Below are 113,831 nucleotides of genomic sequence, written 5' to 3' on the forward strand. Positions count from 1 at the left end.
CCGCGGAGTCTAGTGAGCACGGCGCCACCGGGCCGACGCGACGTCCCCGTGTGACGGGTGCCGCAGCATGACACGCGCGGACGGGTCCGCGTACGTTGGGCCCATGGACACGCCCACCCTGCACAGACGGCTGCGCCGCGTCTTCGATGCGCGCGTGTTCAACCACGGCGACTACAACGTCGTCTACGGCCAGCCCTCGGGCTCCTCCTCCCCCCTCGTGATCGGCTACCGCCACCAGCCGCTCGAGATGCTGCTGTGCCCGTTCGACCCCACCTCCACCCCGGACGACCACGACCGCCGCGCGCCGGGCGTGGCCGAGGACGACCCGCACGGCCCGGTGACCGAGGCCTCCACGGACCGCGCCGACGTCGTCGAGGTGGGCCTGGCCAACGTGGCCACCGTGGCGGACACGGGCAGCGGCTATCAGGTGGAGACCGTCACGGGCTTCCGGACGTGGTTCGACGTCCCGGAGCACACGCGGGTGCCGGTGGGCGACCTCACGGAGGACGGCACCGCGGAGCTCGACCAGGCCGAGGACGCCACCGACTTCCACGCCTTCATGACCGCCTTCATGGACGAACTGGACCGCCTCTACGCGACCCCGGAGACGGACGCGACGGACGTCACGCCCCCCGATTTGCGCGGCGTCTGAAACCCCTGGTAGGGTTTCACCTCGTTGCACGGCGCACCGGAGAGATCCGAGAGGCGGTGCGGCACCTGCACCTCTAGCTCAACCGGTAGAGCATCTGACTCTTAATCAGCAGGTTCCGGGTTCGAGTCCCGGGGGGTGCACCCACCGAAGCGAAGGCCCCGTCTCCACGGAGACGGGGCCTTCGTCGTCCCCGCTCCCCGCCCGGGCCCACCGTAGGCTGGGGCCCATGACCGACACGACCCAGCACCGCCTCCAGCCCGGCGACACGGCACCCGCGTTCACCCTCCAGGACCAGGAGGGCCGGCCCGTCTCGCTGCGCGACAGCGCGGGCAAGCACACGATCGTCTACTTCTACCCGGCCGCGTCCACGCCCGGCTGCACCACGCAGGCCTGCGACTTCCGGGACAGCCTCGCCTCCCTGACCGCGGCCGGCTACGTCGTCCTGGGGATCTCCCCCGACCCGATCGGCAAGATCATCCGGTTCGCCGAGCAGGAGGGCCTGACGTTCCCCCTGCTCTCGGACGAGGACCACGCGGTGGCCGAGGCCTACGGCGCCTGGGGTGAGAAGAAGAACTACGGGCGGACCTTCGAGGGTCTGATCCGCTCCACGATCGTCGTCGGCCCGGACGGGAAGGTCACCCACGCGCAGTACAACGTGAAGGCGACCGGCCACGTGGCCCGACTGCGCCGCACCCTCGGCCTCGACGAGGCCTGATCCCCGCCCGCCGCGCCCGGGCGCCGCACGGTAGGATCGGGCCTCGCCCCGCCCGCGCGGGGTGTGCGCGGGCGTGGCGGAACTGGTAGACGCGCTGGATTTAGGTTCCAGTGTCCTGGACGTGGGGGTTCGAGTCCCCCCGCCCGCACTCCCCGGGCCCGCCCGACCCCGACGTCACCCGCCACAGGAGGCCGCCATGCAGCCCACTCGCCGCGCCTTCCTCGGCGGGGGCCTGGGCCTGCTCGGCCTGGGCGTGGCCGGCTGCGCGACGTCGCCCGCGGCGCCGTCCTCCGCCGCCCCGACCTCCTCGGGCCCGAGCCGGCTGCTCGTGGTCGGCGCCCCGGCGCGGGCGCTGACGCGGGATCCGGCCCGCGCGCTGGACGTCGAGTCCTTCCGTCTGATCCGCCAGGTCTTCGAGACGCTGCTCGGCGTGGACGCGGACACCGGCGCCCCCACGCCCCGCCTCGCCGAGCGGCACGAGGAGTCCGACGGCGGCCGCCTCCACACGTTCCACCTGGTCTCCGGGGTGGTGTTCGACGACGGCGAGCCGTGCGACGCCGCCGCCGTGGTCGCGAACATCGAGCGGTGGGCCTCCGCCCCTGCGCCCGTGGACGGGACCGTCGCCCCGCCCTCCTCGTTCGTCTCGGCCTTCGGCGGATACGCCGGGGACGCGGACTCCGCCTTCGCCGGCGTCGAGGCCCGCGGAGAGCTCGAGGTGCGGCTGCGCCTGCACTCCCCCCGCCGTCACCTCGCGGCCGCGCTGGCCTCGCCGGCCTTCGCGATCTCCTCGCCGGCCTCGTGGGACCGCACGGTCGACGTGGACGGCTCCGAGGTCACCACCCCCGCCGGCACCGGCCCCTACCGCTGGGCCGACGCCGCGGAGACCGCCGAGCTCACGCGCGCCCACCCGGGCGCCTCGGGCGCGACGATCCTGGTCCCCAGCGCCCGCCACCGCGGCTCCGATCCGGCGGCGTACCCGGTGGCCGTGCAGGCGTGGGGTCGGGCCTCCGTGCGCCTGCGGGAGCTGCGGCGCGGCACGGCGGATGTGATCGACGTCGTCGCCCCCGGCCAGCTGCGCCCCCTCGTCGAGGCCGGCACCCAGGTGCTGCCCCGGGACCCCCTGGGCGTGCTCTACGTGGGCATGAACCTGGACCACCCGAGCGTGCGCTCGCAGTACCTGCGCCAGGCGATCGCGTACGCGGTGGACCGCCCGCGCATCGCCGGCAGCGACGTCTTCCTCGAGGGCACCCGCCTGGCCCACGACCTCGTCCCCCCTCCCTCGGCGTCGGCGACGAGGAGGCGCGGCGCTACGACGTCAACCCGGGCCGGGCCCGCGAGTTCCTCGGCCTGGCGGGATACGACGGGGAGCCGTTGGAGTTCCTCTACCCGGCCGGCACGGCCCGCCCCTCCCTGCCCGAGCCGGAGCGGGTCTACGCGATGGTCGCCCGCGACCTCGGCGCGGTGGGGATGCACATCGTGCCCGTGCCCGTGCCGGAGGACCAGGACTACCTGCACGCCGTCGTCTCCCGACCCACCCGAGCCCTGCACCTGATGGGCCGCACCGGCGACTACCGCGACCCGCACGCGTTCCTCGAGCCCTTCGCGCGCTCGGGCCGCGCCGAGACCGGTTACCGCAACCCGCGCGTCGTCGAGGACGTGGACGCGGCCGCGGCCGAGACCGACGACGACGCGCGCCGCGCCCTGTTCCGCCGCGTCGTCCGGGCCATGGCCCTCGACCTGCCGGCGCTGCCGCTGGTCTATCCGATCTCGGCCCTGGCCACCGGCCCGCGCGTGGCCTCCTACCCGACGTCGCCGCAGCTGGACGAGCCCTTCTCGCGCGTCAGGCTGACCGAAGGCTGAACGCACCGGTAGTACAGTGGGAGATCACGGCGCCCGGCCCGACCGCCACTGCTCGGCCTGGTCTCACTGCGCCCACCCGCCGTCGTTCTGCTTCAGGAGTTGACCGTGCCCACCACCTCGTCCACCGCCACCCACGACGTCGTCCTGATCGGCGGCGGCATCATGAGCGCCACCCTGGGCGTGCTGCTGCAGAAGCTCGAGCCCACCTGGTCCATCGCCCTGTACGAGAGCCTCGATCAGGCCGGCCTGGAGTCCTCCGACCCGTGGAACAACGCGGGCACCGGCCACGCCGCCCTGTGCGAGCTGAACTACTCGCCCATGGACAAGAACGGACGGGTGGACGTCACCAAGGCGCTGGGCATCAACGAGCAGTTCTGGACCACCCGCCAGTTCTGGTCCTCCCTGGTGGCGGACGGCACGCTCAAGGACCCCAAGTCCTTCATCAACCCGCTGCCGCACATGTCCTTCGTGTGGGGTGACGACCACGCGGACTACCTCCGCACCCGCTATGAGGCCATGTCCGCCCAGCCGCTGTTCGCCGGCATGGAGCACAGCGAGGACCCGGAGCAGATCCGTGCCTGGGCCCCGCTGCTGATCGAGGGCCGTGAGCCGGGCCAGCGCCTGGCGGCGTCCCGCAACACCGGCGGCACCGACGTCGACTTCGGCTCCCTCACCCGCCAGCTCATCACGGCCATGGCCGGCGCCGGCGCCGAGGTGCGCTTCGGTCACAAGGTCACCGGCCTCACCCGCGGCACGGACGGCCGCTGGGAGGTCAAGGTCAAGAACAAGGCCGCCGGCTCCGAGCTCGTGGACCGCGCCCGCTTCGTCTTCGTCGGTGCCGGCGGCGGCGCCCTGCCCCTGCTGCAGAAGTCCGGCATCCCCGAGGCCAAGGGCTTCGGCGGCTTCCCGGTCTCCGGCCAGTTCCTGCGCTGCACGGACGAGTCCGTGGTCAACCAGCACATGGCCAAGGTGTACGGCCAGGCCGCCGTCGGCGCCCCGCCGATGTCCGTGCCCCACCTGGACACCCGCTTCGTCAACGGCAAGCGCTCCCTGCTGTTCGGCCCCTACGCCGGGTTCTCCACGAACTTCCTCAAGACCGGCTCCTACCTGGACCTGCCGCTGTCCGTGCGCCCGCACAACCTCAGCACGATGCTGGACGTGGCCAAGGACAACATGGACCTGACCAAGTACCTCGTGACCGAGGTGCTGAAGTCCCGGGACAAGAAGATCGACGCGCTGCACGAGTTCTACCCGGAGGCCGACGGCGGCGAGTGGGAGCTGATCACCGCGGGCCAGCGCGTGCAGGTGATGAAGCGCAAGGGCCGCTTCGGCGGCGTCCTGCAGTTCGGCACCGAGGTCGTCACGCACGCGGACGGCTCGCTCGGCGGCCTGCTCGGCGCCTCGCCGGGCGCCTCCACCGCGGCCCCCATCATGGTGAAGCTGCTCGAGCGCTGCTTCCCCGCGAAGATGGCCGGCTGGGACGGCACGCTCAAGGAGCTCATCCCGTCCCTGGGCCACACGCTCAACGACGACCCGGCGCTGCTGGACGAGGTCCGCACCGTCACGGACGCCGCACTGAAGCTGGCCTGACGCCCCGATGGGAGCGCTCGCACGGTTCTCACTCGGTCGGCGGGCGCTCGTGGCGCTCGTCACCGTGTTCATCGCGGTGTTCGGCGTCCTCTCCGCCGGGCAGCTCAAGCGGGAGCTGATCCCCCCGCTCGAGCTGCCCGTCATCTCCGTCTCGACGCTCTACCCGGGGGCGTCCCCCGAGGTCGTGGACGCTCAGGTGGGCGAGCCCCTCGAGACGGCCCTGCAGGCCGTGGAGGGGCTCGAATCCTCGCGGTCCACGTCGCAGTCCGGCTTCAACGCGGTCCAGCTGGAGTTCGCCTACGGCACAGACCTGAACCGGGCCCGGTCCCAGGTGGACCGCGTGGTGGCCAACCTGGGGCCGCAGCTGCCGGAGGAGGCGGAGACCTCGTCCTTCGCGGGCTCCGTCTCCGACTTCCCGGTGGTCTTCCTCGCCCTGTCCGGGGACGAGGACCTCAACACCCTGCGCCGCCGCGCCGAGGACGTCCTGGCCCCGCGGCTGCAGAAGATCGACGGCGTCCGCGGCGCCGACGTCCTCGGCGGCACGGACGAGAACGTCTCCGTGGTCCCGGACCCGGCCGCGCTCGCCGCCGCCGGGCTGACCACCTCCGACATCACCGACGCGCTCGAGGAGAACGCCGGCCTCTTCCCCGTCGGCCAGGTCACCGAGGGCGCGACCACCTATCCCGTCCAGGCGGGCGCCGCCGTCGAGGACCTCGAGGGCCTGCGCGGGATCGTCGTCGCTCCCTCCGGCGACGGCGAACCGCGCACCCTGGACGAGGTCGCCGACGTCACCCTCGTGGCCGCGGCCCCCACCTCGCTGACCCGCACCGACGGGGTGCCGACGCTGTCCGTCTCCGTGACCGCGACCCCGGACGCCGACCTCGTGGCGGTCTCTCAGGCCGTGCGCGACGCCCTGCCGGAGCTGGCGTCCCTGGTCGGCGGCGGCGCGGACCTGACCGTGGTGTTCGACCAGGCCCCGTTCATCCAGCAGTCCATCGACACGCTGTTCCAGGAGGGCCTGCTGGGCCTGGCGTTCGCCGTGCTGGTGATCGCCGTGTTCCTGCTCTCGGTGCGCTCCACCCTCGTCACCGCCGTGTCCATTCCGCTGTCCCTGCTGGCCGCCCTCATCGGGGTGGCGGCCTTCGGCTACTCCCTCAACACGCTAACGCTCGGGGCGCTGACGATCTCGATCGGCCGAGTCGTGGACGACGCGATCGTGGTGGTGGAGAACATCCGCCGGCACCTCGGCCTGGGCGCCGACCGGCGCACCGCGATCCTGGACGGCACGCGCGAGGTCGCCACCGCGATCACCGCCTCCACCCTCGTCTCCGTGGCCGTGTTCCTGCCCATCGCCTTCGTGGGCGGCCTGGCCGGCGAGCTGTTCCGGCCCTTCGCCGTGACCGCCACGGTCGCCCTGCTGGCCTCCCTCGTCGTCGCCCTGACGATCGTGCCGGTGCTGTGCTGGTGGTTCCTGCGCTCCCCGCGGCGCGGGGCCGAGACCACGGCCGCGCCCGCCGTCCCCGGCGACCGGCCCGTGGCGGCCGGCGGATGGCTCACCCGGGCCTACCGCCCGGTGCTGCGCTGGACACAGCGGCACACCGTGGTCACCCTCGCCGCCGCCCTGGCGCTGCTGGCCGGCACGGCCGCGCTGGTCCCGCTGATCCCCACGAACCTCCTGGGCGACTCGGGACAGAACTCGTTCGTCGTCACGGCGGAGCAGGAGCCGGGGGCGTCGCTGGAGACGACGGCCGCCGCCGCCGAGCGCATCGAGCGCGTGCTGCTGGACACCGACGGCGTCGAAACCGTCCAGTGGACGGCCGGCACCGCCGCCGGTCCGATGGGGGCCTTCGGCGGCTCCTCGGCGGACCGGGCGCGGTTCACGGTGGTGACCGACCCGGATGCGGACCAGGTGGCCCTTCAGGACGGGGTGCGCGCCGAGCTCACCGGTCTCGACGGCGTGGGCGACGTGTCCGTCTCCACGCAGCAGGGGCCGAGCGGCGGCCAGGACATCGAGGTGTCCGTCTCCGCCCCCGACCCGCAGGCCCTCACCGCGGCCGCCGATCAGGTCGCCCAGGCGCTGCGGCCCGTCGAGGGTGCCCGCGAGGTGACGACGCCGGCCTCGGACCTGCGCCCGACGTTCCAGGTGGACGTGGACACCGTCGCCGCCGCCCGGCTCGGCCTGACCGAGGAGGCGGTGGCCGGCCAGGCCGCCGCCGCCCTGCAGGCCGTGCCCGTGGGCGAGGTCCGCTTCGGGTTCGAGAGCTTCGCGGTGCAGCTGGGTGACCCGGAGCCGGTCGAGTCCCTCGACGCCCTGCGCCAGGTGCCCGTGGAGACGGCCGAGGGGCCCGTGCCGCTGGGGGACCTCGCCGAGGTCTCGCGGATGTCCGTACCTGCCCGGGTGACGTCCTCGAACGGCGAGCGGACCGCCGTCGTCACGGTGACCCCGGACGACGAGGACCTCGGGGCCGTCTCGCGCCGGGTCACGCAGGCCGTGGCGGAGCTGGACCTGCCCGAGGGCGTCACCGCGGCCGTGGGCGGCGCGGCGGAGCAGCAGGCGCAGACGTTCCGGGACCTCGGGCTGGCGCTGCTGGCCGCCGTGGCGACCGTGTACGTCGTGATGGTGGCGACGTTCAACTCGCTGCGCCAGCCGCTCGTGCTGCTCGTGTCGATCCCCTTCGCCGCCACGGGCGTGTTCCTGGCGCTGCTGGCCACCGGCACGCCGCTGGGACTGTCCACGATGATCGGGCTGCTCATGCTGGTGGGCATCGTGGTGACGAACGCGATCGTGCTGATCGACCTGATCAACCAGTACCGCCGCGACCGCGGCATGACCTTGGACGAGGCGATCGAGGTGGGCGCGCTCAACCGCGTGCGCCCGGTGGTGATGACGGCCCTGGCCACCGTCCTGGCCATGACCCCGATGGCCCTGGGCGTCACGGGGCACGCGGGGTTCATCTCCCAGCCCCTCGCGGTGGCCGTGGTGGGCGGCCTGGTGTCCTCCACCCTGCTCACGCTCGTGCTCGTGCCCGTGCTGTACCGGCTCACCGAGGTCCGCGGGGAGCGCCGCCTGCAGGAGGAGCGCCGTGTCGCGGCCGAGTGGGAGGCGCAGCGCGTCGCGGCCGAGCGCGCGGCCGAGCAGGCGCGCCGGGCTGAGGAGCGATGGGCGGCCCCGTCCGAGCTCGACACCGGACGCCTCGGCCGACTCCGGCAGCGCCTCCGCCGGCGGTGGCGCCGGGCCTGACCTCACGCGTGGCGCGGGCCGGGGCGGCGGGGCGCACCCCCGTCGCTCAGGCGCCGTCGTGCACCGCGAGGCTCGAGCCGCGCCGGTCCTTGCGCACCTCGAGGCGCACGCCGATCTCCTGCCTCATCCGTTCGACGTGGGAGACGAGGCCCACGGTCCGGCCACCGGTCCGCAGGGTGTCCACGACGTCCAGGACGTCGTCGAGGGTGTCCGCGTCGAGCGAGCCGAAGCCCTCGTCCACGAAGAGCGTGTCCAGTTCGATGCCGCCGGCTTCGGCCTGCACGGTGTCCGCGAGCCCCAGGGCGAGGGCGAGGGAGGCCATGAAGGTCTCGCCGCCCGAGAGCGTGGCCGGGTGGCGCGTCTCGTCCACGTAGTGGTCCCGGATGACGAGTTCGAGGCCCTTGTTCCCGCGCCCGCCCACGGCGTCGGAGTACTCGATCGAATACCGCTGGTCCGTCATGGCGAGCAGACGCTCGGTGGCCGCGGCGGCGACCTCCTCGAGCCGCCCGGCGAGGACATAGCTCGTCAGGGGCATCTTGAGCAGGTTCTCCCCGCCGCCGCGGACGAGGTCGAGCAGCGCCCGCACCCGCGTGTGCTCGGCGATGAGCCCGGCGGACCGCTCCAGGACCTCGGTCAGGGCGGCCGACTGCCGGCGCACCGTGGCGACGAGCGAATCGAGCCGCCCGACCGCCGTCGCCCGGGACGAGCTCGCGGCCTCGGCCGCGGCGAGCGCCTCGGCGGCGGCGCGGGTCTGCTCCTCGGTCGGCGGCTCGACGCCCGCCTCGGCGAGGGCGCGGCCCCGGCGGACGGGCTCGCTCGCCTCGAGCTCGGCGAGGCGGGCCCGTTCGGCGTCCCACTCCTGCACGGCGGCCGTGCGGTCGGCGGCCTCCGTCTCCTCGAGGCGGGCCGCGCGCGCCGCGTCGACGTCGTCGAAGCGCTGTTCGGCCAGCGTGGCGGTGAGCGCCTGTCCGGTCTCGTCGGCGACCGCCCGGGCGCGCGCGTCCTCGTCCTGCGCCGCAGCGAGGGCGGCCAGGACCCGGCGTGCGGCGGTGACCTGGTCGCGGCGGGCGTCGAGGGTCTCGGCGTCGCCGCGGGCGGCCTCGACGGCGTCCCGCAGCTCGGTCAGCCGGGCGGCGCGGTGGGCGGCGGCCTCGGCGAGCCGGCCGTCCTCGGCCGCGAGCGCGGCGGCGGTCTCGTCGGCCCCGGCGAGCGTCTTCTCGGCGGCGGTCAGCCGGCGGCGGTCCGCGGCGAGGTCCTTCGCCGCCTGGTCCAGCGCGGCCCGTTCGGTCTCGGCGCGCTCGAGCGCCTCCCGCGCGGCCTCGGGTGCGAGCCCGGCGGCGGCCTCGCCCGCCGAGCGGAGGGTCTGCTCGGCGGCGCGCAGGGCGGTCTCGGCGTCGGTCGCGGCCCGGTCGGCCGCGGTCCGGGCCTGCTCGGCGTCCCGCACGTCCGCCTCGGTCACCGCGGTGTCCGCGGTCGCGGCCGGGGCCGGGTGCTCGGGCGAGCCGCACACGGCGCACGGCTCGCCGGGCACGAGCCGCTCCGCCAGTTCGGAGGCGGCCTGCTCGTACCGGGCACGCAGCAGACCGACGTGCCGTTCGGCGGCCTCACGTCGCCGCTCCTGTGCCTCCCGGTGGGCCCGGGCCGCGGTCTCGACCTCGACGGCGCGGGCGGCCGCGGCCTCGGCGGCCGTGCGGCGAGCGGCGGCCTCGGACACGGCGCGGTCCACGGCCTCCCGGGCGCCGAGACGCTCGGTGCCGCGTTCGACGACCGCGCGGTGTGCCGCGACGGCCGCCTCACGCTCGGGGCGGGACTCGACCAGGGCGGCGCGGTCGCGGTCGATCTCGGCCCGACGCTCCGCCGCGGCGGCCGCCTCCTGCTCCAGCTCGCGCATCCGGTCACGGTCCCGGACGGCGCGCGCCACCGCCTCCGCGGCGCGCTCGGCCTCCCCCAGCGCCTGGCGGGAGGCGGGCGCATCGGCGGCCCCGTCCGCCCGGGCGGCGGCGAGCCACGCCGCCGCGGTCGGCTCGTCCTCGACGTGCGCCAGGGCCTCCGTCACCGCCTCCGACGCGGTGCCGGCGGCGTCCGCCGCCGCGGAGGCCCGCTGGGCGGCCGCGAGCACCCGCCCGGCGCGCTCATGGGCGTCGACGGCGCGGCGCCGCGCCGCGGCGGTCTCGGCCTCGGCGTCGTGGTCGCGTCGACGGCTCGCCCACGCCTCGGCCGCGGCCAGGTCCCGCCCGCGGGTCTCCAGCTCACGCGCCGTCACCCGGGCCCGCTGCTCCGCGGCGCGGGCCGTGGCGAGGTCGGCCCGCGCGTCCTCGTGGGCGCGACCTGCGCGCTCGGCGGCGAGGGCGAGCAGCCGGTCGTCCGTGTCCGGTGACGGCTCCGGCGCATGCCAGTCCGGGCCGAGCGCCTCGTGGAGCGCCTCGGCCAGCTGTGCCCGCGCGGTCCGGGCCACGTCCGCGTCCACGGCCACCGCGGTGTCCAGCCGGGCCGTCTCGACGCGCAGGTGCTCCTCGACGCCGTCGAAGCGCTGCGTGCCGAAGAGCCGCCGCAGCAGGACGCGGCGCTCATCCGACTTCGCGGTGAGGAACTGGGCGAACTGTCCCTGGGGCAGCAGGACCACCTGTATGAACTGCTCGGCGTCCAGGTGCAGGACGGCCGCGATCTGCTGGCCGACCTCGTCCGCCCGGGTGAGCGGCGCCGTCCATTCCCCGTCCACGCGTTCCCGCAGGGAGACCGTGGCCTGCGTGGTGACGGTGGCGCCCCCCGCTGCGCTGCGTCGCCGGCGGGGCCGCTCGTGCTTGGGTGAGCGGACCACCTCGAAGCGCCGGCCCTGCACGGTGAACTCGACCTGCACCTCGGGGATCACCGCGCCCGGCTCGCGCAGCGTGGTCACGAGCGACTCGGCCGACCGTCCGCCTGGCACGGTCCCGTAGAGGGCGAAGCACAGCGCGGCCAGCACCGTGGACTTGCCCGCGCCGGTGGGCCCGTCCAGCAGGAACAGGCCGGCCGCGTTGAGCCGGTCGAAGTCGACGTCCTGCGCCTGGGCATAGGGCCCGAGCCCCTCCAGGCGCATCCGATGGATCCTCATGCGCGCACCTCCGCCGCACGGGCGGCCTCGAGGGCGTCCCGCAGCAGGTCCTGCTCCGCCTCGCTGGCCGGCCGCTGCCGGACGTGGTCCACGAAACCGACCGCGAGCGCGTGGTCCGAGGGTGCCTGCCGCAGGACCTGGGCGTAGGTCCGCTCCCGGGCCCGCCTCCCGCCGGCCGGTTCGTGGCGGAAGACGAGCACGGAGGGGAACCGGGTCTTCAGGCGCTCCAGGGCCCGCTCGGGGCGTTCGTCGTCGGTGACGGTGACCTGCACCCAGCACTGCTCCGCCCACGCGAACTCCGGGGACTCCAGCAGGTCCTCGATCGGCCCGGACAGCACCGCCAGGCGCCGTCCGGCGTCCCAGTCCACGGCCTCGACGTCGGTGACGGCCCCGCCCGTGACGTGGACGAGCCAGCCGCCCTTGCGGTGGCCCGCCTCGGCGAAGGAGTACGGCAGCGGTGAGCCGGAGTACCGCACGTGCTCTGCCAGCCGCTGGCGGCCGTGCAGGTGGCCCAGGGCCGCGTAGTCGAGCCCGTCGAACACGGAGACCGGCACCTGCCCCAGCGTGCCCACCAGCATCTCGGGCGGGGCGTCCGGCTCAACGTGCTCGCCCTCGCCGATGTCCCGTTCGGACTCGGAGCCGTGGCCCCCGGCCGCGAACAGGTGGGCCAGCACGACGGCGGCCACCGGCTCCGGCGTCTCGGCGCGGCGGGCGGCCAGATCGGCGTGGACGCGGCGGACCGCCTCCGTCAGCACGGCCGTGTGGTGGGGCTCCACGCCCCAGGCCGGTCCCTGGTGGCGCGGTTCGAGGTAGGGGATGCCGTAGACGGCCACGGTCTGGCCCGCACCGCCGTCGACCCCGGGCTCGGTGAGCAGCACGGGGCGGTCCAGCTCCGCCGCGTCCGCGCGCACGTGCACGCCCGCGGCCGCCAGGAGTCCGCCGCCGAAGCCGAGGCGCACCGCCGAGTCGTGGTTGCCGCTCGTGAGCACCACCTGGGCGCCGGCCGCGTGCAGCCGGGTGAGCGTCCGGTCCAGCAGCCGGACGGCGTCCGCCGGCGGCAGCGCGCGGTCGTACACGTCCCCGGCCAGCAGGACGGCGTCCACGCCGCGCTCCGTCACGGTCGCGACGAGGGCGTCCAGGACCTCCTCCTGGGCCTCGAGCAGTCCGGTGCCGTGGAACGACCGGCCCAGATGCCAGTCCGAGGTGTGCAGCAGGATCATGCGGCCCACTCTAGGGAGGGTGTGGACGGGATAAGCACGACGCGGTGCAGCTCGTACGATGGCGGCATGTCCGCCACCGCGCCCGAGCCCACCGCCTCCTCGTCCACGCCCCTGCCCGGCCCCGAGCACGCCGACCGGGTCCTGGCCCTCCTCGCGGCCGGTGCCGCCGGGGACGCGCTGGGCGGCGTCGTCGAGTTCACCCCCGCGTCGGGGATCGAGGCGGTGCACGGCCCCGCCGGCGTCACCGACGCCGCGGACCTGCTCGCCCAGGAGGGCACCCACGCCCTGCCGATCACGGACGACACCCAGCTGACGCTGTACGTGCTCGACGGCCTGCTCGAGTGGATCGAGTGGCAGAACGACGGCGTCCTGGCCGATCCCGCCGCGTGCGTGTGGCTCGCGTGCCTGCGCTGGTTCGCCACGCAGGACGGCGCGCTGCCCGAGGGCGCTCCCCCGGCCCCGCCCCGCTGGATCGACGCGCACGCGGAGCTGAAGGTGCGCCGCGCGCCGGGCACCGCGTGCCTGAGCGGGCTCGCCGAACCGGGGATGGGCCTGCCGGGCGACCCGCACAACCCGGGCTCGAAGGGCTGCGGGACGGTCATGCGCTCGGCCCCGTACGGGATGGTGCCGGGGCTCGAGGACCCGCACGTCGTGTCCCTCGCCCGCCAGGGGGCCGTCCTCACGCACGGCCACCCCACCGCGTGGGTCGCGGCGGCCGCGTACGCCCTCGTCATCGCGGCCCTGCTGCGCGGCCTGGACCTGGCCGCCGCGGTCGCGCACGCCCGCGCGTGGCTCGACGGCCTGGGCGAGGAGGCCGAGGAGACCCGCGCCGCCGTGACCGCGGCGGTCGACCTGGCCGGCACCGTCGACGCCGACCCCGGCGCCCCCGGTGCCCTCCCCACCGCGCTCGGCGAGGGCTGGGTCGCGGAGGAGGCCCTGGCCATCGCGCTGTATGCCGCGCTCACCGCGCAGGCGGCGCACCCGGCCGATCCGGCGGCGGCGCTCGCCCTGGCGCTGCGGATCGGCGTGAACCACGACGGCGACTCCGACTCCACGGCCTCGCTGGCCGGGCAGGTGCTCGGCGCGGCGCACGGCACCGCCGTGTTCGGCGCGCACGACCCCGCGGACCGCGCCGCGGCCGAGGCCTCCGTCCCGGGGTGGATCGCCGAGCGCGAGGTCGTCCTGGAGGCCGCCCGGCGCTGGAGCGCCGCGACCACCTGAGTGGTTCAGCGCGCGGCGTCCGGCCAGTTCCCGTCGAGCATCTGCAGGAACTCCCCCTCGGAGACCAGGGCGATGGCCTGCCCACGGTCCCGCCGGCGCAGGGCGTCCCGCGTCTTGCGGTGCGCCAGCGCCGTGGTCACGGCCTGCGGTGCCCCGTCCTCGGCGCGCGGGCGGTGCAGGTCCGCGGCCTCGAAGCCGTCCCCCACGACGAGCATCGTGGTGGCCGCGCCCACCCGGTTCGCGGTCTGCGCGCCGTGCGCGGCCGCGCGCGTCTTGGCACTCTGACGCGACATGCCGATGCCGCCCGTGAACACCACGGTCTGGCCGAACAGGGGGTGACCCGGGTCGGCGGTCGGGTTCGGGGGCGGATTGACGCCCTCGTCCGGCCAGCGCATGAAGTCGGGCATGGCGCGTTCGTCCCGCAGCGGGACCCGCGCGTCGAAGACGCCCTCAGTGCGCCGGGCCTGGCGGGTGGCCTTCGACTCGGCGCCCGATCCCGCCGCCCGGGGGGCGAGGACGCTGACGCCCAGCCCCTGGGCCCGCATCAGGCGGTCGACGCCGCGGCCGGCCGGCGCGTCGGTCAGCCCGGGCAGAATCTCCGCGTCGGCCGGCGGCGCCCCCAGCACGCGCCGGCCGATGTCCACGAGGATGGCCGCGCAGGCCTCGGCGTCGGCCAGTGCGTCGTGGTGGCGTCCCGGGGTGAACCCGGCCTCGCGCGCCGCGGAGGGCAGGGCGTACGAGGGCAGGTCGTAGACGCGGCGCGCCAGCACCAGGGTGCACACGAACTCCAGGCCCGGCACGTCCCGGCCGGAGACCTCGAGGCCGGACTCGATGACGCCGACGTCGAAGCCCGCGTTGTGCGCCGCGAGCACGTCCGTCCCCACGAAGTCCGCGAGCTCGTCGTACACCTGCGCGAACCGGGGGGCGTCCAGGACGCGGTCCTCGGTGATGCCGTGGATGCGCACGTTGCGGGGATCGAACCGGTCGAAGCCGACGGGCGGACGGATCAGCCACTCCGCACGGTCCACCATGACCCCGTCCCGCACCCGGACGGCGCCCACGGCACACGGGGAGCCGCGGAAGCCGTTGGCGGTCTCGAAGTCGATCGCGGTGAAGTCCAGCCCCGGCACGGGGGCGCGCCCGCCGCTCACGGGCGCGCGTCGAGCGCGTCCACCAGGTAGGGCAGCAGGGCGCGGAAGGCGTGCCCCCGGTGGCTGATCGCGTTCTTGTCCTCGGGGCTCAGCTGCGCGGTGGACACGTCCCGGCCCTCGGGGCGCAGGATCGGGTCGTAGCCGAAGCCGCCGTCCCCCACGGGCTCGCGCAGCAGGGTGCCGGGCAGGCGGCCGTGCTCGACGTGCTCGACGTGGATGGCCCGGGCGCCCGCGGCGTCCGGGCCGCTGGGGACCGCGAGCGCGGCGGCGCACACGAACTGGGCACCCCGATGCTCGTCCGGCACGTCGGCCAGCTGGGCCAGCAGCAGCTCGAGGTTGGCACGGTCGTCCCCGTGGCGCCCGGCCCAGCGGGCCGAGAAGATCCCGGGGGCGCCGTGCAGCACGTCCACGGCCAGACCGGAGTCGTCCGCGACGGCGATCAGCCCCGTGTGCGCGGCCACGGCGCGGGCCTTCTTCAGCGCGTTCTGGGCGAACGTGACGCCGTCCTCGACGACGTCCGGGGCGCCCACGGCGCCCGCGTCCACCACCGCGGCCTCCACGTCGAGGCCGGGCACGGCGCCGGCGAGCAGCTGCCGCAGCTCGCGCACCTTGCCCGCGTTGTGCGTGGCGAGCACGACGCGGGCGCCCTCCGGCAGGCCTGCCGACGAGGAGGCGGGCGCGCTCACGCCCGGTCCTCCGTGGCGGCGGCCAGGGTCTCGGCCTGGACGCGGGCCAGCTCACCCGTGCCGATCAGGGCCAGGTCCAGCAGGGTGTCCAGCTCGGCGCGGGTGAACGGCGCGCCCTCGGCGGTGCCCTGCACCTCCACGAACTCCCCGGCCCCGGTGACGACCACGTTCATGTCCGTCTCCGCCTTCACGTCCTCCACGTACGGCAGGTCGAGGACGGGCACCCCGTCCACGATGCCCACGGACACCGCGGCGACGGAGTCCTTGAGGACGGCGGCGCCCTTCGCGAGGATCCCCTCGCGCCGCGCCCAGGCCACCGCCTCGGCGAGGGCGACGTAGGCGCCCGTGATGGCGGCGGTGCGGGTGCCGCCGTCGGCATCGAGGACGTCGCAGTCCAGGACGATGGTGTTCTCCCCCAGGGCGGACAGGTCGATGACGGCGCGCAGGGACCGGCCGATCAGGCGGGAGATCTCGTGGGTGCGCCCGCCGATCCGGCCCTTGACGGACTCGCGCTGGCTGCGCTCGTTGGTGGCCCGCGGGAGCATCGCGTACTCGGCGGTGACCCAGCCGGTCCCCTCGCCCTTGAGCCAGCGCGGCACGCCCTCGGTGAAGGAGGCGGTGCACAGCACGCGGGTGTTCCCGAACTCGATCAGGGCCGAGCCCTCCGCCTGCCGGGACCAGCCCCGGGTGATGGTGATGGGGCGCAGCTCGTCGACGGCGCGGCCGTCCGGGCGGGGGGCGGTGGGGGCGGGAGAGCTCATGGCCTCCAGTCTAGGCACGCCCTCAGACGCCGTAGCTCAGCCCCGAGACGGCGACGGCCAGCGGGCCGTCGTACACCGCGCGGGCCTCCTGGACGGCGCGCTGCGGATCGTTCCACACCGGCAGGTGTGTGAGCAGCAGCTTCCGGGCCCCGGCCTGCGCCGCCGTCTCGCCGGCCCGTCGGCCGGTCAGGTGGACGCCGTCGATGCCGTCGTCCCGGCCCTCGTGGAAGGCGGCCTCGCACAGGAACACGTCCGCGTCCCGCGCGGCCTCGACGAGCCCCTCACACGCGTCGGTGTCCCCGGAGTAGGTGAGCACGCGGGTGGTGACGTCGCCGTCGTCGTCGACGCGGTCCACCTCGACCCGGATCGCGTAGGCCTCGTCGATGGGATGGCGCACGGGGACCGGGGTGAACCGGAACGGACCGAGCCGCTCGGGGCGGCCGGCGGCCCAGCACCGGAACTCGAAGTCCTGGTGCATCCCCGGCTCGGGGTCCATCCCGTACGCCTCGGCGATGCGGTCGGCGGTGCCGGCGGGTCCGTAGACGGGCAGCCGGCCGCGTCCCCAGCCGGCCGGGTTCCAGCGGATGGCCACGTGCATCCCGCACAGGTCCATGAAGTGGTCCGGGTGCAGGTGGGAGAGCAGGATGCCGTCCAGGTCCTCGAGCTCGACGTAGCGCTGCAGCACGCCGAGGGCGCCGTTGCCGAGGTCGAGCAGGATCCGCCACGTGCGCGGGGTGACGCCGTCCTCGGCCACGCCCTCGGCGGTGAGGAGGTAGCACGAGGCGGGCGAGCCCGGGCCGGGGAAGGACCCGGAGGCCCCGATGATGGTCAGCTTCACGTCACACCCTCCTGCTCGGGGCCCGGCCGGACGGAGGCCGCCGAGCGCGTCGGGACCGGCGCGGCCGCGGGGCGGGGCGCGCCGATCGTCTCCAGGCGTCGCACGGACTCGACCTCGGGTCCGAGGAAGCGGCGCGCGAGGGCCTGGAAGTGGTCGGGGTCGCCGGTGGCGGCGAAGCGGTGGCGGGTGGCCTGGCCGGAGCCCGCGGCCGAGTGGGGGTGCTCGAGGCCGAGGCGGACCAGCTCCCGGTAGAGGTCCTTGGCGGTCTCCTCCGCGGAGGAGACGAGCGTGACGTCCTCCCCCATCACGAGGGAGAGCGCGCCGGTCAGCAGCGGGTAGTGGGTGCATCCCAGCACGAGGGTGTCCACGCCCGCCGCACGCAGCGGGGCCGTGTACTCCCGGGCGGTCTCCAGCAGTTCGGGGCCGGTGGTGATGCCGGCCTCCACGAACTCCACGAACCGCGGGCACGCGACCGAGGTGATCTCGAGGTGCGGGGCGGCCGAGAACGAGTCCTCGTAGGCGCGGGACCCGACGGTCGCCTCGGTGCCGATCACACCGATCCGGCCCGTGCGGGTGGCTGCCACGGCGCGGCGCACGGCGGGCTGGATCACCTCGATCACGGGGATGCCGTGGCCTCCCGTGTAGCGCTCGCGGGCGTCGCGCAGCACGGCGGCCGACGCGGAGTTGCACGCGATCACGAGCGCCTTGACGCCGCGCGCGACGAGCTCGTCCATGATCGCCAGGGCGAGGGCCCGTACCTCGGCGATGGGCCGCGGGCCGTACGGCGAGTGCTCCGTGTCGCCCACGTAGAGGATGGACTCGTGGGGCAGCTGGTCCATGATCGCCCGGGCCACGGTCAGCCCGCCCACGCCCGAGTCGAACACGCCGATCGGCGCGGCGGCGTCCACGGCGGCGCGCTGGCCGCTCACTGCTCGCCCTCCGCGTCCCCGGCGCCCGGCGCGGACTCGTCCGAGCCCTCGGGCAGCTCGCTGAGCATCTCCGTCATGAGCGTCTCCAGCAGCCACGAGGTGAAGTTGTAGAGCAGGGCCATGGTGGACTCGACGTCCTCCGCGCTGCGCCAGTCGTCCACGGCGTGCACGCGGGCGGCGTCCTCCTCGGTCTCGACGCCCAGGCGGGCCGCGAGGACGAGGCGCACGTCGTTGAGCGCGCGGCCGAAGGCCGGCGCCTGGTCGTGCGGGACCTCCACGCGCGTCGAGCGCAGCAGCTCGAGTGCCAGGCGCGCGTCCGCGAGCTTCCCCTCCGACAGGGCGTCCTCGGTCAGGGCCCGGTGGGCGCCCTGTTCGGCGGCGCCGGCCTGGGGCATCGCATCCGGCAGGAGGCGTGCGACGGCCGGGTCGGTGGGGGCCGAACGCTGCGGCTCCGGGTCCTGGCTCAGGTGCAGCCCGGAGACCAGCCCCCAGAACGCGGCGTCGGACGCGTCCAGCCCGGCCACGGGGCCCGCGTCCTGCGCGGCGGACACGGACGGCGGCGCCGCCGGGGGATCTTCGGGCGTGTCGACGCCGTCCTCGGCGGCCGGGGCCTCGGCGGGGTCCGCCTCGGCGGGGCGCACGTCCGCGCGTCGGCCCTCGAGCAGGGCGACGACGTCCCTGACCAGCCCGCGCAGCAGGCGCACCTCCGGCAGCTCCAGCTGCGCCGTGTACCCCCGCCGCGTCCAGCGGAACCGTTCTGCCATGCCCCTCCTCAGTCCTCCGCCTGCTCCAGCGTGGCCCACAGCCCGTAGCCGTGCATCGCGCCCACGTGCAGCTCGGCCTTCTCCTTGGTGCCCGTCGCCACCACGGACCGGCCCCGCTCGTGGACCTCGAGCATGAGCCGCTGCGCCTTGGCCGCGGAGTAGCCGAAGTGGGTGCGGAACACGTAGGCCACGTAGCTCATCAGGTTCACCGGGTCGTTCCACACCACCACGTTCCACGGCCGGTCCCGGGCTGTGTCCTCGTGAGGCCGCTCCAGCAGGGCGGTGTCGGTGGCGCCGGCGGGGACGGACTCACCCGGCGCCGGACGCACGGCGCGCGGCGCGGACGGATCGTGGCGGGTCAGCACGGACATGCGCCCCAGTGTACGAGGCGGGCGGGCCAGGACCGGCCCCGCCACGGTCCACTAGGGTGGGGGCGTGAGCCAGAACCCCGTGCCCAGCGCCCCGCGGACCGCCGACGACTGGCAGATCCCCACGGCGCTGATGACCGACCACTACGAGCTGACCATGCTCCAGGCCGCGCTGAAGGCCGGCACCGCGCACCGCCGCTCCCGCTTCGAGCTGTTCACCCGACGCCTGCCCAGCGGCCGCCGCTACGGCGTGGTGGCCGGCGTGGGCCGCGCGCTGGAGGGCCTGTCCCGCTTCCGGTTCGACACGCCCGAGCTCGACTTCCTCGCGGACACCACCGCCCTCGACGACGCCACGCTGGCCTGGCTCGCCGACTACGAGTTCACGGGTGACATCGTGGGCTACGCCGAGGGCGAGGCCTACTTCCCGCACTCCCCCTCCTGCAGGTGGAGTCGACGTTCGCCGAGGCGTGCATCCTGGAGACCTACCTGCTCTCCATCTACAACTACGACTCCGCCGTGGCCTCCGCAGCCTCCCGCATGACGGCCGTCGCGGACGGCCGCCCGTGCGCCGAGATGGGCTCGCGCCGCACGCACGAGGAGTCTGCCGTGGCCGCCGCCCGCGCCGCGGCCATCGCGGGCTTCACCGCCACCTCGAACCTCGAGGCGGGCCGCCGGTACGGCATCCCGACCGTCGGCACCGCCGCCCACTCCTTCACCCTGCTGCACGACTCGGAGCGCGCCGCCTTCGAGGCCCAGGTCGCCGCGCTCGGGGCGGACACCACCCTCCTCGTGGACACGTATGACGTGGAGCAGGGCGTGCGCACCGCGGTCGAGGTTGCCGGCCCGGCCCTGCGGAACGTCCGGGTCGACTCCGGCGACCTCGTGATCCAGGCTCACCGCGTGCGCGAGCTGCTCGACGAGCTGGGCAACACCGAGACCGGGATCATGGTCACCTCGGACCTGGACGAGTACGCGATCGCCGCCCTGCGCTCCGCCCCCGTCAGCTCGTACGGCGTGGGCACGCGCCTGGTCACCGGGTCCGGCGCGCCCACCGCCTCCATGGTCTACAAGCTCGTGGCCCGCCAGGACGACGACGGCACGTGGGTGGACGTGGCCAAGGCCAGTTCCGGCAAGGCCAGCCGGGGCGGCCGCAAGGAGGCCGCGCGCCGCCGCGACCCGCGGGGCCGGGCCACCGCCGAGGTGATCGGCGTCAACCGCGGCGCCGCGCCCGACGCCGACGACCGTCCCCTGCTGCACCGTTTCGTGCACGCCGGCGAGCTGGCCGAGGGCTGGACCGGCCCCGAGGCCGTCACCCGCGCCGCCGAGCGGCACGCCGCCTCCCTGCGCGAGCTGCCCGCCTCGGTGGGCCGCCTGCAGCCGGGCGACCCCGCCATCCCGACCATCTTCCTGGAGGACTGACCCATGGAGAACCTGAACCGCGCCCTGGTGATCGTGGACGTGCAGAACGACTTCTGCGAGGGCGGCGCCCTCGGCGTGACCGGCGGCGCCGCCGTCGCGGCCGGGGTCAGCGAGCACCTGGCCGAGCACGCGGACGCCTACGCGTCCGTGGCAGCCACGCGCGACTGGCACGTCGACCCGGGCACGCACTTCGCCGCGGCCACCGGCGCCGAGCCGGATTTCCGCACCACCTGGCCGGTGCACTGCGTGGCCGGCACCGCCGGCGCCGAGCTGCATCCCGACCTGGACGCCGAGCACCTCGACGCCGAGTTCCTCAAGGGCCTGCACACGGACGCCTACTCCGGCTTCGACGGCGCCCTCGGCGAGCCCGACGCCGTCCCGACCGGGGCCGCGGGCGAGCGCCCCTCCGGGACCGTCGGCCCGTACGGGGCCACCGCCGTGGCCGCGGCCGCCGTCGAGTCCGGCGCCCCCGGCCTCGACGAGTGGCTCCGTGAGCAGGGCGTGGACGCGATCACCGTGGTGGGCATCGCCACGGACCACTGCGTGCGCGCCACCGTGCTCGACGCCCTCGACGCCGGCTACGAGGTCACCGTGCTGACCGACCTGGTGGCCGGCGTCGACGAGGCGGCCGCCCAGGCCGCGCTCCACGAGATGGAGGCCGCCGGGGCCATCCTGGCGACCTCGTGAGCGGGTTCGGCCCCGAGCGGCACCGGCGTCGCCTCTGAGGCGCCGCACGCCGAGACAGTGACGAATGTCACTCGATGCGGCATGATGGAGGCACGCGGCCCCGGCGGGCGTGCCGGAGCCGGTGCCCGACGCAGACGAGGAGAGCAGCCATGACCGACTCCCCCATCGCCGCAGACCGGGACGGCATCCGCTACCTCTCCGGGGTGATCCCCGCCGCCGACGGCGGCCGTCTGGTCGGTCTGGCCCGCGTGGTCTCCGACGGCCACACCATCGCCTACCTGCAGGACATCCTCGTGGATCCGGGGCACCAGCGCCGCGGCATCGCCTCCGAGCTGCTGCGCCGCATCTTCGCCCGGTTCGGCCATGTGCGTCAGCACGTGCTGCTCACGGACACCGAGGAGCGCCAGCGCGCCTTCTACGAGGCCCATGGATTCCGTGAGTCCCGTGACGTGGAGGGCGACGAGCTGCGCGCCTTCGTGCGCTTCCAGTCCCGGGACGGCTGAACCCGGCGCTCAGGTCGGCACGGCCCGCGGGCGCCCGCCGCGCTCCCGACGGACCTCAGGTCCGGCCGACGAACCACCCGCGCAGGGTGCTCAGCCGCTTCTCCAGCTGCTCGCGGGAGGCCTGGGCCACGGCGGGGCCGCCGGAGATCTCCCGCAGGCGGTTGTGGATCACCCCGTGCGGCTGGCCGGAACGGGCCGCCCAGGCGGACACCGTCTTGGACAGCTCGGAGCGCAGCTCCTTCATCCGCCGGTGGTCCACGACGTCGGCGGGCTCGGCCGCCTGCGCACGCGGCCGGCGCTGGATCTGCTCGGCCTGCCGCTGCCGCAGCAGGGCGGAGACCTGCTCGGCGTCCAGCAGGCCCGGGATGCCGAGGAAGTCCTGCTCCTCCTCCGAGCCGACGGCGCCGCCGAGGCCGAACTCGCCGCCGTCGAAGAGCACCTTGTCGAAGCTCGCCCGGGACTCGAGGGCCTCGAACTTCTCCCGCGTCAGCGCGTCCGAGCCGCTCTCGGCCCGGTTGGCCTCCGCGATGAGGTCCTCCTCGGGGGCGTCCTCGAGGTCCTCGACCTCGACGGCGCCCTCCTTGCGGTCCAGCGCGTGGTCCCGCTCGAGCTCCATCTCGTTGGCCAGCAGCATGAGCGCGGGCACGGACGGCAGGAACACCGAGGCGGTCTCCCCACGCCGGCGGGAGCGCACGAAGCGGCCCACGGCCTGGGCGAAGAACAGGGGCGTGGACGTGGACGTGGCGTACACGCCCACGCACAGGCGGGGCACGTCCACGCCCTCGGACACCATGCGCACCGCCACCATCCACCGCTCGTCCGACGCGGCGAACTCCTCGATGCGATCCGAGGCGCCCTTGTCGTCCGAGAGGATCACGGCCGGCCGCTGGCCGGTCAGCGCCTCGAGCTGCGCGGCGTACGCGCGCGCGTCCTGGTGGTCCGTGGCGATCACGAGACCGCCGGCGTCGGGCACGTTGCGGCGCACCTCGCTGAGCCGCCGGTCGGCCGCGCGCAGCACGGACGGGATCCACTCGCCCGCCGGGTCCAGCGCGGTGCGCCAGGCGGAGGCGGTGATGTCCTTCGTGGCGGCCTCGCCGAGCTGAGCCTCCATGACCTCGCCGGTGGAGGTCTTCCAGCGCATCTGCCCGGAGTAGGCCATGAAGATCACCGGGCGCACCACGTGGTCCCGCAGCGCCGGGCCGTAGCCGTACGTGTAGTCCGCCTTCGACCGCTCGATGCCGTCCGCACCGAGTTCGTAGCGGACGAAGGGGATGGAGGCGGTGTCCGAGCGGAACGGGGTGCCGGTCAGGGACAGACGCCGCGTGGCCGGCTCGAACGCCTCACGGATGCCCTCGCCCCAGCTCAGGGCGTCGCCGCCGTGGTGGATCTCGTCCAGGATCACCAGCGTCTTGGCGGCCTCGGTGCGGTTGCGGTGCAGGACGGGCTTGTTCGCCACCTGGGCGTACGTCAGCGCCACCCCGCGGTACTCGGCGCCGTGCCGCCCGTCGGCGTTCTTGAAGTTCGGGTCGATCGCGATGCCGACGCGCGCGGCGTTGTCCGCCCACTGGCGCTTGAGGTGGTCCGTGGGCGCGACGACGGTCAGCCGCTGCACGACGCCGGAGTCCATCAGGATCTTGGCCACGCGCAACGCGAACGTCGTCTTGCCCGCGCCGGGGGTCGCGACCGTCAGGAAGTCCTGCGGGGCGGTCTGGAGGTAGCGCTCCAGCGCCTCCTGCTGCCACTGGCGCAGCTTGGGGGCCGTCCCCCACGCCGCGCGCTCGGGCATGGCGGGGGGAAGGTCCTCGCCGATGTGGAACAGGTCGTGCTGGACGCTGCCGTCCGGGGTGCCGCTCGTCAGGGAGCGGCCGTCAGCCACGGCCGCGGCCTCCGAACCAGCCACCGCGCTTGCCGCCGCCGTCGCCGTCGCCGCCGTCCTGCGGCTCGCGCAGGCCCTCGTAGATCTCCTTGCACGTGGGGCACACGGGGAACTTGTTCGGGTCCCGGCCCGGCACCCACACCTTGCCGCACAGGGCGATCACGGGGGCACCGGTGACGGCGGACTCCGTGATCTTCTCCTTGCGGACGTAGTGGGCGAAGCGCTCGTGGTCGCCCGGCTCGATCTCCTGGCGCAGCTCCTCACGCTCGAGGACGGACGTGCCGCCGCCGGCGGGCGCGAAGGGGTCGTTCAGGTCGGGTTCGCCGGTCACACTCATGCGGGCCAGTCTAGCCGCGCCCCTCAGAAGGCGGCCACGGCCTGGTAGGTCTCGGCCTGCGCGCGGTCGTACCAGCGCGCCCCCAGGCGCACGCCCAGCCACAGCGCGACGGCGCCCCACGCGAGCCCGAGCGCCACCGTCACCCAGCCCCACACGGCGGCCCCGGTGGCGAGCCGGACGACGAAGGGCACCAGGAACGGCACCGCGAGCGCCAGGCTGACCAGCATCGCGGCGCCCTGGACGAGCATCGTGCGCATGGCCGCGCCCTGCGGCGTCGCGAACGGGCTGTCCCCCGGCTTCGGGACCGGGTAGACGAAGCGGGCGGAGACGAACGCGGACAGCCCGGCGGTCGTCCCGAACAGGCCGAGGGCCAGGCCCAGCATCGGCGCCAGCAGGGACCAGTCCCCCGCCGCCGCCACCGTCGCCGTCGTCACGAGCAGGATCATCGGCACGCCCCAGCCCGCCAGGCCCAGGACCCGGCCCCAGCGGTCGTCCACGCCCCGCACGCCCGAGACGACGTGCAGGTGGAACGCCGTGTGGTCGTAGGCGATGTCCGCGGAGATCGAGTAGGCCAGGGACCAGGCGGTGATCGGCCCGAGGACCAGCAGCAGGCCCAGTCCGGGACCCCCCTCCCCGGCCATGCCCCCGGTGAACCACAGCAGGACGGCCATGAGCGGGATGATGATGAGCCCGGCCGCGTACCGCGGGTCAGCCAGCCAGTAGCGCTGGGCGCGGGCCGCGATCGCGGTGCGCGGGCCCGTGGCCGGTCGGCCCAGCCAGCGCAGCGGCGTCGGGTCCGCTCCCGCGGCGACGCGGCGGGACCGACCGCCGCCCACGGCCACCGGCTCCACGGTGCGGCGCACGGCCAGGTGCCACAGGGCCAGGGCGGCCAGGCACCAGGCGGCCGCCACCGCGAGGTGGAGCGCGACGGCGGCGCCGCGGCCCTCGGCGACCGCCCACGCCGCGGCGGGGCCCGCCCCGAACGGGGTCCACGCCGCGCCGCGGGCGATCTGGGGCGCGATCGCCAGGAAGTCCTCGAACGACGCGATGGCCCGCGAGAGGGCGAGGCCGCCGAGCATGAGCGGGATGAACAGCAGGACGGAGACGACGTCCCGCACCCGACGCCGGCTCGCGTAGGCGGCCAGGAGGCCGGCGAGACCGGAGCCGATCGCCACGGCGGTCACCGCGGTGAGCGCGCCCCCGACCAGGCCCACCGCCAGCGCGGCCGGCCGGTCCCACCAGCTGGCCCCCAGGCCCACCAGCACGGCCAGCGTGGCGAGCCCGACCGGCGTCGTGAAGGCGCTCAGGACCAGCCCGGCGATGAGGGTGCGGGCCGGGACGGGGAAGAGCACGAAGCTGTGCGGGTCGAGCGTGGCGTCGACGCCCGTGACGAACGGCGGGATGACGAGCCAGGCGAGCACCACGACGGCGGCGGCCAGCACGGTCGTGGCGCCGCGGGCCTCGTCCGGCAGGGCGGGCAGGCCCGTGACGAGCAGCGTCACCGCCACGGCGGCCATGCCGAGCACGTACAGCGCGCCGAGCACGCTCATCACCAGGGTGAACGGGGACCGGCGCCACTGGTTCAGGGTCAGCGTCCAGCGCAGTCGGACGAGCGTCAGAGCCATGTCAGCCCCTCCGAGCCGTGGCGGCCGCCGACGAGGTCCACGAAGCGGTCCTCGAGGTCGCGCCCGTCCCGGACCTCCTCGAGCGTGCCGGCGGCCCGCAGGGTCCCGGCCGCGATCACGGCGACGTGGGTGCACATGCGCTGGACGAGGTCCATCACGTGGCTCGAGACGATCACGGTGCCGCCCCGCTCCACGTACGAGTGCAGGATGTCCCGGATGTTCGCGGCGGAGACCGGGTCCACGGCCTCGAACGGCTCGTCCAGGACGAGCAGGTCCGGGGCGTGGACCATGGCGGCCGCCAGGGACACCTTCTTGGTCATGCCGGCGGAGTAGTCGGCGACGAGCTTGCGGCCGGCGTCCGCCAGGTCCATCACCCGCAGCAGGTCCGCGGTCCGCTCGGCCACGGTGTCCGCGTCGAGGCCGTGCAGCAGCCCGGCGTAGGTCACGAGCTGCGCGCCCGTGAGGCGGTCGAAGGTCCGCACGCCGTCGGCGAGCACGCCGACCCGTCGCTTGGCCTCGAGGGGCTGCTCCCACACGTCGACGCCGTGGATCCAGGCGCGGCCGTGGTCCGGGCGCAGCAGACCGGTGGCCATCGACAGGGCGGTGGTCTTGCCCGCCCCGTTGGGCCCGACCACCCCGAAGAACGATCCGGCCGGGACGTCCAGGTCCAGTGCGTCCAGCGCCAGCTTGTCCCCGAACCGCTGGGTCAGCCCGCGTGTGACGAGGGCGAGGCCCGGATCGGGGGCGTCGGCCGCACGCCGACGGGCGGCGGCCGCGAGGTGGGTGGGGGCAGGCTCGGGCGCATGCGGAGTCATGCCTGGGACGTTACCCACCGTCAGGCGGACACGGCGTCCTCCTCAGGGATGAACCGTGGGTCCCTCAGAACAGCGCTGCGGCCAGCCGACGCCGCGAGGCCTGAACACGGGGATCGTCCGTGCCCACCACGGTGTAGAGGTCCACGAGGTGGGCGCGTGCCGTCTCGCGGTCGTCGCCGGGGTGGAGGGCGATGAACCGCACGAGCCGGGCGAAGGCGTCCTCCACGTGGCCGCCGAGCACGTCCAGGTCGGCGACGGCGAGCTGGGCGGCGACGTCGTCCGGGCCGTCCGCGGCGGCCGCGCGCACCGCCGCAGCGTCGGCGTCACGGGTGCGCAGCATGAGGCGGGCCGCGGACAGGCCCTGCTGGGCCACGGCGTCCGCGGGGCTGTCGGCCAGCGCCGCCTCCCACGCCGAGACGGCCCCGGGCAGGTCGTCGGCGGCGAGGGCCTCATGGGCGGCCCGGTGCAGCGGCGGCACGGGCGGAGCCTCCGCGGCCGCGGCGTCGGCGTCCTGGCGCGCCGGGGCGACGGGGGGCACGGTGCCGGCGACGCCGTTCTGACGGGCCACCTCGAGGATCTCCCCCATGAGCTGGCGCAGCGTCTCCTCCGGCACCTCCTGATTGACCAGCGGCACCGGCTGCCCCGCCACCACGGCCATGACCGCGGGGCCGGCCCCCAGGCCGAGCGCCTGCAGCACGGCGGGCTCCTTCGCCACGTCCAGACGCGCGAGCACGAGCCGTCCCGCCTGGGCGTCGACCGCGTCCGCGAACTGCCGGTAGAGCGCCTCGCTCGCCGCGTCCCCGGGCACGTGCAGGTGCAGCAGCACCGGCACCTGGGCGGAGAGCTGGACCAGCTGCTGCAGCAGACCCTGGTCGGCGTCCGCGATCACCCACGAGCCGCCGCCGGCGCCGGCGTCGGCCCCCGGCGCGGTCCGCCCGGCCGGGGCCGGGGTGCCGAGCGAGGACAGGTCGACGGCGCCGCGCAGGTGGGACGGGGCGTCGGAGGGGGGCTGGGCGGTCACGTCGGTCACGATCCTTCCGGTCCGGGTCCGCCCCGTCGCCGGCGCGAGGGGCGTTGTCACTGCGCCCCACGGTAGCCTCCCCGGCGTGGCGCGGTCAGGCCGGGGCCCTGACGTACGCTGAGCGCGTGGAGGAGAAGGAGACCGCATCCGGCCCGGACGCCGCCGGCGTCGCCGACGTCCGCGCCCCGGCCGAGCCCGAGGGCACCGAGCAGCCGCCCGTGGCCGGCATCCCCGTGGAGCCGGTCGGGGTGGCCGCCGCGCCGCCGTCGCACGGGCCGACGCCCGCCGGGCGTCGTCGACTGCCCCGCCTGGGCTCCGTCCTGCGGCGGCGCCGACCCTTCCTCGAGGAGGACCGGGTGGACCCCGAGTCGGTCCCCGTCGACGGCGCCGAGGATCCGGCGGTCGCGGCCGTGGCTCTCGAGTCCCCCGTGCTGACCGGCTTCCTGCTCGCGGTGGGCGTGGCCCTGGCCATCGGCGTCGTCTCGGTGCTGCGCACGAACGGACACCTCATCGTGTGGATCGCCGCGGCCCTGTTCATCGCCCTGGGCCTGGATCCGCTGGTGCGCCGGGTCGAGTCCTGGGGCGCGCCCCGCTGGGTCGGCGTGCTCACGGCCGCGCTCGGCCTGGCCGCCGTGGCCGGGGCGTTCGTCGCCCTCCTGGTCCCCACGGTGATCGAGCAGTCCACGCAGCTGGTCCAGGACCTGCCGGCCATCATCGACGGGGTGATGACCGCCGAGTGGTTCGTGCAACTCGACGAGGAGTTCCACCTCCAGGAGGCCGTTCGCGCCCAGACCGAGCGCCTCGCCGCCGACGGCGTCGCCGTCACCGACCTGTTCGGCGGGCTCCTCGGCTTCGGCCAGACCGTGCTGAACGCCGTCTTCTCGGTGCTCGTGGTGGTCGTGCTGACGCTGTACTTCCTCTCCTCCCTGCCGCACATGAAGTACTGGGCCTACCGGCTCGCACCGCGTTCGCGCCGGCCCCGGATCGAGGCGCTGTCCGAGCAGATCACCTCCTCGGTCGGCCACTACGTGATGGGCCAGTCCTTCGTGGCCGCCCTCAACGGCGCGGTGGCGTTCACGGCGCTGGCCATCGCCGGCGCCCCCTTCGCCGTCCTGCTCGCCGCGATCGCCGCCTTCATGGCGTTCATCCCGCTGGTGGGCGCCGCGATCGGCGGTACGCTGCTGACCCTCGTGAGCCTGCTGACCTCGTGGCAGACCGCCGCCGTGTTCGCGGCCATCTACTTCGTCTACCTGCAGATCGAGGCCTACGTCATCTCGCCGCGTGTCATGGCGCGCGCGGTGTCCGTGCCGGCGGCCGTGGCCGTGATCGCGGTGATCGCCGGTGGCGCGCTGCTGGGCGTCCTCGGCGCCCTCATGGCGATCCCGCTCGCCGCCGCGCTGCTGCTGCTGGTCCGCGAGGTCTTCATCCCCCGCCAGGACGCCCGGTAGGCCCACGACGGCGGCGCGGCCCGGACCGCGCGGTCAGCGGCCCGGTCGGGTGCGCCAGCACACCGGGTGCCAGTGCCGCCGGTCCGCCCCCGCGTCCTCATCCCCCATGATCCAGTCGGCGCGCCAGGCCACGAGGTGCGCCTGGCCCTGCCGGATCACCTGACCGCAGCCGGGGCACGTGTAGTCCTTCACCGCGCGCCACGCGGGGATCTGCCGGACGTGCCATCCGCCGTCGGACCCGGACTGGCGCGAGTAGCCCGCGTCCAGGCCGAGGAGCTCCTCGAGCGGGTCGGCGCGCCCCGGCGACGGCCGGGACCGCCGGGAGGCGCCGGAGGCCCCGCGCTCGCTCCGCCGAGGCGCGGACGAGCGGCGGGGGCGGTTCGAACGGGGCATGCCTCCATGCTGGCACAAGAGCCGGTGGGCGCGGTCCGCCTAGGATGGACCGGTGCGACTCGTCATTGCCCGCTGCTCCGTGACCTATGAGGGCCGCCTGAACGCCCACCTGCCCACCGCCACCCGCCTGCTCATGGTGAAGGCGGACGGCTCGGTGCTGGTGCACTCCGACGGCGGCTCCTACAAGCCCCTCAACTGGATGTCGCCGCCCGCGACCCTGCACGTGGAGGAGCCCTTCCCCGACCAGGCCGACCAGGGGGTGACGCAGGTCTGGCGCGTGCAGGCCAAGAAGTCCGACGACCGGCTCATCGTGCTCATCGAGGAGGTCCTGGCGGACGACTCCCACGAGCTCGGCGTGGACCCCGGCCTCGTCAAGGACGGCGTGGAGGCGGATCTGCAGCGTCTGCTGGCCGAGCAGATCAGCCTGCTCGGCGACGGCCACACCCTCGTGCGCCGCGAGTACATGACGGCGATCGGCCCCGTGGACATCCTGGCCCGCGACGCCGACGGCGGCACCGTGGCGGTCGAGCTCAAGCGCCGCGGGGACATCGACGGGGTCGAGCAGCTCACCCGCTACCTCGAGCTGATGAACCGGGACCCGCTCCTGGCGCCCGTGCGCGGCGTGTTCGCGGCCCAGCAGATCAAGCCCCAGGCCCGCACCCTCGCCGAGGACCGCGGCATCCGCTGCGTCACCCTCGACTACGACGCGATGCGCGGCGTGGACGACGCCGAGTCCCGCCTGTTCTGAGGCGCCGGGCGGGCTCAGCGGCGCCAGAAGGACGACGCCGCGGACGGCCCCGCCTCGCTCCAGGCGCGCAGGGCGCCGGCGTCGTCGGGGTCGACGACGACGCGCACCGGACGTGTGCCGGCGCTCAGCTCCAGGACGGCCCGGCCGGCCTCGTCCGCCGGGAGGCGGTCGATCTGCAGGCGGCTCCGGTCCGCGCTCCAGCGCTCCCGCGAGAGGCGCCAGCCCCCGGTGAGGCGCAGGCGGGACTCGTCGTACACGCCGATCACACGCTCACGCCCCGGGCCCTCCCGCTCCAGGACCGCAGGGAAGGCGGCCGTGACACGGGCGAGGGCCCGGCGCCGCATCACCAGGGCGAGTGCCGACAGCACGATGACTGCCACCACGGTCGCCGAGGCGATGAGCACCGGGCCCTCCACCGTCAGGTCCTGCCGCGCCGCGTCAGGCCGCCGCGGCGTCGCCCAGCCGGGCGGACGTCGCGGCGATCACGACACGGTCGTGGTCCACGGAGAAGAAGCCGCCGCGGGCCTGCGCGGTGACGGTGCCGCCGTCCGTGGTCCGCACCACGACCTCGCCGTCGCCGAGGACGGCGAGCATCGGGGTGTGGCCCGGGAGGATGCCGATCTCACCGTTGACGGTGCGCGCCGACACGGCCGACGCGGCGCCCGACCAGATGGACCGCTCCTCGGAGACGATCTCGACGTTGAGCTCAGCCATGATCGATCAGCCCTCGGCCTGGATCTTGGCCCACTCGCGCTCGACGTCGTCCAGGCCGCCCACGTTGTAGAAGGCCTGCTCCGCGACGTGGTCCAGGTCGCCGTCGGCGATGGCCTTAAAGCCCTCGACGGTGTCCTTGACCGGCACGGTGGAGCCCTCGACGCCGGTGAACTGCTTGGCGGTGTAGGTGTTCTGCGAGAGGAACTGCTCGATCTTGCGGGCGCGGCCCACGGTGATCTTGTCCTCCTCGGAGAGCTCGTCCACACCGAGGATCGCGATGATGTCCTGCAGCTCCTTGTTCTTCTGCAGGATCTGCTTCACGCGGATGGCCACGTCGTAGTGGTCCTGGCCCACGTACTGCGGGTCGAGGATGCGCGAGGTCGAGGCCAGCGGGTCCACGGCCGGGTACAGGCCACGGGACGCGAGGTCACGGGTCAGGTTGGTGGTCGCGTCCAGGTGCGCGAACACGTTGGCCGGGGCCGGGTCGGTGTAGTCGTCCGCGGGGACGTACACGGCCTGCATCGAGGTGATGGAGTGGCCGCGGGTCGAGGTGATGCGCTCCTGGAGCACACCCATCTCGTCCGCCAGGTTCGGCTGGTAGCCCACGGCGGAGGGCATGCGGCCCAGCAGCGTGGAGACCTCGGAACCGGCCTGCGAGAAGCGGAAGATGTTGTCGATGAACAGCAGCACGTCCTGGTTCTGCACATCGCGGAAGTACTCCGCCATGGTCAGCGCGGACAGGGCCACACGCAGACGCGTGCCCGGCGGCTCGTCCATCTGGCCGAACACGAGGGCGGTGTCCTTCAGGACGTCCGCCTCGTCCATCTCGACCCAGAGGTCGTTGCCCTCACGGGTGCGCTCGCCGACGCCGGCGAACACGGAGGTGCCGCCGAAGTTGCGGGCCACACGGGTGATCATCTCCTGGATGAGCACGGTCTTGCCCACGCCGGCGCCGCCGAACAGGCCGATCTTGCCGCCCTTGATGTAGGGGGTCAGCAGGTCGATGACCTTGATGCCGGTCTCCAGCATCTCGGTGGAGCCCTCGAGGGACGCGAAGTTCGGGGCCGGGCGGTGGATCGGCCAGCGGTCCTCGGCCTGCAGCTGCGAGGTCGGCATGTCCAGGGTCTCGCCGAGCACGTTGAAGATGTGGCCCTTCACGGCGTCGCCGACCGGCACCGAGATGGGGGCACCGGTGTCCACGACGTCGGTGCCGCGCACCAGGCCGTCGGTGGACTGCAGGGAGATGGCGCGGACCATGTTGTCGCCGAGGTGCTGGGCGACCTCGAAGGTGACCGTGCGGCGCTGGCCGTTGAAGTCGATCTCGGTGGTCAGCGCGTTGTAGATCTCCGGCATCGCGTTGGCCGGGAACTCGGCGTCGATCACGGGGCCGATGACGCGGGACACGCGTCCGGTGGCACCGCCGGTGGGGGTCCCGGTGCCCTGGTCAGTGATGGTGGCAGTCATCTCTCTCACTTCTATCGTGTGTGGATGGCGAGTCTGGTGAGTCCCGAACGGGCTCAGGAGTTGTTGAGCGCGTCCGCGCCCGCGATGAGCTCGGTGAGCTCCTGGGTGATCTCGGCCTGACGGGCGTTGTTCATCAGGAGGGTGTAGTCCTTGATGAGGCTCGTGGCGTTGTCGCCCGCCGACTTCATGGCGCGCTGACGGTTGGCGAGCTCCGAGGCCGCCGACTGCAGCATCGCGTTGAAGATGCGCGACTCGATGTACTTGGGCAGCAGCGCGTCGAGGACCTCCTCCGCGTCCGGCTCGTACTCGTAGAGCGGCAGCACGTCCTCGGCGGTGGCGGCCTCCTCCTCGACGACCTCGAGGGGCAGCAGGCGCACCACGTGGGGGTTCTGCTTCACGAGCGAGACGAACTCGGTGAACACGACGTGGATCTCGTCCACGCCGCCGTCCGCCGTGTCCGTGAGGAACGCATCCACGAGCACCTCGCCGATCTCGGCGGCGCGCTCGGCGACGGGGGCGTCCGTCTGACCGGTCCACAGCTTCTTGTAGCCGCGGCCGCGGAAGTCGAAGTACGTCTGCGCCTTGCGGCCGACGACGTACACGTCCACGTCCTTGCCCTCCTCGCCGAGGCGGGTGAGGAGCTGCTCGGCCTTGCGCAGCACGTTCGCGGAGTACGCGCCGGCGAGGCCGCGGTCCGAGGACATGATGAGCACGGCCGCCCGGGTCGGGTTCTCGGGCTCCGTGGTGAGGACATGATCGATGTCGTGCTGGCTCGACACGGCCGAGACGGCGCGGGTGATCGCGTTCGCGTAGGGCAGCGACGCGCTGACGCGCTCACGTGCCTTGGTGATGCGAGACGTGGCGATCAGCTCCATCGCCTTGAAGATCTTCTTCATCGACGACGTCGACGCGATCTTCTGACGGTAGACCCGGATCTGGGCTCCCATGGTGGTCCTTTCCCTGGCGGGAGGGCGGCCCGGCGTCGTCCCCGTGGGGTCCGACGCCGGACCGCTCCCTCACCGACCGGCGGTCAGCGCTTCTGCTTGGTGATCTGCTCCTGCGCGACCTGGTCCTGCTCGATCGCGCGGTGCTCCTCGTGGCCGGCCTGCACGCCGCCGTCCTCGGAGGACTGGAAGCCCTTGGAGAACTCGGCGACGGCCGACTCGAGCGCGGACACGGTGCCGTCCTCGAGCTTGCCGGTGGAGGCGATGTCGGTCAGGACGGAGGTGTGGCGACGCAGGTGGTCGATGAACTCGCGCTCGAAGCGCAGCACGTCCTGCACCGGCACCTCGTCGAGGTGGCCCTTGGAGCCGGCCCAGATGGACACGACCTGCTCCTCGACCGGGTAGGGCGAGTACTGCGGCTGCTTGAGCAGCTCCATGAGGCGCTCACCGCGGGCGAGCTGGCGGCGGGTGGCCGGGTCCAGGTCGGAGGCGAACATGGAGAACGCCTGCTGGTCGCGGTACTGCGCCAGGTCCAGCTTCAGCGTGCCGGAGACCTTCTTCATGGCCTTGACCTGGGCGGCGCCGCCCACGCGGGACACCGAGATGCCCACGTCCACGGCGGGACGCTGGTTGGCGTTGAACAGGTCCGACTGCAGGAAGATCTGGCCGTCGGTGATGGAGATGACGTTGGTCGGGATGTAGGCCGACACGTCGTTCGCCTTGGTCTCGATGATCGGCAGGCCGGTCATCGAGCCCGCGCCCATCTCGTCCGAGAGCTTGGCGCAGCGCTCGAGGAGCCGGGAGTGCAGGTAGAAGACGTCACCCGGGTAGGCCTCGCGGCCCGGCGGGCGGCGCAGCAGCAGGGAGACGGCGCGGTAGGCCTCGGCCTGCTTCGACAGGTCGTCGAAGATGATCAGCACGTGCTTGCCGCCGTACATCCAGTGCTGGCCGATGGCCGAGCCGGCGTAGGGGGCGAGGTACTTGAAGCCGGCCGGGTCGGACGCCGGGGAGGCCACGATGGTGGTGTACTCCAGAGCGCCGTGCTCCTCCAGCGTGGCGCGGACGCCGGCGATGGTGGAGGCCTTCTGGCCCACGGCCACGTAGACGCAGCGGACCTGCTTCTCGACGTCGCCCGACTCCCAGTTGGCCTTCTGGTTGAGGATCGTGTCGACGGCGATCGCGGTCTTGCCGGTCTGGCGGTCACCGATGATCAGCTGACGCTGGCCACGGCCGATCGGGATCATGGCGTCGATGGCCTTCATGCCGGTCTGCAGCGGCTCGTGGACCGACTTGCGCTCGGTCACGGTCGGCGCCTGCAGCTCGAGGGCACGGCGGCCCTCGGCCTCGATCGGGCCCAGGTCGTCGATGGGCTGGCCCAGCGGGTCCACCACACGGCCCAGGAAGGCGTCGCCCACCGGGACGGAGAGGATCTCGCCGGTGCGCTGCACCTCCATGCCCTCGCGGATCTCCTGGAACTCGCCGAGGACGACGACACCGATCTCACGGGTGTCGAGGTTCTGGGCCAGGCCCTGGATGCCGTTCTCGAAGCGCAGCAGCTCGTTCGCCATGACGGAGGGCAGACCCTCCACACGAGCGATGCCGTCCGCCGCGGAGATGACACGGCCGACCTCGGTGCGATCGGTGCCCGACGGTTCGTACGATGCCGCGAAATCGTTCAAGGCATTGCGGACATCGTCAGCGTTGATGGTCAATTCGGCCATCTGCAGTCCCTGCTCTCTGTGCTTGGTGATCATCGACGTGACGATGATGCTTACGTTCGTGGGTGTTCCGGATGCGGGCGGGAGCCGGCGTCAGCCGGCCATCCGCCGCTGGAGGTCGTGGAGGCGCGCGGCCATGGACCCGTCGACGACGTCGTCGCCGACCTGGACGCGGATGCCGCCCACCACGTGGGGGTCCACCGTCACGTCCATGACGAGATCGCGGCCGAAGGCGCGGCGCAGGCCCAGGGCCAGCCGCTCCTGCTGCTCGGCCTCGAGCGGCCGGGCCACGGTCACCTCGGCGATCCACTGGCGCTGCCGCTCGGCGACGACGTCCGCGGCCTTGCGGACGGCGGCGGACGGCTTCAGGCCGCGCGGGGCCGAGACGGCGCGCTCGACCAGCAGTCGGCCGGCCGGGCTGGCCGACTCGCCCAGGAGGCGACCGGCCAGAGCGGCCCGTGCCTCGAGGGGTGCGTGCTGGTCGGTGAGCGCCCGCTGCACCTCGTGCGAGTCCTCCACCGTGCGGTTGAAGGCCAGCAGCTCGCCCGAGAGGGCGGCCAGGCCCGCGTGTCCGCCGCGTGCGGCCTCAGCGGCGGCCGCGTGCGCGGCCACCGTCTCGAGGGCGTCCCCGAGATCGCGCTCCGCCGACCAGCGGCGGCCGGCCAGGTCCTTGAGGACCTGCAGTGCACCGGGGGTCACCCGGGCGCCGAACAGCGAGTCGACGAGGCCGTGACGGCGCTCGGTGGTCCAGGCGGGGTCGGTCAGGGCGCGGCGCAGGGCGCCGTGCTCGTCCACCACGTCCAGCGCGCCGAACAGCTCGCGTGCCAGGGCCACGCCGCCCTCGTCCAGCACCGGACCGACGGCCTCCAGGGAGGCGGCCAGGGAGTCCCTCGATGCGCCCGTCATCATTCGGCGACACCTGCGCTCTGGTGACGGTCCAGGTCAGCCAGGAAGCGGTCGACCACGCGCTGCGAGCGGGCGTCGTCCTCGAGGGACTCGCCCACGATCTTGCCGGCCAGGGTCGTGGCCAGCGAGCCGACCTCGCCCTTGAGCTGCGCGGCGGCCTGCTGACGCTCGGCGGCGATCTGCGCCTGCGCCTGCTCGGAGATGCGCGTCGCCTCGGCGGTCGCGCGCTCGCGCGCCTCGGCCACGATCTCGGCGGCCTCGGTGCGGGCATCCTCGCGGATGCGGTTCGCCTCGGTGCGGGCGTCCGCCAGCTGCGACTCGTAGTCCGCCATCATCGCGTTCGCCTCGGCCTGGGCCTTCTCAGCCTTGGCCAGACCGCCCTCGATCGCCTCGACACGGTCCTGGTAGGACTTCTCGAGGGTCGGGACGATGAACTTGATGACGATGAACATGAGCAGGGCGAAGCCCACCACGACGACGAGGATCTCCCACGGGTTGGGGATCAGGGGGTTGGCCCCCTCAGCCGCCGCGAGGATCAGTCCGTTGCTGATCATGTTTCAACCATCCTTCGGTCAAGAGTCCTGTGGAGAGGGAGCACCGACGGTCTCACCGTGCGGGCGCTCCGTGGACGCGGCGCGTCAGGCGCCGATGACGAAGGCGAAGACGAGGCCCAGGATGGCGAGGGCCTCGGCGAGCGCGAAGCCCAGGAGGGCGATCGGCTGCAGGATGCGCTGGGCCTCCGGCTGACGGGCGACGCCGTTGATGTAGGCGGCGAAGATCAGGCCCACGCCGATGGCGGAGCCGATGGCGGCGAGGCCGTAGCCGATCATGTTGAGCGAACCGTGCAGTTCCATGGTGTTCCTTTCACGAGGCCGAGGTGTCCGGCCGGGTTGTGGAGGGTCGGCCTCCCGGGTGGTCCTCCTGCGGAGGGCCGGGAAGACTGGTGGCGGGCTCTCCCGCCGTACCGCAGCCGCCTGGGTCGTGCCCGAGGCGGCCCCGGAAGATCAGTGGTCGTTCGCGTCGATCGCGCCCTGGATGTAGATCGCGGTCAGCAGCGTGAAGACGAAGGCCTGCAGGTACATGATCAGCAGCTCGAGGAAGTACAGGGCCACCGAGCCGAGGATGACCAGGATGCCGGTGCCCTGCAGGGCCAGGCTGCCGGTCTGCGTGATCAGGTAGGCGGCGCCGGCGCCGGCGAGCATCACGATCATGTGGCCGGAGAGCATGGTGGCCATCAGACGCAGGGAGTGGGTCAGCGGGCGCACGATGAAGTTGGAGATGATCTCCAGCGGCACGAGCAGCGGCAGGATCCAGCCGGGCACACCCGAGGGCACGACGGCCAGCTTCAGGTAGCGCACGCCGTGGCGCTTGATGCCGACGCCGATCCAGATCGCGTAGACGATGAGGGCCAGGCCGTAGGCGGCGCCCGCGTGGGAGAAGGTCGGCAGCTGCAGCACCGGGATGGCGCCGAACAGGTTGTTCAGCAGCACGAAGAAGAAGATGGAGAAGAGCAGCGGGACCCACTGCTTGAAGTTCTTCTCGCCCAGGATGTCCTTCGCGATGTCGTTCCGGACGAAGGAGTAGCCGGACTCGGCGAGCCACTGGGCCTTGCCGGGCACGAGCCGGGGACGGCGCATGGCCCACGCGAAGAAGGCGGTGATGAGCACTACGGAGAGCAGGACGAGCAGCATCTGCTTGCCGAAGCCGGTGCCGTACTCCGCACCCCAGGGGAAGATCTCCGGGAGGTGACCATCAGAGATGGTGGGGGGCACGAATGATGCGTTGGCCAGCACGAGGGTCAGCACGCGGTTCCTCTCCGAAGTGATGCAGTCGACGGGACCGCAGCCTCGTCCCCGGACCACAGGCGGGCGCCGCGACATTGCGGGGGTACCGGTGCGATGCGAGACACGGATGGCGGCAGGTGGGCGCCGTCGAAGTGTTCGCCGCCAACGATACCAAACGGTGACCCGTGCTCCGTACCGCAGAAGGGGCCCACGACATGGCCCCCGGCTCGGTGTCTTCGCCCCTCGGGCGGGTCAGTCGGTGTAGATCCCGCGGCGGGTCCGCGCGAAGACGAGGACCTCCGCGGCCTGCCAGACGAGGATCGTCACGAGGGCGGCGATCGCCGCCGCGTCCGCCCGGACCCAGCCGGGGCGGGGCAGGACCCCCAGCAGCACCGCGAACACCGCGATCTTGAGCACGAACAGCCCCACGCTGACCGGCAGCGCCGCCTCGCGCGCCCGGTCCCACACGAGTGCCGTCGTCGCCCCGGTGAGCGCCGAGAGCGCGAGCACCGCGCCGCCGCCCAGCAGGGCGCTCCCGGCCGCCTCCCCGCCGACGGAGAGCAGCCACGCGGCGCACGTGATCGCCAGGGCAGCCCCCGCCGCGGTCAGGGACCACCCGAGGATCCCCCACCAGCCGCGGCGGTTCTCCCAGCGGCGCCGGCGTCGGCGGCCGCCCGCCCCGGTCACGCGTCCCCCCGCTCGTCCGGGTGGGCCGCGGCGTCGTGCCGGTCCGCGCGACGGCGCTCCACGATCGGATGCAGGGTGAGGTAGCCGGCTCCGGCCAGGGCCACGGCGAGCACGGGTAGGACGATCATGTGGTCCACGAAGTTCAGGGACACCGCGCCCCATGCCACGAGGAACGCCCAGAGCCAGAGCAGCGCGACGGCCTGCGCCTGGGTGTAGCCGCCGTCCACGAGCTTGTGGTGCAGGTGCCCGCGGTCCGCCGAGAAGGGGCTGGTGCCCTTGGCCGTGCGCCGCAGCACGGCCAGGGCGAGGTCCGCGAGCGGCAGGGCGAGGACGGCGACGGGCAGCAGGATCGGCGTGTAGGCGGGGACGTTGCGGAAGCGCATCCCGTCCAGGGCGTTGACGTCGGCGGTCACGGCGACCGCGGCCGCGGCCATCAGCAGGCCGATGAGCATGGCCCCCACCTCGCCCATGAAGATGCGGGCCGGGGACAGGTTCCACGGCAGGAAGCCCACGCACGCGCCGACGAGCAGGGCCATGAGCAGGGTGGCGAGGTTGGCGTAGTCGAACTGGTTGATGGTCCGCGTCAGCAGATACGAGTAGACGAAGAAGGCCGAGCCGCCGATCAGCGCGACGCCCGCCGCCAGGCCGTCCAGACCGTCCACGAAGTTGATCGCGTTCATCGTCAGCACCACGGCGAACACCGTGAGGATGACCTGCGTGGTCTCGTTCCCCACCGGGATCCAGCCCACCGGCATCGCCTCGATGCGGATCCCGCCCAGGGCCACCGCGAGTCCGGCCAGCACCTGGCCGGCCATCTTCACCCACCAGCGCAGGTCCCACATGTCGTCGGCGATGCCCACGACGAGCACGACGGCGACGGCGACCAGGAGCCCGCGCATCGCGGCGTCGTCCGCGTAGATCCCCTGGAGGAACGGCACGACTCCCCCGACGGCGAATCCCACCAGCACGGCCGCGGCCATGGCCACGCCGCCCAGCTTCGGCACGGGGTGCCGGTGCACATCCCGCTGGCGCAGCGGGGTGAACACGCGCGCGCCCAGCCCCAGCCGGCGCATGAGGGGCGTCAGGGCCCCGCAGGCGACGGCCGTGACCATGACCAGGACGAGATACGCGCGCATGGGGGCCGGTCAGGCCTCCCGGTCGGCGGGGCGCGCCGCGGCGGCGTCGTCGGCGGCCGCGATCCGCTCGGCGGCGACCGGCGGCTCCTCGCCCTCGGCGAGCAGGTCCGGCACCACCGCGCGCAGCTCCTCCAGGGGCACGGAGCCCTGCCGGGCCACGCGGAACGGGGTGACGGTGCAGTCCACGATCGTCGAGGGATCCCGGCTCTCGCGGGGGCCGGCGTCGAGGTAGAGGGCCACGGACTCCCCCAGCATCGAGCGGGCGGCGTCGGCGGTGGTGGCGGCGTCCATGCCGGTGCGGTTCGCGCTGGAGACGGCCATGGGGCCGACGGCGTAGAGCAGTTCGCGGGCCACCGCGTCGTCGGGCACGCGCAGGGCGACGGTGCCGCGGGTCTCGCCGAGGTCCCAGGTCAGCGTGGGCTGGGACTTGAGGATGAGCGTGAGGGCGCCGGGCCAGAAGCGCCCGGCGAGGGCCTCGGCCTCCTCCGGCACGTCGTACGCGAGGCCGGCCATGACGCGGCGGTCCGCGATGAGCACGGGCGGCGGCATGGTGCGGCCACGGCCCTTGGCGGCCAGCAGCACGGCCACGGCCAGCGGGGAGAACGCGTCCGCTCCGATGCCGTAGACGGTGTCCGTGGGCAGGACCACGCAGCCGCGGTCCGCGAGGACCTCGCGGGCGCGGGCCACGGCATCCTCGAGGGCGGCCGGATCCGAGACGTCGATGAAGTCACTCACGTCGGTCATTCTTCCACCTCCGCGCCCGCCACGGCGTCGCAGGACCGGCGCGCCGTGAGGAACCGGTCTCGTCCGGTGAGGTCCTGGTGGACTCGGACGCCCGTGAACCGCCGGTCCGCGCCGAGGGCGGCCAGGAGGGCCGGGCCCTGCGTCTCGTGGTGCTCCATGGCGAACAGGCCGCCCGGGACGAGCAGGTCCGCCGCCCGGTGCGCGATGGCGCGCGGGATCCGCAGCCCGGGCGCGTCCCCGCCGTAGAGCGCCCGCGCCGGGTCCAGTCGGGCCTCGGGCTGGGCGGGCACCTCGGCCTCGGGCACGTAGGGCGGGTTGCTCACGACGACGTCCACGCGGCCCTCGAGGTTGGGGCACGCGACAAGGGCATCGGCTTGTCGCAGGTCGACCCCGCGCGGGGCGAGGTTCCGCCGGGCCCAGTCGGCCGCCGTCGGGTCGAGCTCGACGGCGGTGACGGCGAGCGGGCGGCCCCGCGCCTCGCCCCACGCCGCGACGGCCGCGGCGATCGCGCCGGAGCCGGTGCACAGGTCCACCACGGCGCCCGCCGCGGGCCGCGCGGCCAAGTCGGCCACGACGGTCTCCACGAGCAGCTCGGTCTCCGGCCGCGGGACGAAGACGCCTGGGCCGACCGCCAGGTCGAGCCCGTGGAAGTGCGCGACGCCGGTCAGGTGCTGGACGGGCTCGCGGGCGGCGCGGCGCCCGACGAGCGCCTCGAAGGCCGCCGCCTGCGCGGGCTCGGCCACGGCCCCGGCGAACACCCGGGCCAGCAGCGCGCCGCGGTCGAGGCCGAGCACGTGGGCCAGCAGCAGCTCGGCGTCCACACGCGGCGAGTCGATGCCCACCGCGGTCAGGCGGGCGGCGGCGTCGCGCAGCAGCGCGGACCAGGCCGGTGCGCTCACGCGTCCCCGCCCAGCGCGGCGAGCCGCCGCTCCTCGTCGAGGGCGAGGCAGGAGGCGATCACGGCCTCGAGGTCGCCGTCGAGGACCGCGTCGAGGTTGTGCGCCTTGTAGCCGGTGCGGTGGTCCGCGATCCGGTTCTCCGGGAAGTTGTAGGTCCGGATGCGTTCCGAGCGGTCCATGGTGCGCACCTGCGCGGCGCGCGCCGCGGAGTTCTCGGCGTCCTGCTCCGCCCGCTGCCGCTCGAGCAGCCGCGACCGCAGCACGCGCAGCGCGGCCTCGCGGTTCTGGATCTGGGACTTCTCGTTCTGCATGGAGACGACGATCCCCGTGGGCAGATGCGTCAGACGCACCGCGGAGTCGGTCGTGTTGACGGACTGGCCGCCCGGCCCGGAGGAGCGGAAGACGTCCACTTTGAGGTCGTTCGGATCGAGGTGGACCTCGTCCGGGGCGTCCACCTCGGGCAGCACGAGCACGCCGGCGGCGGAGGTGTGGATGCGGCCCTGGGACTCGGTGACGGGCACGCGCTGCACTCGGTGCACGCCGCCCTCGAACTTGAGCCGGGCGTAGACGCCGTCGGCCGGGTCGGCCGCGCTCCCCCGCACCGCCACGTGGACGTCCTTGTAGCCGCCCAGGTCGGAGTGCGTGGCGGAGAGGACCTCCGTCTTCCAGCCCCGGGACTCGGCGTAGCGCAGGTACATGCGCAGCAGGTCGCCGGCGAACAGGGCCGCCTCCTCGCCGCCCTCGCCGCCCTTGATCTCGAGGATCACGTCACGCGCGTCGTCGGGGTCGCGCGGGATCAGCAGCCGGCGCAGCCGTTCGGCGGCCTCGGCCTCGGCCGCCTCCAGACCGGGCACCTCGGCCGCGAAGGCCGCCGCGTCGTCGTCGCCGGCCGCGGCCAGCTCCCGCGCGTCGGCCAGCTCCTCCGCGGCCGCCGACCAGGCGCGGTGCGCCGTCACCACGGCGCCGAGCTCGGCGAACCGCCGGTTCAGCCTCCGGGCGAGCGCCGGGTCCTGGTGCACCGCCGGGTCGGACAGGCGCGCCGTCAGCTCGCGATGCTCCGCCAGGAGCCGATCCACGGCCTCGCGCCGCTGCTCCGAATCGAACACGTGCGTGCCTCTCCTCCTCCGGCCTCAGCGGGCCGGGCTGTCCGACGCGGACGGCCCCGCCCCGTCCGGCGGAGACGAGCTCCCCCGGGCGGGACGGGGCCGTGCGACGGGGCGGTCAGTCGTCGCCCTTGGACCCCAGCGTGGTCTTGGAGACCAGCATGAGGAACTCGGCGTTGGACGCGGTGTCCTTGATCTTGTTGGTGAGCAGGTCGAGGGCCTGCTGCTGCTCGAGGCCAGAGAGCACCCGGCGCAGCTTCCACATGATCTTGACCTCCTCCTGCGAGAGCAGGGCCTCCTCGCGGCGGGTGCCGGACGCGTTGACGTCCACCGCCGGAAAGATGCGGCGCTCCGCGAGGTGACGGGACAGGCGCAGCTCCATGTTGCCGGTGCCCTTGAACTCCTCGAAGATCACCTCGTCCATGCGCGAGCCGGTCTCGACCAGCGCGGTGGCCAGGATGGTCAGCGAGCCGCCGTTCTCGATGTTGCGGGCGGCGCCGAAGAACTTCTTCGGCGGGTACAGCGCCGAGGAGTCCACACCGCCGGAGAGGATGCGGCCCGAGGCCGGGGCGGCCAGGTTGTAGGCGCGGCCCAGGCGGGTCATGGAGTCGAGCAGCACGACGACGTCGCGGCCCATCTCCACGAGGCGCTTGGCGCGCTCGATGGCCAGCTCGGCGAGGGTGGTGTGGTCGTCCGCCGGGCGGTCGAACGTGGAGGCGATGACCTCGCCGTCCACCGACCGCTGCATGTCGGTGACCTCCTCGGGGCGCTCGTCGACGAGCACCATCATGAGGTGGACCTCGGGATTGTTCGTCTTGATCGCGTTGGCGATCGACTGCAGGATCATCGTCTTGCCGGCCTTGGGCGGGGAGACGATGAGGCCGCGCTGGCCCTTGCCGATGGGGCTGACCAGATCGATCACGCGGGGGCCGATCAGCTTGGGATCGGTCTCCAGGCGCAGGCGCTCCTGCGGGTACAGCGGCACGAGCTTGCCGAACTCCACGCGCTGCGGGTGCTCGACGGCGGGCTGACCGTTGACCGAGGAGATCTTCACCAGGGCGTTGAACTTCTGACGGTTGGAGCCGCCGCCGTGGTGCTGCTGCTTCTCACCGTCGCGCGGGGCGCGGATCGCGCCGACGACGGCGTCGCCCTTGCGCAGACCGTACTTCTTCACCATGGCCAGGGAGACGTAGACGTCGTTCGGGCCCGGCAGGTAGCCGGAGGTGCGGACGAACGCGTAGTTGTCCAGCACGTCGAGGATGCCGGCCACGGGCTGCAGGACGTCGTCCTCGGTCAGCTCGGTCTCGTCGACCTCGGGGCCGCCGCGGCCACGGCGGTTGCGGCCGCGCTCGTTGCGGTTGCGGCGGTTGCGACGGTTGCGGCCGCCCTCGTCGTCGCGGTCGTCGCGGCGGCTGCGGTCCCCGCGTCCGCCGTCGCCCCGGCCACCGTCCTCGGACTTGTCGCCGCGCTGCTCGCGCGAGCCGTCGCGGCCGTTCTCACGGTCCCGGTTGTTCTCGCGGCCGTTCTCGCGGTCGCGGCCGTTGTCGCGGTCCCGCCCGTTGCGGCCGTTGCGGCCGCGGCCGTTCTCGCGCCCGTTGTCGTCACGGTCCTCCCGGTCGCCGCGGCGGTCCGCGTCGGCGCCGTCCTCGCCCTGGGCGCCGTCGGAGCGACGGTCCTGACCCTGCTGGGCGTCGTCGTCGCCGGCGCGGCGGCGGCCGCGGGAACGGCGCTCGGACTGCGGGCGGTCCTCGCCCTCGTCGCGGGTCTCGGACCCCCCGGACCGATCCTGGTCCGAGGCGGTCTCCCGGGGGGCCTGCTCGGTCTGGGCCTCGCGGGCCTCGGCCTGGGGCTGCCCGTCCTGGGCGGCGGCCGGAGCGGAGGTGTCGGCGTCGGCGCGGCGCGAGCGGCGGCGGGCCGGGCGCTCGGCGGCCGGGGCGGCGTCCTCTGAGGACGCGGCCGCCGGGGCGGTCTCGGCGGCGGGGGCCGCGGGGGCCTGGGCCGCGCGCTCGGCGGCGTCGCGGTCCGCCACGGAGCCGCCGCGCTGGTGGTCGGAGATCGCGGTCACCAGGTCGGCCTTGCGCATGCGCGAGCCGCCGGCGATGCCGAGCTGGGAGGCCAGGGCCTGGAGCTGGGCGAGCTTGAGCGAGGCCAGGCCACCGCCGTTCGTCGGCGTGGTCTGTTCCGTGGATTCGGTCACGAAGGTTCCTTCTCCCTCGAATGCGGCCCGGCGGCGCGTGGCGCGTCGGGCTGCGGTGTGCATCCGGTCGGGCCGCGCAGCGGCGCCCCAGAAAACCGGGTTTCATGGTGTGAACTCAGCAGTGGCGCCTCCCCTGATCGTGCGCAGTCGCTGCGTGACGGGGCGGAGGCGTCCGGACTCGACCGAGCCGGAGCGGATCCCGCACGCCGGCCGTGCGCAGCACGGGATGGATCGCGGCGGGGTTCCGGCCGACGGCGCACGGTGCGTCCGGCCGTCACAGGCCCGGGCACCGGAGACCCGGGCCGCGCGAGGCGGTGGGGTCAGCCGTGGTGGAGTGATTCCACCCTAACACCGTCCACGGCCACGCACGGCACCAGCACGCGCCAGGCGGCCGCCCCGTCCGCCGTCAGAGCACGCGCCGCCTCCGTGGCGTGCTCGGCCGCCTGGACGCCGTCGCACAGCGCGAGCACCGTGGGACCCGCGCCGGAGACGACGGCGGCGTGGCCGCGCTCGCGCAGCCCCGCGACCAGTGCGGCGCTGGCCGGCATGGTCACGGCGCGCGGCTCCTGGTGCAGCCAGTCGCGCGTGGCGGCCGGCAGCAGCGCGGGGTCCTCCGCCAGCGCGTGGACGAGCAGCGCGGCACGGCCGGCCTGGGCCGCCGCCACGGCGTGGGGCACCTCGGCGGGCAGCACGCCCCGGGCGACGTGGGTGGACAGCTCGGTGTCCGGGATCGCGACCACCGGCACCACGCGCTCGTGCAGCCGCAGCCGCGCCGTGGCCGGGCCGGGGACGTCGTCACGGGTCCAGGAGACGGTGGCCCCGCCCACGAGCGCGGGGGCGACGTTGTCCGGGTGCCCCTCGAAGCGGGTGGCCGCCTCGAGCAGGTCCGCGGGCGCCCGGCGCAGCGCGGCCGGCAGCAGGGCCTCGGCCGCGGCGTAGGCCGCGACGACGGCGGCCGCGGACGAGCCGAGTCCGCGGGCGTGCGGGATCCGGTTCACGGCGCGCAGGTGCAGCCCCGGCGCGGTGAACCCGCGGTCCCGCAGGTGCTCGTGCGCCAGGCGCAGGATCAGGTGCGCGCCGTCCCGCGGCAGGGTGGCCGCGCCCTCCCCCTCGACCTCCGCGACGTCGGGGCCCGCCACGACCGTGAGCGTCACCTCGTCGCGCAGCTCCAGGGCCAGGCCCATCGAGTCGAAGCCGGGGCCGAGGTTGGCGGAGGTGGCGGGGACGGAGACGGACGCGGCGGTCCCGGGCGCCAGCGGCTGCGGTGCGGCCATGGCTCAGCTCAGGCCGAGGGCCTGGGCGACGGTGACCACGTCGAACGGCACCGAGCGCGGGGTCACGTCGGCGCCGTCGGCGCCGCGCAGGGCCCACTGCGGGTCCTTGAGGCCGTGGCCGGTGACGGTGATGACCCAGCTCTTGCCGGCCGGCACGTTCCCGGCGGCGTGGTGCTTGAGCAGCCCGGCGACGCCGGCGGCGGAGGCGGGCTCGACGAACACGCCCTCCTTCGCGGAGAGCCAGCGATGGGCCTCGAGGATCTCCTCGTCCGTGACGGAGTCGATCATCCCGCCGGACTCGTCGCGGGCGGCCTCGGCCTGCTCCCACGAGGCCGGGTTGCCGATCCGGATGGCGGTGGCGATCGTGTCCGGGTCGGTCACGGGGTGGCCCTGGACGATCGGGGCGGCGCCCGCGGCCTGGAAGCCCCACATCACGGGGGTCTTCGTGGCCACCGCGGGCAGCTCGGCGTCCGAGGCGCCCTCGTGCGGGTTCACGTAGGGGGCGGCGTACTCGCGGTAGCCCTTCCAGTACGCGGTGATGTTGCCCGCGTTGCCCACGGGCAGCAGGTGGTAGTCCGGGGCGTCGCCGAGGGTGTCCACGACCTCGAACGCGCCGGTCTTCTGCCCCTCGATGCGGGCCGGGTTGACGGAGTTCACGAGGAACACGGGGTAGTTCTCGGCCAGCTTGCGGGCCACCTCGAGGCAGTCGTCGAAGTTGCCCTGCACCTGGAGGATCTCCGCGCCGTGGGCCACGGCCTGGGACATCTTGCCCATCGAGATCTTCCCCTCGGGCACGAGCACGGCGCACGTGATCCCGGCCTGCGCGGCGTAGGCCGCCGCCGAGGCGGACGTGTTGCCGGTGGACGCGCAGACGACGGCCTTCGCGCCGTCCGCGACGGCGGCGGTGATCGCCATGGTCATGCCGCGGTCCTTGAAGGAACCGGTCGGGTTCATGCCCTCGAACTTCACGTGCACGGTGCCCTGCACCAGCTCGGAGAGGTGGGGGGCGTGGATGAGCGGGGTGCCGCCCTCGCCGAGGGTGATCACGCGCGTGTCCTCGGTGACGGGCAGGCGGTCGGCGTACTCGCGGACGACGCCGCGCCACTGGTGGGCCATGGGTCAGTTCCCTTCGACTCGGAGGACGGACGCGACCTCGTGGACGACGTCCAGGGCGGCGAGCGCCTCGACGGTGGCGTCGAGGTCGCGCTGCCGCGCACGGTGGGTGATCAGCCGCAGGGACGCGCCGGGGGCGTCCTCGCGCTCGGACGGGACCTGGCGCAGCGTCTCAATGGAGACGCCGTGCTCCTCGAACACCCCGGCGACGCGGCGCAGCACGCCGGGCTGGTCCGCCGCGCGCAGCACGACCATGAAGGAGGTGTGGGCCTCGGCCGGGTCCAGGGCGGGCAGGGCGGTGACGGGGGTGCGCAGGCGCGCCGGGCCGCCGCGCACGATGCGCTGGGCGATCGAGACGACGTCGCCCATCACCGCGGACGCGGTGGGGGCGCCGCCGGCGCCGGGACCGTAGAACATGAGCTCGCCGGCGTTCTCGGCCTCCACGAAGACAGCGTTGAACGCCCCGCGCACGGAGGCCAGCGGGTGCTCCCGCGGCAGCAGGGTAGGGTGCACGCGCAGGACCGCACCCTCGGCGCCGTCGGCGGCGCGGCCGCGCTCGGCGATCGCCAGCAGCTTGATGACGTAGCCCGCCTCCGCGGCGGCGGCGTTGTCCTCGGCCGTGATCGCGGTGATGCCCGCGACGGCCACCTGGTCCAGGGTGTACGGCGCGCCGAACGCGATGGTCGCCAGGATCGCGGCCTTCGCGGCGGCGTCGTGGCCCTCGACGTCGGCGGTCGGGTCGGCCTCGGCGTAGCCGAGCCGCTGGGCCTCGGCCAGGGCGTCGTCGAAGTCCGCCCCCTCGGTGTCCATGCGGTCCAGGATGAAGTTGGTGGTGCCGTTGGCGATGCCCATCACACGGGTGACGCGGTCGCCGCCCAGGGAGTCGCGCAGCGGGCGCAGGATCGGGATGGCGCCGGCGACGGCGGCCTCGAAGCTGAGCTGTGCGCCGGTGGCGGCGGCCGCGGCATAGAGCTCCTCGCCGTGCTGGGCGAGCAGCGCCTTGTTGCCGGTCACCACGGACGTGCCGGCGGCCAGGGCGCGCAGGATCAGGGTGCGGGCCGGCTCGATGCCGCCCATCAGCTCGATGACGACGTCGGCGCCGTCCACGAGTGCCTCGGCGTCGGTCGTGTAGAGCGCCGGGTCCGCCTGCCAGTCGCGCGTCGCGCCCGTGTGGCGCACCGCGATGCCCGTGAGCTCGAGGTCGGCGCCCACGCGGTCCCGCAGGATGTCGGCGTCCTCGGTGAGGATCCGTGCGGTCTGGGACCCCACGGTCCCGCCGCCCAGCAGGGCGACCTTGAGTGCGGTGGGGGCGTCGGTGTGCTCGGCCATGGTCCTCCGTGGTCCAGGGTGGGGGCGACGCCGCGCGACCGCGCGGCTCGGCTGGCCTCGAATCTAGCGCGGCGGGCGGACGCGTCCCGCCGCGCGACACTCGGTGTCCGCAGAGCGGGACGCCCACGCCCGGCCGCGAGGCCGGCGGCCGGGCCGGGCTTCTGCGTCCTCAGCGGGCGAGGCGCGGATCGGCCTCGCGGGCGAACAGGTCCTCCTGCGTCTCGCGGCGGATGATCACCCGCGCCTGCCCGCCGGAGACCGCGACGACGGCCGGGCGGGCCAGCGCGTTGTAGTTCGAGGACATCACGTGCGTGTACGCGCCCGTGGCCGGCACCGCCAGCAGGTCGCCGCGGCCCAGGTCGGCCCGCAGGTACACGTCGCGGACCAGGATGTCGCCGGACTCACAGTGCTTGCCCACCACACGGGAGAGCACCGGCTCGGCCTCCGAGGTGCGGCGCGCGGAGACGGCGGTGTAGTCGGCGTCGTAGAGCACGGGACGCGGGTTGTCGGACATGCCGCCGTCCACGGCGACGTAGCGGCGGGCCGCGGTTGCGCCGTCGGGGGCGTCCGCGTCCACGGTCTTGGTCACCCCGACCGTGTAGAGGGTCAGGCCCGCGGGGCCTGAGATGGCCCGCCCCGGCTCGAGCGAGACCCGCGGGCACCTCAGGCCGAGGCGCTCGACGGTCTTCTGGACGTCGTCGGCGAGGGCGTCGGCGATCTCCGCGGCCGGGCGCGGCTCGTCCACGGCCGTGTAGGCGATGCCGTGGCCGCCACCGAGGTCAAGCTCGGCCAGCTCCACCCCGTGCTCGGCCTTGACCTCGGCGAGGAACTCGAGCACGCGTCCGGCCGCCAGCCCGAAGCCCTCGGCCTCGAAGATCTGGGACCCGATGTGGCAGTGCACGCCCAGCAGGTCGATCGACTCGGCCGCCAGGGCCGCGGCCACGGCGACGGCGGCCGGCGAGCGGCCGGCCACGTTGCCGTCCCGGTCGGTGGAGGCCGGGGCCAGGGAGAGGCCGAACTTCTGGTCCTCGTGCGCGGTGGCGATGAAGTCGTGGGTGTGCGCGTGCACGCCCGGGGTCAGCCGGAGCATCACGGGGGCGCGGCGGCCGACCTCGGCCGCGAGCGCGGCCAGGTGGGTGAGCTCGTCGAGCGAGTCCACGATGATCCGGCCCACGCCCGCCTCGAGGGCGGTGCGCAGCTCGGCGTCCGACTTGTTGTTGCCGTGCAGGCCGATGTGGGCCGGGTCGACGCCGGCGGCCAGCGCGATCGCCAGCTCGCCGCCGGAGGCGGTGTCCACGCGCAGGCCCTCCTCGGCCGCCCAGCGGGCGGTGGAGAGGGTGAGCATGGACTTGCCGGCGTAGTAGACGTCCGCTCCCCCGCACAGGTCGGCGAACGCGGCGTCGAAGCCCTCGCGGAACGCGCGGGCGCGGGCGCGGAAGTCGTCCTCGTCCACCACGAGCAGCGGCGTGCCGAACTCCGCGGCGAGCGCGCTCGCGCGCAGGCCCTGGACGGTGAGCTCGCCGTCGGCGGCGCGGTCCACGCCGGCGGCCCACAGGCCGGGCACGAGCGCGTCCGGGTCCCCCGGCGCGGGGAGCCAGGCGGGGGCGAGCGGGGAGGCGGGGGCGGGCTGCGGCGTCGTCATCCGGGCGCTCACATCTTCTCCGGGGCGGTCACGCCGAGCAGGCCGAGACCGTTGGCCAGCACCTGGGCGGTGGCGTCGTTGAGCCACAGGCGGGTGCGGTTGAGGGTCTCCACGGGACGCGGCGTCCCGTCGTCGGTGGGCATGGGCACGATGCGGCAGGCGGCGTACCACGAGTGGTAGGCCCCGGCGATCACCTCGAGGTGGCGGGCCACGCGGTGGGGCTCGCGCAGGCGCGCCGCCGCGCCGACGACGGCCGGGAACTCCGCCAGCTGGGCCAGCAGCTCCGACTCGGTGGCGTGGGTGAGCAGGGCGGCGTCGAACTCGGAGCGGTCCACGCCGTGGGCCTGCGCGGTGCGCGCCGCGCCCGAGGCGCGGGCGTGGGCGTACTGCACGTAGTAGACGGGGTTGTCGTTCGTGGCGGAGCGCAGCAGCTCGGGGTCGATCGTCAGGGGCGAGTCCGCGGGGTAGCGGGCCAGGTCGTAGCGCAGGGCGTCGCGGCCGAGCCACTCCACGAGGTCCTTGAGCTCGATGATGTTGCCGGCGCGCTTGGAGAGCTTCGCGCCGTTGACCGAGATGAGCTGGCCGATGAGGATCTCGATGTTCGTCGCCGGGTCGTCGCCGGCGGCGGCGGCGATCGCCTTGAGGCGGTTCACGTAGCCGTGGTGGTCGGCGCCGAGCAGGTACACCTTCTCCTCGAAGCCGCGGTCGCGCTTGTGGAGGTAGTAGGCGGCGTCGGCGGCGAAGTAGGTGGGCTCCCCGTTGGCGCGGATGAGCACGCGGTCCTTGTCGTCGCCGAAGTCGGTGGTCTTGAGCCACACGGCGCCCTCGCGGTCCTCGATGTGGCCCTGCTCGCGCAGCCGCTGCACGGCCTGGTCGATCGCGCCGGAGTCGTGGAGCGTCTGCTCCGAGGTGAACACGTCGAAGTGCACGTCGAAGGCGGCGAGCGTGTCCTTGATGTCCTGCATCTGGAGCCGGTACGCGGCCTCGCGGACCACCGGGCGGGCGGCCTCGTCCGTCAGCTCGCGCACGTCCGGGTGCTCGAGGGCGACGGCGTCGGCCAGCTCCTGCACGTACGCGCCCGGGTAGCCGCCCGCGGGGACGTCGCGGCCGTGCAGGCGGGCGAGGACCGAGTCGGCGAACACGTTCATCTGGTTGCCGGCGTCGTTGACGTAGTACTCGGCGGTGACGTCCGCGCCGGAGGCGCGCAGGAGGCGGGCGATCGCGTCGCCCAGCGCGGCCCAGCGGGTGTGTCCGATGTGCAGCGGGCCGGTGGGGTTGGCGGAGACGAACTCCATGTTCACGGTGTGCCCGGCCAGGGCGTCGTTGCGGCCGTACTCCGGGCCGGCCTCGACGATCTCGCGGGCCAGGGCGCCGGCCGAGGCCGCGTCCAGGGTGACGTTGAGAAAGCCGGGGCCGGCGACGTCGACGGCGGCGATGCCCGGCTTGTCGGTCAGGCGCTCGGCTACGAGCCCGGCGAGGTCGCGCGGGGCCATCCCGGCCTTCTTGCCCAGCTGGAGGGCGACGTTGGTGGCCCAGTCGCCGTGCTCGCGGCTGCGGGGTCGCTCCACCTTCACGCGCGCGGGGGTGATCTCCTCCCGCAGCGCGGCGGGGAGGTCACCGGCATCGACGGCGTCGGTGAGGACAGCGGACAGCAGGGCGGAGAGGTCTTCGGGCTTCACCCGCGCAAGTCTACGGAAGGGCCGCCGCGCCCGTGCGCGTGCGAACGAACCCTGCGAGATGGCCCCCTCCGGCCCGCGGTGGGGGCCATCTCGCAGGGTTCGTCGGGGTGGGGGTCAGGCGGGCCAGGCGGCGAGGCCGCCGGCGAGGGACAGGACGCGCCCGCCGGCGCTCGGGTCGGCCCCGACGACGGCGTCCCGCGCCCGGGCCGACCGGGCTCCGGCGGCGCAGTAGACCACCAGGACGCGGTCCTGCCCGGGCGCGAGGGCCGCCGGCTCCGCGAGGACGGCCTCGAGCGGGACGTGCCGATCGGCCACCGTCGCGGGGGCCTCAACCCGGCGCAGGCGGCGCTCCCAGTCCTCGCGGACGTCGAGCAGGGTGAGGGACGCGGCCCGGGCGGGGTCGGCGAGCAGGGCGGCCAGCGCGGCGGGGGCGATCTCCCCGCCCGCGGCGCCGCACGCCTCCGCCGAGCCGGGGGCGCCGGCGTCGTCCGGGCGGGGGGCCTGGTCCGCGTGGGCGGACAGGTCCGTCACGGGGGTCCGCTCGGGGTCGGGCACGAGCCGCAGCTCACGGAAGCGCATCGTCAGGGCGTCCACGGAGAGCAGCCGCCCGACCAGGGGCTCACCCACCCCGGAGAGCAGCTTGATCGCCTCGGCCGCCATGAGGGAGCCGATGATCCCGGGCAGCACCCCGAGCACTCCGGCCTGCGCGCACGAGGGCACCTCGCCGGGTTCGGGCCGCTCCGGGAACACGTCCCGGTACAGCGGCCCGCCCGGGGCGAACACGCTCACCTGCCCCGCGAACCGCAGGATCGCGCCCCACACCACGGGCACGCCCGCGATCTCGCACGCGTCGGCCACGAGGTAGCGGGTCGCGTAGTTGTCCGTGCCGTCGAGCACGAGGTCCACGGCGCCGACCCGTTCGAGCGCGTTGGCCGCGGTCAGGCGTTCGCGGTGCTCGACCACGCGCACCTCGGGGTGCAGGCCGCGCATCGTCGCGGCGGCGGAGGCGGTCTTGGGGCGGCCGAGGTCCGCCTCGGCGTGGATCACCTGGCGGTGCAGGTTGGAGCGGTCCACCATGTCGTCGTCGATCACGTGGACCTCCCCCACGCCCGCGGCGGCGAGGTAGGTCAGCACGGGCGCCCCGAGGCCGCCGGCGCCGACCACGAGGACGCGGGAGCGCAGCAGCGCCAGCTGGGCCTCGGGGCCGAAGCCGTCCAGGCTCAGGTGGCGGGCGAAGCGCTCCAGCTGGGTGTCGGACAGCGCGGTGAGGTCGCGGGGCTCGCGGGCGGCGGGGTCCAGGGCGGCGGTCACCGCTCGTCCTCCTCGGCCGTGACCCGCCCGGCCATCGGCGAGGAGGCCAGGGCGTGCTCGCGGCGCGGGATGCGCCCGGCACGGCGGGCGTGGAAGCCCGCCTCGAGCGCGAGCCGGCACGCGTGGGCCATGCGGGCGGGCTCGGCGGCGCGCGTGATCGCCGAGGCGGCGAGCACGGCGTCGCAGCCGGCCTCCATCGCCAGGGCGACGTCCGAGGCGGTGCCCACGCCGGCGTCGAGCACGATCGGCACGGAGGCGCGGGAGACGATCAGCTCCAGGTGTGCGCGGTTGAGGATGCCCAGCCCCGAGCCGATCGGCGAGCCCAGCGGCATGACGGCGGCGGCGCCGGCCTGCTCGAGGCGCAGCGCCATGGCGGGGTCGTCCGAGGTGTAGGCCAGGACGGTGAAGCCGTCGGCGGCGAGCCGCTCGGTGGCCTCGAGGGTCTCGACGACGTCGGGCAGCAGGGTGCGCTCATCGGCGATGACCTCGACCTTCACGAGGTCGGTCTCGAGCGCCTCCCGGCCGAGCCGGGCGGTGAGCACGGCGTCCCGGGCGGTGTAGCAGCCGGCGGTGTTGGGCAGCACGTCGATGCCGAGGCGGTCCAGCAGCGCGACCAGGCCGTCACGGGTGTCCGCGGACCAGCGGCGCAGCGCCACGGTGGTGAGCGTGGTGCCGGAGGCGACGAGGGCGCCCTCGAGGGCGGTCAGGTCGGTGATGCCGCCCGTGCCCATGATGAGCCGGGAGGCCAGGTCGTAGCCGCCGATCCGCAGCGGCGGGATCGCGGGGGCGGCGGGCGGGGTGCGGTGCTCGGCCATCGCTCAGCCCCCCTGCACCGCGGTGACGACGTCGACCTCGTCCCCGGCGGCCAGCTCCCGGGTGGCCCAGGCCGACCGGGGCACGACCTCGCCGCCGACCGCCACGGCCACGCCGAGCCGCCGCCCATCCGCGGCGGCGCCGTCCTCGCCGATCGCGCGCCCGGTGACGTGCGCGACGACGTCGCGGACGGTGGCCACGGCCAGCTCGGCGGGCTCTCCGTTGAGGGTCAGGGGGAGGGTGCTCATGCGATCTCCTTCAGGCGGGCGTGCAGCAGCTCGAGGATCCGCCCGGCCGCCCAGGGGGCGAGCAGGATCCCGTGACGGTGGAAGCCGGTGGCGACGACGGCGCCCGGAGCCTCGGGCACGGCGAGCACGCGCGGGGCGTCGTCGGGGGTGCCGGGGCGGGCGGCGGTGGTGATCTCGACCAGCTCGCACTCGCGGACGGCGGGCAGGATCGCGGCGGCGTCGGCGAGCAGGTCCAGCACGGCCCCGGCGGAGGTGCCGGCCAGGCCGTCCTCGCGGGCCGAGGCGCCGACCACGAGGGTGCCGTCCGCGCGGGGCACGAGGTAGACCTGGCGCCCGTGGACGAGGCCGCGGACGGTGCGGGTGATCAGGTGCGACTCCCCCGGCAGCAGCTGCTCGGGGCGCACCCGCAGACGCAGCACGTCGCCGTGGACGGGGCGCAGCGGGACCTCGACGGCGGTGGCCGCGCCGCCGATCCCGCGGTGGCCCAGGCCCGCGGCGAGGACCGCGCCGTCGGCGGTGAGGACGCCCCCGTCGGCCAGCGTGAGGCGCACCCCCTCGCCCTCCGGGCCGGCGGCGGTGACGCGTCCGGCCACGAACCGGGCGGCGGGTCCGGCGCCGACCGGGAGCGGGCCGCCGTCGGGTCCGGTCTCGGCGCGCAGGGCGGCGACGCAGGCGGCGGCGAGCCGTCGCGGGTCCACCTGATGGTCGTCCGGGGCGTCGAAGCCGGCGGCCAGGCCCGGGGCCAGGGCGGGCTCGGCGCGGCGCAGCGCGCGGACGGAGACGGGCTCGACCCGGCGACCGAGGATCGAGGCGTGCTCGAGCACGTGGTCCCAGGCGCGGGCGTCCGAGGGGTCCGCGGCCACGATCCAGGCGCCCTGTGCGAGGAAGCCCGTCTCCACATCGGTGAAGGCGGCGAGCAGGTCCACGAGGGCCGGGTAGGCCTCCCAGCCGGCCTGCAGCAGCGGGGCGAGGTCGTCCTGGCTGAACTGGGTCTCGGCGAGCGGCGCGAGCATCCCCGCCGCGGCGTGGGTGGCCCCGGCCACGGCGTGCGGGCGCCCGGCGGCGTCCAGCTCGGGGGCGATCAGGGTGACGGCGTGGCCTGCGGCACGCAGACGCACGGCGGCGGTGAGGCCGATGATCCCGGCCCCGACGACGGCCACGTGCACGGACCGGTCCTCCTCACGGCGGCATGACCCGCATCGAGTGGTGATGGTCGGCCGCGCCGGCGCGGTGCGCCCCTGCGGCCCTCTCAGCCCGGCGTGTGCGGCCCGGGCTCCCATGGAACAGCGGCCAGTCTGCCACAGTGGGCGCATGCACTCCCCCGATCCGCTCCTGATGACCGCGGCCGGCCGCGACGACGGCGGCACCGGCCCCGGCGCGCGCCGCCGCGCCCGCCTCGCCGCCTCCCGGCTGTACGTCTGCACCGACCTGCAGCGGTTCCTGCGCCCGGACGGCACGCTCGACACGGCCGCGTTCGCCGACTTCTGCGCGGCGGCGTTCCGCGGCGGAGTAGACGTGATCCAGGTGCGGGACAAGGCCGTGGACGTGGCGGTCGAGCTGGCCGCGTTCGCCACGCTCGTCCCGCTGGCCCGGGAGCACGGGGCGCTCTCGGCCGCCAACGACCGCGCCGACGTCGCCGCCCTGGCCGGGGTGGACGTGTTCCACACGGGCCAGACCGACCTGACCACCGCGCAGTGCCGCGCCCTGCTGGGCCCGGACGTGGTGCTCGGCCGCTCGTGCCACACCGAGGCGCAGGTGCGCGGCGCCCGCGCGGAGGACGGCCTGGACTACTTCTGCACGGGGCCGGTGTGGGCGACGCCCACGAAGCCGGGCCGGGCCGCCGTCGGACTGGAACTGCCGACCCTCGCCGCACGCCTGGACGCGGAGGACCCGGCGGGGGCGCGGCCGTGGTTCGCCATCGGCGGCGTCGACGCGGACCGGCTGCCCGAGGTCCGCGCGGCCGGGGCGGAACGGATCGTGGTGGTCCGCGCCGTGACGCAGGCCGAGGACCCCGAGGCCGCGGCCCGGACCCTGCGCGCGGGCCTGCCCGGCTGACGCGCCCCGCGGGGAGGTCACGGACGGGCCGTCCTGATGGTGTAGAGTCGACGAGTCCGCAACGCGCTCGACGCGTCGCGACCCCCGCCTCCGTAGCTCAGGGGATAGAGCGTCTGCCTCCGGAGCAGAAGGCCGCAGGTTCGAATCCTGCCGGGGGCACGAGCGAACAGAGCCGGACCCCCGTGGCGACACGGTGGTCCGGCTCTTCTGGGTTCTGCGGACCCGGACGCTCGAGCGGAGCGGGAGGTCCGGGTCACCGGCATTCGAGGCGGGAAATCGACCTCATGGGACGTCCCGAGGTGCGTATTCGCCGGATTTCCCGCCTCGAACGTGTCGAAGCCCGGAGGTCCCGCCCTCAGCCCCGCTGCGCATGACCGTGGTCGACGGGCCCGTGCCACGTCGGCCGCGAGGCGTCCCCGACCGCGAGCGCCTCCCCCGCCCGCATCGCGTCGGCCAGCCACGGCTTGGCCCGCTCGAGTGCGTCGTCCCAGCTCAGGCCCGCCCCGGCCAGCGTGGCCAGGGCCGAGGAGAGGGTGCAGCCGGTGCCGTGCGAGGCGCGGGTCGTCACGCGCGGGCCGCGCACCTCGTGCACGGCCCCGCCCACGCGCACGACGGCGTCCGGCACCTCCGCCGCTGCGGCCTCGGGCGCCTCGGTCTCGTCCAGGTGCCCGCCCTTGAGCAGCACCGTCACCCCGTGCTCGGCGGCCAGGCCCCGCGCCGCGTCGAGGGCGGCGTCCCAGTCCGTCGCGTCCCGCCCGGTCAGCCGGGCCAGCTCGGGCAGGTTGGGTGTCACCAGGTGCGCCACCCGCAGCAGCCGGGCCCACGCGGCGCGCCCGTCGTCGTCGCCGACCGCGGTGAGGGCGTCCCCGCTCGAGGCCACCATGACCGGGTCCAGCACGACGACGGCGGGCCGGGTCTCCTCGAGCCAGCCGGCGACGGCCCGCATGAGCTCCACCGTGCCGAGCATGCCGATCTTCACGGCGTCCACGGCGATGTCGGCGGCGACCGAGTCGAGCTGGGCGCGCACCACGTCCACCGGCAGCGGGTGGACGGCCTGCACGCCCTGCGTGTTCTGGGCGGTGATCGCGGTGATCGCGGTCATCCCGTAGCCGCCCCACGCGGCGATGGTCTTCAGGTCGGCCTGGACACCGGCGCCGCCGCCGGAGTCGGAGCCGGCGATGCTGAGCACACGGGGGACGGCGGGGGTCATGCGGGGGCTCCTTCGGGTCGGGGCGGATCGGCCGCCCGGGCCGGGCCGATCCCGCCCATGAGAATGTAGTCGCATGTCCCACGTCACAGAGAGCTCCCCCGCGCACCCCGGCCGAGCCGAGGAGTCGGCGCCGCTGCGGCCGACCTCCCCGCTCGGGATCGCCGCCACGTTCATCGGCACCACCATCGGCGCCGGGTACGCCTCGGGCAACGAGATCCTGCAGTACTTCGTGAGCTTCGGCCTCTGGGGCGGCACGGGGGCGCTCGTGATCGCCGGCGCGCTGTTCTTCCTGCTCGCGGTGATCGTGCTGCGGCTGGCGCAGAAGCTGCGGACCACGGACATCCACCGGATCGTGAACCCCACGACGTCGCGCGTGCCCACCTGGTTCGCGGACCTGTGCATCACCACGTCCCTGCTGGGGACGCTGGTGATCATGCTGGCCGGGGCCGGGGCGGCGGTGCACACCGCGTTCGGGCTGCCCTCGCTCGTGGGCTCGCTGGTGATGGCCGCCGTCTGCGTGGTCTCGGTGCTGGCCGGCATCACGGGCCTCGTGCGCGTCCAGGCCGTGGTGGTCCCCCTGATCATCGTGGTCGCCGTCGGCGTCGCGGTGTGGGGGTTGGCGAACCCGGGGGCCGCGGTGGACGACGTCGCCGCGCTCGTGACCTCGTCCCCGCTGATCAACCAGTGGTGGCTCTCGGGCGTGCTGTACGTGGCCTTCAACATCCAGCTGGCCTACGCGGTGCTCGCCCCGATCGGCGAGGAGAGCTCCTCGTCGGGCCGCTCCCTCGTCGCCGGGGCCGGGCTCGGGGCACTGGGCCTCGTGGTGATGGCCGGCGCGGTGATGGCCGCGCTGACCGTCCACGCCCAGCTCATCGGCCGTGCCGAGCTGCCCATGGTCGAGCTGGCCGCGATGATCGGCGGCTGGGCCGCCCTGCTGTACACGGTCGTCCTGCTGCTGGCGCAGTTCACGACGGCGGTCTCGTGCCTGTACGGCGGTGTGGAGCGGATCGCCCTGCTGTCCTCGATGCGCCGCGTGCCGGGCTGGGCCATCGCCGTCGTCACTGCCCTGGCCGCCACCCTGCTCTCGAGCGTCGGCTTCTCCGACCTCGTGGGCACCGTCTACCCCGTCCTCGGGTACGCCGGCATCGTCATCATCGTGATGCTCATCGTGACGTGGATCGTCGAGCGCACCACGGTGCGCCGGCGGGCGGCCCGCGCGGCGCGCGCCTGAGCGGCCCGCCGCATGGCCGCTGCCGACGGCGGTGAGGCCCCGCAGGGGACGTGCTAGGGTCGCTCGCATCCCACGGGAGCCCCACGGCACGGGGCTGAGACCGGGCTGACGCCGCCCGGAGACCGTCTGAACCTGTCCGGGTCATTCCGGCGAAGGAAGAAGGAGCCGCGGCCATGTCCGTTTCCGAGCACACCCCCCTGCCCGCAGCCGAGTCGACGGCCGAGGTCGTCGCCGAGGAGAACTACCCCACGCACCGTCTGGGCTGGCTCGAGGATGCCGAGCACGGCATCCGCGTGCCCGTCACCGAGGTCCACCAGGACGACTCCCCCGACGGCACGCCCAACGCGCCCCTGACCGTCTACCGCACCATGGGCCCGGGCTCCGTGCCCGAGCGCGGCCTGCCCGCCCAGCGCGCCGAGTGGATCCGCGCCCGCGGCGACGTCGAGGAGTACGAGGGCCGCGAGCGCGACCTGCTCGACGACGGCCGCTCGGCCGTGCGCCGCGGCGCCGCCTCGCAGGAGTGGGCCGGCGAGCGCCGCGCCCCGCTGCGCGCCAAGGAGGGCGCGCGCGTCACCCAGATGCACTACGCCCGGCGCGGCGAGATCACCCCGGAGATGCGCTACGTCGCCCTGCGCGAGGGCGTGGACGTGGAGCTGGTGCGCTCCGAGGTCGCGGCCGGCCGCGCCATCATCCCGGCGAACGTGAACCACCCCGAGTCGGAGCCGATGATCATCGGCAAGGCGTTCGCCGTGAAGGTCAACGCGAACATCGGCAACTCGGCGGTGACGTCGTCGATCGCCGAGGAGGTCTCGAAGCTGCAGTGGGCCACCCGCTGGGGCGCGGACACCGTGATGGACCTGTCCACGGGCGACGACATCCACACCACCCGCGAGTGGATCCTGCGCAACTCCCCCGTGCCGATCGGCACCGTGCCGATCTACCAGGCCCTCGAGAAGGTCGGCGGCGACCACCAGGCCCTGACCTGGGAGATCTTCCGCGACACCGTGATCGAGCAGTGCGAGCAGGGCGTGGACTACATGACCGTGCACGCCGGCGTGCTGCTGCGCCACGTGCCGCTGTCCGCGGACCGCGTGACCGGCATCGTCTCCCGCGGCGGCTCGATCATGGCCGGCTGGTGCCTGGGCCACCACAAGGAGAACTTCCTCTACGAGAACTACGACGAGCTCTGCGAGATCTTCGCGCGCTACGACGTCGCGTTCTCCCTGGGCGACGGCCTGCGGCCGGGCTCCGTGGCCGACGCCAACGACGCCGCCCAGTTCGCCGAGCTCGACACGCTGGCCGAGCTGACGGAGCGGGCGTGGGCGTACGACGTCCAGGTCATGGTGGAGGGCCCCGGCCATATCCCGTTGCACCTGGTGCGGGAGAACGTGGAGCGCCAGCAGGAGCTGTGCAAGGGCGCCCCGTTCTACACGCTCGGCCCCCTCGTCACGGACATCGCCCCGGCGTACGACCACATCACCTCGGCCATCGGCGCCACCGAGATCGCCCGCTACGGCACCGCGATGCTCTGCTACGTCACGCCCAAGGAGCACCTGGGCCTGCCGAACCGGGACGACGTGAAGACGGGTGTGATCACCTACAAGATCGCCGCGCACGCCGCCGACGTCGCCAAGGGCCACCCCGGCGCCCGCGACCGCGACGACGCCCTGTCCAAGGCGCGCTTCGAGTTCCGCTGGCGCGACCAGTTCGGCCTCGGCCTGGACCCGCAGCTCGCCGAGGAGTACCACGACGAGACGCTGCCGGCCGAGCCCGCCAAGACCGCCCACTTCTGCTCGATGTGCGGGCCGAAGTTCTGCTCCATGCGCATCAGCCAGGACATCCGCAGCGAATTCGGCGGCGCGTCCGAGCAGGCGCGGATCGCCGAGGCCGGCATGGCCGCCAAGTCCGCGGAGTTCCGGGCCGCCGGCGGGTCCGTGTACCTGCCCGAGCCGACGATCCGCACCGCCTCGGACGCCTGAGGCCGGGACGCGGGGTGAGGTGGGGCGGGATGGCCCGCCCCTGCGCCACCTGACGATCGCGTCATGACCTGAGGGCCGCCACCAGGTCATGACGCGATCGCCAGGACAAGGCCCTCCGGGACGGCGAAGGCGCGGCCCCACGGACGGGGCAGTGCGCTCGGTGGTCGATCGAGTGGTGATGCCTCTTGACTCACACACACTGGGCTCACTATTCCGGCAGGCCCCCTGTGATGCGTGTCCCATCCGCCCACAGGAATTGAGTGGAGGGAATATGACGTGAAAGTCGACATGACCCCGCCGGTCCGCACCCCAGGGGCACTTCCCAGGTGAGGCATCATCCAGCCGCTCAGCTCTCCTCGGGCCAGCCGTGATGACCCGGATGCTCGTCTCGAGATTCCTCCTTCTCCTGATCACGCTCGGAACAGCAGCGCTCCTCGCGTCCTACGTCGGGGTGGAGAAGGAGGACCGCTGGCGCATGGACGGCACGGTGTACGAGATCTCGGCATTCCCCGCTAGCGAGGCCTGGCCCATGATCCGGACGTCGCTGACGGGCCCGGACTCCGGCTCCGCGGCCACCTCCACGAACCCCCACGTGACGGCCCTCGCCGGCCGACCTGCTCTGGGCGTGCTCCCGGACGGCGTCGCCCCGACCGCGGTCGTCCCCAGCACCTCCCCCTTCGCCGCACGTGCCGCTGCGGGCGAGCTGAGCTGGCCGGACGTCGATCGGGTCGTCGTCCGAGACCTCTCCTCCGCGCCGGATCGCGCCGCCGAAGCAGACCTCCTGGTCCCGTTCCTAACACCCGACAGTTCGTCCCTGACAGGTGTGATCGGCGGCTCACCGGCCCAGCTCGGCGAGCTCGTCCAATCGCTGCGGCGGGCCGGTGTCGTCGTCGACGTCGTCCCGCTCCCGCCGCCGTGGGAGGCAGCGATGCGACGCAGTGTCCATGTGCCCCTGCTCGCCGTGCTCGCCGGCTTCGCCCTGCTGGGCGCACAGGTCGTCTGGCGCACGACCCTGCGCAGTCGACTGCTCCCTGCCGTCACCTCGCACCGCCTCGTCGGTGCCTCCCCGCTGCGAGCGGCCCGGCTCGGTGTCCGGCCCGCCATGCTCGCCTGGGCGACCGCCGCCGCGAGTGCCGGCGGAGTCTGGCTCGTGGCATGGCCCCGGTGGGACGCGGAGATCGGGCTCACGGGGGACACCGCTCTCCTCTGGTCCGCCGTGCTCGTCGTGGACGCCATCCTCATCCTCAGCACGACCCTGTCCACCCTCTGGGTCCGAAGGGCACACGCATGACGGCAGCCATGCGGGCCGTTGCGGACGGCCTCCGCGACCTGTTCGACACGCCCGGACTGCTGTTCCTGTCCCTGCTGCACACGACCGTGGCGTCGGTCGTGTTCGGACTGGCCCTGGGCGTCGCCGGCGGGGTGACCACGGCGCTCGAGGTGCTCGAGGACGCCGAGTCGTCGGGCCTGGTGACAGCCAGGATCCTGGACCCCGCCGTCACGACCGACCTCCACCCCCGCGCCGTCGACACCGTTTCCCGGGCGTTCGCCGCCCATGTCGACGGAGTCGACCCCCGTGCCTTCCTCGTGACGGACGCCATCGGAATCGAGGACCCCCGGCTGCAGGGGGCGGTCATCGCCACGCCTGGTCTGGCCCGGGAGTTCGGCGCCGCTGCTGCCGTCAGTCCCGCCGAGGGTGTGTACTTCGCTCCCGCCGCGATCACCTCCGGGGCACCGGGCGGCACCGTGTACGTGGGGTCCACACCCCACAGCTATGCCGGCCCACTCCCCGGGGACGCGGCCGCGCCGCGGGCCGACGGATCCCTCTGGCCCCTGGGTGAGTCGCCCGTCATCGTCACCAGCACGACGACCATGGCCGGCCTGATCGAACCGGCCCAGCTCGCGGCGGTCTACGGTTCCGTCGTGGCACGCCAGGACGCGGCCTCCGAGGTGAGAGCGGCACTCGACGTCCTCGAGGACGAGACGGGCGTGGTCGCCGAGTTGGCCCCGATCGCCTCGGCCAGGTCTCCGATCGCCCGAGAAGCCCGCGGTGCCGCGCTCATGGTCACCGCCTACACCGCCGGGCTTGCCAGCGCCGTCGTGACGGTGGTGAGCCTCCTGACGACCATGACCCGTCGACTCACGCCCACGTGGCTGGCGCACCTGACGGTCGGGGCGCCCAGACGACTGATCCGGCTCCGGATCGCCACATCCGTGGCCGCGGTATGGGGCATTCCGGCCGTGCTCGGATCGTTGCTCGGCCTCGGCATCGCCTCGGAAGCGGGCGGACTGCGTCCGGCGCCTGCCGTCGTCGTGGTCGGGCTGGCGGTCGTCTTGGCGATCGCCGCTGCGTGCACCCGTCATCCCCTCCGCCAGCTGCACCGGGCCGTCCGCACGGCGGCACTCGTCGAAAGGACCGTGTGATGTCCCTGCTCACCGTGCACGACGTACACCGCTCCTACCGCGGCCCCGCCGGGGATGTCCCCGTGCTCCGCGGCGTCTCGCTCCAGGTCCCCGGGGGCGGCGTCCATGCGATCATGGGACCCTCCGGGTCCGGCAAGTCGACCCTGCTGCGGCTCCTCGCCTGCCTTGACACACCGGACGCCGGGAGCATCCGTGTGGCCGGGCGGAGCCTGCCGGCACCGTGGTCGTCCGACGGCGACGCCTACCGGAACCGGACGTGCGGCATCGTGCTCCAGGACCATCTGCTCATCGATCGGGCGACCGCCGTGGACAACGCGGCCCTGCCGCTGCTCTACGCGCGGCCGCGCACCTCGAAGCGGGAGCGCCGCACCATGGCCGCCGAGCTTCTGACGCGGCTCGGACTCGGAGACCGTCTCCACCACCCCGTCGGCCGACTCTCCGGCGGCGAGCGCCAGCGTGCGGCCATCGCCCGGGCCGTGATCATGGGGCCCTCCCTGCTGCTCGCCGACGAGCCGACGGGCGCCCTGGACGAGGAGCGCACCGACGAGGTGATGGGGCTCTTCCGCTCCATGTCCCAGCCGGAGCGGGCGATCGTGGTCGTCACGCACGACCCCGCCGTGGCGGCCCGGTGCGACCACACGTGGCGGCTGCGGGCCGGGCGGCTCGAGTGACGAGGTCCGACCGTGCCTCCTGCACAGGTGTCGGCAGACGGCGTTGCGTCCCCGGGCGTCGCGTTCCGGCTCCGGATGTCCGGGGCCGCTCCTAGGCTCGGATGCATGAGCGCGCACCACGCCGACGACGGCCTCCCCGTCCCCGTCTCCACCCTCGCCGAGGACCCACCGGCGGGCGGGCGACAGGCGCCGCCGAGTGGCGTCGTCGTGGGTGAGGACGGGCGGGCCCGCCCGCCGTGGGCGGCACGGGATCCGCTGCTGCGGGAGTACTACGACACGGAGTGGGGCCTGCCCGTCACGGACGAGCGGGGCCTGTTCGAGCGCCTCGTCCTCGAGGCGTTCCAGTCGGGCCTGAGCTGGCGGACCGTCCTGGCCAAGCGGCCCCGGTTCCGGGAGGTGTTCGCGGGCTTCGACGCGGACGCCGTCGCGGCGTTCGGGGACGCGGAGGTCGAGGCGCTGCTGGCGGACCCCGGCATCATCCGGAACCGGCGCAAGATCGAGGCGGCGATCGCGAACGCGCAGGCCGTCGTCGGGATGCGCGGCGAGCGGTTCACCCCGCTGCACCCGGGCTCCCCCGGCGCGGGCCCCGCCTGGCACGGCGACGGCGACCGGCCGGCCCGCGGTCTGGCGGGGCTGGTCTGGGCGCACCAGCCTGCCGCGACCCCACGGCCGGAGACGGTGGCGCAGGTCCCCTCGGCCTCGGAGGAGTCGCGCGCGCTCGCGAGGGCGCTGAAGGCGCACGGCTGCCGATTCGTGGGGCCGACCACGTGCTTCGCCCTGATGGAGGCCGCCGGGGTCGTGGACACCCACCTTCTCGGCTCGTGGCGAAGAGGGGCGTCCGGGATCTGGGAGTGAGCGGGGGCCTCCGGCAGGATGGGGAGCTCAACGCAGGACGTCCACACGAAAGGGTGACGACTGATGACCACCACCTCCGCCTCTCAGGGCTACCGCACGATCAACCCGGCCACCGGGGAGCTGCTGAAGTCCTTCGACAACGCCACGGATCAGCAGATCGCCGACGCCCTCGACGCCTCGCAGGCCGCGTACGAGCAGTGGTCCCGGAAGTCGGTGGCCGAGCGCGCCGCCGTCGTGAAGCGGATCTCCGAGCTGCTGGCCGAGCGCTCCAAGGACATCGCCGCGCTGATCACCACGGAGATGGGCAAGTCCCTCGGCGCGGCAGTCGGCGAGGTGCGCTACGGCGCCCAGATCTTCGGGTACTACGCGGACGAGGCCGAGGAGCTGCTCGCGGACCAGCGGATCAAGCAGTTCTCCGGGCAGGAGGCGTTCATCCAGCGGCTGCCGCTCGGCCCGCTGCTGGGGATCATGCCGTGGAACTTCCCGGTGTACCAGGTGGCCCGTTTCGTGGCGCCGAACCTCGTGCTGGGCAACACCATCCTGCTCAAGCACGCCGAGATCAACCCGCAGGTGGCGCAGCTGCTGGAAGAGCTCTTCACCGAAGCCGGGCTCCCGGAGGGCGTGTACCAGAACGTGTTCGCCACCCACGACCAGATCTCCACGATCATCGCCGATCCGCGCGTGCAGGGCGTGTCCCTCACCGGTTCGGAGCGGGCCGGCGCCACCGTCGCCGAGCAGGCCGGTCGGCACCTCAAGAAGGTTGTGCTCGAGCTCGGCGGCTCCGATCCGTACATCGTGCTCTCCGCGCCGGACGCCCGCGCCGCCGCCCGCGACGCACTGGCCACCCGGATGGGCAACTGGGGCCAGGCCTGCAACTCGAACAAGCGCATGATCGTCATGGAGGACATCTACGACGACTTCGTGGATGAGCTGGTCCAGCGCTCCTCGGCGATGAAGCCCGGCGACCCGACCTCGCGCGACGCCGACGTCTACGGCCCGCTGTCCTCCGAGTCCGCGGCCGACGGGCTCACCGAGCAGATCGCCGCGGCCAAGGAGGCCGGCGCCACCGTCCACGTGGGCGGCGAGCGCGTCTCCGGCCCGGAGGGCGAGGGCTTCTACGTCTCCCCGGCCGTGATCACGGACGTGGACCAGGAGAACCCCGCCTACACGCAGGAGCTGTTCGGCATGGCCGCCGTGGTCTACAAGGTGTCCTCGGCCGAGGAGGCCGTGGCGCTGGCCAACGACTCCCAGTACGGTCTCGGCGGCGCCGTGTTCTCCACGGACCTGGACGAGGCCAAGCGCGTGGCCGACCAGCTCGAGGTGGGGATGGCGAACGTGAACCTCGCCTCCGCCGCCGGCGCGAACCTGCCCTTCGGCGGCGTGAAGCGCTCGGGCTTCGGCCGCGAGCTCGGCCCCATGGCCGTGGACGAGTTCGCCAACAAGCGCCTCTACGCGGTGCAGGGCCCGCTGGAGGGCTGACCCCGGGCCGGGTCGGCCGGATGGGTCTCCCGCTCCGTCCGGCCCGTCGCCCGCCTGACGCACACAGAGTGGTCACGACGTGCCGTCACCGGAGTCCGGTGACGGCACGTCGTGACCACTCTGTTCGTCGGGGCCCGCCCACCCAGAGCGTGCGGTGGCAGACCCCCGGCCCGGTCCCGGACGCCGTCGAGGGCCGGCTCGAGGTGGTCGAGCGCGGCCCTCGGCGGACGGATCGCGAGGAAGAGCCTCACGCCTGCGCGCGCGGATCCGCGGCGGCTGCGGTCGAGCCCCCGGCGGCGTCGCGCGTCATGGCGGCCGGGGCCACGTCCGGGTCCGGCTCGCGGCCGGCCACGATGTCGATCGCGCCGGTGAACTCGGCGTCGATCCGCCGCTGCACCCGGCGCGAGCGCTGGGTCACGAGGGACACCACCACACCCACCACGAAGGCGGCGACGAAGCCCGGCAGCAGCTCGTACAGGCCGAACCACTCCCACGTCTCGGCACTGGCCTCGGACCACACCCAGGCGACGGCGGCGCCGGTGACCATGGCGGCCATCGCCCCCCACGAGGTGAACCGCGGCCAGTACAGGGCGAGCAGGATCACAGGGCCGAAGGCGGCGCCGAAGCCGGCCCACGCGAAGGAGACGAGCTCGAGCACGGAGGAGTCCGGGTTGAGGGCGAGCAGCCCCGCCACGAGCGCCACCACCAGCACGCCGATGCGGCCGAGCCACAGGGTGAACGTCGGGGAACCGGTGCGCCCGCGCAGCATGTAGAGGTCCTCCACCAGGGCGGAGGAGCACACGATCAGCTGCGAGGAGAGCGTGGACATGATCGCGGCGAGGACGGCGGCCAGCACCAGGCCGGCCACGAACGGGTGGAACATGATCGAGGCCAGCACCAGGAACACGGTCTCCGGGTCCTCGAGCGTGGTGCCGGGGTTGGCCTGGAAGTAGGCGATGCCCACGAGGGCCACCATCACGGCACCGAACACCGACAGCGCCATCCAGCCGATGCCGACGCGCCGGGCGACGGCCGCGTCGTACGGGGTGCGCAGGGCCATGAAGCGGACGATGATGTGCGGCTGGCCGAAGTAGCCCAGGCCCCAGGCGAGGGAGGACAGGACGCCGATCAGCGTTGCGTTCTCGAACATCGAGAAGTGGTTCACTCCGCCGCCGGCGGCGTCGGCGGCGCGGATGCCCTCGACGACGGCGTCCCAGCCGCCCATGGTCAGGATCACGACGATGGGGACGGCCAGCAGGGAGAGGAACATGAGGATGCCCTGGGCCACGTCCGTCAGCGAGGCGCCGAGGAAGCCGCCGAACAGGGTGTAGAGCACCGTGATGCCCGCGACCACGAGCATGCCGGTGAGGTAGTTGATGCTGATGCCCTGGGCGTAGAAGGAGTCGGGGCCGAAGGTGGACTCGACGAACTTGCCGCCGGCCACCATGCCCGAGGACACGTAGAAGGTGAAGAACACGAGGATGATCAGGCCGGCCACGATCCGCAGGATGTGCGTGCGGTCCTTGAATCGGTTCTCGAGGAAGGACGGGATCGTGATCGAGTTCCCGGCCACCTCGGTGTAGGAGCGCAGGCGGGGGGCGACCACGCGCCAGTTCACCCACGCGCCCACGGTCAGGCCGACCGCCATCCAGCCCTCGACCAGGCCCGCGGCGTAGATCGCGCCGGGCAGGCCCATCAGGAGCCAGCCGGACATGTCGGACGCACCCGCGGAGAGCGCCGCGACGGACGGCTTCATGTCGCGTCCTGCGAGCATGTAGTCGTCGAGGTCGGTGTTCTTGCGGGAGGCGTACAGGCCGATCGCGATCATCGCGAGGAAATAGAGGCCGATCGCCGCCAACAGGAAGACGGTGTTCGTGTCCATGGGCTCCAGAGAATCACATCCGGACTCTCAGCCCCAGTCCCAGGTCCGTCCCGGATTCGCCCCGTCCGGGTCGGCCCGGGCCCCCGCGCGCCTAGGATGGAGGCCGTCATGACGCAGACTCCCCCGCCCTCCACGCCCGCCGCGCAGCCGTCGGCGACGCCCCACGACGCCGTCGCGATCACGTTCCCCGAACACCTGCCGGTGGCGGAGCGCCGTGAGGAGATCATGGCCGCGATCCGCGACCACCAGGTGGTGATCGTCGCGGGCGAGACCGGCTCGGGCAAGACCACGCAGCTGCCGAAGATGTGCCTGGCCCTCGGGCTCGGGGAGGCCGGCTCGATCGGCCACACCCAGCCCCGGCGCATCGCCGCCCGCTCGGTGGCCGAGCGCATCGCGCAGGAGCTGGGCGAGGAGATCGGGCAGACGGTCGGCTACCAGGTCCGCTTCACGACGCAGACCTCGAAGGCCACCCGGGTCAAGGTCATGACGGACGGCATCCTGCTGGCCGAGATCCCCCACGACCCGCAGCTGCGCCGCTACTCCGTGATCATCGTGGACGAGGCCCACGAGCGCAGCCTCAACATCGACTTCCTCCTGGGCTACCTGCGCAACCTGCTGCCCCAGCGCCCGGACCTGAAGGTGATCATCACCTCGGCCACCATCGACCCGGAGCGCTTCGCCCGGCACTTCGGCCGGCCGCTGGCCGCGGGCGAGGACCATGCGGACGCGGTGGAGGCCGACGACGGCGGCCGCGTGGTCCTGGCGCCGATCATCGAGGTCTCGGGGCGCACCTACCCCGTCGAGATCCGCTACCGGCCGCTGACCGACGAGCCCTCCCCCGACGACCCCGAGGACGATGCGGACGACGCCGCCGAGACCCGCGACCCCCTCGACGCGATCGGCGACGCCGTCCTCGAGCTGGCCGCCGAGCCGCCGGGTGACATCCTCGTGTTCCTGCCGGGCGAGCGGGAGATCCGCGAGGCCGCGGACCACCTGACCGGCGTCGTCGCCGGCACCACGCGCCTGGCCGGCACGGAGATCCTGCCGCTGTTCGGCCGCCTGTCCATGGCGGAGCAGCACCGCGTGTTCGGCCGCGCCGGGGCCGGGGTGCGCCGGCGGATCGTGCTGGCCACGAACGTCGCCGAGACCTCCCTGACCGTGCCGGGCATCAAGTACGTGATCGACACGGGCACCGCGCGCATCTCGCGGTACTCGCACCGCACCAAGGTGCAGCGCCTGCCGATCGAGCGTGTCTCCCAGGCCAGCGCGAACCAGCGCGCGGGCCGGTCCGGCCGCACCTCGGACGGCATCGCGATCCGCCTGTACTCGGAGGAGGACTACCTCTCCCGCCCCGAGTTCACGGACCCGGAGATCCTGCGCACCTCCCTGGCCTCGGTGATCCTGCAGATGCTGTCCCTCGGTGTGGCCCGCACCCCGGGCGACGTCAAGGAGTTCCCCTTCGTCCAGCCCCCGGACGGCCGACAGGTCACCGACGGCGCCACCACGCTCACCGAGCTCGGCGCGCTCGAGGCCGGCGGCGCCCGCGCCGGCACCATCACCCGGGTCGGACGCCGCCTGGCCCGTCTGCCCGTTGACCCGCGGCTGGGCCGCATGATCCTCGAGGCCGGTGAACGCGGCTGCGTCCGGGAGGTCATGGTGATCGCCGCGGCCCTGACCATCCAGGACCCCCGCGAGCGCCCCACGGAGCAGCGCGAGGCCGCGGACGAGCTGCACCGCCGGTTCGCGGACGAGAACTCGGACTTCTCCGCGATCCTGAACCTCTGGGCCTACCTGCACGAGCGGCAGAAGGAGCTCTCCGGCTCCCAGTTCCGCAAGCTGTGCCGCCGTGAGCACATCAACTGGCTACGCGTGCAGGAGTGGCAGGACCTGGTGCGCCAGCTGCGCCAGCTCGCCAAGGACGTGGGCCTCACCGTCGAGTCCGGACCCGTGGACCCGGTCGGCCGGCACGAGGCCGTGCACAAGTCCCTGCTCACCGGCCTGCTCTCGCAGATCGGCGCCTACGACGAGCGCCGTCGCGAGTACGTGGGCGCCCGCGGCACCCGCTTCGCCGTGTTCCCCGGCTCCGCCCTGTTCAAGAAGCGCCACCCGTTCGTCATGGCCGCCGAGCTCGTGGAGACCTCCCGGCTGTGGGCGCGCACGGTGGCCCGGATCGAGCCGGAGTGGGCCGAGGAGGTCGCCGGCCACCTCGTCAAGCGGACCTACAACGAGCCGCACTGGTCGCGGCGGGCGGGTTCCGTCGTCGCGCGCGAGAAGGTGACGCTGTTCGGCGTCACTCTGATCCCGGACCGCTCGGTCCGGTACGGCCGGATCGACCCGGAGCTCTCCCGCGAGCTGTTCATCCGGCACGCCCTCGTGGAGGGCGACTGGCGCACGCGTCACCGGTTCTTCGCCCGCAACCGGGCTGCGCTCGAGGAGGTCGACGCCCTCGAGACGCGCCTGCGCCGCCGCGACCTGCGGATCGGGGACGAGGACCTGTTCGCCTTCTACGACGCGCGGATCCCGGGAAACGTCGTCTCCGAGCGGCACTTCGACGCGTGGTGGAAGAAGGCGCGCCAGGATCAGCCGGACCTGCTGGACCTCGACGTCGCCGCCCTGCTCACCGCCGACGCCGAGGACCTGGACACCGACGCGTTCCCCACCACGTTCGCGTATCCGATGCCCGGCGGCGACGTGGAGCTCGACCTCGAGTACACGTTCGACCCGACTGGCGCGGCCGGCACCGACGGCGTGACCGTGGCCGTGCCGATCCTGCTGCTCAACCAGGTCTCCCCCGGTCCCTTCGCATGGCTGGTCCCCGGCCTGCGGGTCGAGCTCGTCACCGCCCTCATCAAGGCGTTGCCCAAGGCGGTGCGCAAGAACCTCGTGCCCGCCCCGGACGTGGCCCAGCAGCTCGTCGCGGACCTCGAGGCCCACGCCGACCCGCTGCGGGACGAGCTGCCGGACGCGCTGTCCGCGGCCGTGCGTCGGGTGCGCGGCGTGGTGGTGGAGCCCGGGCTGTGGGCCCCGGACGCGGTGCCCCTGCACCTGCGGATGGACTACCGCGTGGTGGACGCCCGCGGCGCCGTGATGGGCGCCGGCCAGGACCTGCCCGCGCTGCAGGCCCGGCTCGCGCAGGCCAACCGCTCCGCGATCGCCGCCCGGCTCGCCGGCACCGACGACCCCGCCTCGGCCCGGCCGGGGCCGCGCGGCACGGGCCGCGGCGGCCGGGCCCCGGCCGACGCCCGGGCCGGGGCCGAGGGACACCGTCGCCCGGAGGGCCCCGGGCGGTCCGGCGCGACGCCGGCCTTCGAGGAGCGGCACGGGCTGACCTCGTGGAGCATCGGCACGGTGCCGAAGACCGTCTCCACCGCGGCCGGGGCGCGCGGCCCCGCCATCACGGGCTACCCGAGCCTGGTGCCCGAGACCACGCCCGACGGCGGCCCCGCGGCCGGCCTGACCGTGGCCCGGTCCGCGGAGGACCAGGCGGCCTGGCACCGGGCCGGGGTGATCCGGCTGCTGCTGGCCACCCTGCCCAGCCCACAGCGCGACGTGCTGGACCACCTGGACAACAGGGAGAAGCTCACCTTCACCCAGAACCCGCACGGCTCGGTGGACTCCCTCGTCGCGGACTGCACCCAGGCCGCCGTGGACCGTCTCGTCGGGGACGAGCTGCCGTTCGACGAGGCCGCGTTCCGCGCCCTGTTCGACCGGGTGCGGGCCGACCTGATCGACACGGTCTTCGCCGTCACGTCCCTGGTGGAGCAGGTGCTCTCCCGGGCCGCGCAGGTGCGACGCCGGCTCAAGGACTCGGTCTCGCTCGCCCTCGCACCGGCGCTGTCGGACGTGAAGGCACACCTCGAGCAGCTCGTGTTCCCCGGCTTCGTGGCCGCCACGGGCTGGGAGCGGCTGCAGCACCTGCCGCGCTACCTGCAGGGCATGCTGACGCGCCTGGACCGGCTGGACGCCGGGGGCCACCTGCAGCGCGACGGGCAGCACATGGCGGTGGTGCAGGGGCTCGAGGACGAGTTCGACGCCGCCGTCGCGGCCCACCGCGCCCGGTTCGCGGGCACGCCCGTGCCCGCGGAGCTGGAGCGGGTGCGCTGGCTCATCGAGGAGCTGCGCGTCTCGTTCTTTGCCCAGGAGCTGGGCACGGCGGTCTCTGTCTCCGAGAAGCGGGTGCGTCAGGCGCTCGCCCGGGCCACGCGCGCCTGAGTCGGGCCCGGGCGGCGCGGGCCGTCAGTCCTGCGGGACGACCTCGCCGTGGCCCAGGTCCCGCAGGGCCGCGCGGAGGCGGGCGGCGGCGTCGTCCAGGTCCGCCGGATCGGGGGCGTTGTCCACGCGGGCCAGGTCGAAGTCGGCGAGCGAGGTGGAGGGCCACACGTGCACGTGCAGGTGCGGGATCTCATAGCCGGCGATCATGAGCCCGGCCCGGCGGGCGGAGAACGCCGCCACCTGCGCCTTGCCGATCTGCTGGGCGACCGTCGTCAGGTGCGTGACCAGCGCCGGGTCGACCTCCACCCATTCGTCCACCTCCGCACGGGGCACCACAAGCGCGTGCCCCGGCTGGAGCGGCGCGGCGGACAGGAACGCGACGCACGTCTGGTCCTGCCACACGAAGCGGGCGGGCAGCTCGCCGGCGATGATCCTGCTGAAGACGGTGGCCATGGAGGGTCCTCCTGGGGGTCGGCGGGGCAGGGCCCCGGGGCTCGTCAGTCCCGGCCGGACGCGCCGTCGGGCTCGGGGCCGACCGCGACGGCGTTGGACGGGTCCTGGACCCATGCTGACCACGAACCCGGGTAGAGCGCCACTCCGGGTCGCCCCGCGACGGCCAGGGTGAGCACGGCGTGCGCCGCGGTGATGCCCGAGCCGCAGTACACGGCCACGGGAGTGGCGTCGTCCACGCCGACGGCGTCGAACCGCTCCGCCAGCTCTGCGGCGGGCCGCAGGCGGCCGTCCTCGGCGATGCTCTCCGCCGTGGGCACGTTCCGCGCCCCGGGGATGTGCCCGGCCACGGGGTCGAAGGGCTCGACCTCCCCGCGGTAGCGTTCGGCCGCCCGCGCGTCGAGGAGCAGACCGCCGGAGGCCATCGCCTCGGCGCCGGCCGTGTCCACGACGGGCATGCGGCCCCACGACGGCCGGGCGGTGCCGGGCACCGGGATGACCTCACCGGGCTGCAGGGGCAGGCCCGCGGCGCGCCACGCCTCGAGGCCGCCGTCCAGGAGCACGGAGTCCCGCAGCCCCGCGTGGCGCAGCAGCCACCAGGCGCGCGCGGCGGACAGGCCGTGGTCGTCGTCGTAGACCACGATGGTGTCGCCCTCGTCGATCCCCCACATCCGCACGGTCTCCGCGAACTGGCGCGCGTCCGGCAGGGGGTGGCGCCCCGCCGCCGGACCGGCGTGGCCGGCGAGCTGGCTGGGCAGGGAGACGTAGACGGCGCCCGGCAGATGGCCCTGGAGATAGGCGGCGTGGTCCGGCCCGCCCCCCGTGGCCCGGAACCGGACGTCGAGCAGGATCACCCGGTTCGGGCGGCATCGGCCCGGCTGGGCGTAGGCCGGGCCCCCGGGCACCGGCGGCAGGTCCTCGACGGGGGCCAGGCCGAGCCAGCCGGCCAGCACGTCCACCGTCACCAGGGTGGGCGGCTCGGCGGCCTCAGGGTCGACGCCGTCGATGTCCGCGTCCGGGTCGCCGCCGGCGTCATGGGACGAGGACGGGGCCGCCGTGGGCGCCGGGACCACGCGGCCCTGCCCCTCGTCGACGACGATCAGCGGGTCGGGTCGATCGGGGGCGGCGCCGTCGCGGTCCGGGACAGGGGATGGGTCCGGGGTCTCGCTGTGCACCCGGACACCTTACTCCACGCCCCCTTCGGCGTCGCTGATAACCTGGAGGATGGCCCGCGCGGACCTGTTCCGGACCGCGCGGAGGAGGCGGCAGCCGCCGCAGAAGGAGTCGTGAGCACCGTGAGCGCCCCCGAGCCCAGCCCCCGTGCCGCCCGTCCCCGGGCGACCCGGCAGAAGGCCGCCGTCGACCGAGCCCTGGACCGCATCCCGGACTTCGTGAGCGCGCAGGAGCTCCATGCCCGCCTCCAGGACCAGGGCGAACGCGTCTCGCTGGCCACCGTGTACCGGACCCTGCAGCAGCAGCTCGACGACGGCCTCGTGGACATGCTCCGCCGCGACGACGGCGAGACCGTGTACCGCCGGTGCGAGGACGAGGGCCACCATCACCACCTGGTGTGCCGGATCTGCTGGACCACCGTCGAGGTCACCGCCCCCCACGTCGAGGCGTGGGCCACCGCCGTCGCCGCGGAGCACGGCTTCACGGACGCGGACCACACGGTGGAGATCACCGGTGTCTGCGCCCGCTGCCGGACCGAGGGGCGCACCCGCGGGGCCTGACCATGACCATGGGCCGGGCCCCGGTCAGTGGCGGCGGCCGCCCGCGGGGTCGTCCAGGAAGTCCGCCGCGTCCTCGACCGCCGTGGAGGGCCCGTGCAGGGCGCCCCGGCCGTACGCGATGTCCAGGTTCTCGACCGTGAGCACGTCCCGCGGCGGGCCGGAGGCCACGACTCGCCCGCCCATCAGGACCACGTGGTCCGCCTCCGCGGCCTCGTCGAGATCGTGGGTCGTGTAGACCACGGACACCCCGCGCGTCGGCTCCTCGTGGAGGAGGTCGTCGATCGTGCGGGCGGAGACGATGTCGAGGCCCGTCATCGGCTCGTCCAGCAGCAGCACGTCGTGGTCCTGGGCGAGGCCCTGGGCCACGTAGGCGCGCTGGCGCTGGCCGCCGGAGAGCTGGTCGAGGTGCCGCCGTGCCAGGTCCGCGACCTGCATGCGCTCCATGGCGGCCCGCACGATGTCCCGGTCCTCCCTCCGGAACCGACGGAACCATCCGAGCGTGGGGTATCGGCCCATCCCGACGACGTCGCGCACCGTCACCGGCACGCCCTGGGGCACGCCGATGGACTGCATCACGAAGGAGGTGCGCTGCGAGCGCCGCCGCGGGTCCTCACCGAGCACCTCCAGCGCACCGGAGGCCGGGTCGCTCAGGCCCGCCAGGGCGGTCAGCAGCGTGGACTTGCCGGAGCCGTTGGGCCCGATCACCGCGATCAGCCGCCGGGCCGGCAGGGTGAAGTCGGAGGGTCGGACGGCCACGTGCGAGCCGTGGCGCAGTTCGAGCGCCCGGGCGACCGCGAGGGGAGGCGGGGTCGCCGCGGCGCCCGCGGGGAAGGACGCGTTCATCGGGGGGCCTCCGCTCCGGGCAGGGCCACGACCGGCGCCTCCTGCTCACGCTGCGCGCGCGAGCGCACGTGCCGGCCCAGGAGCGCCAGCACGGCGGCGCGGACGGCGAGCACCACGAAGAACAGCAGGATCGGCATGAGCGCCATGGTGGCCGAACCCGCCGTGCCCAGCCGGTAGCTGAGGGTGAGCCCGGTGACGACGCACGCCGCGCCGATCACGACGGAGACGAGCATCATCTGGGGCACGCTGCGCGTCAGCAGCGCCGCCGTCGCGGGCGGTCCCACGAGGAGGCCGAACACGAGCACCGTGCCCACCGCCTGGAACGAACCGATCACGGCCGCGCCGATCATCACCAGCAGCAGCGTGTGCGTCAGCCCCGGTCGCATGCCCAGCGAGCGCGCCTTGACCTCGGAGAAGCTCAGTGCCAGCAGGGGCCGGTAGAGCAGCAGGGCCAGGGCGATCACCACGACGGCGATGACCGCCTGGGTCACGATGCCGTCCACGCTGACCCCCAGCACATCGCCGAACAGGATCGACGTGAGCGATCCCGTGTAGGAGTCCGACTTGGAGATGATCACCACGCCCAGGGCCATCATCCCCACGAAGAGCAGGCCGATGGCGGTGTCCTCCTTGAGGGTGGTGGCCCGGTGCACCAGCGAGATGCCCGCCATCATGACGACGGCGGCCACCGCCGCACCGAGGTGGGGGCTGCCACCGGTGACGACCGCCAGGGCGATGCCCGGCAGGACACCGTGCACGAACGCGTCCCCGAAGAAGCTCATCCCGCGCAGCACCAGCCACGTGCCCACGACCGAGCACATCACCACGGCGATGAGTCCGCCGACGAGGGCGCGCTGCTGGAATCCCATCTGGAAGGGCTCGAGCAGCCAGTCCATCCTCAGCCCTCCAGCGCGTCGGCGAGGGTGCGGGCGTTGAGGAGCATGGCCTCGGCGTAGTCCGCCTCCGGGGTGTCCTTCGGGCCGACGCCGCCCTCGTAGACCTCGATGACCGGCAGGTCGCCGGCCTCCTCGGCCACGGTGTCCACGAGGCTGTTGCGCGCGCCCACGGACGTGATCACGGCGTCTGCGCCGCCGTCGCGGATGGACCGGGCGAGCTCGGCGATCTCCTGGGAGGAGGGCTCGCCGTCGGTGGAGCCGCCCGGGACGACGACGCCGGACACGGTGAAGTCGTAGGCCTCGCTGAAGTAGCCGTAGGCGTCGTGGTCCGTGACCAGCGTGCGGCGGTCCTCCGGGACCCCGGCGAGGATCTCCCGGACCTGCGTGTCCGTCTGCTCGAGCTCCCCGCGCACGGTCGCGCCGCACTCGGCGAACCTCTCGTCACCCCGCTCCTGGGCGAGCGTGTCGCCCATCAGCTCGGCGGCCCTCGCCATGCGGGCGACGTCCATCCAGACGTGCGGGTCCTCGGACCCGTGGTCATGGCCCTCGTGGCCCGCCCCCTCCTCGGCGTGGTCATGGCCGCCGAAGGGCAGCGGATCCAGCTGGGGCGCCACCTCGACGACGGTCGCGCCGTCCGCCTCGGCGTTGGCGAGGGCGGACTCCATGCCGCCCTCGAGGCCGAGGCCGTTGGAGAACACGAGGCCGGAGGAGACCATGTCCTTCACCTGCGCGGACGAGGCGGAGAAGTCGTGCGGATCATCCCCCGGGCCCATCACCGTGACGCTGCGGGCGTCGGCGCACGCGACCACGCGGTCGAGCACGGAGCCGAGCTGCGTCGTCGTGGCGACGGCCACGGGCGCGCCCGCGGCCGAGCCGGACCCGGCGGCAGCAGAGGCGCCCGCGGCCTGCTCGCCCGCGGAGTCGCCGCTGGTCCCGCCGCACGCGGCGAGGCTCAGGGTGAGCGCGGTGAGGGCCCCGGTCAGGGCGGGCAGACGACGGCGGCGGAGCATGGGGCGACCTCGTTCGTGTCGGGAGGATGTGTGAAATCGGTTCTCAACAGTAGCACCGCGCCGCCCGCGCGACGCTCACGCGGGCCGGAACCGACGTGGCGACTGCGTCACGTCGTTGATCTCCCCGACGAGCTCCTCGAGCACGTCCTCGAGGAAGAGGATGCCCGCGGTCTCGCCCTCGGGCGTGATGACCCGGGCGAGGTGGGAGCCCGTGCGCTGCATGAGCGCGAGTGCGTCCTCGACCTCGTCCTCGAGCCGCACGTTGGCCAGCGAGCGCACGCGCGTGAGCGGGATCGGCTCGTCGTGTCCCGACGGGCCCACGGTGAGGACGTCCTTCAGGTGCAGGTAGCCGGTGTAGCCGCCGTCGGGGTCCTCGACCACGAACCGGGAGAAGCCCACGCGGCCCACGGTCCACTCGAAGTCGTGCGGCGTGATCCCCTCGGGGACGGTGACGACCCGCTCGAGCGGCACCATCACGTCCCCGGCCCGGTGGTCCGAGAACTCGAGGGCCGAGTGCAGCACGCCGGACTCGTCCTCCAGGGTGCCCGAGCGGGTGGACTCGGCCACGATCGACTGCACCTCCTCGAGCGTGTAGGAGGAGGCCACCTCGTCCTTCGGCTCGATGCGCAGGGCGTGCAGCACGAGGTTGGCCGTCCAGTTCAGCGCGGCCACGACGGGATGCAGCAGCTTCGAGAGCCACACGAGCGGCTGGGCCAGCAGCATCACGGCGCGGTCCGCGAACGAGACGGCGGCGTTCTTGGGCACCATCTCGCCCAGGGTCACGTGCAGGAAGGTGACCACCAGCAGCGCGAGCACGAAGGCGGTCACGTCCGCCGCCGCGGACGGGACCCCGAGGGCGGCCATCGGGACGACGAGCAGGTGGTGCAGCGCCGGCTCGGACACGTTGAGGATGAGCAGGGAGCACACCGTGATGCCGAGCTGGCAGACGGCCAGCATCTGGGAGACGTGCTCCATCGCGTAGAGCGCCACCTGGGCCTGGCGGGAGCCGGCCTCGGCCCGCGGCTCGATCTGCGCCCGGCGGGCGCCCATGACGGCGAACTCGCCCGCCACGAAGAAGGCGTTGGCGGCCAACAGGACCACCAGCCACAGCAGTCCGACGACGTCCCCGTTCATGCGCGCGTCTCCTCGTCCTCAGCGGCCGGGTCGAAGCGCACGCGCTCGATGCGGCGGCCGTCCATCCGCTCGACCGTCAGGGTGCCGCCGTCCACGTCCACCACGTCCCCGACCTCCGCCAGGCGCCCCAGTCGGGCCAGGATGTACCCGCCGACGGTCTCGTAGGCCCCGTCCTCCGGCACCACGAGGGCCGGGATCTGGGTCCGCACCTCGTCGGGCCGCAGCTCCGCCGGGAAGTACCAGCGGCCGGAGGCCGTCTGGAGGACCCCCGGGGTGACGCGGTCGTGCTCGTCCGCGACCTCGCCGACGATCTCCTCCACCACGTCCTCGAGCGTGACCACCCCTGCGGTGCCCCCGTACTCGTCCACGACGACGGCCATCTGCAGGTTCGCGTCGCGCAGCTCGGCCAGCAGCTGGTCCAGGTGCACGGTCTCCGGCACGCGGATGACCTCCGTCATCAGTGCACCGGCCTCGAGGTCGGCGCGGCGCTCCCGCGGCACGGCCACGACCTTCTTCACGTGCACCACGCCGCGGATGTCGTCCGAGGAGTCGCCGATCACGGGGAACCGCGAGTAGCCGGTGCTGCGGGCCAGGTCCAGGACCTCGGGCAGAGCCTGGTCCTCCCTCACCGTCTCCACGCGGATGCGCGGGGTCATCACGTCCGCGGCGGTGCGGTCCGCGAAGCGCAGCGTCCGGTCCAGGAACGTGGCGGTCTGCGCGTCGAGCGTGCCCAGCTGGGCCGAGCGGCGGACCAGCGAGGAGAGCTCCTCGGGGCTGCGGGCGCCGGAGATCTCCTCCTTGGCCTCGATGCCCACGCGGGCCAGCACGCCGTTGGAGAACCCGTTCAGGACCAGGATCGCCGGCTTGAACACGGTGCTGAACACGAGCTGGGGCCGGGCGAGTGCGCGGCCGATCGCCATGGGCTCGGCGATGGACATGTTCTTGGGGATCAGCTCGCCGAGGAGCATCGAGAGCAGGGTCGCCACGACCATCGCGACGACGAGCGAGACGGTGCCCACCACGCCGGCCGGCAGCCCCACCTGGAGCAGCAGCGGGTCGATGAGCCGGCTGATCGCCGGGTCCATCACGTAGCCGGTGAGCAGTGTGGTCAGAGTGATGCCCAGCTGGCACGCGGAGAGCTGGGTCGAGAGTGACTTGAGACAGCGCAGCAGGGGCTCGGCGCCGCGGTCACCCGCGTCCACCATGCGCTGCACGGTGGGCACGTCGATCGCGATCATGGCGAACTCGACGGCCACGAAGAACCCGGTGCCCACGATCAGGGCCAGGCCGAGGATCAGCAGGAGCCACTCCACCCGACCTCACCCCCTCGACGGCGGGCCGGGCGGCGGTGCGGGGCACCGGGACTGGAAGGCTCCGATCCGGCCGCGTCCGCGTGGGCGGACGAGCGGTCTGGCACACAGGTGTCAGGGTGATCCATAGTCCGCCCAGTATAGGGGCGTCAGGCCCCGGCGGAACGAGCCGGGGAGTGCGGCCGCCTCACCACGACGAGGCGACCGGCCGGCCCTCCTCGTAGCCCGCCGCGGACTGCAGGCCGACGACGGCGCGCTCGCGGAACTCCGCCAGGTCGTGGGCGCCGGCGTAGGTCAGCGACGAGCGCACACCGGACGTGATGGTGTCCAGCAGGTCCTCCACCGAGGGGCGGCGCGGGTCCACGTACATGCGCGAGGAGGAGATGCCCTCCTCGAACATCGCCTTGCGGGCCTTGGTGAAGGCGTCCTCGTGGCGGGTGCGGTGCTGGACCGCGCGGGCCGAGGCCATGCCGAAGCTCTCCTTGTACCGCCGACCGTCCGGGCCGTGCACGAGGTCGCCCGGAGACTCGAGCGTCCCCGCGAACCACGAGCCGATCATCACCGAGCTGGCTCCGGCGGCCAGCGCGAGCGCCACGTCCCGCGGGTGCTTCACCCCGCCGTCCGCCCACACGCGTGCCCCGAGCTCGCGGGCCGCGGCGGCGCACTCCAGGACCGCCGAGAACTGGGGCCGGCCCACCGCGGTCTGCATGCGCGTGGTGCACATCGCGCCCGGTCCCACGCCCACCTTGACGATGTCCGCGCCGGCCGCGACCAAGTCCCGGACGCCGTCGCCGGAGACGACGTTGCCGGCCACCACGGGCACGCCGGGGTCGAGGGCCCGCACGGCGGCGAGCGCGTCCAGCATGGTCCGCTGATGACCGTGCGCGGTGTCCACGACGAGCACGTCGACGCCGGCCTCGACCAGGACGGCGGCCTTCTCCCCCACCGCCCCGTTGATGCCGACGGCGGCGCCGACGCGGAGCCGTCCGTCGTCGTCGAGACCGGGCGTGAACAGGGACGAGCGCAACAGGCCCGCCGCGGTGACGACCCCGCGCAGCACGGGGGCGGCGGTGCCCACCGCCGGGTCCACGACCGGGGCCATCTCCTGGTGCGCGGCGTGCAGCCGCTCGAAGGCCGCCCGCAGCGCGTCCTTGCTCGGGGCCCCGTCCGTGTCGCCGAGCTCGGCGAGCGTGAGGGTCACCGCCGGAGGGTGCATGACGGAGGCGGCCGAGGCGAAGCGGTCCACGCCCTCGCAGTCCTGGGGGCGGACCACGCCGAGCAGCCCGCCGTGCGCGTCCACCACGCAGACGGCCCCGTGGTTGCGGCGGTCCACGAGGTGGAGCAGGTCCAGCACCGTGTCCTGCGGCCCGACGGTCAGGGCGGTGTCCGCCACGGGGTGGGCCGCCTTCACCCGACGCACGACGTCCCGGATCACGTCCGCCGGGATGTCCTGCGGCAGGATCCCGAGACCACCGCGCCGGGCCATGGTCTCGACCATCCGGCGCCCGGTGACGGCGGTCATGTTGGCGGAGACCAGGGGGATGGTGGCGCCCGTGCCGTCATCCGGGGCGATGTCCACGTCCATGCGACTGGCGACGTCCGAGTGCGAGGGCACGAGGAAGACGTCGTTGTACGTCAGGTCGACGGCCGGGTCGGTGAGGAAGCGCATGACGTCAGTCTCCCAGACGAGGCGGACGCCGAGGGGCCCCGCGCGTCCGCCGGGAGCGGAGTCGAGCCGAGGCCGCGGCATTCCGGCCGGGGGCGTCGAAGAACTATGATGTCTCGAGGCGTTCCCGGCCCCACGCGCGCCGCGCGGGTGGCCCGGCGCAGCACATCGCATCCCAAGGCTCAGGAAGAGGCGTTACACAGTGCCAGAACTCACGTCGGACCGGCTCGCACAGGAGTTCCCGGGGAACGAACGGCTCGTGGCCGAGATCTACCGGAAGTACCGCGAGGACTCCGGTTCCGTGGACCGGCAGTGGGCACAGATCTTCGCCCGTCTCGAGGCCAGCGCCCCCGCCGCCGAGGCCGAGCCGAAGGCCGCCGCCAAGACCGAGCCGAAGACCGCCGCCCGGGCCGAGCCGAAGGCCTCCGCCAAGGTGACCGAGCCGAAGGCGGCGACCGCCCCGGCCCGGGGTGCGCAGCCCAAGGAGACCTCGGTCAGCACCGGCCCCAAGCCCAAGAAGACCCCGGCGGCCCAGGCCGTGCCCTCCGAGCCCGCCGACACCACCGCCACCACCGCGGACGAGAAGCAGGAGAAGGCCACCGTCCTCAAGGGCATGGCCAAGGCCGTGGCCACGAACATGGACGCCTCCCTGTCCATGCCCACCGCCACCACCGTGCGCGACCTGCCGGCCAAGGTGCTGATCGACAACCGCGTGGTCATCAACAGCCACCTGGCCCGCACCCGCGGCGGCAAGGTCTCCTTCACCCACCTCATCGGCTACGCCGTGGTCCGCGCGCTCGCGGCCATGCCCTCGATGAACGTGACCTACGAGGAGCGCGACGGCAAGCCCACCATGGTGGAGCCGGCCCACGTGAACTTCGGCCTGGCCATCGACCTGCCCCGCCCGGACGGCACCCGCGCGCTCGTGGTCCCGAACGTGAAGGCCGCCGAGACCCTCGACTTCCGCGGCTTCTGGAAGGCGTACGACGACCTCGTCCAGCGCGCCCGCAAGAACAAGCTGACGATGGACGACTACGCCGGCACCACGGTCTCCCTGACCAACCCGGGCGGCATCGGCACCGTGCACTCGGTGCCCCGCCTGTCCCAGGGCCAGGCCGCCATCATCGGCGTCGGCGCGCTGACCTATCCGGCCGCCTTCCAGGGCGCCGCCGAGTCCACGCTGCACGACCTGGCGATCTCCAAGACGATCACCCTCACCTCCACGTACGACCACCGCGTGATCCAGGGTGCCGGCTCGGGCGAGTTCCTGAAGATCGTGCACGGCCTCCTGCTGGGCGAGGACGGCTTCTACGACGAGGTCTTCCACTCCCTGCGCATCCCCTACGAGCCCGTCCGCTGGGCCCAGGACGTGCAGGTGAACCCGGAGGAGCAGATCGGCAAGGTCGCCCGCATCCAGCAGCTCATCCACGCGTACCGGGACCGCGGCCACCTGCTGGCCAACGTGGACCCGCTCGAGTACTCGATGGCCTACCACCCGGACCTCGACATCCGCGAGCACGGGCTCACCCTGTGGGACCTGGACCGTCAGTGGCCCACCGGCGGCTTCGGCGGGGCGAGCAGCCTGACCCTGCGCAAGATCCTCGGCGTGCTGCGTGACGCGTACTGCCGCACCATCGGCGTCGAGTACATGCACATCCAGGACCCGGCCGAGCGCGCCTGGTTCCAGGAGAAGCTCGAGCAGCCGTACGCCAAGCCCACCCGCGAGGAGCAGCTGCGCATCCTGGGCCGCCTCAACGCCGCGGAGGCGTTCGAGACGTTCCTGCAGACCAAGTACATCGGCCAGAAGCGCTTCTCCCTCGAGGGCGGCGAGTCCCTCATCCCGCTGCTGGACGGCATCCTCGGAGACGCCGCCGACGCCGGTCTGGACGAGGTCGCCATCGGCATGGCGCACCGCGGTCGCCTGAACGTGCTGACGAACATCGCCGGCAAGACCTACAGCCAGGTCTTCCGCGAGTTCGAGGGGGCCACCCCGGGCGGCGCCTCGGGCTCGGGCGACGTGAAGTACCACATGGGCACCGAGGGCACCTTCGTGTCCGACGCCGGCAACAGCACCCGCGTGTACCTCGCCGCCAACCCCTCGCACCTGGAGGCCGTGGATCCGGTCCTCGAGGGCGTCGTGCGCGCCAAGCAGGACCGCCTCGATCTGGGCGGCCAGCGCCCGGACTCCTTCTCCGTGCTGCCGATCCTGGTGCACGGCGACGCGGCCTTCGCCGGCCAGGGCGTCGTGACGGAGGTGCTGCAGCTCTCGCAGCTGCCCGGCTACCGCACCGGCGGCACGATCCACGTGATCGTGAACAACCAGGTGGGCTTCACCACGCCGCCGACCCAGGCGCGCTCCGCGGTGTACTCCACCGACGTGGCCAAGACCATCCAGGCCCCGATCTTCCACGTCAACGGCGACGAGCCGGAGTCCGTGGTGCACGTGGCCCAGCTCGCCTTCGAGTACCGCCAGCGGTTCAACAAGGACGTCGTCATCGACCTCGTCTGCTACCGCCGCCGCGGCCACAACGAGGGCGACGACCCGTCGATGACGCAGCCGCGCATGTACAACCTCATCGAGCAGAAGCGCTCCACCCGCAAGCTGTACGTCGAGTCCCTCGTGGGCCGCGGCGACATCACGCAGGAGGAGGCGGACAGCGCCCTGAAGGACTACCAGCAGCAGCTGGAGCGGGTCTTCGCGGAGACCCACGAGGACGCGCCCGCCTCCGGCGGAGAGGGCCTCCGCCCGGCCGAGGACCGGGACGCGGCCCCGGAGGCGCCGGCGTCCACGGCCATCTCGGCCGAGACGCTGCGGGCCATCGGGCAGGCGCACATCGACGTGCCCGAGGGCTTCACGGTCCACCCCAAGCTCGCGGCCCTGCTCGAGCGCCGCGCCAAGATGGCCGTCGACGGCGGCATCGACTGGGGCTTCGCCGAGCTGGCGGCCTTCGGCTCGCTGCTGATGGAGGGCGTGCCGGTCCGCCTGGCGGGCCAGGACTCCCAGCGCGGCACCTTCACGCAGCGCCACTCGGTGTTCCATGACCGGATCACCGGCGACACGTGGGCGCCGCTGAAGCACCTCTCCGAGGACCAGGCGAAGTTCTGGGTCTACAACTCGCTGCTGTCCGAGTACGCCGCCCTCGGCTTCGAGTACGGCTACTCCGTGGAGCGCTCCGACGCCCTCGTGCTGTGGGAGGCCCAGTTCGGCGACTTCGTGAACGGCGCGCAGACGATCATCGACGAGTTCATCTCCTCGGCCGATCAGAAGTGGTCGCAGACCTCGTCCGTGGTCCTGCTCCTCCCCCACGGCTACGAGGGGCAGGGGCCGGACCACTCCTCCGCCCGCATCGAGCGGTTCCTGCAGATGTGCGCCGAGGACAACATGCGCGTGGTCAACCCCTCCACGGGCGCGAACCACTTCCACCTGCTGCGCGAGCAGGCCTACGCCCGCCCGCGTCGGCCCCTCGTCGTGTTCACCCCGAAGCAGCTGCTGCGCCTCAAGGCCGCCGCGAACTCGGTGGAGGACTTCACCGAGGGCCGCTTCCAGCCGGTCATCCCGGACGCCGGGGTGGACGCCAAGGACGTCACGCGCGTGCTGCTGGTCTCCGGCCGGCTGTACTACGACCTGCTCGCCCGCCGCGAGAAGTCCGGTGACACGTCCACCGCGATCGTGCGGGTGGAGCAGCTCTACCCGCTGCCGCTCGACGAGATCCGCAAGGCGCTCCGCGCCTACCCGGTCGCCGACGTCACCTGGGTGCAGGACGAGCCCGCGAACCAGGGCCCGTGGCCGTTCATGGCACTGAACCTCGTGCCGCAGCTCGACGGCCCCGTGACCCTCGTGTCCCGCCCGGCCTCGGCCGCGACCTCCGCGGGCACCAAGGGCCGCCACGACCAGGAGCTCAGCACGCTGCTGGACGCCGCCTTCGGCCGCTGACCCGGACCGACCCTGCGCCGCCGCCGCACCCTCCGGTGCGGCGGCGGCGCCGGATCGGCCGACGAAAGGACACACTGTGCACAACCGCCGGATCCGGATCGCCGCCGTCGGCGACCAGCTGCTGGCCGGTGCGGGCGACGCCCGCGCCATCGGCTGGTGGGGCCGCGTGCTCGCCCGCACCCAGGCCCCCGACGTGGAGCTGGAGAACTACGTGCTGGCCGTGCCGCACGAGACCACCGAGGACCTCAACGAGCGCTGGTGGGGCGAGGCCTCGCGGCGCTTCTCCGAGGAGACGGAGAACCGCCTCGTCGTGGCCCTGTCCGACGCGGACCTGGACCTGGAGGCCACCTCGACCGCCCGCTCGCGGCTGAACCTGGCCAACGTCCTGGACACCGCCTCGCAGCGGAACATCCCGGTGCTCGTGGTGGGCCCCACGCCCACCCTGGACGAGCAGCGCAACGCCCGGCTCGCCGAGCTCAACGCCGCCTACCTGGATGTGGCCGACCGGCGCAACCACGTGTACGTGGACACGTTCACCCCGCTGGTGGGACACGAGCAGTGGCGCGCGGACCTCGCCTCCGGCCAGGGCCGGCCGGGCCAGGCGGGCCACGGGCTCATCGCGTGGCTCGTGCTGCACCGGGGCTGGTACCAGTGGCTCGGTCTGCCTGAGCCCACGGCCTGATGTGACAGAATGGACCACCGACCGACTCGTTGAAGGGAGACGTCATGAGCAAGCGTGCACGCAAGCGTCGCGACCGCCGCAGGAACGGCGCCAACCACGGCAAGCGTCCCAACGCCTGATCCGCTGATCGGCGTCGCGGACCGGCCGGGTGCCACTCGGCGACCGCAGACCACGAAGGGCCGTCCCCTCAGGGGACGGCCCTTCGTCATCGTCGGGGCGCCCGATCGGGTGCCCACGGGTCCGCATGTCGCGGTGTCAGCCCCAGGTGACGGTCGTCGTCGAGATCTGGGTGATGCGGGTCATGATGGTGGCCCGCAGCTGCGCGGGCGCCTTCTCCTGGCAGCACCGACGCACCGCCGAGCGGATGAGCTCTTCGAGCTCCTTCTGGTGCCGGCAGTCCGGACACTCCGCCACGTGGGCGCGCACCTGCTCGATGTCCTCGGGCGTCAGGGCGCCGTCCAGGTACTGGTACAGCCGCTCCAGGGAGGCGTCCTGGGCGTCGCGGCACTCATGGCCGTGCTGGTCCGCGGTCATCGCGTGGCCTCCTTCGTGCTCGTCTCGGTCTGCTTCGTGCCGCCGCGCCCGGTCTTCTTCTTCGGCTGGGCCTTGATGCCGCGCGCGGCCGCGTAGTCCGCGAGGCGCTCGCGCAGCTGCTTGCGGCCGCGGTGCAGCCGCGACATGACGGTGCCGATCGGCACGTCGAGGATCTCGGCGATCTCCTTGTAGGCGAAGCCCTCCACGTCCGCGAAGTAGACGGCGAGCCGGAACTCCTCCGGGATCGCCTGCAGGGCGTCCTTCACCTGGGAGTCGGGCAGCCGGTCGAGGGCCTCCGTCTCGGCCGAGCGCAGGCCACCGGAGGTGTGCTCGGCGGCCCGGGCCATCTGCCAGTCCTCCACCTCAGGGTTGTCCGCCTCGAGGGGCTGGCGCTGCCGCTTGCGGTAGAGGTTGATGTACGTGTTCGTGAGGATCCGGTAGAGCCAGGCCTTGAGGTTGGTGCCGGGCCGGTACTGGTGGAACGAGGAGTAGGCCTTCGTGTACGCCTCCTGGACCAGGTCCTCGGCGTCCTGCGGGTTGCGCGTCATGCGCAGCGCAGCGGAGTACAACTGGTCCACGAACTCGAGGGCGTCACGCTCGAACCGGGCACGGCGCTGCTGTTCGGACTCGGCGGCGACGTCGATGTCGGCGCGGTCGTGCTCGGGGGCGTCCTCGGGCCGGGCGAATTCCGGCCGGCTGTTGTCAGTGCTCATCGCGGGCCAGTCTACGGTCCGGGAGGGATGCGTCAGCAGGGCGGCGCTCATGCGGGGCTCCTCTCCGGCTGCGGTCCGCGGCGAGCGGGACCGGTGCGCCGACACGGGTACGGGGTCGTCCAGTGGAGCGCCAGGAGCGTTCCAGGTATTCCCCCGCGACAGGCCGACCCCGGCCGACAGCCGCCGGATAGGCTGGTCCGGTGACCCGCCCCACGCGTGCCGCCGCGCACTCCCCCGCCCCCCGTCCCGACGCCGCCGAGACCTGGCCCGCGCCCGTGGCGCGCGGCCCGGTGCGCGGAGAGGTGCGGCTGCCGGGATCGAAGTCGCTGACGAACCGGCATCTCGTGCTCGCCGCGCTCGCCGACGGTCCGTGCGTCCTGCACGGCGTCCTCGAGTCGCGGGACACGGCATTGATGCGCACGGCGCTCACAGCGCTCGGGGCCCGGTTCGAGCCCCTGTCCGACGGCGGACTGCGGGTGCATCCGATGCCGGTCGGCGAGCCGCTGGCCGGGGATGTCGCCGTGGACTGCGGACTGGCGGGGACGGTCATGCGCTTCGTCCCGTTCGTCGCCGCGCTGCGGCCCGGCCGGGTCCGCTTCGACGGCGACGCCGGCGCGCGCCTGCGCCCGATGGCCCCGGTCCTGGACGCGCTGCGCCAGCTCGGGGTGGCCGTCAACGAGGAGGGCGAGCCCGGTCGCCTGCCCTTCACGATGACGACCCGCGCGGACGCGGCCACGGTGGCCCCCGACGGCGACGTGCCGGAGGTCGCGGTCGACGCCTCCGGCTCCTCCCAGTTCCTGTCCGCCGCGCTGCTGGCGGCCGCGGGGATGCCGCGCGGCCTCCGGCTGCGGCACACCGGGCAGACCGTGCCGAGTCCGGAGCACGTCGCGATGACCGTCGGGGTGCTGCGCGCGCTCGAGGTGGACGTCGCCGAGACGGGTCCCGGGGCGTGGACCGTGGCCCCGGGGCGCATCCCGGTACACGAGGCGACCGTCGAGCCGGACCTGTCCAACGCAGGCCCCTTCCTGGCCGCCGCCGTGGCCACGGGCGGCTCCGTGACGGTGCCGGACTGGCCCACCCGCACGACGCAGATCGGCGACCGCTGGCGGCGGATCCTGCCGCAGTTCGGGGCGAGCGTGGCCCTCACGGTCGACCGCACGGACCGCTCCCGCGGCCGGCTCACGGTGACGGGGGCGGTCCACGACGACGGCGCGCCCCGCATCACCGGCGCCGGTGAGATCGCGGACACGGCCGAGCTCGCCCCCACCGCGGCCGCGCTCGCCCTGCTGGCCTCCGGGCCCACCCGCCTGACGGGGATCGGCCATCTGCGGGGCCATGAGACGGACCGGCTCGCCGCGCTCACCGCCGAGGCCGCCCGCCTGGGGATCACCGTGGACGAGGACGAGACGTCGCTCGGCTTCCCGGGGACGGACGCGTCGGGGCCGCTGTCGCCCGCCGCCCTCGAGACCTACCACGACCACCGGATGGCGACCTTCGCCGCCGTCGTCGGCCTGCGCGTGCCGGGGACCGGCATCGTGGACGTGGCGACCACCGCGAAGACGATGCCGGACTTCCCCGCACTGTGGACCGCGCTCGTGGCACCCGGCGATGCGGCCGAGGAGGCCCGCTGATGGCCCGGCGCCTCGATCCCTCCGCGTGGGACGAGTCCGATGTCCGGGTGCGCCCGTCCAAACGCGGCACCCGCCCGCGCACCAAGGAGCGGCCCAAGCACGAGGATGCGCAGGTCGGCATGGTCACCACGGTGGACCGCGGCCGGTACGCCGTGGTGCTGCCGGATCGCCTGGACGAGCGGATCACGGCGATGCGCGCCCGCGAGCTGCGCCGCACGCCGATCGCCACGGGCGACCGGGTGGCCGTCGTCGGGGACCTCTCCGGGGACGAGGGCACGCTCGCACGCATCGTCCGTGTCGAGGAGCGCAGCACGGTCCTGCGCCGGTCGGCGGACGACTCGGACGAGGTCGAGCGGGTGGTGGTGGCCAACGCCGACCTGCTGGTGATCATGGTGGCCGCGGCCAATCCGGAGCCCCGGACCGGCTTCATCGACCGCGCCCTGGTCGCCTGCTACGACGCCGGCATCCACCCGGTGCTGCTCATCACGAAGACCGACCTGCGTGATCCGGCCGCGCTGGTGGCGCACTACGAGGCCCTGGACCTGGAGGTGATGACCTCCGGTGCGGCGACCTTCGAGGCCGAGACCGGGGACACCGCCCTGGACGCCTCGCTCGTGGCCCGGGTGGCCGAGCGGCTGATCGGGCACACGAGCGCGTTCGTGGGGCCCTCCGGCGTCGGCAAGTCCACGCTGCTGAACGCGCTCACCGGCGCGGAACGGGCCACCGGCCACGTCAACGCCGTCACCGGCCGGGGCCGGCACACCTCCTCGTCCGCGCTCGCACTGCCGCTGACGGGCGACGACGGCGCCCCCCTGCCGGACACCTGGGTGGTGGACACCCCCGGCATCCGGTCCTTCGGGCTGGGCTGGGTCGAGCCGGACCGCGTGGTGGAGGCGTTCGACGACCTCGCCGGCGGGCTGGCGGACTGCCCGCGCGGCTGCACCCACACCGCCGACTCCCCCGGCTGCGGCCTGGACGCATGGGTGGCCGCGGGCCACGCCGGCCCCTCGGGAGCGGCACGCCTGGCCTCGCTGCGGCGTCTGCTCGGCAACCGGCTGGCCCCCTCGGGGGCGGAGGACGCGGCGTCGTCCGAGGACTGAGGCGGCCCGCGCGGTATAGCGTGGGCGGCATGGAGCGACCTGAGAACCCTGCGACCCGCGGCCGCGACCTCACGGAGGACCTGCGGCTGGCCCACATGTTGGCGGACAACGTGGACTCGATCACGATGTCCCGGTTCAAGGCCCAGGACCTCGAGGTCAGCACCAAGCCGGATCTCACCCCTGTCACGGATGCGGACCGCGTCGCCGAGGAGTCCATCCGCTCGACCCTGTCCCGTGCCCGGGCGCGCGACGGCATCGTGGGTGAGGAGTTCGGCGGATCTCTGAGCCGCTCCGGCCGGCAGTGGGTGGTCGACCCCATCGACGGCACCAAGAACTTCGTGCGCGGCGTGCCCGTGTGGGCCACCCTCATCGCGCTGCTGATCGACGGCGAGCCCGTCGTCGGCGTCGTCTCCGCCCCCGCCCTGCACCGTCGCTGGTGGGCCGCGGCCGGCCAGGGCGCCTTCGCGGGCACCTCGCTCACGCGTGCTCAGCGGATCACCGTGTCCGGCGTGGACCGGGTCGAGGACGCGTCGCTGTCCTTCTCCTCGATCGAGGGCTGGCGCGAACGCGGCTCGATCCGCGCGTTCCTGCAGCTCACCTCGGACGTGTGGCGCGTGCGCGGCTTCGGCGACTTCTGGTCCTACATGCTCGTCGCCGAGGGCGCCGTGGACATCGCGGCCGAGCCCGAGCTCGAGCTGCATGACATGGCCGCTCTGGTGCCGATCGTGCGCGAGGCCGGCGGCCGCTTCACCTCGCTGGACGGCGAGGACGGCCCGTTCGGCGGGCACGCGCTGGCCACGAACGGCCTGCTCCACGACGACGTCCTCGCCCGCCTCCGCGCGGGTGACGAGACCGAGGGCGGCGCCTGATAGCAGTGCGGGGGGAGACGACGGCCGACCGGAGGGGCGGGCGCGGGACAGATCGCCGGCCCGGCACTGCGGGTGCGGTGGCCCTCGGCGGTGCCGCGGGCGTGCTGTGCGGTGCGGGGGTGATGAACGCGGTGACCGCGCTGGCCGGGGCGCCCAACTTCCGCGGCACGTTCGGCGCCGCGTTCGGGGCGGTCGACGTGCTGGTCCAGGCCCTGCCGCTGTTCGTGGTGAACGTGCTCGGCTCGTTCCTGCTCGGCCTGCTGTGGGCGGCCTCGCGACGCCGCGGGCCGGACTGGCGTCCACGCCTGGTGGCGGGGCTGGGAACCGGCTTCCTCGGTGCGTTCACCACCATCTCCAGCGCCGTCGCCCTGGTGCTGTGGCCGGTGCGGCTGGGCGCCGCGGCGTCCGGGGCGGGTGGCGTCCTCGCCGCGGCGGTAGCGGTGCTGCTGGTGCTCGCGCTGATGGCTGCACTCTCGACGGCGGCGGCCGTGCTCGGCCTGCGCGCCGGTGGCGCCCCGGGGTCGCGCGCGGTCGGGACGGATCGTTCGGCGGAGGACGCATGAGCGGCGCGGGATACGAGGTCTTCGCTCTCCTCCAGGTGGCCCTCCTGGCCTGCCTCGCGGCGGGCGGGGCGCTCGGCGCCCTGGTGCGCCGGCGCCTGACCGACCGGCTCGGCCCCCGGGGTCTGCTCACCGCCAACACGACGGCGGCCCTGCTCCTCGGCGTCACCGTCGGCCTGGCCGTGCCGGAGCTGGTGTACGCCTCCGAGAGCTGGGGCGACGGGCAGGGGCTCGTGCTCGTCGCGGCGGTGTCCGCCGTGGTGTCCGGGTTCTGCCTCGCCCTGGGGACGTGGTCCACCGTGGCCGCTGAGGCGGCTGACGCCGCGCTCGCCCGTCGATGGGGCACAGCCGCCCGCCTGTGGACCGCGCATCTGGGGCTGGGGCTGGTGGCCGTCGTCGTCGGCTGGGGCGCCGGCCTGGGCCTGCACGCCGTCCTGGCCGGCTGAGGGGCGGGCCGCCGCACACCGGCATGGACACGACGAAGGCCCCGGAATCGGGGTGATTCCGGGGCCTTCCCGTGGTGGTGAGTGGAGCCGGCGGGAATTGAACCCGCGTCCGATGAGGTGTTGCCAGGTCTTCTCCGGGCGCAGTCTGCTGTGGGTGTTGCTCGGTCCTGGCCGTCCCGCAGACGGGCGGCCAACCCGGACCCAGCCGGATTGATGTCGGCGTCACGACCCCCGGCGAGGGTGACGCCCAGTGGCTATCTAGCTGACGCCACGATCCGAGGCGACAGCGACCTCGGGGTGACGGACTCGATCACTGATCAGGCAGCGAGAGCGAAGTCAGTGCGCTTGGATTCGGCACTTATTGGTTTGCAGAGAGCGTTTGACGAGATGACTCTGCATCCTCGGCCCGCTTCTCCCGACGCGACACACACCGTCGAAACCGATCGGCCCCATGGGGGCGACTCCTCTATGAGGTTGTCAATCACCACTGCAGGCGGAGGGCGCGAGGCCCGCCGGTCCTGAAACCGGCCCTGCGAGAGATACAACGTAGCACGCCCCCGAGGCATTCCCAAGGGGTCCACCGCGCTCAGGCCACGCCGGCGCGCCGGTTGCGCATCCGCATGGCCCGCTGGGCCTCGCGGTTGTCCTGCTGCTCGCGCAGCTTGTGCCGCTTGTCGTATTCGCGGTTGCCGCGCGCGACGCCGATCTCCACCTTCACGCGCCCGTTCAGGAAGTACAGGGACAGCGGCACGATGGTCAGGCCCGGATCCTGGATCTGGCGGGAGATCTTCGTCAGCTCGGCGCGGTGCAGCAGCAGCTTGCGGCGGCGGCGGGCGGCGTGGTTGGTCCACGAGCCGTTGAGGTACTCCGGGATGTAGACCTGCTCGAGCCACAGCTCGTCCCGGTAGAAGACCGCGAAGCCGTCCACGAGCGAGGCCTTGCCCTCGCGCAGCGACTTCACCTCGGTGCCGGTGAGCACCATGCCGGCCTCGTACGTGTCGAGGATGGTGTAGTCGTGGCGCGCCTTCTTGTTGTTGGCGATCACCTGGCGCTCGCCGGGGGCCGGCTGCTTGGCGGCCTTGCCCTTGCTGTTCTTGCCCATGGCCTCACGTCCTTCCAGCGTCCACGGCGACGGCCGCGCCCCGATCAGGGCGCGGCCGTCCAGTCTATCCCGTGCCGGCCCGATGCCCGCCGAGGCGGTGCGCCGGGGCCGCGGGGCGGCGTCGTCGGCTCAGTCCAGCGGCGCGCCGGTGAGCGCGCGGACCTGCTCCTCGGTGATGCCGGGCGCGGTCTCCACGAGCGCCAGGCGGGGCTGTTCCGGGGTGCCGACGACGTCGATCACGGCCAGGTCCGTGATGATGCGGTCGACGACGGCGCGGCCGGTCAGCGGCAGGGTGCACTGGTCGACGATCTTGGGGGTGCCGTCCTTGGACACGTGGTCCATCATGACGATCACGCGGCCGGCGCCGTGGACGAGGTCCATCGCACCGCCCATGCCCTTGACCATCTTGCCGGGCACCATCCAGTTGGCCAGGTCGCCCGCGGCGGAGACCTCCATGCCGCCCAGGACGGCGACGTCGATCTTGCCGCCGCGGATCATGCCGAAGCTCAGCGCGGAGTCGAAGAAGGACGCCCCCGGGTTCACGGTGACGGTCTCCTTGCCCGCGTTGATCAGGTCCGGGTCCACGGCGTCCTCCGTGGGGTACGGGCCCGTGCCGAGGATGCCGTTCTCGGACTGCAGCACCACGGACCGCCCGGCGGGGATGTGGTTGGGGATCAGCGTGGGCATGCCGATGCCGAGGTTGACGTAGGCGCCGTCCGGCAGCTCCTGCGCGGCGCGGGCCGCCATCTGGTCGCGGCTCAGGCCCTGGGGACGCCCGGTGGTCTGCTCGCTCATGCCCGCCCCTCCCCCGACGCGCGCACGGTGCGCTTCTCGATCCGCTTCTCGATGTCCGTGCCGACCTCCACGATCCGGTGCACGAAGACACCGGGCAGGTGCACGTCATCCGGGTCGATCTCGCCGGGCTCGACGAGCTCCTCCACCTGCGCGATGCACACGCGGCCGGCCATGGCCGCGGGCGGGCCGAACTGGCGGGTGGCCTTGCGGAACACGAGGTTGCCGTGGCGGTCGCCCTTCCACGCGTGCACGAGGGAGAAGTCGGTGACGATGGAGCGTTCGAGCACATAGGTCTCGGGCTCGTCCGGGGTCTGGCTGAGGTAGCCCTCGCCGAGCACGAACGTGTCCGTGGGCTTGGCCTGCGAGGACTTCACCACGGTGCCGTCCGCGTCGTAGCGCATGGGCAGGCCGCCTTCGGCCACCTGGGTGCCGACGCCGGAGCGGGTGTAGAACGCCGGGATGCCGGCGCCGCCGGCGCGGAGCTTCTCCGCGAGGGTGCCCTGCGGGACGAGCTCCACCTCGAGCTCGCCCTTGAGGTACTGGCGGGCGAACTCCTTGTTCTCCCCCACATAGGAGGAGGTCATCTTCCGCAGCCGGCGCGCGCCGAGCAGGATGCCCAGGCCCCAGCCGTCCACGCCGCAGTTGTTGGAGACGACGGACAGGTCCGTGGCGCCCTGCTCGAGCAGGGCCTCGATGAGCTGCACGGGGTTGCCGGAGAGCCCGAAGCCGCCGACGGCCAGGGACGCGCCGTCCGGCACGTCCGCCACCGCCTCGGCGGGCGTGGCCACGGTCTTGTCGAGAGCCATGTCCGGGGTCCTTTCTGTCAGGGGCGGTCTGTCAGCGGAAGAGGATCAGGGCCTCGCCCTGGCCGCCGCCGCCGCAGAGCGAGACGGCCGCGCGGCCGCCGTCGCGCCGGTCGAGCTCGAGGGCGGCGTGCAGGGCCAGCCGGGCGCCGGAGGCGCCGATCGGGTGGCCCAGGGCGATGGCGCCGCCGTGGATGTTGGTCTTCTCGTGCGGGTAGCCGAGGTCGCGCAGGGACTGCACGGCCACCGCGCCGAACGCCTCGTTGATCTCGATGAAGTCAAGGTCGGCCACGTCCCAGCCCTGCTTCCGCACCGCCGCGGCGATCGCGTCCGAAGGCTGCGAGTGCAGCTGCGAGCTGTCCGGGCCGGCGGTCTGGCCGGGTGCGCCCACCGTGGCGAGGATCGTCAGGCCCTTCTCCTCGGCGAAGGCCCGCGAGGTCACCACGAGGGCGGCGGCGCCGTCGGACAGGGGCGAGGAGTTGCCGGCCGTGATGGTGCCGTCCTTCGCGAACGCCGGGCGCAGGGCGCCCAGCGACTCGGCGGTCGTGTCCGGGCGGACCCCTTCGTCCTGGGAGACGACCAGCGGGTCGCCCTTGCGCTGCGGGATCTCCACCGGGGCGATCTCGCCCTCGAAGACGCCCTCGGACTGGGCCCGGGCGGCCCGCTGGTGCGAGGCCGCGGCGACCTCGTCCTGCTCGGCGCGGGCGATGTTCCGCTCGCCGTTGCCGGACTCGGTCAGCTCGCCCATGGCCTCGTGGCTCAGGGAGTCGGTGAGGCCGTCCCACGCGACGGCGTCGAGCATGGTGGCCGGTCCGTACTTGAAGCCCTTGCGCGCGCCGGGCAGCAGGTGCGGGGCGTTGGTCATGGACTCCTGACCGCCGGCCACCACCACGTCCGCCTCGCCGAGGCGGATGAGACGGGCGGCGTCGATCACGGCGGTGAGGCCGGACAGGCACACCTTGTTGATCGTCATGGCCGGGACGTTCAACGGGATGCCCGCGGCGAGCGCGGACTGGCGGGCCGGGTTCTGGCCCGCGCCGGCCTGCACGACCTGGCCCATGTAGACCATGTCCACGTCCTCGGGGGCCACGCCGGCGCGCTCGAGCGCGTGCGTGATCGCGTGGGCGCCCAGGTCCACGGCGCGCAGGTCGGCCTGCTGCGAGAGCAGCCGGGTGAAGGGCGTGCGGGCACCGCCCACGATCACGGCATCGGTGGGCTGAGGCTGGGGCAGCTCGGCGGTCATGCGGTCCTCCTGGGACGTTCAACTCGGTTCATCACGATTCACTCAAATGCAGTCTATGACCCCGGTCACAGGCGCGCCAGGGAGCGACGCGTCTGTGACGGCGCGCCGCGGCACAGGGACCACGACGGCCCGCACCCGCAGCGCGCGGGTGCGGGCCGTCGTCGGGACGTCCGGGGATCGGGCCGGAGCCTCAGAGGCCCTGGCCGGTGGGCGAGACGAGGATCTTCACGGCCGTCTCGTTGTGGTGGATGAGGGTCTCGAAGCCCTGGTCGACCAGGTCGTCGAGGCCGATCTTGCCGGTGATGAACGGCGCGAGGTCCACGGCGCCGTCCTCGACCATGCGGATGGTGTCCGCGTGGTCGTTCGCGTACGCGATGGTGCCGCGCAGGTCGATCTCCTTCATCACCAGCTTGTGCAGGGCCACGGCGGGCTCGTGGCCCCAGATGGACTCGTTGACGATCACCCCGCCGGGACGCACCGCGTCCAGCAGCATGTCCAGCACCACGTCCACCGAGGTGCACTCGAAGCCCACGTCCGCGCCCTGGCCGTCGTGCAGCTCGCGGATCTTCGCGGGCACGTCCACCTCGCGGGGGTCGAATGCCTCGTCTACCACGCCGGCCTCGAGCACCTTCTGGCGGCGCAGCTCCGAGAGCTCGGAGACGTACACCGTCAGGCCCTTGCCCTTGAGCACGGCCGCCGTGAGCGCGCCGATGGGGCCGGCGCCACCGATCACTGCCACGCCCGACGTCGGAGAGCCGGCCCGCACCCACGCGTGGTGGGCCACGGAGAGCGGCTCGATGAGCGCGGCCTGGTCGAGAGGCACGGAGTCGGCCACCGGGTGGACCCAGCGGCGCTGCACCGCGATCTGCTCGGCCAGTCCGCCGCCGTCGCCGCCCAGGCCGATGAAGTTCATGTCCGGCGCGAGGTTGTAGTCCGGTCGGTCCCGGTCCTCCTCGCGCACGATGTACGGCTCCACGACGACCTTCTGGCCGACCTCGAGGTCCGTGACGCCCTCGCCCAGGGCGGCGACGGTGCCGGACATCTCGTGGCCGAGCGTGACGGGGGCGGCGTCGCCGGAGATCGGGTGCGGGTGCCCGGCCGGCGGGATGAAGATCGGGCCCTCGAGGTACTCGTGCAGGTCCGTGCCGCAGATGCCGCACCACGCGACGTCCACGAGGACCTGCCCCGGGCCGGCCGTGGGCGAGTCGATCTCCTCGATGCGGATGTCCTTCTTGCCGTGCCAACGGGCGGCGCGCATGGTCATGCTGGTCGACCTCCTGGGTGGGAATGGAGTCTGGTGCCGGACCGGCGCGCGGGGGCGCCTGCCCGGTGCTTCGAGCATCCCACCGGGCCGGTCTCCCGGGCCAGGCCCGAGGCCCCTGCGGGGGCTTGAACGGCGACGCCGGCCGGCGCCTCACTGCGGAGGTGCGGGCCGGCGTCGTGGTGGCCTGGGCGGCGGGGCCGCGCCGTGGGGCTCAGTCCTCCTGGGCGGCCTTGACCTGCTCGGCGCGCCAGCGGATCCCGGCGTCCACGAAATCGTCGATGTGGCCGTCGAACACGGAGGAGGGGTTGCCCTCCTCGTGGCCCGTGCGCAGGTCCTTGACCATCTGGTACGGGTTCAGCACGTAGGAGCGCATCTGGTCGCCCCAGGACGCCTTGACGTCGCCGGCCATCTCCTTCTTCTTCGCGTCCTCCTCGGCCTTGCGCAGCAGCAGCAGACGGGACTGGAGCACGCGCAGGGCGGCGGCACGGTTCTGGATCTGCGACTTCTCGTTCTGCATGGACACGACGATGCCGGTGGGCAGGTGCGTCATGCGGACGGCGGAGTCCGTGGTGTTCACGGACTGGCCGCCGGGGCCCGAGGAGCGGAACACGTCCACCTTGATCTCGGACTCGGGGATCTCGATGGAGTCGTCCGACTCGATCAGCGGCACCACCTCGACCGCCGCGAAGGACGTCTGGCGGCGGCCCTGGTTGTCGAAGGGGCTGATGCGCACGAGGCGGTGCGTGCCGGCCTCCACGGAGAGGGTGCCGAACGCGTAGGGCGCGTTGACCTCGAAGGTGACGGACTTCAGGCCGGCCTCCTCCGCGTAGGAGGTGTCCATGACCTTGGTGGACCAGCCGCGCTGCTCGGCCCAGCGCAGGTACATGCGCATGAGGGTCTCGGCGAAGTCGGCCGCGTCCACGCCGCCGGCGCCCGCGCGGATGGTCACGACGGCGTCGCGCTGGTCGTACTCGCCGCTGAGCAGCGTGACGACCTCGAGTTCCTCCAGGGCCTTGCGGATGGAGGTCAGCTCCTGGTTCGCGTCGTCGAGGAGGGAGGGCTCGTCCTCCTCCGCGGCGAGCTCGACCATGGTCTCCAGGTCCTCGATGCGGCTCTCCAGGGAGGTGATGCGCTTGAGGTCCGTCTGACGGTGGGAGAGCTTGGAGGTGACCTTCTGGGCCTCCTCCGGGTCGTCCCAGAGGTCCGGTGCGGAGGCCTGCTGCTCCAGTTCGGCGATGTCCGCCTTGATGCGGTCGAGGTCCGAGACCTGCTCGATGGAGGCCAGGGTGTGGCGCAGGGAGTCGATCTCCGCGGAGAAGTCAGTGTCAGCCATGATTCGGCCAGCCTACCGCGTGGGGTGGACGCCGGTCGTGTGCCAGCGGCGGATCGCCGCCGCGACGGCCTCGGGCTCCGTGACGTGCGGCCAGTGGCCCGTGCTGACATCGACGACGGTGGCGTGCTGCGTGACCGCGTCCAGGTCCCGTTGGTGGACGTCCCGGGTGCTGCGCACGTATAGCGTCGGGACGGTGATGCCGGCCCAGAGGGCACGGGTGTCCGCGGCGAGGACGGCGGCCCAGAGCTCGCGCATCGGATGGTCCGGCGTGGCGTCCAGGTCGGTCAGGATCCGCTCGCGCCACGGCTCCGGGACGAGGAGGTCCCGCGCGAGCGAGGCGCGGAGCACGCTCCGCCAGTCCGGGCGGGCGGCGAGGCGGGCCTTGGCCGCCCGGGCGGCCAGGGCGGTGTCCGTCACCGGGACGTTCGAGTCGATGACCACGAGGGCGCGGGGCCGCACCAGCCCGTCGGCGACGGCGCGCAGCGCGATGACCCCGCCCGTGCTGTGGCCGATCAGCAGCCCCGGCACGGGGCCGGCCTGCGCCGCCCAGGTGCGGGCGGCGTCGAGGACGGGGTCCGCCTCGATCGCCGGCCGTGCGGCCCGGGGGCGGCCCTGACCGCCGGCGTCCGTGCCCGGGTGGCCGGGCAGGGCGGGCGAGGCGGCGAGGTCGGCCACGGCGCCGAGGGCGTCAGTAAGGGGCTCGAAGTGGGCGGGCCGGCCACCGATGCCGTGGAGGAAGCGGATCACCGGGCCAGGCTAGTGCGACTGCTGCCCGTCGCCTCGAGGGGGACCGACAGGGGCAGTGTCCCCGCGAACGGGCCGGTCATGGCGAACAGATCGGCCCGGGCGTCGAGGGTGACGACGACGGTGGTGCCGTCGTCGGCCACGCGGGCGTTCATCCCGCCGAGCCCGGGCACGGCCTCCTGGGCACCGACGGCCGCGAGGTGTGCGCTGGCGGAGGCGGCGACGTCGTCGTCGGAGAGCACGACGCCCGGGTCCTCCCCCAGCCGGAAGCCGAGCTCCTCTGCCCCGGCGATGGCGGCCGAGTCCGCGAGCGACTGCAGGCGGCGGTGCTGCAACTGCACGGTGGTGACCGCGAGCATGACCAGCATGAGGGCCACGAGCACGGCGCACAGGCCGACGGTGAGGACGGTGGTCTGCCCGTCGTCGTGACCCAGGCGAGCGGTGAGGCGGCGGCGCATCAGAACCTCGGCACAGTCTGCCGGGCGTCGGAACCCACCGTCACGGGGGTCAGCGACCACGCTGCCGGCGTGAGAGGGACGGGCACCCCCACGTCCACCCGCACGGCGACGACCTCGCCCGGTTCGAGCGTGCCACAGCCGCCCTGATCGCAGCCGACGGTCAGGTCGTACTGGCCGGCGCCCACGCCGTAGTCGGCCAGCGTGAGCTCGACGGTGGCGTGGGCGGCGCCTGCGCTGGGGTGATCAGCCTCGGCGACCACGGCCTTGACGGCCTGGTCAGCGGCGGCGACCGAGGCGAACGCCGCGGCCTGGACCTGGGAGACGTAGATCATCAGGTACACCACGGGGATCAACAGGACGAGGGTGAGGCCCAGGAATTCGACCGTGGCCGCTCCCCGCTCGTCGCGGACGTCATTGACGGAACGCATGACCGCTCACCTCCACGGGGATCGGGCCCGGCAGGAACCCCAGGCCGGGCAGCGAGCTCGAGACCGTGACGCGCAGGACCGGGACCCCGTCCTGGCTGGTGAGCTCCGCGGCGACGTCGGCCCCGGACTGGCCGGGCACGCCGGCCGAGAGCAGCTCCCGAGCCCGCTGGACGCCGTCCTCGGGGCTCCGGTCCGCGAGCGCCCCGTACCGGGCGCCGGCGGAGGCGGCGTCGATCATCACGTTGCGCGTGTGGATCACGACGCCGGCCTGGAGCAGCGCCGCGAAGAGCAGGACGACCAGGGTCATCACCATGGTGGACTCGGCCACCGCGGCGCCCCGGTCGTCCCGCCAGCGGACACCCGTGTGGCCGCCACGGGGCGCCTGCGCGCCGTGGGCAGCACCCCGGGGCATGCTCAGCCGCCCTGGGACACCTGGGAGATGGCCTGGTTGAACAGTCCCTGGAGCGCCGGCAGGGCGAGGGCCAGCAGGCCGGCCACGAGCACGGCGGACATGAGGGTGATCATCACCCAGCCGGGGACGTCGCCGCGCTCGTCGCGGACGTCGTCGTGGATGAGGGCGCGCAGGGCGGCCAGGACGGTGATGGCGTGGTGGTGGAGCATGGTCCCCTCCTCGGGTGGCCGGCCGCCCGTGCGGCCGGAGTGGATGGTGATCGTGGGTGGATGGATGGACTATTCAGTTGTGGGTCTTCAGAACCCCAGGCGCATCAGGGAGATGCCGGGGAAGACGGCGAAGATCACCGTGAGCGGGAGGATGCCGAACACCAGGGGGACCATCATCTGGATCTCCTTCCGGCCGGCGGCCTCCATGAGCTCGCGGCGACCCATCTCACGCACGTCCTGGGCCTGCGCGCGCAGGACGTCGGCGAGGGGCGTGCCGCGGTCGAGCGCGATGAGCACGCCCCCGATGAACCGTTCGACGGGGGCCAGCTGCACGCGCCGTCCCATGGCCTTGAGCGCCGCGGACAGCGACGCCCCGGCACGCATGTCGGCGAGCGTGGTGCGGAACTCGCCGGCCAGCTCCCCGCGCGCCGTCCCCGCGATGCGTTCGAGCGCTCCGGCGGCGCTCTCCCCCGCGCCCACCGAGAGCGCGAACAGCTCGGCCACGGACGGGAACTCGGAGAGGATGGCCTCGCGCCGCCGTCGCACCCGCAGGGAGAGCAGCTGCTCCCGGAGCAGGAACCCGGCCATGCCGCCGGCGATCACGAGGGCGACCCCCGTGATCACCGGCACGCGGCCCGTGACGGTGAGGCTGAGCGCGAGGACGGCCGCCACGGCGGCCCCCGCGGCCGCGCTCAGGACCTGCTGGGCACGGAAGTCCGTCGACGTGACCGCCAGCCCCGCGGCGGCCAGTTTGCGGTCGAGCGCCGCCCCGCCCGGGGAGATGCGCTGGACCCAGCCGACTCCGGCCTGCACCACGGGATCGAGGATGCGTCCCCACGCTCCCCAGGGCGAGGCGCCCGCACGTTCCTCCTCGAGGAGGCGGGAGGCCGGGATGTGGTGGCGCAGCTGCGGTTCGACCCGTTGCTCGAGGCTGGGGCGCCAGCCCACCGGCTGGGTGACCAGGATGAGGAGCAGTCCCGCCCCGAGGGTGAGGCCCAGGAGCGCGGCCCAGATCAGCGCGGACGTCATGCGAACACCCGCTTCTCCCGGGGCAGCGCGCCGATGCGGAGCATGACGCGGTAGCAGACGACGGAGGCGACCATGCCGGCGAGGAGCACGGCCCCGCCGGCGGCGGACCGGTAGGCCGCGACCGCGGCGGGCTGGGTCCCCAGCAGCAGGAGCACGAGCCACGGGGCGCACACCGCCAACCGGGCCGCGTTCACGGTCCACGACTGCCGGGCCTCGAGCTCGGCGCGGATGCGGGCGTCCTGCCGGAGGAACTCGGAGAGGGTCTGCAGCAGACGGCCGATGTCGGCGCCGCCGACCTCGCGGGTCAAGCGCAGCGAGACCACCAGGCGGTCCGCGACGGGGTCGGCCATCCGGGCCTTGAGCCGGTCCAGTGCGTCCACGAAGCGGGCTCCGGCCCGGTAGTCCCGGGCGAACTGCTGGAACGGCTCGCGCAGCCCCTCCGGCCCGGTCTCCCCGAGCTGGATGAGCGCCTCCGGGAGAGTCAGGCCCGCGCGGATGGCCGACCGGGCGTGGTCGATCGCGTCCGGCCACAGCTCGCGCAGTGCCGTGGACCGCCGGCGGGCCTGCCAGGACAACAGCAGCCAGGGCACGGCCGCGCCGAAGACGGCGAAGCACGCGGCGATGGTCCACGTACTGGTCAGCGACAGGACGAGCAGCCCGACCACGAGACCGCCGACGGCCATGGCGGACACGACGCCGGCCGGGCTGAGACGCTGGATGCCGGACTGGGCGATCAGCACACGCAGGCGGGAGTCGGTGCGGGCGGCCCCGGGTTTCTCCGTGGGAGGGGACCAGAGGGACCACCACAGCAGGAACAGGCCGCAGCCGAGCGCGAGCCCCAGCAGCGCGGCCATCAGCGCAGCCCCACCAGCTCGTGGACGTCTACGCCGCGACGGGCGAGCGCCTCGAACTCCAGGTTCGCACCCTCGTTGAGGCGCAGGTCGCCCTCGGCGTCACGCTGGAAGAGCGCCGACGTCTCGATGACCCCGCCCTCCACCCGTGAGCCGACGGTGAGGATCTCCCGCACCCGCCGGCGGCCCTGACGGTCGCGCTCGCAGTGCACGACGACGTCGATGCACGTGGCGACCGTCGGAACGACGAAGTCCCGGGAGATGTTCTCCCCGGCCAGCAGCGGCAGCGTGCAGAGCTTCGTGAGCGCGTCCGCGGCCGAGTTCGCGTGGATCGTGCACATGCCGGCCAGGCCGGAGTTCAGCGCGACGAGCATGTCCAGTGCCTCGGCCTCGCGCACCTCGCCGACGATCAGGCGGTCCGGGCGCATCCGCAGCGCCTCCTTGACGAGGCGGCGCAGCGGGATCTCGCCGTGGCCCTCCAGGTTCGGCTGGCGGCACTGCAGCCCGACGACGTCGCGCACCGGGATCTGCAGCTCGAAGATCTCCTCCACGGTGATCACCCGCTCCCGCGGGCCGATGGCCGAAGCCAGGCAGTTGAGCAGGGTGGTCTTGCCCGCCTGGGTGGCCCCGCTGACGAGGATGTTCATGCCCACGTCCACGGCCGCGTCCAGGAAGCGGGCCGCCGTCGGAGTGAGGGAACCGCCCCGGACGAGGTCGTCCAGCCGGCGCGCCCGGGCGATGAACTTCCGGATGTTCACGGCCCAGTGCCGCCGCGTGATGTCGGGGATGGCCACGTGCAGGCGCGAACCGTCTGGCAGGGCCGCGTCGACGAACGGCATCGACAGGTCCAGCCGCCGGCCCGAGGACTTCAACATGACTTCGACGAGGTCCTGCACCTCCTCCTCGGTCAGGACGATGCCCGTCAGCTCGGAGCGGCCCGACCGCGCGCAGTAGACGGCGTCCGGCGCGTTCAGCCAGATCTCCTCCACGGAGGGATCGTCCATGAGCCGCTGGAGCGGCCCGAGGCCCGCGATGCGGTCGAACAGGTCCTGCCGCGCCGCCACGGGATCCTCCAGGTCCGGCAACGAGCTGACCATCGCGCGGGACTCGTAGTCCGCCGCCGCGTCCTGGATGAGCGTCAGGACCCGGGCGTGCTCACGCTGCGGATCGATGCCCTGCCGCCGGACGATCTCCCGGATCTCGTCCTCGAGAATGCGCACCGCATCCATGTGTCCCTCCTGTGCCCGATTCGGCGCCATCCCCAGCGCCGCACATGTCTCGATCAGGAAGATACCCCGTTCCGTCGATGCGTGTGGTCCAGGACACCATGACTGTGGACAACGTGGCGGCGGTCCCGTTCGACGGGGAGTTGTCCACAGGCCGCCCGAGCCGCCATCAGGCCGTGGCAGGGTCGTCCCCAGGCGGCCGGACGGGCCGGTCGCCGGTCTCAGGAGGGAGGGGCGGGGATGGCCTGGAGCGTGCGGATCCTGGGCGGGGCCGCTCCCGAGACATGGCGGGTGGAGCACTTCCCCGCCGACGCGGACGAGCAGGACCGGGCGGTGCGGGAACGTTTTCCCGCCCGGTCGCTGCACCGGTGCGCTGCCGGGCCGCGCAGCGTGACGTACGCGGAACGGGTCGGGAGTGCACCGGCCCGGGGGCCGGAGCTCGCGGTGGTCACCGAGCACGGACCCGACGCCGGCCGCCTCGTCCCTCTGGGGGAGGGCGGGTTGAGCGTGGGACGCGGCGGGGCGCGGCTGTTGCTGGACGACCCCTCTGCCCCGTCGCGGCCGATGCGTCTGCGGCTCGCGCCCACCGGGCTGCACGTCCACGACGGTCCTCGGGACACCGGACGCCTGTGGGACGGCCGCAGCCCGCTCCCTGTGGGCCGGACCGCCCTGGGCCTGGTCCGCGGGCCCGGGTCCGCCCTGCCGCGGCCGATCACGCCGGAGCCGCCCGCCGTCAACCTCGGATCCCCACCGGCCCGGCAGTCCGTCGTGATCCCGCTGGTGGCGGCCCTGGGCCCGCTGGTGCTCGGGGTCGCCCTGGTCCTGATGATGGGCAACCCGATGTTCCTGCTGTTCGGTGTGCTGTCCGTGACGGTGGCGCTGGTCATGCTGGCGATGCAGCGCCGTACCCGGCTGCGGCATGCGCGGCTGCTCGCCGCCCGCGCGGACGCGGTCGTCCGCCGGCGGGCTCGGGCGGCACTGAGCCCCGGTGGGGTGACCCGCGCCGTCCGCTCCGGCGCGACGGACCGCTTCGGACTGACGGCGGGGGCCGACGAGGCCGTGGCGGTCTCGTGGGGTTCCGGCGTCGGGGCGCTGTCCCTGTCGCGGGACGACCCGGACGAGGCATGGGTGGAGGCCGTCACGTCGCGGCGCACCGTGATGACGACGTCACCGCCGGAGTCGCGCGTCGTCGTGCTCGGGCCGCCGCGCGATGTGGCCGGGGCCTGCCGGTGGGCGGTGTTCCAGCTCCTGCGGCACGCGGTGGCCGCCGACGGCGCGTTCGTGGTGGAGGCCGGTGGAGTCCGCCGCACCTGGTGGTCGGGCGGTTCCGGCCCGCGGCTGCTGGTGTCGGCTCCTGAGGACGCGGCACTGGATCCGGCGTGGCGAGCGTGGCGGGCCGCCATCGGCGGCGACGCGGGGACGACGCCCACGGCCCGGGCGGATCTGCCCTGGACGCGGTACGACTTCACCGGGCCGTCGCCTGCGCCGGGGGACGCCGTCGTCGACCTGCGCGGGCGCACCGTCGTGGTCCCGGCCGAACAACAGCGCTTCGAGGACGTGACCGCCGACGGCCTCGCCGACGGCACCCTGGTCGCCTGGCTGACCGAGCTGGCCGACGACGTCGTGGACCTCGGCCTGCTGCCCACCGACGACGGCGACGGCACGCTCACACCACCGGGGCAGGTGGGCGCCCGCGATGCCGTCGACGGGCTCACCGTGACCCTCGTCCGTAGCGGCGACGAGACGGGCGTCGTCGAGATGGACCTGGCCGCCGACGGGCCGCACCTGCTCATCGCGGGCACCACGGGATCCGGGAAGTCGGATCTCCTGCTGTCCCTCCTGCTGGGGGCTGCGGCGCACCACCCGCCGGCCGAGGTCGCGTTCCTGCTGCTGGACTTCAAGGGCGGCGCGTCGTTCGGTCCGCTGGGCGCGCTCCCCCACACGATGAGCCTGGAGACCAACCACGTGGGAACGGCCTCGTTGCGGGCGCTGAGCGCCATCCGGGCGGAGCTGCATCGCCGCGAGGCCCTCTTCGCAGAGGCCGGGGTCAGCGACTATCCCGGTTTCCGTCGCCGCCATCCGGACGCGGCGCTGCCTCGGCTCGTCGTGGCGATCGACGAACTGCGCGTGCTCGTGGACGACCACCCGGACGCGGCCGCCGTCCTGCAGCGTCTGGCCGCCACGGGCCGTTCCCTGGGCTTCCACCTCATCCTGGCCACGCAGCGGGCCACGGGTGCGGTGGGCTCGGACCTGCGCTCGAACCTGGGCAGCACGATCGCCCTGCGCACCGCGACGGAGCAGGAGTCGTGGGATCTCGTGGGCACGGCCGCCGCGGCCCGGCTCGACCCGCGTCGCCCCGGCTCCGCGATCCTCTCGACGGCGGGGCGCCCGACGGTCCCGTTCCGCGCGTCCCAGTGGACGGTCGACGGCGGCACGCCCGTGTGGCGACGGCTGGGCGAGGCCGCGGCCGCCCCGGCCGTCGCCCCCTGGGAGGCCGTCGTCTCGGTCCTGGTGGAGAAGTACGCGGCGGGTGACTGGCCGACACCCCCGCCCGTGGTCACCCCCGCCCTGCCGGAGCGCTGGGTGCCGGACCGCGCTCGCCGGGCGGAGGCCACGGCCCTGGCCCTGCTCGACGACGCGGCCCACGGCCGGCACCGTCCCTGGCGGTGGCCGACCGGCGCGGAGGGACGCACCGCATGGATCGTCGAGGCCGCGGGCGGTCGCGCGGAGACGCTGGCCGCCGTCGTCGAAGTGGCGCTGCGCAGCGGCCGGCCGGTGGCCGTGCTGGACGGCACCGGGGAGGCCGCGGCGGCCGCGCGGTCCGGGACGCCGGTGCTGACCCCGGACGTCGAGGGGGCCGGGGAGGCCGCCCTGGCCCGCCTGCGCGAGCTCGCGGCCGCCGGCGGCACGGCGGTGATCACGGGCTGGAACGCGTGGTCCGGCCTGCGCGTCGGGGACACCTACCGCACGGTCGAGGAGGACGTGCACGACTGGCTCGGCCGTCCGACCGCCGCCGGCCTGCGGTTGGCGGTGTTCGGCGGCCGAGAGCTGGCGACGGGCCGGCTGCTGCTGCACCTGCCCCACCGCTTCTTCGTGCCGGCCGGGACGAACGCCGAGCACCGGCTCATCTGGCCACGGCTGACCGAGGTCGAGCCCCTGCCGGGGCGGGCCGTGCACATCAGTCCCGCCGTCCCCGAACCCGGCATGCCCTGCCAGCTCGCGTCTCCCGCCCCGGCGTGACCGCACTGACGGCGATTCCCGTGTGACCGCAGCGGAACGGTGGACTCAGCTCCGACGTCCACCCGGCGAGACGTTCTCCCGTCCTCCGTCGAACGTGGATGCCGTGGTCGAGGTCGCCAGGAGCAGTCGGACAGGGCGCCCCTTCGTCGCCGTCCGTCCAAAGGGGACGCCGCATCGTCCGGCGAAGACGTCCCGAAGGTCGCAAGACGGATGAAGCGAGGAGGCTGCTGTCCGGTCCTGCCTCGAGTAGCCCCGTGACCGTTCGCACGAGTGCCTCGGCACTCATGCAGAAGATTCCTCGCCGCTCGCTCGCGCAGTCTCCGGTGGGCAGGAGCCTCCTTTCCGCATCCGCACCGACAGCATGCGTCCCCGAGTCTCGCCCCCACCCAGCAGAGCACGCCCGGGGAGGAGCGCTGCAACGAGAACCCAGGGCACCGGTCGGAGAAACACTGCGCTTGCCCTCCACGCAATGAGCGGCAACTCACCCGTGGCGACAGACGCGAGCCACCTCACTTCTTCGCCCCGATCACCCACCCGCACTCTGGGGCAGCCGCTCACCGCGGTCTACGCTCTGACCCATGGCGCAGATCGTCCTCTTCCACCACGCCCTCGGTCTCACAGACGGCGTGCGCGCGCTCGCCGAACAGATCGCCAGCGGCGGTCACACCGTCCACACCCCTGACCTCTACGACGGCCGCACGTTCGCCACCGTGGACGAGGGTGTCGCCCACGCCCAGCACCTCGGCTTCGAGGAGATCGGCCGACGCGGCATGCGGGCGTGTGCCGAGCACCAGGAGGCCTCCGTCGTCGCGGGCATCAGCATGGGCGTGATGCCCGCCTGGCGTGCCGCCCAGGTGGTCCCCGGCTTCCGCGCGTGCATCGCCATGGCCGGCGTCCTGGCCCTCGACGCCTACGCCCCGCTCTGGCAGCCCCACACCGCCCTGCAGATCCACCTCGGCACCCGCGACCCCTGGGCCCTCGAGGGCGACCTCGAGACCGCCCGCTCCTACGCGGCCACCGCCGAGCACCCGGACCGCCCCGCCGACCTCTTCGAGTACGACACGGACCGGCACCTGTTCATGGACTCCTCCACCGCGGACTTCGACGCGGACCTCACCGCCGTGCTGGTCCGCCGCATCCACGAGCTCCTGGCCTGACGCGCGGAGCAGGCCCAGCTCAGGCGGGACGCCGCCCGCGCATCACCGTCGCCAGGGCGGCCAGCAGCACGAGCACGAAGCCCGCGGCCGCCGCGAACACGTAGCCCGCGGACGGGGCGACGCCGTCGATGAACACGCCGGCCAGCGGGGCGCCCATGGCGGCGCCGGCGGTCATGGCCGAGCCGTAGAAGCCCATCGCCTCGCCGCGCCGCTCCTCCACCACGAGGTGCGAGAGCCGGGACGAGGCCGAGGCCAGGGTCGGCGCCGTCAGCAGACCCGAGGGGATCGAGGCCAGCGCGAGCGCCCACACCCCGTCCACGAGCGCGAGCGGCACCGTCGCCACGGCGAACAGCGCCATCAGCAGGTACGGGTGCACCTGGCGGCCCCAGGCCCCATAGAAGAGCCCGCCCACGGCGGAGGCGCCGCACCAGAACGCGTACACCAGACCCACCGACGCCGCGGCGCCCTGCGACTCCAGCTCGGCCACCATCGAGACCTCGGTGCCGACCATGACGATCCCGGCCGCCATCGACACCACGAGCACACCGAGCACCTCCGGCCCGACCCAGGAGAAGTGGGTCCGCCGCCACTGCCGCAGCCGCTCGGCCCGGGCCCGGCGCGGCGCCGTCGTCGGCCCGGAGCCGTCCGCGGCGATGACGGGCAGCGACCCGGTGACCAGGGGGATGGCCTCCGTGATGGCCGGCAGCGCACCGGTCGCCAGGCTGGGGGCGGCCATCTCCACGTGCATGGGCGCGGCGGTCACCGCCTGGGCGATCGCCTCCTGACGGTCCTGCTCCTCGGTGTAGGGATCCTCGGTCGCCGGTCCGACGACGGCCAGCTGACTCGACCGTGTCGGCGGGTTGAACCACATCAGCAGGATGCCGCCCAGCGCGCTGGAGAGGCCGACGATGGTCAGGCCGAGGGCACTCGACCACGTGGCCGCGACGACGGCGCCCAGCGCCGGGCCCATCATGAAGATCGTCTCCGTGACGATGGAGTCCAGGGCAAACGCCGTCTGCCGGTCCTTGCCGTGGGTGAGCACGCCGAGTCCCTGCCGGACGACGGAGAAGATCGGCAGTGAGAACACGCCGCCCAGGAACACGGCCAGGAGCATCGGCCAGAACGGCAGCCACGGGACGATCGGCCAGATCACGGCCTCCGCGATCACGGAGGGCAGCAGTGCACGGCGCAGCCCCTTCGCGTCCACCACGCGGCCCCGCCACGGCGAGCCCACCGCGATGCCCAGCGTCATCGCCGCCCCAGCCAGGCCGGCCTGGCCGTAGCCCAGGCCCAGCGTGAGCGCCACGTGCAGGGTGAGGATCACCCCGGCCGCGGTGTGCGGGAAGCGGGCGATGAACCCCACCGCCAGCAGATGGCGGATCCGAGGGTCCTGCAACAGCCGTCCGTACGCTCCGAAGTCCACCGTCGAATCCTACGGGAGGGGTCAAGGCACGCCCCGGAGGCGCCGTCGAGACGGCCGCGCGCTCGGCGGACTCAGCCGTTGCTGCGCCGGTCCTTGGCCCGGATCAGGTCGAGGGCGATGGCCGTGCCGAGCACGGCGCAGCGCACCACGGGCGGCATGCCGGGGTCCAGGCGCATCTCGTACCGCGAGCGCCCGGCCAGGGCGTTCATGACGCCTCCGAACCGCGCGGTCACGCGGGCGATCGGCTGCTGGCCCACGGTCATGGCGTAGTCGTGGTCCCACAGGTCGCCGGTCACCGCGAAGCACGTGCCGTCCACGACCTCGACGTTCACGGACGTCCGCAGGAACGCGATCTGGCGGACGAGGTTGGCGAAGGGCAGCCCGTCGGCGTCCAGGATCGCGAAGCGGTCGCGGCCGAACGTGGCCGGGTCGGCGAGGCGGAAGAGCACGCGGCCGTCGTCACCGTCGACCACGTCGAAGCTGCGGTTCCCCATCAGCATTCGGCCCAGGCCCCCGCCCGTAGTGACCACCGAGACGACGGTGCGCCCGTCCGGGTCCGTCACCTGGATGTCGTTGGACAGCAAGCTCGTCACCTGCTGCAGGGTGAGGACGTCAGTGTGGGCGAGGCGACCGGCGTCGAAGGCGGGGCTCATGGGACCAGTCTGCCGTGTCGGGCCCTGCGGAATATTCAGGACGGGGCGGCTCGTTGTGCGGTATAGTTCATTTTTGAAGAACACGGCGACGGCGCGGCCGGCACCGTGAGACCCGCCCCCGGGCACACTGAGGAGCACACCATGCAGTTCGGCGTCTTCACGATCGGCGACATCACCGCCGATCCGACGAACGGGACCGCCCCCACCGAGCATCAGCGGATCAAGGACACCGTCAAGATCGCCCGCCACGCCGAGCAGGCGGGCTTCGAGGTGTTCGCGACCGGCCAGCACCACAACCCGCCCTTCGTGGCCCCGGGCAACCCGCCCACGCTGCTGGCCTACCTGGCCGCGCAGACCGAGACCCTCCAGCTCTCCACGGCGACGACCCTGATCACCACCATGGACCCGGTGCGTCTGGCCGAGGACTACGCATACCTGCAGCACCTCGCCGACGGCCGCGTGGACCTGACGATGGGCCGCGGCAACACCGGCCCCGTGTACCCGTGGTTCGGCAAGGACATCCGCCAGGGCATCCAGCTCGCCGTGGAGAACTACAACCTCCTCTACCGCCTGTGGCACGAGGAGACCGTGGACTGGAGCGGCAACCACCGCACCCCGCTGCAGGACTTCACCCTCACCCCGCAGCCCCTGGACGGCGTCGCCCCCTTCGTGTGGCACGGCTCCATCCGCTCCCCCGAGATCGCCGAGCAGGCCGCCTACTACGGCGACGGCTACTTCCACAACAACATCTTCTGGAACAAGGAGCACGTCATCCAGATGGTGCGCCTGTACCGCCAGCGCTACGAGTACTACGGCCACGGCAAGGCCCATCAGGCGTACGTGGCCCTGGGCGGCCAGGCCTACATGGCGAAGAAGTCGCAGGACGCCGTGGCGGAGTTCCGCCCCTACTTCGACAACGCGCCGGTCTACGGCCACGGCCCCTCCCTCGAGGACTTCTCGAGGATGACGCCCCTGACGGTCGGCTCGCCGCAGCAGGTCATCGAGCGCACGCTCACGTTCCGCGACTGGGTGGGCGACTACCAGCGCCAGATGTTCCTCATCGACCACGCCGGCCTGCCCACGGACACCGTCCTGCGGCAGATCGACCTCTTCGGCGAGGAGGTCCTGCCCGTGCTGCGCAAGGAGTTCGACGCTCTGAAGCCGGACGACGTCCCGGCGGCCCCGACCCACGAGTTCCTCGTGGCACGCGCCCGCCGCGGCGAGGCTCCCGTGCCCGGCGGCAAGGAGGGATCGCCGGCCCAGCTCGACCGCGCGGCGGCCGCCGAGCAGCGCGCCACCGCCGATGCCGCGAAGGGCGGTGCCGCGCAGTGACCACCCCCGGCGCCGTCGATGCCTCCGCCCCGTTCACGCCGCAGGCCCGGCACCTCGCCGTGGTCTCCGGCGGGTCCGGGGACCCGTCCCAGACCCGCATGCTCGCCGAACGCATGGCGGAGTCCGCCTCGGCGGCGCTCTCCGAGCACGGCGTGGTCCCGCAGATCCACCTGATCACGCTGCGGGAGCTCGCCGTGGACATCGCGCAGGCCCTGGTGACCTTCGCCATCTCCCCGGCCCTGCGCGCCGCCCTGGACGAGGTCGCCCAGGCCGACGCCGTCATCGCGGTCTCGCCCACGTACAAGGCCTCCTACTCGGGCCTGTTCAAGTCCTTCTGGGACCTCGCGGAGCCCACGTCCGTCGTCGGGGTGCCCGTGCTCCTCGGCGCCACCGGCGGCACCGCCCGCCACTCGCTCATGATCGACACCGCCATGCGGCCGCTGTTCGCCTACCTCAAGGCCCGCATCGTGCCGACCGCGGTCTTCGCGGCCTCGGACGACTGGGGCGAGGCGGCCGGCGTGCAGGCCTCGATGCGGACCGACCCGCTGCAGTCCCGCATCCGGGCCGCCGGACGCGACCTGGCCGAGATCACCCTGAGCCGCCCCCCGCGGGCACGCGCCGCCGCGCCCGCGGACATCGACCTGGAGGTGACCCCCTTTGAGCAGCTCCTCAACCCCGGCCCCTGAGCCCGCCGCGCAGGACGCGGCGCCGGCGGAGCCCGACGGCGGCTGGTTCGGCTCCGCATCGGAGGCGCACCGCCCGGTGGACCCGCCCAAGCGCGCCTGGCGCGCCTACTTCGAGGCCACCCAGATGCTCACGGAGGTGGTGGAGCGCCGCCTGAAGCAGGACTGCGGCATGTCGCTGGCCGACTACAACCTGCTGCTGCTCCTCTACGAGTCCCCCGAGGGCCGGCTCCGGCTGGGAGAGCTGGCGTCCCGGATGGTCTTCTCCCCGTCGCGCATCACCTACCAGGTGAAGACGCTCGTGGCCCGCGGCCTGATCGACCGCCGCCCGGTGGCCTGTGACCGGCGGGGCTTCGAGGCCGTCCTCACCGACGAGGGCCGGTCCGCCTTCCGGCGCGCCGCGATCGAGCACGCCCGGCAGGTGGACGAGCTCTTCCTCGGCGACCTGGCGCCGGGCGAGGCGGAGTCCCTCACCCGGATCTTCTCCCGCCTGGGGCGGCGGCTCGAGGGGCTGTGCTGACCGCGTCCCCACCTGGCCGGGGCCGCCCCGGGACGTGACGAGGCCCGGTGATCCGTGCGGGATCACCGGGCCTCGTCGTGTCGTTCGGGGCGGAATCGATCAGCCGACCAGCTGACCGCCCAGGGTCACGGTGGCGTCCGTGGCGGCGCCGGCGGCGTCGACCACGGTGACCACCACGGAGCCGCCCGCGGGCACCTCGGCCGGCACGGGCAGCCAGGCGCGGTACTCGCCGGTGAGGTCCAGGCCGTCCTGGCCGAGGACCGTGCCGTCGGCGTCGTAGGCCGTGACGGTGACGGAGGCGAAGCCGCCCTGATCCGTCTGCGCGACCACCTGGGTGCCGTAGTCGACACCCTCGGCGGGCGCGGCCACGACGTCGGTCACGCCCGGCGCGGCGGCCTCAGCGGCCGGGGCCTCAGCAGCGGGGGCCGCCTCGGCGGCCTCCTCCGCGGCGGTCTCGGCGCGGGCCTTGAGCTCGGCCGCGATGGCCTCCTCCTCGGCCGGGGTGAACTCGGTCAGCTCGGACTCGTCCACGGCAGGCTCGCCGCCGGTGGGCAGGTCCTCGTCGGCCACGGGGCCCGCGACGTCGGCGATCGCCGGGGCGGTCTCGGCGGCCGGAGCGGTCTCCGCGGCCGCGGCGGTCTCGGCGGCGGGCGCCGCGGAGGCGTCCAGCGCGTCGAGGGACTCGACCGGGACCATGATCGAGGACATCGCCTGGGCGTCGCAGCCCACCACGTTGCCCTCGGCGTCGAAGGTCACCGGGGCGATGCCCGAGATGACCCCGACCACCCGCTGCTGGGCGTCATAGACGGCCCCGCCCGAGTCGCCGGCGTAGGTCGAGGCGGTGTCGAGGGCAACCTGATCCGCGTACGCGTCGTCGCAGACCGTGGCGGCCTCGAAGGTCTGCGTGTGGGACACGGTGTTCGGCGCGCCCAGCGGCACGGACGAGCCGTGGGTGTAGACGGTCTCGCCCACACCGATGGACGAGGCCGGCCGCGTGGACCAGTCGCCCACGACGTCGACGTCGTCGGCCAGGGCCACGCGGACCGCGTCCACGCCCGAATCGCCGGGCAGTGCCGAGACGGTGCCGATCGCGGTGCCGTCAGCGTCGCGGACGGTCGAGCCGATCTGCCACTGGCCCGCACCACAGTGGGCCGCGGTGTAGGCGGTGGCGTCGTCGACGATGGTCAGGCTGCACGCCCCGGCCGGCGCGGTGATCGCCGAGCCCTGGGTGAGCGTGGTCTGCGCGAGGGCGGGGCCGGCACCGGCCACCACCACCGCGCCCAGCGCCGCGGTGGCGACGCCGGTCAAGGTTCTGGTTCTCATGGGTACTCCTCGGAGGATGGGAGGCATGGGGCCGGCGCGCGGCGCACGGCCTCCAGGATGGGGTGGGGCCACCACGGGCCCTCCCCTCCCCCTCAACGGTACCGGACAGGCCGGGCGACCGATCAGGGTCGGCGGACCGTGATCTCCACGGAGTCGGCCCGCTCGGCCAGCAGCGGCAGGTCTGCCAGGAGGGTCTTGAGCGTGGCCGTCATCAGGCGCACCCCGGCCGCGTCGGCGTCCCGGGTGGGCATCGCGACGATCTGCAGCTCGGGCCCGGCCCCGCCTCCGTTCATCACCGCGCCGGAACCCGTGTGTGTGGCCACCCCCGACCCGGGTGCGAGGCCCAGGTTCAACAGGTTCGGGACCAGGTCGGCGATCTCGGCGATCTCGTCCGCGATCTCCTGGTCCCGATAGGCGGGGGTCCACTCCC

General features: G+C 73.8%; 103 protein-coding genes, 3 tRNA genes, 1 other RNA gene, 1 pseudogene and 2 riboswitches (1 of these 110 only partly in view). Of the genes and pseudogenes, 38 read left to right on the forward strand and 70 right to left on the reverse strand.

All coding sequences use genetic code 11. The features are described 5' to 3' along the window. Positions 1-103 precede the first annotated feature (103 nt). The 8 genes from OVA32_RS08925 (at position 104) to OVA32_RS08960 (ending at position 8,058) form a co-directional block, all read left to right on the forward strand. Positions 104-652: a hypothetical protein gene (locus OVA32_RS08925; protein ID WP_095353806.1), complete on the forward strand. Its 549-nt coding sequence runs from the start codon at positions 104-106 to the stop codon at positions 650-652. A gap of 67 nt (positions 653-719) precedes the next feature. Beyond that, positions 720-792 (forward strand) — tRNA-Lys (locus OVA32_RS08930). 86 nt (positions 793-878) lie between these two features. After that, on the forward strand, positions 879-1,367 hold the full coding sequence (bcp, locus tag OVA32_RS08935) for a thioredoxin-dependent thiol peroxidase (RefSeq protein ID WP_010078986.1): 489 nt from the start codon (positions 879-881) through the stop codon (positions 1,365-1,367). Between the two features lie 67 nt (positions 1,368-1,434). Continuing rightward, a tRNA-Leu gene (locus tag OVA32_RS08940) sits at positions 1,435-1,515 on the forward strand. A 48-nt stretch (positions 1,516-1,563) separates the two neighbouring features. After that, complete coding sequence (locus OVA32_RS08945) at positions 1,564-2,919, forward strand: ABC transporter substrate-binding protein (protein ID WP_267714125.1); 1,356 nt, start codon at positions 1,564-1,566, stop codon at positions 2,917-2,919. After that, complete coding sequence (locus OVA32_RS08950) at positions 2,844-3,227, forward strand: hypothetical protein (protein WP_267714127.1); 384 nt, start codon at positions 2,844-2,846, stop codon at positions 3,225-3,227. Before OVA32_RS08945 ends, OVA32_RS08950 begins: the two co-directional genes overlap by 76 nt. A gap of 105 nt (positions 3,228-3,332) precedes the next feature. Further along, a complete protein-coding gene (locus OVA32_RS08955) occupies positions 3,333-4,817 on the forward strand; it encodes a malate:quinone oxidoreductase (RefSeq protein WP_036312979.1) in 1,485 nt (494 codons plus the stop codon). A 7-nt stretch (positions 4,818-4,824) separates the two neighbouring features. Next, a complete protein-coding gene (locus tag OVA32_RS08960) occupies positions 4,825-8,058 on the forward strand; it encodes an efflux RND transporter permease subunit (protein WP_041103205.1) in 3,234 nt (1,077 codons plus the stop codon). 46 nt (positions 8,059-8,104) lie between these two features. On the opposite strand, the gene OVA32_RS08965 is transcribed toward OVA32_RS08960, so the two are convergent. Together OVA32_RS08965 and OVA32_RS08970 are read right to left on the reverse strand one after the other, a co-directional pair. Beyond that, complete coding sequence (locus OVA32_RS08965) at positions 8,105-11,149, reverse strand: AAA family ATPase (RefSeq protein WP_267714130.1); 3,045 nt, start codon at positions 11,147-11,149, stop codon at positions 8,105-8,107. Then, a complete protein-coding gene (locus OVA32_RS08970) occupies positions 11,146-12,369 on the reverse strand; it encodes an exonuclease SbcCD subunit D (RefSeq protein WP_036312989.1) in 1,224 nt (407 codons plus the stop codon). Before OVA32_RS08970 ends, OVA32_RS08965 begins: the two co-directional genes overlap by 4 nt. 66 nt (positions 12,370-12,435) lie before the next feature. On the opposite strand from OVA32_RS08970, the gene OVA32_RS08975 reads away from it, so the two are divergent. Further along, complete coding sequence (locus OVA32_RS08975) at positions 12,436-13,590, forward strand: ADP-ribosylglycohydrolase family protein (protein WP_041103209.1); 1,155 nt, start codon at positions 12,436-12,438, stop codon at positions 13,588-13,590. Positions 13,591-13,595: 5 nt separating this feature from the next. Here the strand turns inward: OVA32_RS08975 and OVA32_RS08980 are convergent, their stop codons facing one another. The 7 genes from OVA32_RS08980 to clpS are packed head-to-tail and all read right to left on the reverse strand — an operon-like array spanning position 13,596 to position 19,090. After that, entirely contained in the window at positions 13,596-14,741 is a 1,146-nt protein-coding gene (locus OVA32_RS08980) for an exonuclease domain-containing protein (protein WP_036312995.1), read from the reverse strand. Then, entirely contained in the window at positions 14,738-15,427 is a 690-nt protein-coding gene (locus OVA32_RS08985; RefSeq protein ID WP_036312997.1) for a non-canonical purine NTP pyrophosphatase, read from the reverse strand. Before OVA32_RS08985 ends, OVA32_RS08980 begins: the two co-directional genes overlap by 4 nt. Next, positions 15,424-16,188, reverse strand: coding sequence for a ribonuclease PH (gene rph, locus OVA32_RS08990; protein WP_036313000.1), 765 nt, complete (start codon positions 16,186-16,188; stop codon positions 15,424-15,426). Before rph ends, OVA32_RS08985 begins: the two co-directional genes overlap by 4 nt. A 22-nt stretch (positions 16,189-16,210) precedes the next feature. Beyond that, on the reverse strand, positions 16,211-17,026 hold the full coding sequence (locus tag OVA32_RS08995) for an MBL fold metallo-hydrolase (RefSeq protein ID WP_041103211.1): 816 nt from the start codon (positions 17,024-17,026) through the stop codon (positions 16,211-16,213). Further along, positions 17,023-17,955, reverse strand: a complete 933-nt coding sequence (murI, locus tag OVA32_RS09000; RefSeq protein WP_041103213.1) for a glutamate racemase — start codon at positions 17,953-17,955, stop codon at positions 17,023-17,025. Before murI ends, OVA32_RS08995 begins: the two co-directional genes overlap by 4 nt. Continuing rightward, complete coding sequence (locus tag OVA32_RS09005; RefSeq protein WP_036313009.1) at positions 17,952-18,719, reverse strand: DUF2017 family protein; 768 nt, start codon at positions 18,717-18,719, stop codon at positions 17,952-17,954. The genes murI and OVA32_RS09005 overlap by 4 nt, the downstream gene beginning before the upstream one ends. A gap of 8 nt (positions 18,720-18,727) precedes the next feature. Next, positions 18,728-19,090, reverse strand: coding sequence for an ATP-dependent Clp protease adapter ClpS (gene clpS, locus OVA32_RS09010; RefSeq protein WP_002857236.1), 363 nt, complete (start codon positions 19,088-19,090; stop codon positions 18,728-18,730). A gap of 64 nt (positions 19,091-19,154) precedes the next feature. On the opposite strand from clpS, the pseudogene OVA32_RS09015 reads away from it, so the two are divergent. The 3 genes and pseudogenes from OVA32_RS09015 to OVA32_RS09025 all read left to right on the forward strand — a co-directional run bounded on the left by OVA32_RS09015 (position 19,155) and on the right by OVA32_RS09025 (position 21,696). Further along, positions 19,155-20,506 (forward strand): annotated as a pseudogene (locus tag OVA32_RS09015) (nicotinate phosphoribosyltransferase). Between the two features lie 3 nt (positions 20,507-20,509). Beyond that, on the forward strand, positions 20,510-21,193 hold the full coding sequence (locus tag OVA32_RS09020; protein WP_036313018.1) for an isochorismatase family protein: 684 nt from the start codon (positions 20,510-20,512) through the stop codon (positions 21,191-21,193). Positions 21,194-21,342: 149 nt separating this feature from the next. Then, positions 21,343-21,696 (forward strand): GNAT family N-acetyltransferase, encoded by a 354-nt coding sequence (locus OVA32_RS09025; protein WP_060973990.1) that lies wholly within the window; start codon positions 21,343-21,345, stop codon positions 21,694-21,696. 55 nt (positions 21,697-21,751) lie between these two features. Here OVA32_RS09025 and OVA32_RS09030 read toward each other — a convergent pair whose 3' ends face one another. The 5 genes from OVA32_RS09030 to OVA32_RS09050 all read right to left on the reverse strand — a co-directional run bounded on the left by OVA32_RS09030 (position 21,752) and on the right by OVA32_RS09050 (position 27,370). Then, on the reverse strand, positions 21,752-23,572 hold the full coding sequence (locus OVA32_RS09030; RefSeq protein ID WP_081097748.1) for a DEAD/DEAH box helicase: 1,821 nt from the start codon (positions 23,570-23,572) through the stop codon (positions 21,752-21,754). Beyond that, positions 23,565-23,909: a DUF3039 domain-containing protein gene (locus tag OVA32_RS09035; protein ID WP_010079007.1), complete on the reverse strand. Its 345-nt coding sequence runs from the start codon at positions 23,907-23,909 to the stop codon at positions 23,565-23,567. The genes OVA32_RS09030 and OVA32_RS09035 overlap by 8 nt, the downstream gene beginning before the upstream one ends. A gap of 23 nt (positions 23,910-23,932) precedes the next feature. Continuing rightward, entirely contained in the window at positions 23,933-25,534 is a 1,602-nt protein-coding gene (locus OVA32_RS09040; RefSeq protein ID WP_060973991.1) for a hypothetical protein, read from the reverse strand. Next, entirely contained in the window at positions 25,525-26,349 is an 825-nt protein-coding gene (locus tag OVA32_RS09045) for an ABC transporter ATP-binding protein (protein ID WP_041103221.1), read from the reverse strand. Before OVA32_RS09045 ends, OVA32_RS09040 begins: the two co-directional genes overlap by 10 nt. Before the next feature lie 64 nt (positions 26,350-26,413). After that, positions 26,414-27,370, reverse strand: coding sequence for a co-chaperone YbbN (locus OVA32_RS09050; protein WP_225348405.1), 957 nt, complete (start codon positions 27,368-27,370; stop codon positions 26,414-26,416). A 125-nt stretch (positions 27,371-27,495) separates the two neighbouring features. Between OVA32_RS09050 and OVA32_RS09055 the strand changes: the two genes are divergently transcribed. Then, positions 27,496-28,818 carry an AI-2E family transporter gene (locus OVA32_RS09055; RefSeq protein WP_041103224.1) on the forward strand — a complete coding sequence of 441 codons (1,323 nt, stop codon included), beginning with the start codon at positions 27,496-27,498 and terminating at the stop codon, positions 28,816-28,818. A gap of 33 nt (positions 28,819-28,851) precedes the next feature. Here the strand turns inward: OVA32_RS09055 and OVA32_RS09060 are convergent, their stop codons facing one another. Continuing rightward, positions 28,852-29,211: a hypothetical protein gene (locus OVA32_RS09060; RefSeq protein ID WP_041103226.1), complete on the reverse strand. Its 360-nt coding sequence runs from the start codon at positions 29,209-29,211 to the stop codon at positions 28,852-28,854. A 52-nt stretch (positions 29,212-29,263) separates the two neighbouring features. On the opposite strand from OVA32_RS09060, the gene nucS reads away from it, so the two are divergent. Then, positions 29,264-29,959, forward strand: coding sequence for an endonuclease NucS (gene nucS, locus OVA32_RS09065; protein ID WP_041103228.1), 696 nt, complete (start codon positions 29,264-29,266; stop codon positions 29,957-29,959). A 14-nt stretch (positions 29,960-29,973) separates the two neighbouring features. Here the strand turns inward: nucS and OVA32_RS09070 are convergent, their stop codons facing one another. From OVA32_RS09070 to OVA32_RS09185, 24 genes are all read right to left on the reverse strand, one after another. Further along, entirely contained in the window at positions 29,974-30,363 is a 390-nt protein-coding gene (locus OVA32_RS09070) for a DUF2550 family protein (RefSeq protein WP_230259842.1), read from the reverse strand. 34 nt (positions 30,364-30,397) lie between these two features. Next, the gene (locus OVA32_RS09075) at positions 30,398-30,673 is read right to left on the reverse strand and encodes a F0F1 ATP synthase subunit epsilon (RefSeq protein WP_036313044.1); all 276 of its coding nucleotides are present in this window, start codon (positions 30,671-30,673) and stop codon (positions 30,398-30,400) included. 6 nt (positions 30,674-30,679) lie between these two features. Next, the gene (gene atpD, locus OVA32_RS09080) at positions 30,680-32,137 is read right to left on the reverse strand and encodes a F0F1 ATP synthase subunit beta (protein ID WP_041103230.1); all 1,458 of its coding nucleotides are present in this window, start codon (positions 32,135-32,137) and stop codon (positions 30,680-30,682) included. Between the two features lie 53 nt (positions 32,138-32,190). Beyond that, positions 32,191-33,084 carry a F0F1 ATP synthase subunit gamma gene (locus OVA32_RS09085; protein WP_041103232.1) on the reverse strand — a complete coding sequence of 298 codons (894 nt, stop codon included), beginning with the start codon at positions 33,082-33,084 and terminating at the stop codon, positions 32,191-32,193. An 83-nt stretch (positions 33,085-33,167) separates the two neighbouring features. After that, positions 33,168-34,802 carry a F0F1 ATP synthase subunit alpha gene (atpA, locus tag OVA32_RS09090; protein ID WP_036334989.1) on the reverse strand — a complete coding sequence of 545 codons (1,635 nt, stop codon included), beginning with the start codon at positions 34,800-34,802 and terminating at the stop codon, positions 33,168-33,170. 90 nt (positions 34,803-34,892) lie between these two features. Next, the gene (locus OVA32_RS09095; RefSeq protein WP_049145267.1) at positions 34,893-35,708 is read right to left on the reverse strand and encodes a F0F1 ATP synthase subunit delta; all 816 of its coding nucleotides are present in this window, start codon (positions 35,706-35,708) and stop codon (positions 34,893-34,895) included. Next, positions 35,705-36,259 (reverse strand): F0F1 ATP synthase subunit B, encoded by a 555-nt coding sequence (locus OVA32_RS09100; protein ID WP_002857262.1) that lies wholly within the window; start codon positions 36,257-36,259, stop codon positions 35,705-35,707. Before OVA32_RS09100 ends, OVA32_RS09095 begins: the two co-directional genes overlap by 4 nt. Before the next feature lie 84 nt (positions 36,260-36,343). Further along, complete coding sequence (locus tag OVA32_RS09105) at positions 36,344-36,559, reverse strand: ATP synthase subunit C (RefSeq protein ID WP_002857264.1); 216 nt, start codon at positions 36,557-36,559, stop codon at positions 36,344-36,346. 150 nt (positions 36,560-36,709) lie between these two features. Continuing rightward, positions 36,710-37,510: a F0F1 ATP synthase subunit A gene (gene atpB, locus OVA32_RS09110; RefSeq protein ID WP_036382182.1), complete on the reverse strand. Its 801-nt coding sequence runs from the start codon at positions 37,508-37,510 to the stop codon at positions 36,710-36,712. 231 nt (positions 37,511-37,741) lie between these two features. Beyond that, on the reverse strand, positions 37,742-38,176 hold the full coding sequence (locus OVA32_RS09115; protein WP_036382185.1) for a hypothetical protein: 435 nt from the start codon (positions 38,174-38,176) through the stop codon (positions 37,742-37,744). Beyond that, positions 38,173-39,312: an MraY family glycosyltransferase gene (locus tag OVA32_RS09120; protein ID WP_041103236.1), complete on the reverse strand. Its 1,140-nt coding sequence runs from the start codon at positions 39,310-39,312 to the stop codon at positions 38,173-38,175. The genes OVA32_RS09115 and OVA32_RS09120 overlap by 4 nt, the downstream gene beginning before the upstream one ends. Before the next feature lie 9 nt (positions 39,313-39,321). Next, entirely contained in the window at positions 39,322-40,056 is a 735-nt protein-coding gene (locus OVA32_RS09125; RefSeq protein WP_036313064.1) for an L-threonylcarbamoyladenylate synthase, read from the reverse strand. Further along, a complete protein-coding gene (gene prmC / locus OVA32_RS09130; protein WP_036382189.1) occupies positions 40,053-40,955 on the reverse strand; it encodes a peptide chain release factor N(5)-glutamine methyltransferase in 903 nt (300 codons plus the stop codon). Before prmC ends, OVA32_RS09125 begins: the two co-directional genes overlap by 4 nt. Continuing rightward, positions 40,952-42,061 (reverse strand): peptide chain release factor 1, encoded by a 1,110-nt coding sequence (gene prfA / locus OVA32_RS09135; protein ID WP_036382191.1) that lies wholly within the window; start codon positions 42,059-42,061, stop codon positions 40,952-40,954. Before prfA ends, prmC begins: the two co-directional genes overlap by 4 nt. A gap of 115 nt (positions 42,062-42,176) precedes the next feature. Further along, a complete protein-coding gene (rho, locus tag OVA32_RS09140; protein WP_041103238.1) occupies positions 42,177-44,255 on the reverse strand; it encodes a transcription termination factor Rho in 2,079 nt (692 codons plus the stop codon). Positions 44,256-44,575: 320 nt separating this feature from the next. Continuing rightward, entirely contained in the window at positions 44,576-45,529 is a 954-nt protein-coding gene (gene thrB / locus OVA32_RS09145) for a homoserine kinase (protein ID WP_041103240.1), read from the reverse strand. 3 nt (positions 45,530-45,532) lie between these two features. Next, positions 45,533-46,645 (reverse strand): threonine synthase, encoded by a 1,113-nt coding sequence (gene thrC, locus OVA32_RS09150; RefSeq protein WP_036313078.1) that lies wholly within the window; start codon positions 46,643-46,645, stop codon positions 45,533-45,535. Positions 46,646-46,648: 3 nt separating this feature from the next. Continuing rightward, complete coding sequence (locus OVA32_RS09155; protein WP_041103241.1) at positions 46,649-47,971, reverse strand: homoserine dehydrogenase; 1,323 nt, start codon at positions 47,969-47,971, stop codon at positions 46,649-46,651. A gap of 169 nt (positions 47,972-48,140) precedes the next feature. Next, positions 48,141-49,613 (reverse strand): diaminopimelate decarboxylase, encoded by a 1,473-nt coding sequence (lysA, locus tag OVA32_RS09160; protein WP_041103243.1) that lies wholly within the window; start codon positions 49,611-49,613, stop codon positions 48,141-48,143. Positions 49,614-49,621: 8 nt separating this feature from the next. Then, positions 49,622-51,292: an arginine--tRNA ligase gene (gene argS / locus OVA32_RS09165; protein WP_041103245.1), complete on the reverse strand. Its 1,671-nt coding sequence runs from the start codon at positions 51,290-51,292 to the stop codon at positions 49,622-49,624. A 114-nt stretch (positions 51,293-51,406) separates the two neighbouring features. Next, positions 51,407-52,603, reverse strand: coding sequence for a molybdopterin-synthase adenylyltransferase MoeB (gene moeB, locus OVA32_RS09170; RefSeq protein ID WP_041105268.1), 1,197 nt, complete (start codon positions 52,601-52,603; stop codon positions 51,407-51,409). After that, positions 52,600-53,418: a thiazole synthase gene (locus OVA32_RS09175; RefSeq protein ID WP_036316581.1), complete on the reverse strand. Its 819-nt coding sequence runs from the start codon at positions 53,416-53,418 to the stop codon at positions 52,600-52,602. Before OVA32_RS09175 ends, moeB begins: the two co-directional genes overlap by 4 nt. Positions 53,419-53,421: 3 nt before the next feature. Further along, entirely contained in the window at positions 53,422-53,664 is a 243-nt protein-coding gene (thiS, locus tag OVA32_RS09180) for a sulfur carrier protein ThiS (protein WP_041105270.1), read from the reverse strand. Further along, positions 53,661-54,830, reverse strand: a complete 1,170-nt coding sequence (locus tag OVA32_RS09185) for an FAD-dependent oxidoreductase (RefSeq protein WP_036316589.1) — start codon at positions 54,828-54,830, stop codon at positions 53,661-53,663. Before OVA32_RS09185 ends, thiS begins: the two co-directional genes overlap by 4 nt. Next, a riboswitch (TPP riboswitch) is annotated at positions 54,824-54,954 on the reverse strand. (Overlaps the previous gene by 7 nt.) A gap of 21 nt (positions 54,955-54,975) precedes the next feature. On the opposite strand from OVA32_RS09185, the gene thiE reads away from it, so the two are divergent. Together thiE and OVA32_RS09195 are read left to right on the forward strand one after the other, a co-directional pair. Next, complete coding sequence (gene thiE, locus OVA32_RS09190) at positions 54,976-55,719, forward strand: thiamine phosphate synthase (RefSeq protein WP_036316591.1); 744 nt, start codon at positions 54,976-54,978, stop codon at positions 55,717-55,719. 86 nt (positions 55,720-55,805) lie between these two features. Beyond that, positions 55,806-55,878 (forward strand) — tRNA-Arg (locus OVA32_RS09195). A 196-nt stretch (positions 55,879-56,074) separates the two neighbouring features. Here OVA32_RS09195 and thiD read toward each other — a convergent pair. Further along, on the reverse strand, positions 56,075-56,929 hold the full coding sequence (thiD, locus tag OVA32_RS09200; RefSeq protein WP_041105272.1) for a bifunctional hydroxymethylpyrimidine kinase/phosphomethylpyrimidine kinase: 855 nt from the start codon (positions 56,927-56,929) through the stop codon (positions 56,075-56,077). A 73-nt stretch (positions 56,930-57,002) separates the two neighbouring features. On the opposite strand from thiD, the gene OVA32_RS09205 reads away from it, so the two are divergent. From OVA32_RS09205 to OVA32_RS09235, 7 genes are all read left to right on the forward strand, one after another. Next, positions 57,003-58,160, forward strand: a complete 1,158-nt coding sequence (locus OVA32_RS09205) for a membrane protein (RefSeq protein WP_041105274.1) — start codon at positions 57,003-57,005, stop codon at positions 58,158-58,160. Between the two features lie 62 nt (positions 58,161-58,222). Beyond that, a riboswitch (TPP riboswitch) is annotated at positions 58,223-58,337 on the forward strand. Next, positions 58,334-60,139, forward strand: a complete 1,806-nt coding sequence (thiC, locus tag OVA32_RS09210; protein ID WP_041105276.1) for a phosphomethylpyrimidine synthase ThiC — start codon at positions 58,334-58,336, stop codon at positions 60,137-60,139. (Overlaps the previous riboswitch by 4 nt.) 370 nt (positions 60,140-60,509) lie before the next feature. Continuing rightward, a complete protein-coding gene (locus tag OVA32_RS09215; protein WP_041105283.1) occupies positions 60,510-61,430 on the forward strand; it encodes a hypothetical protein in 921 nt (306 codons plus the stop codon). Then, the gene (locus tag OVA32_RS09220) at positions 61,427-62,563 is read left to right on the forward strand and encodes a hypothetical protein (RefSeq protein ID WP_230594545.1); all 1,137 of its coding nucleotides are present in this window, start codon (positions 61,427-61,429) and stop codon (positions 62,561-62,563) included. The genes OVA32_RS09215 and OVA32_RS09220 overlap by 4 nt, the downstream gene beginning before the upstream one ends. Next, positions 62,563-63,234: an ABC transporter ATP-binding protein gene (locus OVA32_RS09225; RefSeq protein ID WP_041105279.1), complete on the forward strand. Its 672-nt coding sequence runs from the start codon at positions 62,563-62,565 to the stop codon at positions 63,232-63,234. The genes OVA32_RS09220 and OVA32_RS09225 overlap by 1 nt, the downstream gene beginning before the upstream one ends. Before the next feature lie 105 nt (positions 63,235-63,339). Beyond that, complete coding sequence (locus OVA32_RS09230; RefSeq protein ID WP_041105281.1) at positions 63,340-64,089, forward strand: DNA-3-methyladenine glycosylase I; 750 nt, start codon at positions 63,340-63,342, stop codon at positions 64,087-64,089. 63 nt (positions 64,090-64,152) lie between these two features. Then, positions 64,153-65,568 carry an NAD-dependent succinate-semialdehyde dehydrogenase gene (locus OVA32_RS09235; protein ID WP_036381712.1) on the forward strand — a complete coding sequence of 472 codons (1,416 nt, stop codon included), beginning with the start codon at positions 64,153-64,155 and terminating at the stop codon, positions 65,566-65,568. 247 nt (positions 65,569-65,815) lie between these two features. Here the strand turns inward: OVA32_RS09235 and putP are convergent, their stop codons facing one another. Beyond that, positions 65,816-67,450, reverse strand: a complete 1,635-nt coding sequence (putP, locus tag OVA32_RS09240) for a sodium/proline symporter PutP (protein WP_041104331.1) — start codon at positions 67,448-67,450, stop codon at positions 65,816-65,818. A 108-nt stretch (positions 67,451-67,558) separates the two neighbouring features. On the opposite strand from putP, the gene hrpA reads away from it, so the two are divergent. Then, positions 67,559-71,662: an ATP-dependent RNA helicase HrpA gene (gene hrpA / locus OVA32_RS09245; RefSeq protein ID WP_041104329.1), complete on the forward strand. Its 4,104-nt coding sequence runs from the start codon at positions 67,559-67,561 to the stop codon at positions 71,660-71,662. Between the two features lie 24 nt (positions 71,663-71,686). Here the strand turns inward: hrpA and OVA32_RS09250 are convergent, their stop codons facing one another. Together OVA32_RS09250 and OVA32_RS09255 are read right to left on the reverse strand one after the other, a co-directional pair. Further along, complete coding sequence (locus tag OVA32_RS09250; protein WP_036316605.1) at positions 71,687-72,115, reverse strand: HIT family protein; 429 nt, start codon at positions 72,113-72,115, stop codon at positions 71,687-71,689. A 44-nt stretch (positions 72,116-72,159) separates the two neighbouring features. Beyond that, complete coding sequence (locus tag OVA32_RS09255) at positions 72,160-73,287, reverse strand: sulfurtransferase (RefSeq protein ID WP_041104327.1); 1,128 nt, start codon at positions 73,285-73,287, stop codon at positions 72,160-72,162. A gap of 111 nt (positions 73,288-73,398) precedes the next feature. Between OVA32_RS09255 and OVA32_RS09260 the strand changes: the two genes are divergently transcribed. Beyond that, on the forward strand, positions 73,399-73,845 hold the full coding sequence (locus tag OVA32_RS09260) for a Fur family transcriptional regulator (protein WP_041104325.1): 447 nt from the start codon (positions 73,399-73,401) through the stop codon (positions 73,843-73,845). A 24-nt stretch (positions 73,846-73,869) separates the two neighbouring features. Here the strand turns inward: OVA32_RS09260 and OVA32_RS09265 are convergent, their stop codons facing one another. From OVA32_RS09265 to OVA32_RS09290, 6 genes are all read right to left on the reverse strand, one after another. Further along, positions 73,870-74,688 carry a metal ABC transporter ATP-binding protein gene (locus OVA32_RS09265; RefSeq protein WP_041104323.1) on the reverse strand — a complete coding sequence of 273 codons (819 nt, stop codon included), beginning with the start codon at positions 74,686-74,688 and terminating at the stop codon, positions 73,870-73,872. Next, positions 74,685-75,584 (reverse strand): metal ABC transporter permease, encoded by a 900-nt coding sequence (locus OVA32_RS09270; protein WP_041104321.1) that lies wholly within the window; start codon positions 75,582-75,584, stop codon positions 74,685-74,687. The genes OVA32_RS09265 and OVA32_RS09270 overlap by 4 nt, the downstream gene beginning before the upstream one ends. Positions 75,585-75,586: 2 nt before the next feature. Next, complete coding sequence (locus OVA32_RS09275; protein ID WP_041104319.1) at positions 75,587-76,594, reverse strand: metal ABC transporter substrate-binding protein; 1,008 nt, start codon at positions 76,592-76,594, stop codon at positions 75,587-75,589. Between the two features lie 75 nt (positions 76,595-76,669). Continuing rightward, a complete protein-coding gene (locus tag OVA32_RS09280; RefSeq protein ID WP_041104317.1) occupies positions 76,670-77,728 on the reverse strand; it encodes a hemolysin family protein in 1,059 nt (352 codons plus the stop codon). Beyond that, complete coding sequence (locus tag OVA32_RS09285; protein WP_041104315.1) at positions 77,725-79,041, reverse strand: hemolysin family protein; 1,317 nt, start codon at positions 79,039-79,041, stop codon at positions 77,725-77,727. Before OVA32_RS09285 ends, OVA32_RS09280 begins: the two co-directional genes overlap by 4 nt. Before the next feature lie 184 nt (positions 79,042-79,225). Further along, positions 79,226-80,707: a GuaB1 family IMP dehydrogenase-related protein gene (locus tag OVA32_RS09290; protein ID WP_041104313.1), complete on the reverse strand. Its 1,482-nt coding sequence runs from the start codon at positions 80,705-80,707 to the stop codon at positions 79,226-79,228. A gap of 199 nt (positions 80,708-80,906) precedes the next feature. Here OVA32_RS09290 and OVA32_RS09295 point away from each other — a divergent pair, with 199 nt between their 5' ends. The 3 genes from OVA32_RS09295 to OVA32_RS11690 all read left to right on the forward strand — a co-directional run bounded on the left by OVA32_RS09295 (position 80,907) and on the right by OVA32_RS11690 (position 85,439). Next, entirely contained in the window at positions 80,907-84,638 is a 3,732-nt protein-coding gene (locus tag OVA32_RS09295; protein WP_041104311.1) for a multifunctional oxoglutarate decarboxylase/oxoglutarate dehydrogenase thiamine pyrophosphate-binding subunit/dihydrolipoyllysine-residue succinyltransferase subunit, read from the forward strand. Positions 84,639-84,714: 76 nt separating this feature from the next. Beyond that, on the forward strand, positions 84,715-85,320 hold the full coding sequence (locus tag OVA32_RS09300) for a GDSL-type esterase/lipase family protein (protein WP_041104309.1): 606 nt from the start codon (positions 84,715-84,717) through the stop codon (positions 85,318-85,320). A gap of 44 nt (positions 85,321-85,364) precedes the next feature. Beyond that, positions 85,365-85,439, forward strand: a complete 75-nt coding sequence (locus tag OVA32_RS11690; RefSeq protein WP_095346645.1) for a 50S ribosomal protein bL37 — start codon at positions 85,365-85,367, stop codon at positions 85,437-85,439. Positions 85,440-85,575: 136 nt separating this feature from the next. Here the strand turns inward: OVA32_RS11690 and rsrA are convergent, their stop codons facing one another. Both rsrA and OVA32_RS09310 read right to left on the reverse strand, forming a co-directional pair. After that, the gene (rsrA, locus tag OVA32_RS09305) at positions 85,576-85,854 is read right to left on the reverse strand and encodes a mycothiol system anti-sigma-R factor (protein WP_036381745.1); all 279 of its coding nucleotides are present in this window, start codon (positions 85,852-85,854) and stop codon (positions 85,576-85,578) included. After that, positions 85,851-86,567 (reverse strand): sigma-70 family RNA polymerase sigma factor, encoded by a 717-nt coding sequence (locus OVA32_RS09310; protein WP_036314006.1) that lies wholly within the window; start codon positions 86,565-86,567, stop codon positions 85,851-85,853. Before OVA32_RS09310 ends, rsrA begins: the two co-directional genes overlap by 4 nt. Positions 86,568-86,767: 200 nt before the next feature. Between OVA32_RS09310 and aroA the strand changes: the two genes are divergently transcribed. The 5 genes from aroA (at position 86,768) to OVA32_RS09335 (ending at position 91,173) form a co-directional block, all read left to right on the forward strand. Continuing rightward, positions 86,768-88,198: a 3-phosphoshikimate 1-carboxyvinyltransferase gene (gene aroA, locus OVA32_RS09315; protein WP_095353824.1), complete on the forward strand. Its 1,431-nt coding sequence runs from the start codon at positions 86,768-86,770 to the stop codon at positions 88,196-88,198. Next, positions 88,198-89,298, forward strand: coding sequence for a ribosome small subunit-dependent GTPase A (gene rsgA, locus OVA32_RS09320; protein WP_044659234.1), 1,101 nt, complete (start codon positions 88,198-88,200; stop codon positions 89,296-89,298). Before aroA ends, rsgA begins: the two co-directional genes overlap by 1 nt. Before the next feature lie 29 nt (positions 89,299-89,327). Continuing rightward, a complete protein-coding gene (gene hisN, locus OVA32_RS09325; protein ID WP_101967150.1) occupies positions 89,328-90,167 on the forward strand; it encodes a histidinol-phosphatase in 840 nt (279 codons plus the stop codon). 77 nt (positions 90,168-90,244) lie between these two features. Next, complete coding sequence (locus OVA32_RS09330) at positions 90,245-90,730, forward strand: FluC/FEX family fluoride channel (protein WP_041104301.1); 486 nt, start codon at positions 90,245-90,247, stop codon at positions 90,728-90,730. Continuing rightward, positions 90,727-91,173 carry a CrcB family protein gene (locus tag OVA32_RS09335; protein ID WP_041104299.1) on the forward strand — a complete coding sequence of 149 codons (447 nt, stop codon included), beginning with the start codon at positions 90,727-90,729 and terminating at the stop codon, positions 91,171-91,173. The genes OVA32_RS09330 and OVA32_RS09335 overlap by 4 nt, the downstream gene beginning before the upstream one ends. A 79-nt stretch (positions 91,174-91,252) precedes the next feature. On the opposite strand, the gene ssrA is transcribed toward OVA32_RS09335, so the two are convergent. The 15 genes from ssrA to OVA32_RS09410 all read right to left on the reverse strand — a co-directional run bounded on the left by ssrA (position 91,253) and on the right by OVA32_RS09410 (position 103,073). Beyond that, positions 91,253-91,624, reverse strand: a transfer-messenger RNA (tmRNA) gene (ssrA, locus tag OVA32_RS09340). Positions 91,625-91,759: 135 nt separating this feature from the next. Beyond that, on the reverse strand, positions 91,760-92,275 hold the full coding sequence (smpB, locus tag OVA32_RS09345; RefSeq protein ID WP_044659238.1) for an SsrA-binding protein SmpB: 516 nt from the start codon (positions 92,273-92,275) through the stop codon (positions 91,760-91,762). 129 nt (positions 92,276-92,404) lie between these two features. Next, on the reverse strand, positions 92,405-93,070 hold the full coding sequence (locus OVA32_RS09350; protein WP_044659239.1) for a CoA transferase subunit B: 666 nt from the start codon (positions 93,068-93,070) through the stop codon (positions 92,405-92,407). Next, positions 93,067-93,876: a CoA transferase subunit A gene (locus tag OVA32_RS09355; protein ID WP_041104295.1), complete on the reverse strand. Its 810-nt coding sequence runs from the start codon at positions 93,874-93,876 to the stop codon at positions 93,067-93,069. The genes OVA32_RS09350 and OVA32_RS09355 overlap by 4 nt, the downstream gene beginning before the upstream one ends. A 31-nt stretch (positions 93,877-93,907) precedes the next feature. Continuing rightward, complete coding sequence (locus OVA32_RS09360) at positions 93,908-95,116, reverse strand: acetyl-CoA C-acetyltransferase (RefSeq protein ID WP_041104293.1); 1,209 nt, start codon at positions 95,114-95,116, stop codon at positions 93,908-93,910. 190 nt (positions 95,117-95,306) lie between these two features. Continuing rightward, positions 95,307-96,374 (reverse strand): 2,3-butanediol dehydrogenase, encoded by a 1,068-nt coding sequence (locus OVA32_RS09365; protein WP_041104337.1) that lies wholly within the window; start codon positions 96,372-96,374, stop codon positions 95,307-95,309. 217 nt (positions 96,375-96,591) lie between these two features. Further along, positions 96,592-97,713 carry a peptide chain release factor 2 gene (prfB, locus tag OVA32_RS09370; protein ID WP_049147200.1) on the reverse strand — a complete coding sequence of 374 codons (1,122 nt, stop codon included), beginning with the start codon at positions 97,711-97,713 and terminating at the stop codon, positions 96,592-96,594. A 12-nt stretch (positions 97,714-97,725) separates the two neighbouring features. Then, complete coding sequence (locus OVA32_RS09375) at positions 97,726-98,460, reverse strand: alpha/beta fold hydrolase (RefSeq protein ID WP_095353822.1); 735 nt, start codon at positions 98,458-98,460, stop codon at positions 97,726-97,728. Further along, on the reverse strand, positions 98,457-98,915 hold the full coding sequence (locus tag OVA32_RS09380) for a Tad domain-containing protein (RefSeq protein WP_036381775.1): 459 nt from the start codon (positions 98,913-98,915) through the stop codon (positions 98,457-98,459). Before OVA32_RS09380 ends, OVA32_RS09375 begins: the two co-directional genes overlap by 4 nt. Beyond that, positions 98,915-99,343: a hypothetical protein gene (locus tag OVA32_RS09385; protein WP_036313982.1), complete on the reverse strand. Its 429-nt coding sequence runs from the start codon at positions 99,341-99,343 to the stop codon at positions 98,915-98,917. The genes OVA32_RS09380 and OVA32_RS09385 overlap by 1 nt, the downstream gene beginning before the upstream one ends. Next, positions 99,327-99,755, reverse strand: coding sequence for a TadE/TadG family type IV pilus assembly protein (locus OVA32_RS09390; protein ID WP_036381779.1), 429 nt, complete (start codon positions 99,753-99,755; stop codon positions 99,327-99,329). The genes OVA32_RS09385 and OVA32_RS09390 overlap by 17 nt, the downstream gene beginning before the upstream one ends. A gap of 2 nt (positions 99,756-99,757) precedes the next feature. After that, positions 99,758-99,964 (reverse strand): hypothetical protein, encoded by a 207-nt coding sequence (locus OVA32_RS09395; RefSeq protein WP_010079078.1) that lies wholly within the window; start codon positions 99,962-99,964, stop codon positions 99,758-99,760. A gap of 87 nt (positions 99,965-100,051) precedes the next feature. Next, entirely contained in the window at positions 100,052-100,993 is a 942-nt protein-coding gene (locus tag OVA32_RS09400) for a type II secretion system F family protein (protein WP_060974325.1), read from the reverse strand. Further along, complete coding sequence (locus OVA32_RS09405; protein ID WP_060974324.1) at positions 100,990-101,847, reverse strand: type II secretion system F family protein; 858 nt, start codon at positions 101,845-101,847, stop codon at positions 100,990-100,992. Before OVA32_RS09405 ends, OVA32_RS09400 begins: the two co-directional genes overlap by 4 nt. Continuing rightward, positions 101,847-103,073, reverse strand: coding sequence for a CpaF family protein (locus OVA32_RS09410; RefSeq protein ID WP_041104284.1), 1,227 nt, complete (start codon positions 103,071-103,073; stop codon positions 101,847-101,849). The genes OVA32_RS09405 and OVA32_RS09410 overlap by 1 nt, the downstream gene beginning before the upstream one ends. A gap of 288 nt (positions 103,074-103,361) precedes the next feature. Between OVA32_RS09410 and OVA32_RS09415 the strand changes: the two genes are divergently transcribed. Further along, positions 103,362-106,310, forward strand: coding sequence for an FtsK/SpoIIIE domain-containing protein (locus OVA32_RS09415; RefSeq protein ID WP_267714183.1), 2,949 nt, complete (start codon positions 103,362-103,364; stop codon positions 106,308-106,310). A gap of 578 nt (positions 106,311-106,888) precedes the next feature. Beyond that, positions 106,889-107,467, forward strand: a complete 579-nt coding sequence (locus OVA32_RS09420) for a dienelactone hydrolase family protein (RefSeq protein WP_036339098.1) — start codon at positions 106,889-106,891, stop codon at positions 107,465-107,467. A 19-nt stretch (positions 107,468-107,486) separates the two neighbouring features. On the opposite strand, the gene OVA32_RS09425 is transcribed toward OVA32_RS09420, so the two are convergent. Together OVA32_RS09425 and OVA32_RS09430 are read right to left on the reverse strand one after the other, a co-directional pair. After that, positions 107,487-108,890: an MFS transporter gene (locus OVA32_RS09425; RefSeq protein WP_036339096.1), complete on the reverse strand. Its 1,404-nt coding sequence runs from the start codon at positions 108,888-108,890 to the stop codon at positions 107,487-107,489. A gap of 71 nt (positions 108,891-108,961) precedes the next feature. Then, positions 108,962-109,543, reverse strand: a complete 582-nt coding sequence (locus tag OVA32_RS09430; RefSeq protein WP_060973576.1) for an LURP-one-related/scramblase family protein — start codon at positions 109,541-109,543, stop codon at positions 108,962-108,964. Between the two features lie 141 nt (positions 109,544-109,684). Between OVA32_RS09430 and OVA32_RS09435 the strand changes: the two genes are divergently transcribed. From OVA32_RS09435 to OVA32_RS09445, 3 genes are read left to right on the forward strand one after another with little or no spacing between them, the layout of a single operon-like run. After that, positions 109,685-110,875 carry an LLM class flavin-dependent oxidoreductase gene (locus OVA32_RS09435; RefSeq protein ID WP_060973577.1) on the forward strand — a complete coding sequence of 397 codons (1,191 nt, stop codon included), beginning with the start codon at positions 109,685-109,687 and terminating at the stop codon, positions 110,873-110,875. Continuing rightward, complete coding sequence (locus OVA32_RS09440; RefSeq protein WP_060973578.1) at positions 110,872-111,561, forward strand: FMN reductase; 690 nt, start codon at positions 110,872-110,874, stop codon at positions 111,559-111,561. The genes OVA32_RS09435 and OVA32_RS09440 overlap by 4 nt, the downstream gene beginning before the upstream one ends. Continuing rightward, on the forward strand, positions 111,533-112,078 hold the full coding sequence (locus OVA32_RS09445) for a MarR family winged helix-turn-helix transcriptional regulator (protein WP_020628146.1): 546 nt from the start codon (positions 111,533-111,535) through the stop codon (positions 112,076-112,078). The genes OVA32_RS09440 and OVA32_RS09445 overlap by 29 nt, the downstream gene beginning before the upstream one ends. Positions 112,079-112,177: 99 nt before the next feature. On the opposite strand, the gene OVA32_RS09450 is transcribed toward OVA32_RS09445, so the two are convergent. Next, on the reverse strand, positions 112,178-113,401 hold the full coding sequence (locus OVA32_RS09450) for a trypsin-like serine protease (protein ID WP_230956192.1): 1,224 nt from the start codon (positions 113,399-113,401) through the stop codon (positions 112,178-112,180). 122 nt (positions 113,402-113,523) lie between these two features. Further along, positions 113,524-113,831: the 3' portion of an SseB family protein gene (locus tag OVA32_RS09455; RefSeq protein ID WP_060973580.1), read on the reverse strand. The gene runs 694 nt beyond the window's last position; only the last 308 of its 1,002 coding nucleotides appear in the window; the start codon falls outside the window, past its right edge; the stop codon is at positions 113,524-113,526.

It is taken from the genome of Micrococcus sp. SL257 (genome assembly GCF_026625585.1).
Classification (GTDB): domain Bacteria; phylum Actinomycetota; class Actinomycetes; order Actinomycetales; family Micrococcaceae; genus Micrococcus; species Micrococcus luteus.

Excerpts from the sequence above, each read along its gene's own strand:
- OVA32_RS09280 (WP_041104317.1), bottom strand. The coding sequence starts at position 77,728 with ATGAACGGGGACGTCGTCGGACTGCTGTGGCTGGTGGTCCTGTTGGCC.
- OVA32_RS09290 (WP_041104313.1), bottom strand. The coding sequence starts at position 80,707 with ATGCGCTTCCTCACCGACCCGGCCGTCGACCTGACGTACAACGACGTC.
- thiS (WP_041105270.1), bottom strand. The coding sequence starts at position 53,664 with ATGAGCACCCTCCCCCTGACCCTCAACGGAGAGCCCGCCGAGCTGGCC.
- OVA32_RS09265 (WP_041104323.1), bottom strand. The coding sequence starts at position 74,688 with ATGAACGCGTCCTTCCCCGCGGGCGCCGCGGCGACCCCGCCTCCCCTC.
- hrpA (WP_041104329.1), top strand. The coding sequence starts at position 67,559 with ATGACGCAGACTCCCCCGCCCTCCACGCCCGCCGCGCAGCCGTCGGCG.
- thrC (WP_036313078.1), bottom strand. The coding sequence starts at position 46,645 with ATGGCCCACCAGTGGCGCGGCGTCGTCCGCGAGTACGCCGACCGCCTG.
- OVA32_RS09235 (WP_036381712.1), top strand. The coding sequence starts at position 64,153 with ATGACCACCACCTCCGCCTCTCAGGGCTACCGCACGATCAACCCGGCC.
- OVA32_RS09250 (WP_036316605.1), bottom strand. The coding sequence starts at position 72,115 with ATGGCCACCGTCTTCAGCAGGATCATCGCCGGCGAGCTGCCCGCCCGC.
- OVA32_RS09045 (WP_041103221.1), bottom strand. The coding sequence starts at position 26,349 with ATGACTCCGCATGCGCCCGAGCCTGCCCCCACCCACCTCGCGGCCGCC.
- OVA32_RS08945 (WP_267714125.1), top strand. The coding sequence starts at position 1,564 with ATGCAGCCCACTCGCCGCGCCTTCCTCGGCGGGGGCCTGGGCCTGCTC.
- OVA32_RS09120 (WP_041103236.1), bottom strand. The coding sequence starts at position 39,312 with ATGCGCGCGTATCTCGTCCTGGTCATGGTCACGGCCGTCGCCTGCGGG.
- OVA32_RS09205 (WP_041105274.1), top strand. The coding sequence starts at position 57,003 with ATGTCCCACGTCACAGAGAGCTCCCCCGCGCACCCCGGCCGAGCCGAG.
- rsrA (WP_036381745.1), bottom strand. The coding sequence starts at position 85,854 with ATGACCGCGGACCAGCACGGCCATGAGTGCCGCGACGCCCAGGACGCC.
- OVA32_RS09335 (WP_041104299.1), top strand. The coding sequence starts at position 90,727 with ATGAGCGGCGCGGGATACGAGGTCTTCGCTCTCCTCCAGGTGGCCCTC.
- smpB (WP_044659238.1), bottom strand. The coding sequence starts at position 92,275 with ATGGGCAAGAACAGCAAGGGCAAGGCCGCCAAGCAGCCGGCCCCCGGC.
- OVA32_RS09355 (WP_041104295.1), bottom strand. The coding sequence starts at position 93,876 with ATGGCTCTCGACAAGACCGTGGCCACGCCCGCCGAGGCGGTGGCGGAC.
- OVA32_RS09420 (WP_036339098.1), top strand. The coding sequence starts at position 106,889 with ATGGCGCAGATCGTCCTCTTCCACCACGCCCTCGGTCTCACAGACGGC.
- rph (WP_036313000.1), bottom strand. The coding sequence starts at position 16,188 with ATGAGCTCTCCCGCCCCCACCGCCCCCCGCCCGGACGGCCGCGCCGTC.
- thiD (WP_041105272.1), bottom strand. The coding sequence starts at position 56,929 with ATGACCCCCGCCGTCCCCCGTGTGCTCAGCATCGCCGGCTCCGACTCC.
- clpS (WP_002857236.1), bottom strand. The coding sequence starts at position 19,090 with ATGTCCGTGCTGACCCGCCACGATCCGTCCGCGCCGCGCGCCGTGCGT.
- OVA32_RS09220 (WP_230594545.1), top strand. The coding sequence starts at position 61,427 with ATGACGGCAGCCATGCGGGCCGTTGCGGACGGCCTCCGCGACCTGTTC.
- OVA32_RS09430 (WP_060973576.1), bottom strand. The coding sequence starts at position 109,543 with ATGAGCCCCGCCTTCGACGCCGGTCGCCTCGCCCACACTGACGTCCTC.
- OVA32_RS09175 (WP_036316581.1), bottom strand. The coding sequence starts at position 53,418 with ATGGCCGAGCACCGCACCCCGCCCGCCGCCCCCGCGATCCCGCCGCTG.
- OVA32_RS09230 (WP_041105281.1), top strand. The coding sequence starts at position 63,340 with ATGAGCGCGCACCACGCCGACGACGGCCTCCCCGTCCCCGTCTCCACC.
- OVA32_RS09060 (WP_041103226.1), bottom strand. The coding sequence starts at position 29,211 with ATGCCCCGTTCGAACCGCCCCCGCCGCTCGTCCGCGCCTCGGCGGAGC.
- OVA32_RS09040 (WP_060973991.1), bottom strand. The coding sequence starts at position 25,534 with ATGGCTCTGACGCTCGTCCGACTGCGCTGGACGCTGACCCTGAACCAG.
- OVA32_RS09100 (WP_002857262.1), bottom strand. The coding sequence starts at position 36,259 with ATGATCAGCAACGGACTGATCCTCGCGGCGGCTGAGGGGGCCAACCCC.
- OVA32_RS09005 (WP_036313009.1), bottom strand. The coding sequence starts at position 18,719 with ATGGCAGAACGGTTCCGCTGGACGCGGCGGGGGTACACGGCGCAGCTG.
- OVA32_RS09360 (WP_041104293.1), bottom strand. The coding sequence starts at position 95,116 with ATGACCGCCGAGCTGCCCCAGCCTCAGCCCACCGATGCCGTGATCGTG.
- OVA32_RS09085 (WP_041103232.1), bottom strand. The coding sequence starts at position 33,084 with ATGGGAGCCCAGATCCGGGTCTACCGTCAGAAGATCGCGTCGACGTCG.
- OVA32_RS09035 (WP_010079007.1), bottom strand. The coding sequence starts at position 23,909 with ATGAGTGTGACCGGCGAACCCGACCTGAACGACCCCTTCGCGCCCGCC.
- thiC (WP_041105276.1), top strand. The coding sequence starts at position 58,334 with ATGTCCGTTTCCGAGCACACCCCCCTGCCCGCAGCCGAGTCGACGGCC.
- OVA32_RS09105 (WP_002857264.1), bottom strand. The coding sequence starts at position 36,559 with ATGGAACTGCACGGTTCGCTCAACATGATCGGCTACGGCCTCGCCGCC.
- OVA32_RS09270 (WP_041104321.1), bottom strand. The coding sequence starts at position 75,584 with ATGGACTGGCTGCTCGAGCCCTTCCAGATGGGATTCCAGCAGCGCGCC.
- OVA32_RS09365 (WP_041104337.1), bottom strand. The coding sequence starts at position 96,374 with ATGCGCGCCGCCCGTTGGCACGGCAAGAAGGACATCCGCATCGAGGAG.
- rsgA (WP_044659234.1), top strand. The coding sequence starts at position 88,198 with ATGGCCCGGCGCCTCGATCCCTCCGCGTGGGACGAGTCCGATGTCCGG.
- OVA32_RS09435 (WP_060973577.1), top strand. The coding sequence starts at position 109,685 with ATGCAGTTCGGCGTCTTCACGATCGGCGACATCACCGCCGATCCGACG.
- OVA32_RS09385 (WP_036313982.1), bottom strand. The coding sequence starts at position 99,343 with ATGCGTTCCGTCAATGACGTCCGCGACGAGCGGGGAGCGGCCACGGTC.
- OVA32_RS08965 (WP_267714130.1), bottom strand. The coding sequence starts at position 11,149 with ATGAGGATCCATCGGATGCGCCTGGAGGGGCTCGGGCCCTATGCCCAG.
- OVA32_RS09310 (WP_036314006.1), bottom strand. The coding sequence starts at position 86,567 with ATGAGCACTGACAACAGCCGGCCGGAATTCGCCCGGCCCGAGGACGCC.
- OVA32_RS09450 (WP_230956192.1), bottom strand. The coding sequence starts at position 113,401 with ATGAGAACCAGAACCTTGACCGGCGTCGCCACCGCGGCGCTGGGCGCG.
- OVA32_RS08975 (WP_041103209.1), top strand. The coding sequence starts at position 12,436 with ATGTCCGCCACCGCGCCCGAGCCCACCGCCTCCTCGTCCACGCCCCTG.
- lysA (WP_041103243.1), bottom strand. The coding sequence starts at position 49,613 with ATGACGACGCCGCAGCCCGCCCCCGCCTCCCCGCTCGCCCCCGCCTGG.
- OVA32_RS09400 (WP_060974325.1), bottom strand. The coding sequence starts at position 100,993 with ATGACGTCCGCGCTGATCTGGGCCGCGCTCCTGGGCCTCACCCTCGGG.
- OVA32_RS09155 (WP_041103241.1), bottom strand. The coding sequence starts at position 47,971 with ATGGCCGAGCACACCGACGCCCCCACCGCACTCAAGGTCGCCCTGCTG.
- OVA32_RS09125 (WP_036313064.1), bottom strand. The coding sequence starts at position 40,056 with ATGACCGACGTGAGTGACTTCATCGACGTCTCGGATCCGGCCGCCCTC.
- bcp (WP_010078986.1), top strand. The coding sequence starts at position 879 with ATGACCGACACGACCCAGCACCGCCTCCAGCCCGGCGACACGGCACCC.
- prfB (WP_049147200.1), bottom strand. The coding sequence starts at position 97,713 with ATGGCTGACACTGACTTCTCCGCGGAGATCGACTCCCTGCGCCACACC.
- OVA32_RS09225 (WP_041105279.1), top strand. The coding sequence starts at position 62,563 with ATGTCCCTGCTCACCGTGCACGACGTACACCGCTCCTACCGCGGCCCC.
- OVA32_RS09095 (WP_049145267.1), bottom strand. The coding sequence starts at position 35,708 with ATGATGACGGGCGCATCGAGGGACTCCCTGGCCGCCTCCCTGGAGGCC.
- atpA (WP_036334989.1), bottom strand. The coding sequence starts at position 34,802 with ATGGCCGAATTGACCATCAACGCTGACGATGTCCGCAATGCCTTGAAC.
- OVA32_RS09075 (WP_036313044.1), bottom strand. The coding sequence starts at position 30,673 with ATGGCTGAGCTCAACGTCGAGATCGTCTCCGAGGAGCGGTCCATCTGG.
- OVA32_RS09395 (WP_010079078.1), bottom strand. The coding sequence starts at position 99,964 with ATGCTCCACCACCACGCCATCACCGTCCTGGCCGCCCTGCGCGCCCTC.
- OVA32_RS09275 (WP_041104319.1), bottom strand. The coding sequence starts at position 76,594 with ATGCTCCGCCGCCGTCGTCTGCCCGCCCTGACCGGGGCCCTCACCGCG.
- atpD (WP_041103230.1), bottom strand. The coding sequence starts at position 32,137 with ATGACTGCCACCATCACTGACCAGGGCACCGGGACCCCCACCGGCGGT.
- putP (WP_041104331.1), bottom strand. The coding sequence starts at position 67,450 with ATGGACACGAACACCGTCTTCCTGTTGGCGGCGATCGGCCTCTATTTC.
- OVA32_RS09405 (WP_060974324.1), bottom strand. The coding sequence starts at position 101,847 with ATGGCCGCGCTGCTGGGGCTCGCGCTCGGCTGCGGCCTGTTCCTGCTG.
- OVA32_RS09025 (WP_060973990.1), top strand. The coding sequence starts at position 21,343 with ATGACCGACTCCCCCATCGCCGCAGACCGGGACGGCATCCGCTACCTC.
- OVA32_RS09350 (WP_044659239.1), bottom strand. The coding sequence starts at position 93,070 with ATGAGCGAGCAGACCACCGGGCGTCCCCAGGGCCTGAGCCGCGACCAG.
- OVA32_RS09020 (WP_036313018.1), top strand. The coding sequence starts at position 20,510 with ATGGAGAACCTGAACCGCGCCCTGGTGATCGTGGACGTGCAGAACGAC.
- hisN (WP_101967150.1), top strand. The coding sequence starts at position 89,328 with ATGGAGCGACCTGAGAACCCTGCGACCCGCGGCCGCGACCTCACGGAG.
- thrB (WP_041103240.1), bottom strand. The coding sequence starts at position 45,529 with ATGGCCGCACCGCAGCCGCTGGCGCCCGGGACCGCCGCGTCCGTCTCC.
- OVA32_RS09410 (WP_041104284.1), bottom strand. The coding sequence starts at position 103,073 with ATGGATGCGGTGCGCATTCTCGAGGACGAGATCCGGGAGATCGTCCGG.
- OVA32_RS09380 (WP_036381775.1), bottom strand. The coding sequence starts at position 98,915 with ATGCGCCGCCGCCTCACCGCTCGCCTGGGTCACGACGACGGGCAGACC.
- OVA32_RS08925 (WP_095353806.1), top strand. The coding sequence starts at position 104 with ATGGACACGCCCACCCTGCACAGACGGCTGCGCCGCGTCTTCGATGCG.
- OVA32_RS09390 (WP_036381779.1), bottom strand. The coding sequence starts at position 99,755 with ATGCCCCGGGGTGCTGCCCACGGCGCGCAGGCGCCCCGTGGCGGCCAC.
- OVA32_RS08960 (WP_041103205.1), top strand. The coding sequence starts at position 4,825 with ATGGGAGCGCTCGCACGGTTCTCACTCGGTCGGCGGGCGCTCGTGGCG.
- OVA32_RS09215 (WP_041105283.1), top strand. The coding sequence starts at position 60,510 with ATGACCCGGATGCTCGTCTCGAGATTCCTCCTTCTCCTGATCACGCTC.
- thiE (WP_036316591.1), top strand. The coding sequence starts at position 54,976 with ATGCACTCCCCCGATCCGCTCCTGATGACCGCGGCCGGCCGCGACGAC.
- OVA32_RS08970 (WP_036312989.1), bottom strand. The coding sequence starts at position 12,369 with ATGATCCTGCTGCACACCTCGGACTGGCATCTGGGCCGGTCGTTCCAC.